The 115,343-nt window shown below is 40.5% G+C and carries 107 protein-coding genes (2 of these 107 running past the window's edge); 47 read left to right on the forward strand and 60 right to left on the reverse strand.

Annotated features, from left to right (window positions below):
• The 4 genes in view from B5Y40_RS14975 to B5Y40_RS14990 are tightly spaced (at most 53 nt apart) and all read right to left on the reverse strand, a layout consistent with a single transcriptional unit that may run on beyond the window.
• Positions 1-585, reverse strand: partial view of a class I SAM-dependent DNA methyltransferase gene (locus tag B5Y40_RS14975; RefSeq protein WP_079687604.1) — the 5' portion only. The gene continues 213 nt to the left of window position 1, outside the view; the window shows 585 of its 798 coding nt (coding positions 1-585); the start codon lies at positions 583-585; the stop codon falls past the left edge of the window.
• A 53-nt stretch (positions 586-638) separates the two neighbouring features.
• On the reverse strand, positions 639-2,114 hold the full coding sequence (locus tag B5Y40_RS14980; RefSeq protein ID WP_079687605.1) for a B12-binding domain-containing radical SAM protein: 1,476 nt from the start codon (positions 2,112-2,114) through the stop codon (positions 639-641).
• Positions 2,111-3,058 (reverse strand): hypothetical protein, encoded by a 948-nt coding sequence (locus B5Y40_RS14985; RefSeq protein ID WP_079687606.1) that lies wholly within the window; start codon positions 3,056-3,058, stop codon positions 2,111-2,113. Before B5Y40_RS14985 ends, B5Y40_RS14980 begins: the two co-directional genes overlap by 4 nt.
• Entirely contained in the window at positions 3,055-3,879 is an 825-nt protein-coding gene (locus B5Y40_RS14990) for a glycosyltransferase family 2 protein (RefSeq protein ID WP_079687607.1), read from the reverse strand. Before B5Y40_RS14990 ends, B5Y40_RS14985 begins: the two co-directional genes overlap by 4 nt.
• Positions 3,880-4,078: 199 nt before the next feature.
• Here B5Y40_RS14990 and acs point away from each other — a divergent pair, with 199 nt between their 5' ends.
• The gene (gene acs / locus B5Y40_RS14995; protein WP_079687608.1) at positions 4,079-5,971 is read left to right on the forward strand and encodes an acetate--CoA ligase; all 1,893 of its coding nucleotides are present in this window, start codon (positions 4,079-4,081) and stop codon (positions 5,969-5,971) included.
• 72 nt (positions 5,972-6,043) lie between these two features.
• Here the strand turns inward: acs and B5Y40_RS15000 are convergent, their stop codons facing one another.
• Entirely contained in the window at positions 6,044-6,547 is a 504-nt protein-coding gene (locus B5Y40_RS15000; protein ID WP_079687609.1) for a DUF1905 domain-containing protein, read from the reverse strand.
• Positions 6,548-6,808: 261 nt separating this feature from the next.
• On the opposite strand from B5Y40_RS15000, the gene B5Y40_RS15005 reads away from it, so the two are divergent.
• Together B5Y40_RS15005 and B5Y40_RS15010 are read left to right on the forward strand one after the other, a co-directional pair.
• Positions 6,809-7,384: a nitroreductase family protein gene (locus B5Y40_RS15005; RefSeq protein ID WP_159453708.1), complete on the forward strand. Its 576-nt coding sequence runs from the start codon at positions 6,809-6,811 to the stop codon at positions 7,382-7,384.
• Entirely contained in the window at positions 7,384-7,779 is a 396-nt protein-coding gene (locus tag B5Y40_RS15010; RefSeq protein ID WP_079687611.1) for an OsmC family protein, read from the forward strand. Before B5Y40_RS15005 ends, B5Y40_RS15010 begins: the two co-directional genes overlap by 1 nt.
• Positions 7,780-7,808: 29 nt before the next feature.
• On the opposite strand, the gene B5Y40_RS15015 is transcribed toward B5Y40_RS15010, so the two are convergent.
• From B5Y40_RS15015 to B5Y40_RS15035, 5 genes are all read right to left on the reverse strand, one after another.
• On the reverse strand, positions 7,809-8,720 hold the full coding sequence (locus B5Y40_RS15015; protein WP_079687612.1) for a TIGR01777 family oxidoreductase: 912 nt from the start codon (positions 8,718-8,720) through the stop codon (positions 7,809-7,811).
• 655 nt (positions 8,721-9,375) lie between these two features.
• Positions 9,376-10,512 (reverse strand): hypothetical protein, encoded by a 1,137-nt coding sequence (locus B5Y40_RS15020; RefSeq protein ID WP_079687613.1) that lies wholly within the window; start codon positions 10,510-10,512, stop codon positions 9,376-9,378.
• A gap of 276 nt (positions 10,513-10,788) precedes the next feature.
• Complete coding sequence (locus B5Y40_RS15025; RefSeq protein ID WP_079687614.1) at positions 10,789-11,991, reverse strand: hypothetical protein; 1,203 nt, start codon at positions 11,989-11,991, stop codon at positions 10,789-10,791.
• A 144-nt stretch (positions 11,992-12,135) separates the two neighbouring features.
• Positions 12,136-14,892 carry a TonB-dependent receptor gene (locus B5Y40_RS15030; protein WP_221408953.1) on the reverse strand — a complete coding sequence of 919 codons (2,757 nt, stop codon included), beginning with the start codon at positions 14,890-14,892 and terminating at the stop codon, positions 12,136-12,138.
• Positions 14,893-15,289: 397 nt separating this feature from the next.
• Positions 15,290-16,276, reverse strand: coding sequence for an AAA family ATPase (locus B5Y40_RS15035; RefSeq protein ID WP_079687616.1), 987 nt, complete (start codon positions 16,274-16,276; stop codon positions 15,290-15,292).
• A 96-nt stretch (positions 16,277-16,372) separates the two neighbouring features.
• On the opposite strand from B5Y40_RS15035, the gene B5Y40_RS15040 reads away from it, so the two are divergent.
• Positions 16,373-17,059, forward strand: coding sequence for a metallophosphoesterase (locus tag B5Y40_RS15040; protein ID WP_079687617.1), 687 nt, complete (start codon positions 16,373-16,375; stop codon positions 17,057-17,059).
• 11 nt (positions 17,060-17,070) lie between these two features.
• Here the strand turns inward: B5Y40_RS15040 and B5Y40_RS15045 are convergent, their stop codons facing one another.
• The 7 genes from B5Y40_RS15045 to B5Y40_RS15075 are packed head-to-tail and all read right to left on the reverse strand — an operon-like array spanning position 17,071 to position 21,886.
• Entirely contained in the window at positions 17,071-17,787 is a 717-nt protein-coding gene (locus B5Y40_RS15045) for a 3'-5' exonuclease (protein WP_079687618.1), read from the reverse strand.
• Positions 17,788-17,797: 10 nt separating this feature from the next.
• A complete protein-coding gene (locus B5Y40_RS15050) occupies positions 17,798-18,688 on the reverse strand; it encodes a DUF4349 domain-containing protein (RefSeq protein WP_079687619.1) in 891 nt (296 codons plus the stop codon).
• 24 nt (positions 18,689-18,712) lie between these two features.
• Positions 18,713-19,117, reverse strand: a complete 405-nt coding sequence (locus B5Y40_RS15055; RefSeq protein WP_079687620.1) for a hypothetical protein — start codon at positions 19,115-19,117, stop codon at positions 18,713-18,715.
• On the reverse strand, positions 19,114-19,830 hold the full coding sequence (gene lipB / locus B5Y40_RS15060) for a lipoyl(octanoyl) transferase LipB (protein ID WP_079687621.1): 717 nt from the start codon (positions 19,828-19,830) through the stop codon (positions 19,114-19,116). The genes B5Y40_RS15055 and lipB overlap by 4 nt, the downstream gene beginning before the upstream one ends.
• On the reverse strand, positions 19,811-20,608 hold the full coding sequence (locus B5Y40_RS15065; protein WP_079687622.1) for a hypothetical protein: 798 nt from the start codon (positions 20,606-20,608) through the stop codon (positions 19,811-19,813). Before B5Y40_RS15065 ends, lipB begins: the two co-directional genes overlap by 20 nt.
• A gap of 24 nt (positions 20,609-20,632) precedes the next feature.
• Entirely contained in the window at positions 20,633-20,824 is a 192-nt protein-coding gene (locus B5Y40_RS15070) for a hypothetical protein (protein WP_079687623.1), read from the reverse strand.
• A 54-nt stretch (positions 20,825-20,878) separates the two neighbouring features.
• Positions 20,879-21,886: a bifunctional phosphoglucose/phosphomannose isomerase gene (locus B5Y40_RS15075; protein ID WP_079687624.1), complete on the reverse strand. Its 1,008-nt coding sequence runs from the start codon at positions 21,884-21,886 to the stop codon at positions 20,879-20,881.
• 92 nt (positions 21,887-21,978) lie between these two features.
• Between B5Y40_RS15075 and B5Y40_RS15080 the strand changes: the two genes are divergently transcribed.
• Positions 21,979-22,350: a YraN family protein gene (locus tag B5Y40_RS15080; RefSeq protein ID WP_079688448.1), complete on the forward strand. Its 372-nt coding sequence runs from the start codon at positions 21,979-21,981 to the stop codon at positions 22,348-22,350.
• 171 nt (positions 22,351-22,521) lie between these two features.
• On the opposite strand, the gene B5Y40_RS15085 is transcribed toward B5Y40_RS15080, so the two are convergent.
• Positions 22,522-24,621, reverse strand: a complete 2,100-nt coding sequence (locus B5Y40_RS15085; RefSeq protein ID WP_079687625.1) for a protein-disulfide reductase DsbD family protein — start codon at positions 24,619-24,621, stop codon at positions 22,522-22,524.
• Between the two features lie 114 nt (positions 24,622-24,735).
• Positions 24,736-25,968: a diaminopimelate decarboxylase gene (gene lysA, locus B5Y40_RS15090; protein ID WP_079688449.1), complete on the reverse strand. Its 1,233-nt coding sequence runs from the start codon at positions 25,966-25,968 to the stop codon at positions 24,736-24,738.
• Between the two features lie 194 nt (positions 25,969-26,162).
• Here lysA and B5Y40_RS15095 point away from each other — a divergent pair, with 194 nt between their 5' ends.
• Complete coding sequence (locus tag B5Y40_RS15095; protein WP_079687626.1) at positions 26,163-26,942, forward strand: alpha/beta fold hydrolase; 780 nt, start codon at positions 26,163-26,165, stop codon at positions 26,940-26,942.
• A 39-nt stretch (positions 26,943-26,981) separates the two neighbouring features.
• A complete protein-coding gene (locus tag B5Y40_RS15100; RefSeq protein WP_079687627.1) occupies positions 26,982-27,905 on the forward strand; it encodes a heme-dependent oxidative N-demethylase subunit alpha family protein in 924 nt (307 codons plus the stop codon).
• An 82-nt stretch (positions 27,906-27,987) separates the two neighbouring features.
• On the opposite strand, the gene B5Y40_RS15105 is transcribed toward B5Y40_RS15100, so the two are convergent.
• From B5Y40_RS15105 to B5Y40_RS15115, 3 genes are all read right to left on the reverse strand, one after another.
• Positions 27,988-28,626: a CBS domain-containing protein gene (locus B5Y40_RS15105; RefSeq protein WP_079688450.1), complete on the reverse strand. Its 639-nt coding sequence runs from the start codon at positions 28,624-28,626 to the stop codon at positions 27,988-27,990.
• Between the two features lie 47 nt (positions 28,627-28,673).
• Entirely contained in the window at positions 28,674-29,426 is a 753-nt protein-coding gene (locus tag B5Y40_RS15110) for an alpha/beta fold hydrolase (protein WP_079687628.1), read from the reverse strand.
• 168 nt (positions 29,427-29,594) lie between these two features.
• Positions 29,595-30,047 carry a GatB/YqeY domain-containing protein gene (locus B5Y40_RS15115; RefSeq protein ID WP_079687629.1) on the reverse strand — a complete coding sequence of 151 codons (453 nt, stop codon included), beginning with the start codon at positions 30,045-30,047 and terminating at the stop codon, positions 29,595-29,597.
• 75 nt (positions 30,048-30,122) lie between these two features.
• Between B5Y40_RS15115 and B5Y40_RS15120 the strand changes: the two genes are divergently transcribed.
• Positions 30,123-30,836 carry a pyridoxine 5'-phosphate synthase gene (locus B5Y40_RS15120; protein WP_079687630.1) on the forward strand — a complete coding sequence of 238 codons (714 nt, stop codon included), beginning with the start codon at positions 30,123-30,125 and terminating at the stop codon, positions 30,834-30,836.
• Positions 30,837-30,864: 28 nt separating this feature from the next.
• On the opposite strand, the gene B5Y40_RS15125 is transcribed toward B5Y40_RS15120, so the two are convergent.
• Entirely contained in the window at positions 30,865-33,117 is a 2,253-nt protein-coding gene (locus tag B5Y40_RS15125) for a lamin tail domain-containing protein (RefSeq protein WP_159453709.1), read from the reverse strand.
• A 153-nt stretch (positions 33,118-33,270) separates the two neighbouring features.
• Between B5Y40_RS15125 and B5Y40_RS15130 the strand changes: the two genes are divergently transcribed.
• A complete protein-coding gene (locus B5Y40_RS15130) occupies positions 33,271-34,263 on the forward strand; it encodes an aspartate-semialdehyde dehydrogenase (RefSeq protein ID WP_079687632.1) in 993 nt (330 codons plus the stop codon).
• Between the two features lie 183 nt (positions 34,264-34,446).
• On the opposite strand, the gene B5Y40_RS15135 is transcribed toward B5Y40_RS15130, so the two are convergent.
• Positions 34,447-35,043, reverse strand: a complete 597-nt coding sequence (locus B5Y40_RS15135; protein WP_079687633.1) for a LemA family protein — start codon at positions 35,041-35,043, stop codon at positions 34,447-34,449.
• Positions 35,044-35,225: 182 nt separating this feature from the next.
• Positions 35,226-36,302 carry a peptide chain release factor 1 gene (prfA, locus tag B5Y40_RS15140; protein ID WP_079687634.1) on the reverse strand — a complete coding sequence of 359 codons (1,077 nt, stop codon included), beginning with the start codon at positions 36,300-36,302 and terminating at the stop codon, positions 35,226-35,228.
• A 122-nt stretch (positions 36,303-36,424) separates the two neighbouring features.
• Here prfA and B5Y40_RS15145 point away from each other — a divergent pair, with 122 nt between their 5' ends.
• Positions 36,425-36,925 (forward strand): hypothetical protein, encoded by a 501-nt coding sequence (locus B5Y40_RS15145; RefSeq protein ID WP_079687635.1) that lies wholly within the window; start codon positions 36,425-36,427, stop codon positions 36,923-36,925.
• Here B5Y40_RS15145 and B5Y40_RS15150 read toward each other — a convergent pair whose 3' ends face one another.
• Positions 36,926-37,147, reverse strand: coding sequence for a Kazal-type serine protease inhibitor family protein (locus B5Y40_RS15150; protein WP_079687636.1), 222 nt, complete (start codon positions 37,145-37,147; stop codon positions 36,926-36,928).
• 126 nt (positions 37,148-37,273) lie between these two features.
• Between B5Y40_RS15150 and B5Y40_RS15155 the strand changes: the two genes are divergently transcribed.
• On the forward strand, positions 37,274-38,866 hold the full coding sequence (locus B5Y40_RS15155) for a M20/M25/M40 family metallo-hydrolase (protein WP_079687637.1): 1,593 nt from the start codon (positions 37,274-37,276) through the stop codon (positions 38,864-38,866).
• A gap of 100 nt (positions 38,867-38,966) precedes the next feature.
• Positions 38,967-39,617 (forward strand): DedA family protein, encoded by a 651-nt coding sequence (locus B5Y40_RS15160; RefSeq protein ID WP_079688451.1) that lies wholly within the window; start codon positions 38,967-38,969, stop codon positions 39,615-39,617.
• Positions 39,618-39,661: 44 nt separating this feature from the next.
• On the opposite strand, the gene B5Y40_RS15165 is transcribed toward B5Y40_RS15160, so the two are convergent.
• On the reverse strand, positions 39,662-40,228 hold the full coding sequence (locus tag B5Y40_RS15165) for a DNA-3-methyladenine glycosylase I (protein ID WP_079687638.1): 567 nt from the start codon (positions 40,226-40,228) through the stop codon (positions 39,662-39,664).
• Between the two features lie 175 nt (positions 40,229-40,403).
• Here B5Y40_RS15165 and B5Y40_RS15170 point away from each other — a divergent pair, with 175 nt between their 5' ends.
• On the forward strand, positions 40,404-41,540 hold the full coding sequence (locus B5Y40_RS15170; RefSeq protein WP_079687639.1) for a hypothetical protein: 1,137 nt from the start codon (positions 40,404-40,406) through the stop codon (positions 41,538-41,540).
• Positions 41,541-41,570: 30 nt separating this feature from the next.
• On the opposite strand, the gene B5Y40_RS15175 is transcribed toward B5Y40_RS15170, so the two are convergent.
• Positions 41,571-42,020 carry a GNAT family N-acetyltransferase gene (locus B5Y40_RS15175; RefSeq protein WP_079687640.1) on the reverse strand — a complete coding sequence of 150 codons (450 nt, stop codon included), beginning with the start codon at positions 42,018-42,020 and terminating at the stop codon, positions 41,571-41,573.
• Between the two features lie 26 nt (positions 42,021-42,046).
• Positions 42,047-43,186, reverse strand: a complete 1,140-nt coding sequence (locus B5Y40_RS15180) for a trans-sulfuration enzyme family protein (protein ID WP_079687641.1) — start codon at positions 43,184-43,186, stop codon at positions 42,047-42,049.
• 160 nt (positions 43,187-43,346) lie between these two features.
• Between B5Y40_RS15180 and B5Y40_RS15185 the strand changes: the two genes are divergently transcribed.
• From B5Y40_RS15185 to B5Y40_RS15215, 6 genes are all read left to right on the forward strand, one after another.
• A complete protein-coding gene (locus B5Y40_RS15185) occupies positions 43,347-43,730 on the forward strand; it encodes a hypothetical protein (RefSeq protein ID WP_079687642.1) in 384 nt (127 codons plus the stop codon).
• A gap of 645 nt (positions 43,731-44,375) precedes the next feature.
• Positions 44,376-45,173 carry a sensor histidine kinase gene (locus tag B5Y40_RS15195; protein ID WP_079687644.1) on the forward strand — a complete coding sequence of 266 codons (798 nt, stop codon included), beginning with the start codon at positions 44,376-44,378 and terminating at the stop codon, positions 45,171-45,173.
• On the forward strand, positions 45,160-45,810 hold the full coding sequence (locus B5Y40_RS15200) for a response regulator transcription factor (protein ID WP_079687645.1): 651 nt from the start codon (positions 45,160-45,162) through the stop codon (positions 45,808-45,810). Before B5Y40_RS15195 ends, B5Y40_RS15200 begins: the two co-directional genes overlap by 14 nt.
• 227 nt (positions 45,811-46,037) lie before the next feature.
• Positions 46,038-46,451: a response regulator gene (locus tag B5Y40_RS15205; RefSeq protein ID WP_159453710.1), complete on the forward strand. Its 414-nt coding sequence runs from the start codon at positions 46,038-46,040 to the stop codon at positions 46,449-46,451.
• 351 nt (positions 46,452-46,802) lie between these two features.
• On the forward strand, positions 46,803-47,186 hold the full coding sequence (locus tag B5Y40_RS15210; protein ID WP_159453711.1) for a nuclear transport factor 2 family protein: 384 nt from the start codon (positions 46,803-46,805) through the stop codon (positions 47,184-47,186).
• A gap of 85 nt (positions 47,187-47,271) precedes the next feature.
• The gene (locus B5Y40_RS15215; RefSeq protein WP_079687648.1) at positions 47,272-48,498 is read left to right on the forward strand and encodes a BaiN/RdsA family NAD(P)/FAD-dependent oxidoreductase; all 1,227 of its coding nucleotides are present in this window, start codon (positions 47,272-47,274) and stop codon (positions 48,496-48,498) included.
• A 20-nt stretch (positions 48,499-48,518) separates the two neighbouring features.
• Here B5Y40_RS15215 and B5Y40_RS15220 read toward each other — a convergent pair whose 3' ends face one another.
• On the reverse strand, positions 48,519-49,130 hold the full coding sequence (locus tag B5Y40_RS15220) for a thioredoxin family protein (protein ID WP_079687649.1): 612 nt from the start codon (positions 49,128-49,130) through the stop codon (positions 48,519-48,521).
• A 38-nt stretch (positions 49,131-49,168) separates the two neighbouring features.
• Positions 49,169-49,639 carry a TlpA disulfide reductase family protein gene (locus tag B5Y40_RS15225; protein WP_079687650.1) on the reverse strand — a complete coding sequence of 157 codons (471 nt, stop codon included), beginning with the start codon at positions 49,637-49,639 and terminating at the stop codon, positions 49,169-49,171.
• A 356-nt stretch (positions 49,640-49,995) separates the two neighbouring features.
• Between B5Y40_RS15225 and B5Y40_RS15230 the strand changes: the two genes are divergently transcribed.
• Together B5Y40_RS15230 and B5Y40_RS15235 are read left to right on the forward strand one after the other, a co-directional pair.
• Positions 49,996-50,940: an NAD(P)H-dependent flavin oxidoreductase gene (locus tag B5Y40_RS15230; protein ID WP_079687651.1), complete on the forward strand. Its 945-nt coding sequence runs from the start codon at positions 49,996-49,998 to the stop codon at positions 50,938-50,940.
• Positions 50,937-51,329, forward strand: coding sequence for a VOC family protein (locus B5Y40_RS15235; protein ID WP_079687652.1), 393 nt, complete (start codon positions 50,937-50,939; stop codon positions 51,327-51,329). Before B5Y40_RS15230 ends, B5Y40_RS15235 begins: the two co-directional genes overlap by 4 nt.
• Positions 51,330-51,341: 12 nt before the next feature.
• Here B5Y40_RS15235 and B5Y40_RS15240 read toward each other — a convergent pair whose 3' ends face one another.
• Complete coding sequence (locus B5Y40_RS15240) at positions 51,342-51,605, reverse strand: hypothetical protein (RefSeq protein WP_079687653.1); 264 nt, start codon at positions 51,603-51,605, stop codon at positions 51,342-51,344.
• 141 nt (positions 51,606-51,746) lie between these two features.
• Between B5Y40_RS15240 and recG the strand changes: the two genes are divergently transcribed.
• The 9 genes from recG (at position 51,747) to B5Y40_RS15285 (ending at position 65,377) form a co-directional block, all read left to right on the forward strand.
• On the forward strand, positions 51,747-53,840 hold the full coding sequence (gene recG / locus B5Y40_RS15245; protein WP_079687654.1) for an ATP-dependent DNA helicase RecG: 2,094 nt from the start codon (positions 51,747-51,749) through the stop codon (positions 53,838-53,840).
• An 80-nt stretch (positions 53,841-53,920) separates the two neighbouring features.
• Positions 53,921-56,677 carry a triple tyrosine motif-containing protein gene (locus B5Y40_RS15250; protein WP_079687655.1) on the forward strand — a complete coding sequence of 919 codons (2,757 nt, stop codon included), beginning with the start codon at positions 53,921-53,923 and terminating at the stop codon, positions 56,675-56,677.
• Positions 56,678-56,811: 134 nt separating this feature from the next.
• On the forward strand, positions 56,812-59,478 hold the full coding sequence (locus B5Y40_RS15255) for a PAS domain S-box protein (protein ID WP_159453712.1): 2,667 nt from the start codon (positions 56,812-56,814) through the stop codon (positions 59,476-59,478).
• Between the two features lie 53 nt (positions 59,479-59,531).
• Positions 59,532-60,041, forward strand: a complete 510-nt coding sequence (locus tag B5Y40_RS15260) for a DinB family protein (protein WP_079687657.1) — start codon at positions 59,532-59,534, stop codon at positions 60,039-60,041.
• A gap of 14 nt (positions 60,042-60,055) precedes the next feature.
• On the forward strand, positions 60,056-61,387 hold the full coding sequence (locus tag B5Y40_RS15265; RefSeq protein WP_079687658.1) for a D-alanyl-D-alanine carboxypeptidase/D-alanyl-D-alanine-endopeptidase: 1,332 nt from the start codon (positions 60,056-60,058) through the stop codon (positions 61,385-61,387).
• A 15-nt stretch (positions 61,388-61,402) separates the two neighbouring features.
• Entirely contained in the window at positions 61,403-62,680 is a 1,278-nt protein-coding gene (locus tag B5Y40_RS15270) for a glycoside hydrolase family 3 protein (protein ID WP_079687659.1), read from the forward strand.
• 11 nt (positions 62,681-62,691) lie between these two features.
• Positions 62,692-63,501, forward strand: coding sequence for an N-formylglutamate amidohydrolase (locus B5Y40_RS15275; protein WP_079687660.1), 810 nt, complete (start codon positions 62,692-62,694; stop codon positions 63,499-63,501).
• A 1-nt stretch (position 63,502) separates the two neighbouring features.
• On the forward strand, positions 63,503-64,873 hold the full coding sequence (gene hutF, locus B5Y40_RS15280) for a formimidoylglutamate deiminase (protein WP_079687661.1): 1,371 nt from the start codon (positions 63,503-63,505) through the stop codon (positions 64,871-64,873).
• 12 nt (positions 64,874-64,885) lie between these two features.
• Positions 64,886-65,377, forward strand: coding sequence for a GNAT family N-acetyltransferase (locus B5Y40_RS15285; RefSeq protein WP_079687662.1), 492 nt, complete (start codon positions 64,886-64,888; stop codon positions 65,375-65,377).
• A gap of 4 nt (positions 65,378-65,381) precedes the next feature.
• Here B5Y40_RS15285 and B5Y40_RS15290 read toward each other — a convergent pair whose 3' ends face one another.
• The 3 genes from B5Y40_RS15290 to B5Y40_RS15300 form a co-directional block, all read right to left on the reverse strand.
• Complete coding sequence (locus B5Y40_RS15290) at positions 65,382-66,386, reverse strand: DUF3500 domain-containing protein (protein WP_079687663.1); 1,005 nt, start codon at positions 66,384-66,386, stop codon at positions 65,382-65,384.
• 81 nt (positions 66,387-66,467) lie between these two features.
• Positions 66,468-71,246, reverse strand: coding sequence for a hypothetical protein (locus B5Y40_RS15295; RefSeq protein ID WP_079687664.1), 4,779 nt, complete (start codon positions 71,244-71,246; stop codon positions 66,468-66,470).
• A 96-nt stretch (positions 71,247-71,342) separates the two neighbouring features.
• Positions 71,343-71,555, reverse strand: coding sequence for a DUF2905 domain-containing protein (locus tag B5Y40_RS15300; protein ID WP_079687665.1), 213 nt, complete (start codon positions 71,553-71,555; stop codon positions 71,343-71,345).
• A gap of 69 nt (positions 71,556-71,624) precedes the next feature.
• Between B5Y40_RS15300 and B5Y40_RS15305 the strand changes: the two genes are divergently transcribed.
• Positions 71,625-72,335 (forward strand): SAM-dependent methyltransferase, encoded by a 711-nt coding sequence (locus B5Y40_RS15305; RefSeq protein ID WP_079687666.1) that lies wholly within the window; start codon positions 71,625-71,627, stop codon positions 72,333-72,335.
• 86 nt (positions 72,336-72,421) lie between these two features.
• Positions 72,422-73,678: a methionine adenosyltransferase gene (gene metK / locus B5Y40_RS15310; RefSeq protein ID WP_079687667.1), complete on the forward strand. Its 1,257-nt coding sequence runs from the start codon at positions 72,422-72,424 to the stop codon at positions 73,676-73,678.
• A 55-nt stretch (positions 73,679-73,733) separates the two neighbouring features.
• On the opposite strand, the gene B5Y40_RS15315 is transcribed toward metK, so the two are convergent.
• Positions 73,734-74,588, reverse strand: coding sequence for a lysophospholipid acyltransferase family protein (locus tag B5Y40_RS15315; RefSeq protein ID WP_079687668.1), 855 nt, complete (start codon positions 74,586-74,588; stop codon positions 73,734-73,736).
• 114 nt (positions 74,589-74,702) lie between these two features.
• On the opposite strand from B5Y40_RS15315, the gene B5Y40_RS15320 reads away from it, so the two are divergent.
• Positions 74,703-75,512 (forward strand): SDR family oxidoreductase, encoded by an 810-nt coding sequence (locus tag B5Y40_RS15320; protein WP_079687669.1) that lies wholly within the window; start codon positions 74,703-74,705, stop codon positions 75,510-75,512.
• Between the two features lie 3 nt (positions 75,513-75,515).
• On the opposite strand, the gene B5Y40_RS15325 is transcribed toward B5Y40_RS15320, so the two are convergent.
• Both B5Y40_RS15325 and B5Y40_RS15330 read right to left on the reverse strand, forming a co-directional pair.
• Positions 75,516-77,420 (reverse strand): DUF3857 domain-containing transglutaminase family protein, encoded by a 1,905-nt coding sequence (locus B5Y40_RS15325; protein ID WP_079687670.1) that lies wholly within the window; start codon positions 77,418-77,420, stop codon positions 75,516-75,518.
• Between the two features lie 6 nt (positions 77,421-77,426).
• Positions 77,427-79,367, reverse strand: a complete 1,941-nt coding sequence (locus B5Y40_RS15330) for a DUF3857 domain-containing transglutaminase family protein (RefSeq protein ID WP_079687671.1) — start codon at positions 79,365-79,367, stop codon at positions 77,427-77,429.
• A 110-nt stretch (positions 79,368-79,477) separates the two neighbouring features.
• Between B5Y40_RS15330 and radA the strand changes: the two genes are divergently transcribed.
• Entirely contained in the window at positions 79,478-80,851 is a 1,374-nt protein-coding gene (gene radA, locus B5Y40_RS15335; protein WP_079687672.1) for a DNA repair protein RadA, read from the forward strand.
• Between the two features lie 49 nt (positions 80,852-80,900).
• Positions 80,901-81,791 carry a UbiA family prenyltransferase gene (locus B5Y40_RS15340; RefSeq protein WP_079687673.1) on the forward strand — a complete coding sequence of 297 codons (891 nt, stop codon included), beginning with the start codon at positions 80,901-80,903 and terminating at the stop codon, positions 81,789-81,791.
• A 15-nt stretch (positions 81,792-81,806) separates the two neighbouring features.
• Here B5Y40_RS15340 and B5Y40_RS15345 read toward each other — a convergent pair whose 3' ends face one another.
• Together B5Y40_RS15345 and B5Y40_RS15350 are read right to left on the reverse strand one after the other, a co-directional pair.
• A complete protein-coding gene (locus tag B5Y40_RS15345) occupies positions 81,807-82,829 on the reverse strand; it encodes a sugar phosphate isomerase/epimerase family protein (RefSeq protein WP_079687674.1) in 1,023 nt (340 codons plus the stop codon).
• Positions 82,830-82,922: 93 nt separating this feature from the next.
• The gene (locus B5Y40_RS15350; protein ID WP_079687675.1) at positions 82,923-84,035 is read right to left on the reverse strand and encodes an NAD(P)/FAD-dependent oxidoreductase; all 1,113 of its coding nucleotides are present in this window, start codon (positions 84,033-84,035) and stop codon (positions 82,923-82,925) included.
• A 133-nt stretch (positions 84,036-84,168) separates the two neighbouring features.
• On the opposite strand from B5Y40_RS15350, the gene B5Y40_RS15355 reads away from it, so the two are divergent.
• Positions 84,169-84,642, forward strand: a complete 474-nt coding sequence (locus B5Y40_RS15355) for a hypothetical protein (protein ID WP_079687676.1) — start codon at positions 84,169-84,171, stop codon at positions 84,640-84,642.
• Here the strand turns inward: B5Y40_RS15355 and B5Y40_RS15360 are convergent, their stop codons facing one another.
• Positions 84,643-85,875 carry an aspartyl protease family protein gene (locus B5Y40_RS15360; protein WP_079687677.1) on the reverse strand — a complete coding sequence of 411 codons (1,233 nt, stop codon included), beginning with the start codon at positions 85,873-85,875 and terminating at the stop codon, positions 84,643-84,645.
• Positions 85,876-85,932: 57 nt separating this feature from the next.
• Positions 85,933-86,475: an LOG family protein gene (locus tag B5Y40_RS15365; RefSeq protein ID WP_079687678.1), complete on the reverse strand. Its 543-nt coding sequence runs from the start codon at positions 86,473-86,475 to the stop codon at positions 85,933-85,935.
• Between the two features lie 259 nt (positions 86,476-86,734).
• Here B5Y40_RS15365 and B5Y40_RS15370 point away from each other — a divergent pair, with 259 nt between their 5' ends.
• Positions 86,735-87,289, forward strand: coding sequence for a DUF2911 domain-containing protein (locus B5Y40_RS15370; RefSeq protein WP_079687679.1), 555 nt, complete (start codon positions 86,735-86,737; stop codon positions 87,287-87,289).
• 83 nt (positions 87,290-87,372) lie between these two features.
• On the opposite strand, the gene B5Y40_RS15375 is transcribed toward B5Y40_RS15370, so the two are convergent.
• Positions 87,373-88,920, reverse strand: a complete 1,548-nt coding sequence (locus B5Y40_RS15375; protein ID WP_079687680.1) for a PD40 domain-containing protein — start codon at positions 88,918-88,920, stop codon at positions 87,373-87,375.
• A gap of 146 nt (positions 88,921-89,066) precedes the next feature.
• Between B5Y40_RS15375 and B5Y40_RS15380 the strand changes: the two genes are divergently transcribed.
• Positions 89,067-89,810, forward strand: coding sequence for a 1-(5-phosphoribosyl)-5-[(5-phosphoribosylamino)methylideneamino]imidazole-4-carboxamide isomerase (locus B5Y40_RS15380; protein WP_079687681.1), 744 nt, complete (start codon positions 89,067-89,069; stop codon positions 89,808-89,810).
• Between the two features lie 65 nt (positions 89,811-89,875).
• Positions 89,876-91,042 (forward strand): AIR synthase related protein, encoded by a 1,167-nt coding sequence (locus tag B5Y40_RS15385; RefSeq protein ID WP_079687682.1) that lies wholly within the window; start codon positions 89,876-89,878, stop codon positions 91,040-91,042.
• Between the two features lie 68 nt (positions 91,043-91,110).
• Here B5Y40_RS15385 and rpiB read toward each other — a convergent pair whose 3' ends face one another.
• The 7 genes from rpiB to B5Y40_RS15420 form a co-directional block, all read right to left on the reverse strand.
• A complete protein-coding gene (gene rpiB / locus B5Y40_RS15390; RefSeq protein ID WP_185145731.1) occupies positions 91,111-91,542 on the reverse strand; it encodes a ribose 5-phosphate isomerase B in 432 nt (143 codons plus the stop codon).
• Positions 91,539-92,417: a twin-arginine translocase subunit TatC gene (gene tatC / locus B5Y40_RS15395; RefSeq protein WP_079687684.1), complete on the reverse strand. Its 879-nt coding sequence runs from the start codon at positions 92,415-92,417 to the stop codon at positions 91,539-91,541. The genes rpiB and tatC overlap by 4 nt, the downstream gene beginning before the upstream one ends.
• 72 nt (positions 92,418-92,489) lie before the next feature.
• Positions 92,490-93,758, reverse strand: a complete 1,269-nt coding sequence (gene glyA, locus B5Y40_RS15400) for a serine hydroxymethyltransferase (protein WP_079687685.1) — start codon at positions 93,756-93,758, stop codon at positions 92,490-92,492.
• Between the two features lie 162 nt (positions 93,759-93,920).
• Positions 93,921-94,382, reverse strand: coding sequence for a DinB family protein (locus B5Y40_RS15405; protein WP_159453713.1), 462 nt, complete (start codon positions 94,380-94,382; stop codon positions 93,921-93,923).
• Positions 94,383-94,417: 35 nt separating this feature from the next.
• Positions 94,418-95,341, reverse strand: a complete 924-nt coding sequence (locus B5Y40_RS15410) for a TPM domain-containing protein (RefSeq protein WP_079687687.1) — start codon at positions 95,339-95,341, stop codon at positions 94,418-94,420.
• A 34-nt stretch (positions 95,342-95,375) separates the two neighbouring features.
• Complete coding sequence (locus tag B5Y40_RS15415; protein WP_159453714.1) at positions 95,376-96,113, reverse strand: TPM domain-containing protein; 738 nt, start codon at positions 96,111-96,113, stop codon at positions 95,376-95,378.
• Between the two features lie 42 nt (positions 96,114-96,155).
• Positions 96,156-96,821, reverse strand: a complete 666-nt coding sequence (locus tag B5Y40_RS15420; protein WP_079687689.1) for a TPM domain-containing protein — start codon at positions 96,819-96,821, stop codon at positions 96,156-96,158.
• Between the two features lie 263 nt (positions 96,822-97,084).
• Here B5Y40_RS15420 and B5Y40_RS15425 point away from each other — a divergent pair, with 263 nt between their 5' ends.
• Positions 97,085-97,693, forward strand: a complete 609-nt coding sequence (locus B5Y40_RS15425; RefSeq protein ID WP_079687690.1) for a DUF2179 domain-containing protein — start codon at positions 97,085-97,087, stop codon at positions 97,691-97,693.
• 43 nt (positions 97,694-97,736) lie between these two features.
• The gene (locus B5Y40_RS15430) at positions 97,737-98,660 is read left to right on the forward strand and encodes a DUF6263 family protein (RefSeq protein ID WP_079687691.1); all 924 of its coding nucleotides are present in this window, start codon (positions 97,737-97,739) and stop codon (positions 98,658-98,660) included.
• Between the two features lie 61 nt (positions 98,661-98,721).
• Here B5Y40_RS15430 and B5Y40_RS15435 read toward each other — a convergent pair whose 3' ends face one another.
• The 6 genes from B5Y40_RS15435 to fumC form a co-directional block, all read right to left on the reverse strand.
• Positions 98,722-100,245, reverse strand: a complete 1,524-nt coding sequence (locus B5Y40_RS15435; RefSeq protein ID WP_079687692.1) for a GH3 auxin-responsive promoter family protein — start codon at positions 100,243-100,245, stop codon at positions 98,722-98,724.
• 82 nt (positions 100,246-100,327) lie between these two features.
• Positions 100,328-101,107, reverse strand: coding sequence for an LPS export ABC transporter ATP-binding protein (gene lptB, locus B5Y40_RS15440; protein WP_079687693.1), 780 nt, complete (start codon positions 101,105-101,107; stop codon positions 100,328-100,330).
• A 3-nt stretch (positions 101,108-101,110) separates the two neighbouring features.
• Entirely contained in the window at positions 101,111-102,811 is a 1,701-nt protein-coding gene (recJ, locus tag B5Y40_RS15445; protein ID WP_079688452.1) for a single-stranded-DNA-specific exonuclease RecJ, read from the reverse strand.
• Between the two features lie 4 nt (positions 102,812-102,815).
• Entirely contained in the window at positions 102,816-103,601 is a 786-nt protein-coding gene (locus B5Y40_RS15450) for a hypothetical protein (protein ID WP_079687694.1), read from the reverse strand.
• Positions 103,602-103,725: 124 nt separating this feature from the next.
• Positions 103,726-104,364 carry a coiled-coil domain-containing protein gene (locus B5Y40_RS15455; RefSeq protein WP_079687695.1) on the reverse strand — a complete coding sequence of 213 codons (639 nt, stop codon included), beginning with the start codon at positions 104,362-104,364 and terminating at the stop codon, positions 103,726-103,728.
• Between the two features lie 69 nt (positions 104,365-104,433).
• Positions 104,434-105,828, reverse strand: coding sequence for a class II fumarate hydratase (gene fumC / locus B5Y40_RS15460; protein ID WP_079687696.1), 1,395 nt, complete (start codon positions 105,826-105,828; stop codon positions 104,434-104,436).
• Positions 105,829-105,964: 136 nt separating this feature from the next.
• On the opposite strand from fumC, the gene B5Y40_RS15465 reads away from it, so the two are divergent.
• Positions 105,965-106,741, forward strand: a complete 777-nt coding sequence (locus tag B5Y40_RS15465) for a DUF4382 domain-containing protein (protein WP_079687697.1) — start codon at positions 105,965-105,967, stop codon at positions 106,739-106,741.
• Positions 106,742-106,797: 56 nt separating this feature from the next.
• Here the strand turns inward: B5Y40_RS15465 and B5Y40_RS15470 are convergent, their stop codons facing one another.
• From B5Y40_RS15470 to B5Y40_RS15480, 3 genes are all read right to left on the reverse strand, one after another.
• Positions 106,798-107,631 carry a substrate-binding periplasmic protein gene (locus tag B5Y40_RS15470; protein ID WP_159453715.1) on the reverse strand — a complete coding sequence of 278 codons (834 nt, stop codon included), beginning with the start codon at positions 107,629-107,631 and terminating at the stop codon, positions 106,798-106,800.
• A 61-nt stretch (positions 107,632-107,692) separates the two neighbouring features.
• Complete coding sequence (locus tag B5Y40_RS15475; protein ID WP_143785785.1) at positions 107,693-108,091, reverse strand: hypothetical protein; 399 nt, start codon at positions 108,089-108,091, stop codon at positions 107,693-107,695.
• Positions 108,088-108,651: an RNA polymerase sigma factor gene (locus B5Y40_RS15480; protein WP_079687700.1), complete on the reverse strand. Its 564-nt coding sequence runs from the start codon at positions 108,649-108,651 to the stop codon at positions 108,088-108,090. Before B5Y40_RS15480 ends, B5Y40_RS15475 begins: the two co-directional genes overlap by 4 nt.
• Before the next feature lie 174 nt (positions 108,652-108,825).
• On the opposite strand from B5Y40_RS15480, the gene B5Y40_RS15485 reads away from it, so the two are divergent.
• Positions 108,826-109,164: a DUF6249 domain-containing protein gene (locus B5Y40_RS15485; RefSeq protein ID WP_079687701.1), complete on the forward strand. Its 339-nt coding sequence runs from the start codon at positions 108,826-108,828 to the stop codon at positions 109,162-109,164.
• A 53-nt stretch (positions 109,165-109,217) separates the two neighbouring features.
• The gene (locus B5Y40_RS15490) at positions 109,218-111,647 is read left to right on the forward strand and encodes an ABC transporter permease (RefSeq protein WP_079687702.1); all 2,430 of its coding nucleotides are present in this window, start codon (positions 109,218-109,220) and stop codon (positions 111,645-111,647) included.
• On the opposite strand, the gene B5Y40_RS15495 is transcribed toward B5Y40_RS15490, so the two are convergent.
• Positions 111,644-112,342 (reverse strand): ComF family protein, encoded by a 699-nt coding sequence (locus B5Y40_RS15495; protein WP_079687703.1) that lies wholly within the window; start codon positions 112,340-112,342, stop codon positions 111,644-111,646. The genes B5Y40_RS15490 and B5Y40_RS15495 overlap by 4 nt on opposite strands.
• A gap of 59 nt (positions 112,343-112,401) precedes the next feature.
• Between B5Y40_RS15495 and B5Y40_RS15500 the strand changes: the two genes are divergently transcribed.
• The 3 genes from B5Y40_RS15500 to B5Y40_RS15510 all read left to right on the forward strand — a co-directional run.
• Entirely contained in the window at positions 112,402-112,743 is a 342-nt protein-coding gene (locus B5Y40_RS15500; protein ID WP_079687704.1) for a carboxymuconolactone decarboxylase family protein, read from the forward strand.
• Positions 112,736-113,110, forward strand: a complete 375-nt coding sequence (locus tag B5Y40_RS15505; protein WP_079687705.1) for a hypothetical protein — start codon at positions 112,736-112,738, stop codon at positions 113,108-113,110. The genes B5Y40_RS15500 and B5Y40_RS15505 overlap by 8 nt, the downstream gene beginning before the upstream one ends.
• 111 nt (positions 113,111-113,221) lie before the next feature.
• Positions 113,222-115,343, forward strand: the 5' portion of a protein-coding gene (locus B5Y40_RS15510; protein ID WP_245840569.1) for a DUF4175 family protein. It continues 1,280 nt past the right edge of the window; only the first 2,122 of its 3,402 coding nucleotides appear in the window; it begins with the start codon at positions 113,222-113,224; the stop codon falls past the right edge of the window.

The raw sequence follows: 115,343 nt of genomic DNA on the forward strand, positions 1-115,343 counted from the left end.
TTTGAAATACCAGGTTTTAACAGCCGTACCATGAAGATCGGCAACTACTTCAGTGCTGGTCCACCTGCGGAAAATATTCTTAAACTGAAAGCGGGTGAGGAAGTATATAGATTCCCACAAACAAAATTTAGGCATGACCACCGCTATAAATCTTCCTTTCGGAGATAAGATAAGCGGTAATTTTTGAAGTAATTTTTTAAACGATTCAGGATTAATGCAATTCAATCCTCCGAAGTTTGAGAAGACGAGATCAAATTTTTTATCAAACAATGTTTCATCGAAACTATCAAGGTCAAGGTAATGGGAGCTTATTTTACTTTGCATCGAAAACTGATGAGCTTTCTGTTGCGTCACCTTCAACATCTCTTCTGATACATCAGTGGCCACTATATTAAAACCCTTTTCACTAAACAAAACAGCGTCCTCACCGGTGCCACAATTCAATTCCAGAATTTCAAGTCCACTTAACTGTGGTGTAATCTCTTCAAGGTAGCGCCATACTTGTTTACGCTGTAACTGTCCAATAGCGCTCTGTGTAAAAACAGAGTCGTAGGCAGAGGCGATGTGATCGAATGGAGCAGCCATGCGAGTATAGGTTATGAAGTAAGCATTACAAATCTGAACTGTATTCTCATGTGTCAATTTAAATCAGGTCGTGTAACTCCGAGTTCCTTTAGTTTCTGACGTTGCGCAAATGAAGTAGGAATATAATAAAAAGTTGCCAGCCCTGCTCGTAAATCCTTATAGTTTAGACGTAATGGATTGCGAAAGAGTTTCTTCAAACTTATATATCCTTTCCGTTTGCGATACATGCTGTGAACATAACGATGCAGCTCTCTATAGTATTCACTGGAAAAAGTGCTTTGGAACATCATCGCCAAGTCATTCGAATCGCTCCAGTTCTGTTTTTCGCGAAGCTGGGCTTTTACTTTATCGTAAAATTTCGTTCCCGGTAAAGGGTAGGAAACGGAGATACCAACTTCGTCTGGCATCAACTGTAATACCATTGCCAGTGTGGCGTCAATATCTTCTTGTGTTTCTCCGGTATACCCAAACTGTAAAAAGAAAGCTACTTTAATTCCCTTCTGCTTCATCAAGTGGGTAGCATCGCGAATCTGCTGAACGGTTGTGCCTTTATCCATGGCATCCAGAATTTTTTGTGAGCCTGATTCTGCGCCTACCCATATAGTTTCTGCGCCCGAACGTGCCAACGCCTCTACCGTATCTTCTTCCAGAAGTAAATCTGCCCGCGACTGAATCTTGTATTTAAACTGCAATTGCTTCGACAACACCAGGTCTCTGAATTGTTGCACCCAACCTGGTTTTAATCCGAATATATCATCGCACATCCAGAAGTGATCAGGTCTATAGTTTTGTAACAGGAATTCAATTTCATTGATCACATGCTTTGGACTGCGCGAATTATAGCGGTTGCCATAAATTGGCTTAGCACACCAGTTACATTTATAGGGGCAACCTCGGGTGGTTGCTATATTGAGTGAAAAATATCCATGATGCTTAAGCCAAATCCGTCTGTATGATTCTATATCGATAAGGTCCCAAGCGGGTAACGGCAAAGTATCCAACTCCCGAATTACAGGACGTGTAGCTGTAACAATTGCCTCGTTATTTTTTCGATACGCTATACCTGAAAGTTGCGTAACATTTTGTTTTGCATCGAGCGCTACCAATAGTTCACGTAGTGTTTCTTCTCCTTCGCCTCGAACTACGTAATCAACACCATGATCAAAATATTTATCATAGTGATCAGCAGCATCGGAGCTAGATACGATTACAGTACATCCGGATTCCTTTCCAAGTCGCGCCATCATAAAAGCCGCCTCGCGCATGTTGGTAAGACACATCTTTGTGAGGTAATTAAAACCATCATCATAGATCACGAGGTACTCGGGCTTGTGCAGCTCTATAGCAGAAATGATTTCTGAGGCTGAATCACGTAGCGCAGTATCAAAGAGTGCAACGGGAAAATTTGATTCCCGCATTACGGCTGCGGCTAATATAGTTGCCAACGGAGGATACGGCTGTTTAAATTGCCATTGCTTCCGGTCAAACTTATAAAAGTATGAATGTGTAAAAAGTATTTTTCCGTTCATGACTTCCACGCAATGTTAAACTTCTTACCAAACGAGTCAATTTTTTCCTGATAGAGCTCTATTACTTTTTTCTGAAAATGACGCGGATGATTTTTTGACGCATGCTTTTTACTCTTAAAAGCTACTTGGAAATCATCCTTTTCATAATGCTCCCTATATATATGCTCCCATCGTTTCAACGACAGTTTCATAAAATAATTTTCCCACCAGTTGCCTCCGGCTGTGTCAATTATACCTTCCAAAATTTTTTTTATAAATCCGTTGGAGGTGTGTTGTACTGTATCGACAGGGCGTTGTGTAAAGTTTGGGAAAAACTGCAGAAGCCACGCGTTATTCCGAAGTAATTTGATATACAGATCTGGGCTGCACAAAGGAATAACGGTAGCGAGCTCTGTTGCCGTAAATAAATTTTTCTCTTCGATCTCCAGGTGATCTGTATCTACAAAATAGTTAACACAAAAATATTTGTGTGAGTTAAAAAGGAAAACTCTTTTATATAGTACCAATATCATGCGCGCAATCCATAATCTTCCAGGCTTGGTGATGATAAAGAAATCAAGATCAGAATTCTCGTCCATATAGCCTTTCGATAACGAACCCGATGCGAGCACTCCACGCACAAACGGAAAAGATGAAATGAATTTACCTTTTCGTTTAGCAACTTCAAGAAGCTTCATTGCTTCTTCATTCCCTGCAATTCTACGTTGGGCTAATTCATTTTTATTTTGAACAGAGAATAAGTCGCCAAATTGAAAAATATAGCCTTTAGCAGAAAGCTCTTTCAATTCAATCTCGATTGTACTTTTGGGGAGATGTTTCGTGGGAAGGAATCTATACACCTCATCAGCCTTTAATGGATAATTGAAAATATCATAATACAGTATAGTACGAAGGATGCTTTCAGCTACAGGTGCCAAAATAATATTTTCAATTTCGCTGATCATGAGATGTCTTTTAATTGAAGAAGTGTTCTCTCATTAAATAATTTTCTCTCGTTATCTTTTGTCCATCCCCACTTATTAAAATATCTAATCGCACTTTGGATATTACAAAAAAGCAATTTAGCATCTTTATAAGAGCCCCTGGCATGATGATGATAAATCGCGGTGTCGGGGAAATACAAGGTTTGATAATGTTTATGTATCCGCCTTGTCAAATCTGTGTCTTCAGTGTAAAGAAAGAAGCGTTCATCAAATAGGCCTACTTTCCTCAAGGCTTCAGTTCTAAGAAACATAAAGCAGCCAGAAAGAAAAGGGACATTCATAATCTTATCGTAGCCGGAAAGATGTAGCTCATATTGGAGATTCTCTTTCTCAAGTTGACTTTTAAAAAAACCTAAAAATCTGCGCATAATTAAAACCTTAGGGCTCGGTAATAATTTGCATAACGGTTGAAGCTTTCCATCCGGATAAAGCACCTTCGGCATTACTTGTCCTGCTTCATGATGTTGCTCCATGAACTTGTAAAGTGTGGGTATCACACTTTGATCAAAATAAACATCAGGGTTGAGTATTACATGATATTTCGACTCATTCAGAATCTTATTAAGTATAATATTATGTCCGGCTCCAAAGCCAACGTTTCTATTATTAAATATATAATGAATGCGGCTGTTGTACGCTAGATATTTTAGATCATCCGTTGGAGAGTTATCCAGGATGAACAATTTAGAATGTACAGTGCTTTTTAAAAAACTATGAATAGTCTGCGTAAGCATACTTGCTGAATTCTTATATGCAACTATGGAAGCACTTAAATCCCGCATAAACTTTAAAATAAAAAAACCGCAAAATTTTTACAGGTGTGTCCCAACACACCACAAACAAAATTTGAATTTCCGGAAAAAGGATAGAATTTTATCACACTTGTTTATTTCCTGACTCAGGACGCTACTTTGTGAATTTAGGTTGCCCAGAAATTTATAACAGTAAAACTTTAAACCCAAAAACCTTTCAACTACAACCATGAACGTGATTAGAACTTTTGAAGACTACCACAAACAATATAAAAAAAGTGTAGAGCATCCGGAAAACTTCTGGAGCGAAATAGCCAGCAGCTTTTATTGGAGAAAAAAATGGGATAAGGTTCTTGAGTGGGACTTCCATAAACCGGAGGTAAAATGGTTTATAGGTGGCAAGCTTAACATTACTGAAAACTGTCTCGACAGACATTTAATAAAACGTGCTAATCAAACGGCTATCATCTGGGAACCCAACAATCCGAATGATGATGCTAAACATATAACCTATCAACAGCTGTACGATGAAGTTTGCAAAACAGCAAACATGCTGAAGGCAAATGGTGTAAAGAAAGGTGATCGAGTATGTATTTATCTTCCCATGATACCAGAGCTGGCTTATGCCATACTGGCCTGTGCACGCATCGGTGCTGTACACTCTGTAGTGTTTGCAGGTTTCTCTGCCAAGTCAATGACAGACCGCATTACTGATGCAGGATGCAAAATTGTTATAACATCCGATGGTGCATACCGCGGTGATAAAACTATAAATCTTAAAGGTATTGTTGATCAGGCGTTGGAACATTGCCCGGATGTAACCCGGGTTATTGTGAAAGAACATGTTCATACAAGTGCGCCTATGAAAGCAGAACGCGATGTATGGTGGCATGATGAAATCAAGAAAGTAGATTCAAATTGTGTAGCCGAAGAAATGGACTCTGAAGATATGCTCTTCATACTCTATACTTCAGGCTCTACCGGAAAGCCCAAGGGTATGGTTCACACCTGTGGCGGTTACATGGTAAATATCAACTATACTTTCCAAACAGCTTTTCAATATCATGATGGCCAGATATATTGGTGTACAGCAGATATAGGCTGGGTTACAGGTCACTCCTATATTCTTTATGGACCATTATCTGCCGGGGCTACTACGGTAATGTTCGAAGGTGTACCATCCTGGCCGGATTGGGGAAGGTTCTGGCAGGCAATAGAACGTCATAAGGTAAATATATTTTATACTGCACCAACCGCTATACGTTCGCTTCAACAAGCACCAATCAGCTTCGTAGAAAAATATGACCTGTCATCTTTAAAAGTTTTAGGAAGTGTTGGCGAGCCTATCAATGAAGAGGCATGGCATTGGTATAATAAAAATATCGGTAAGGGTAAATGTCCGATCGTTGATACCTGGTGGCAGACTGAAACCGGTGGTTTTATGATCTCTCCTATAGCACATGTAACGCCTCTTAAGCCTGCTCATGCAACCTTACCGCTACCAGGTGTACAACCTGCCGTAATGAATGAAAGCGGACTTGAAATAGAGGGGAATAATATTGAAGGAAGATTGACGATCAAATATCCATGGCCTTCTATGGCACGAACGATTTATGGTGATCATCAACGATTTAAAGAGACTTACTTCTCCAGCTTTCCCGGAAAATATTTCACGGGAGATGGATGCAAGCGCGATGAGGACGGATACTATCGTATAACAGGAAGGGTAGACGATATCATTATTGTATCGGGCCACAATCTTGGAACTGCTGAGATAGAAAGTGCTATCGATGAGCACTCGTCCGTATGCGAAACCGCAGTGGTAGGGTTCCCGCACGATATAAAGGGTCAAGGTATATATGCTTTTGTGATCTGTTATGAGAAACCCGCTGAAGAAGAAAAGCTTCGCGCTGAAATAAAGGAAACTGTCTCAAAGATCATCGGCCCTATTGCCAAACCCGATAAAATTCAGTTTGTAAGTGGTCTTCCCAAGACACGATCGGGTAAAATCATGCGCAGAATTTTAAGAAAGGTAGCGGAGGGTGACACAAACAATTTAGGTGATGTCACTACATTACTCGATCCAGGGGTTGTAGAAGAAATTAAAGCGGGCGCGCTATAAGAATACTTTTAAGGAGTTCACGTGAAGATATATATTCATTCTTCACGTGAATTCTCTTTCTTTATATAGTTATCACAAATTCTTATTCTCACGAATCATCTCAGAGAACCCTTGTTTTTTGCTAAAGGCGGTTAATGCCATCACAATTCGTTTTGATTTAGTAGCAGTCGTCTTTGCACTGTCAATCCACTTGCTATAGTAATTCTGATGCGACATAGGCAACGACTTAAAGTATGCCAATGAATCCGGCTCTTCCTTTAAACATTTCATCAAGTCTGCCGATAGCGCAAGCTTTCGCTCGTCTATCTCCATTACTACTTTTATTTTATCGCCTTCTTTCTTGCCAAGAGATTTACGCATAGCGGCATTCACCGGCATTATAAACGTGCCATCACCCATCGGCAAAAGTGCAACCTTCTCAAAAACAAATTGGTCGAGTGTCCCCTTCACCCGGAAAGATATTTTTGTATTAGGTTTGAGTTTTTGTGCCTGGCTCTCGCTTATCTCAATATAGGTCCAGCCCGATTTTTCGCCTTTCTTATTAAACTTTAATATAGTGGTGGTATAGCGGATCATGGTGCCGTTTGCTTTAACGAGTTTACAAATATTTTATAAATGACGGAATGTTTGTATCAACAATAATTGTTGTAAATCTGGCTTTGTCGAGTGTAATAATTGCTAGAAGTTTTATGACAGCGGATAGGAATCTTGAATGAATCTGTAGTTTATTATGTCCCCTTTTGTATGAATACACCAGCATGAACCTAACGCATCTCCGCCCCATTGTTTCTTGTAATCAAGAATGCGTACTTTGAAAAAATAATATCAATGTTGACGATGGAAAAATCATCCAGTATCGAACATCCGATTTTAGATTTGATTAAAAACAGAAGAAGTGTAAGAGCGTTCTCAAGCGAACCTATAACAGCGGACAAAATAAATTCGTTGTTCGAAGCCACACGCTGGGCACCATCAAGCAGCAACGAGCAGCCTTGGGTATATCTATATGCTACGCACGATCAAGAGCTCTGGCATAAAATGTTTGAGTGTCTTAATGAAAGTAACAGGATCTGGGTAAAGGATGCACCGCTTCTTATTTTAAGTCTGGCGCGAAAGACATTTACACACTATGGCAGCGCGAACGCACATGCCATGTACGACTTAGGAGGAGCAAACTCATTCCTGTCACTGCAGGCCGTTGAGATGGGTTTACAAGTACGACAGATGGCCGGCTTCAGTCACATAAAAGCAATTGAAAATCTCAAGATCCCGGATATATATGAGATCGGTGTATTTATAGGGGTTGGATATCCGGGAGACCCTACAAATCTTCCGGAAAAATTAAAACAGAGAGAGCTTGCTCCACGCGAGCGGTTCTTACAGCAGGAGTTTGTTATGAATAAAACATTTTGATGGTTCCGGAAAAGACAGTAGTAGCTACGATCGGCAGGGATGCGTATGCTACCAGGCTTGAGACACCTTCGCATATAGTGATGGCGGATGAGCCTGTGAAAGATGGAGGTAAAGATATAGGCCCTCAGCCTTTTGATTTTCTCAGGATGTCGCTCGCATCATGCACAGCTATAACATTGCGTATGTATGCTGACCGAAAGGGGTGGGGTGTCGAGCAAATACAGGTTACGATATCAACCGAACAGGTCGGAGGAAAAACAATATTTCATCGTGTCTTAGAAATATCAGGGAGTATAGATGAACATCAGCGCAAACGCCTACTACAAATTGCCAATGCATGCCCTATACATAAAGTATTGACGAACCCGATCGAAGTACAAACCCTGATCACATGAAGTATATATGTATAATTAAGTATATATAATTACTTTTTGAGTAAATCTGCGAGTGCACTCTCCAGTTTTTCATATTGAAATTTGAATCCTGCATCTTCAATTTTCTGTGACGAAACGTTACTACCTTTCAATACAAGGTCAGCCATTTCACCCAATAATGTTTTCAAAACAAAGCTCGGAACTGCCGGCAAGACTACGGGTCTATTGATTTGCTTGGCTATAGCTTTTGTCAGGTCACGGTTTGTGACAGCGTATGGTCCTGTGCCGTTGTAAGCACCTTGCATCTTTTCATCCTCCACAGCTTTTAGAAACATTGCAGCAAGATCGTCAAGGTGAATCCAGCTTATATACTGATCTCCCGTACCCAGTGGTGCACCAACCCAAAACTTGATCGGCTTAACCATCTCTTTTAAAGCTCCTCCCTTCTCACTCAATACTATACCTATCCTGATCTTCACGACACGAATTCCAAGCTCACTGATCCGATCAACCTCTGCTTCCCATTGACGCACTACATTCGCCAGGAAATCTGTTCCCGGCTCATCGTTCTCCTTAAATTTCTTTTCGTTATCATCAAAGCCATAGTATCCAATCGCAGAAGCGGATATAAAACTTGTTACGGTATGTTTTCTCTTTCTCAATTCTTCATATAGCAATTGTGTGGATTGTGTACGACTCTTCAGGATCTCCCACTTACGCTCTTCGGTCCACGGCTTGTCAGCTATACCAGCACCTGCCAAATGCACGATGGTGTTTGTGCCTTCGAAAGCATGTGGGTCAATTTGCTTTTTATTTATATCCCACAAAAAAGTCTTCGCTTTACCCTGCCGGTGATTACGACTCAGGTGAGCAACATGATTGCCCTGTTGGTATAGCAACTCTGTAAGTCGGGTTCCGATCAAACCGGAAGCACCTGTGATCAATATATTTTTCGAACTCAATTTTATTTAGTTTTGATGCCCTATATTAAACCAGTAACATGCATTTTATAAAAAAGTTTACATGGATAGTACTGTTCACTTCGAGTGTGCTAACAATGTCAGCGCAAACTGTAAAAGTAAAAAAAGAAAATACGCGAATTACAGGCGACAGTGCAGAAGGATATGAGGTTGAGCTTGAAGGAACGGTGAACGAAGTACACAGTGCCTTCACCAAATTTCTAAAACTTTATGGAAAAGTAAAACAAAGTGAAGGTATTCTAACAATTAACGAACTCGCTATCAATGGCAGTACGTATACTTTCAGTATATACGCAACTGTAAAAGAGACTGGCAAAAATGCCACGGCGTGGATTGGATCGAAGTCCTCCGGCCAAGGGACGACAGATGCCAGCAATGTACATGCAGCCTTAGAGAAGTTGATAGCTGATTTTGGCATAAAGTACTATCGTGATAAAATTCAAGTTCAGATCGATGAAACCAATCGCGCCTACCAGGCGGTGGAGAAACAAAAGCAGCGACTAGCGAATGAAAACAAAACGTTGCTCACCAAGGTAGAAGATAATAAGCGGGAGAAAATTCAACTTGAAAAAGCACTCGAGAATAACAAACTCGAAAACGAGACGCTTCTCAAGCGAATAGAAAAAAACAAACTCGATCAGGACTCTGTCGCACTGGCCGGTGAACAATCCTTATATAGAAATTCAATTTGTTTCTTATTTGAAGGAATAGCTTCATCTGATGACTTAATCTCAATTTTATCCAGCCTACGCTTAACGGCCTTTACATTAGTTGCAGATGTGTAAAAGGATACAGTAAGTTCTGATGTCTTTATCTTACTCAGAAAAATAGATTCTGCATATAGGTCCGCATAAACAGCTTGGTAAGATCGTTCCTCCTCACCGCAATTAGAAATAATCTGATAGTACTCATTCTTAGAATTACGGATTGACTTATTTCCTTTGTAAGTTAAATCATACTCAAACTCTATTCTATTCTTCCCATCAGCAGAGATTATTTTTGTCAAGTACCAAGCTGTATTAATCAGGGCAGAGTTTCCTCCACGACATCTCCATGTGTTACCACCATAAACACTTGATGATTTTTCCGGTTGTTCGAAAAGATATATTGTTCCATCTTTTCCTATAGCTTCCCAACTTGTAATATCAGTATAAACACTTTCCTCAGTTCTTCTAGTCTCAGTATATTTGATCTTAAACTTATCGGATACAGGAAATCCATCTTTGTTTATAAAGAAATAACCCTGATAACCACTGAAATTAAATATAAACTTGTCCGGGCTAGTGTCTGTTCCACAGGCCCAGTTTTTCTCATCTTCATCATACACCGCTTTATCAAGTCGAAAAGTATTGGTTACATTGCTCCATGTAGAAGGGTTAAAATCAAACTTAGGAAAGGATTTAGATTTAATATTTCCATAGATATACCTCTCATCTTCAGTTCCTCTGGTTTCACGGATAATCACACCTCCCGCGTTCAAAAACCAAGATGATCCTACCCAAGAAGGCGCGTCTTCAACTTTTATCCCATTCTGATTATACATAAGGCTAACGGTATGCTTGAGAGGCCCCTCACTTAAAGATAGTAATTCGATTTTTTGCTGAACTATACCCCGAGAGTAATCGACTGTTGTATTTCCATATCGCGGAAAATTCGCTGCGTTCGCCGAAGGCTTGATAATGTCCTGAAAAGCAAAACCGGTTGTAGGTTGTGCATCAACACTATAGGAAACAACTATGATAACTAAAAAGATACTTACAACCTTCTTTATCATAACAGGTGGGTAGTTTAAGGTAATTGAACAACAAAGTTATGTAATTAGAAGAAGTATTCTACTCTACATCTGGTATTTTATGAATCAATCATTTGAATAATAAATATTCCCTGACCTAGATCTATAACTAGTATATATATAGTCTATTTTCAATAAATTATATACCTAAATATACATTACCCTTTAAATCAAATAAACATCAGAGCATTTATTGATAACAAAAAAGCCACTTCCTATAGTGTAGGAAGTGGCTTGCTCTGAGAGCTTAAGGGTTTATTAAAACGCTGTATATCCAGTCCAAGAGAATAAAGTACCTGGATTAGCTACACCTGTATTTGCATTTGCAGGAATCGTAATTGTTCCATTGTTAGCACCTGGTTTATTATCGCCTGTATTAAGGTTAGCACCTGTACCAGAAATGTTAACTGAAGTTGTACCAGCTGCATCGCCAGCAGAATCTGTAAGGTCTACGAAATCGCCAGGAGCAGGAGTGTTAGCAGAGAATATTATATTAGCATTTGTAACAGTCGCTGAACTTCCTCTTCTGATTTTAACAACATCAACCATACCATCAGCAGCTGTAGAGTTATTTACAATTGTAAGGTTAGTTATAGTCGGATTTGACTGTGGAGTCAATGAAGGAGTCAATCCATCAAGGTTACCGTCACCTTCAAGACCGCGTGGATCCGCTGTTACTGCATCAAAACCAAGTTCACGTTTTCCATAAAGGTTAGTAGCAGTACCTTTCCAGCCTTGCGTCCAATCAAACATATCGTCCTTTGCATTAATAGCAAGCGCGTTGGATATGTTTACAGTTCCACCAAACCATTCGAAGGCATCATCATCACCATAGAATACAGCAACGTTGCTGATTGAAGTTCCTGAGCCTACTCCGTAAAGAGTAAGACCATTAAATTCTTTTTCACCATTGATACGCGCACCGGTGTATTCCAAAATCAGGTAATCTATATTTCCAGAATCATCTGCATCATCACTACCACCATAAATAAAGTCAACAACTTCTGTTACTGCAGATTGACCGCCAGTGATTGTCGCATTACCCATTAATAGCAAACCACCCCAGTCTCCAGCTTCAGGAGAAGAAGCACTTGACGTAATTTTTATCGGAGCTGATGCTGTACCTACAGCCTGAATTTCTGCATCCTTTTCAACGGCAATATAAACGTTTGTTCCACCTGCAGTAGCTTTGATAGTTGTTCCTGCTTCAATGGTTAATTTACCTCCGGCACTTACTACAAGCGGACCTGTTAAGATCCAGCTTTTGCTCGCGGCAAGAGTGATATCACCTGTGATTTCGCCTTGGAGTTTATCAACTACTAAATCTACATCATCTTGACTTGCAATTATACCATCAGCGGTTTGTGTCGTGTCATCATCGTCATCATCAGAGCAGCTAGAGAAAGCTAAAACTGCTGAGATCATCAAGAGGTAGCTCAGAAAATTCTTAAGCATTTTCATTTTTAAAAGAGTTTAGTTTAAAGTTTTTTATAGTACTAATGTTCACTTGAAATTGGCCTCAAAGATCAGACTCAGATATTAACTATGCCGTAAAGCATTGTTATCAAATTATTAAGAGAGCGATCTCTGCTAGAATAGCTATCTTTAAAACTTATAAGTAAAACCGAGAGAGGTTGTTATTCCCTTTCTATAATCACTGATTATTTCATTAGCGCCTGAATCAATTTTCTTTGTCAGACGATAATTCGGGTTCAGTATATTTCGAACATTCAAGCTCAAGGAAAGTTTCTCACTCAGTCCTAGTTTTGATATAAAATCTAGTCTTGGTATACCGTTTTCATAGATGTGTTGATTGCCAACAGGTGCTCCTATAGAGTATATTCTGTCACTGAAAAAATTAAATACAAGAGCCGTTGTCAAACTTCTACCTTTTTGGCCTTGAGTATTGAATGTAACATCAGAGTTTACGAGCCATGGGCTAGCCCCTTCTAATGCAGATGTTTTATTTGTAGGCTGGAATGCTAAATCATCTGTAGACACATCCTTTAAATCTTGTTTAGAGTAGAGATACGAAACATTTAGTCCCACATCTAAAGAAGTATTCTTATCGTTTTTATTAATAGTACTATACAGTCCTTTTCTAACTTCTAGCTCAACCCCCGCAGCATCTGCGTTCCCTGTATTAACATAAGATAATTCGTTTGCCGCAGAAGCAACTTGAACTCTATTGATTGCATTTTCAATTTTCTTATAGAAGACTGTAACAGCGATCAACTCTTTGTTTGCAAAGTAGTGCTCATAGCGCAAGTCCACATTAAAATTCTCTGCTGGCAACAATTTTGGATTACCGAAACTTGAGACGTTAACATCTTCATAATAGAATGGAGCCACCTCTTTAAATTGAGGCATCGTGTAGCTTTTGCTTGAGGCCAGCCTAACAATGTTATCATCAGATATACTATACTTTATATTTAAGCTGGGGAGAAAATAAGATGGCTCTCTGACTTCCGTATTATCATTACGGATATTCGGATTTCTTTCATCGAGATTAGTATCCCAACCTACTTCTTGACGAATTTTTTCATACCGAGCACCAACATTTACAGTTAATCGCGAAGTAACATCAAACACAACATTCGCTATCGCTGCGTGAATCGTTCTGTCACCTGTATATGTAAAGGGGTTAAGTGCTTTTGAGCCAGTGCCACGTCCTGTTTCCATTTCAAAAGTCCCATTATCAATTGACTGTTGATTAAATAAAGCATCTGGATCATTTACAGATACTGATACCGCTGTCGGGAAATCAAAGTTAAATTGAGTTGCTTCAAAATCGCGGCTAGTATTGCGGAGGTTATAACCGATGGTAATTTTGTTATTAGATTCCTCATCAAATTTATAGGTAAGGCTTGCATTGGCAGCTATATCATTTTCCTTCAATGAAGAATAAAATCTGTGATTAAATGCCGGAGAGTTCGTGTTGACGCGATATCCATCACCATCGAATACATAAAAACTTGATCTTCTATCGGGTTCATCGCCATGAGCAACATTAAATGAGCCACCTACATCCAGCTTGAGATTTTGAGATAAATTGATTGCAGAGATAAGCTGATTCACCAGCAAGCTGTTATTATTCTGCTGTTGTCTTCTTACAAAACTCTTATAGGCGTTCGGATCAGTTATGTCATCATTACCATTAACAGTGAAACCTTCATAATTACCCACAGACTGCTTGTTATCGTGTATATATATAGCGTTATAGTAGATGCTGTTTCCCTCACCGAATTCATACGCCACACTTGCAAGTGCAATCTGTGATGCATTATAGTCCGACTTGCTATAATTAAAATCCTGACGTATACCTCCTGTTGGCGATACCTGACGAACCTGTCCTTTTTTAAAGAGGTAGTCGTTACCCATTGCCGCCACCAAAAATGTTCTTATAGTGTTTTGCCCAACAGAGAAAGTTTTACCTCCTGATAAAGATAGATTCAAATTAGTCAACGGACCTGATACTTTACTCGGCTGAAAAGAGTGATCAAATGAATAGTCTCTGAGGTTGGAGATTGGCACATTCCGATTGGTTGTACCCAAAAAGTTAGTTCCATCAGCTCTATAAAAATCTTGTGAAACGGTTTGTGAGTTTACCCCAAGAGAAGCACTAACTTTAAACTCTTTATCCTCAAATAGCTTTTTGGAAATGATGTTGACGTTGGCTCCAGTTACGTCACCAAAAATATTAGCACCAAATGTCTTATTAACATCGATGCTATTGATAATGTCAGACGAAAAGAAATCCAGCGTTATGTTTTTATACTCAGGATCTTCTGAAGGTAATGGAAGGTTATTTAACGACGTAGAGTTATACCGATCACCCAAACCACGAACAAATACGTTCTTCACGCCTTCCTGCTTACTTACTCCTGTTACTTGCGTAACCGCAGCTTCTGCGTTTGAAACACCTTTCCTTGAGAGCTCAATTGCACCTATATTTTGAATAAACTCAACTGCATTTTTTCTCTCTACTAATAAAAAGGATTCTGATGTTTTGTCTGCCGTTCCTGTAATTACTACCTCCTGAAGTTGTTTATCTTCAGAATCAAGTTGCAATTCAATTTTAACTTCTTCACCGGCTTTTACAATCAAACTGTCTACAGTTAATTTCTGAAAGCCTATGTAGGTTGTGGTCAATCGATACGTACCGGCATCAACGGTGAAAGAAAAGTTACCACTAATATCTGTAGTTGAACCGATAGATGTTCCATCAATCACAACATTAGCACCGATTGCATCTTCACCAGAAAGCTTTTCTTTAACATGACCAGAAATAATACCTTTCTGACCAAAAGAGAAATAAGCCATCGAAGCAAATAATACTGTCAAGATAAATTTAGAATGCATGAGTAAATTATTTGCTACAAAGGTCATTCTCTAATATTACCTCACTCGCACGTCTGTGTTACGAAATTGTTAAGTAGATCATGGAAAGCTAACGGCTGTTTAAATAATACTGCAACAGCAATAGCTATATACTATGACTATCAACGCTTTCGATTATTCTGACTTAACAATTATTACAAGATTTTTTAAAGCAGATAACGCGGGGGTAATAAAAGATTATTAAAGTTTATTCGAAGTAAACAAAATAATATAGGCTAAAGCTTAAGACCGAAGAGTTGGAAGCAGAATGCCAGAGTGAAAATGCGTGCCCGGCTTAAAAATGAAAACGGTACAAGAAAGATCTTGTACCGTTTTAAGAATTTGTGGGATAGCTCACTACAGAAGAGCTACATCTATATTATTTATTGATTGGCACTTTGTTGAGAATTACCTTAATGATGTCGGAAGGTTTAACATTGTCTGCTTCGGCTTCATAGTTTAATAGTATACGGTGACTCATTACATCCAACGCTACTTCTTTTATATCTTCTGGTAATACATAGTCGCGGCCTTCCAGATACGCTACAGCTTTAGCAGCCAGGTTCAGATTTATACTGGCACGTGGCGATGCACCAAACTGTATATATTGAGCTTGTTCGTTTAATTTATAGTCTAGTGGCTTGCGTGTAGCATATACCAGTTCTATAATATAGCGCTCAAGCGACTCAGAAATCTTAACACGGTTTACCTGATCACGAATGGAGAATATCTCTTCCTTCGTAAGCATAGTCGTTACTTTATAGTTGAATTGCATGTTTGAAATCCTCCGCATGATCTCTATCTCCTGATCTTTGGTTGGATAATCAACATATACCTTCATCATAAAACGATCGACCTGCGCTTCCGGTAGTGGATAAGTACCTTCCTGGTCAACGGGGTTTTGAGTAGCCAATACCAGAAAAGGTCTGTCAAGCTTGAAGGTTGTTTCGCCGATCGTTACTTGCTTCTCTTGCATCGCTTCCAATAAAGCCGATTGAACTTTAGCTGGAGAACGGTTGATCTCGTCAGCAAGGATTATGTTCGCGAAGATAGGACCTTGCTTTACTTCAAACTTTCCTTCCTTCTGATTATAGATCATTGTACCGACAAGATCTGCAGGAAGAAGATCGGGAGTAAACTGAATACGTTGGAAGTCGAGATGGAGAACCTGGGCGAGCGTACTTACGGTTAATGTTTTGGCAAGACCGGGTACACCCTCCAACAATATATGTCCATTGGTGAAGAGACCAATCATCAATCGGTTCACCATATATTGTTGACCAACGACTACCTTGCCTACTTCGGCATAGACTTCTTTAATTTTTTCCTTGTGTTCTTCGTGCTTTTCAACGGCTACGGATTCCATACACAGTATTTAATTTTAAACCTGTCAAAAATAGCGTAATTATTGAAAAAGTAAGGCCGAAAACTTGATGGATTACTTAATTAAGATTTAAAGGGAATGTCAAGAACTTTTGTCATTGGAGACATTCATGGAGCGTACCGCGCGTTACGTCAGTGTTTGGATAGAGCCAACTTCGATTTTGAGAGCGATCATCTCATCAGTCTGGGAGACGTGTGTGATGGCTGGCCGGAAACCAAATCTTGTATTGACGAGCTACTGCGGATTAAAAACCTGACCTACATTTTCGGTAATCATGACTACTGGACTCAGCAATGGATGGAGACGGGTTATGTTGAGAAAGTGTGGTTCAGGCAGGGAGGAGAAGCTACTATACAATCCTATCAGGATAAAATACCTGCAGCTCATTTACAGTTTCTAAACCGGGCGCTACCTTATTTTTTATCTGACAATAAATTATTCGTGCATGCGGGCATTGATATACAACGACCTCTTGAGCAGCAAGGTCCTGATATTTTTCTATGGGACAGAACCCTTGCACGCACGGCCATGGAGATATACCTGAAAGAAATGGATGGAAAGCTCACGACCTTTGATGAAATCTATATAGGTCATACACCGATTCCGTTTTCAAAGCCTATTCATTCGTGCGAGGTGTGGATGATGGATACTGGTGCGGGTTGGTCTGGTGTATTATCGATGATGAATATAGAAACGAAAGAAGTATTCACCAGCGATCCGGTACTATCCTTATATCCGGGAGTACAAGGCAGAAGTAAAAGTTAATTGTGTTACGTTCAAGAAGATTGTATAATGAGCGCTTCTTCCAATGAAATGCCACGAAGCTTCAAAAATAGTTGGGCAAGCACTTCCACATCACGAAGACAGTAGTCTTTGATTTTAGCAAGATCCTTCTCTACATAGTATACATGGTTGACTTTACTTCCATCAATTCCATTTTTACTGGAAGGGATATCGAAGATCGCTGCTAACAAATCCAGTGAAGTGAAGTGTTTATAGTCACCAAACTTCCATAGCTCCATAGTATCATAGTGCTGAACTTCCCAAGGTTTCCTTCCAGAGATGTTTAGTATAGCGGGCAACTGAATTCCATTCACCAGCATTCTGCGGCACAAGTATGGAAAGTCGAATTCCTTTCCATTGTGAGCGCAAAGTTTTTCTGTAGATGCATTTAGTTTCTCAAGCATGCACTTGAATTCTGTCAGCAACGCTTTTTCATCGTCACCATAGTATGCCTTTGTGCGGAGTGTAAGCGCTCCGTTTTCTCCTTCATAGAACTTACCGACACAGATGCATATAATCTTACCGAACTCAGCAAATATAGCAGCGCGATCATGGTATATCTGTTCGTCTGTCTGCGTTGTGTCTCTTCTCAGATGACTCGCCTTACGTGCCCATAACGATTTCAGTCGTTCATCCAGAGAATTAAAATCATCCGTATGTGAAACGGTTTCAATGTCCAAAAATAAAATGTCGCGCAACTCTGAATTCATACAACGGGTATTACTGATTGATCTTGGTTATTATTCCCGGGATCAGCTTATCGATAATCAACAGGAAAAAGAAAGCAAATATACTTGCTGTAGCAGCAATCGCCACAAACAAAAGATAGTATTGTACACTCCACTCAAAGGCTACCTTTATCCGATGTAGTGTACTTACTTTTATATCCCTTCCTTCGTGCAACGAAAACCGGATCGTACAGAATTCATTCTCTGCATCGAAGTCTCCAAGCAAAACTCCCAGGCCTTGAAGCTCTTGTTCAATTTCAAGAATACGATTCTGAAGATTAATATACTCTTCAATCCTTCCGCTTTGTTTCTTTATCTCTAACAATGATTGACGCGTAATCTCAAGCGAAGCTTTCTTCGCATTCAGATTTTTGAATTCATTTGTCTTATCGATTTTTGTAATCTCCTTGGAGCGTATAGTGCCAATCTTTAAAAGATCTGCATACGATGAATCAAACTTTGCAGGAGGTATACCAATCAACAAATGAAGCGATCTGCTGCCGCGTTGGCCGGAGTTCTCTTCATATTGAATTATACCATTTTCGCTTTTTATATGATCGCGCAATTTTTTCTCGTCATCATCAAACTTTGACGACTTCGATTTTATAGTCGCAGTCTTCTCGTATTTCTGGTTAACATCAAATTCCTGTGCCTGGCCCTGATTGGACTGTCCACTTGATTCAACCTTAAATCTGTATTTATCGCTGGCGTAGTTTCGCTTTACCTCCTCCAGACTCGAGAAAAAATCGGAAAAATTTTCCTCTCGTACTTCCGACAGGCCCGTGGAATATCCATATATAAAACGAAACAGGAATAGTACTACGAAGCCGATCAGTAAAACTGAAATTGTACGAAGCACGCGCTTCTTGAAAATGATTTTCATGTATAGAGATGTTGATACTTCAGCTTAAGAATGCAATACGCCCTCCATCTCCAGTTCCTTTATAAACGTTATGTTCTCTTCACGGATCGTGTCGGGTACAAATACAAAACGCTTATCAAAAATCTGCCTGCCTATATAGTAGCTCACCCAGTACTCGTTGTTGAGATGAAAAACAGACGGGTCGATCGGTTCAATTAATACTGCACTGTTCTCGGCAATCGTATCGAGGTAATGGCGAAGAATAGATGTACGTTGTTGCTCTCCGTCTTTCTCGCCATATCCTTTACTTGCTACCAATGTATTCTCGATCGGAAAATCATTATTGTTGATGAGATATACTTTCCATTCATCCTGTAGCCCTATATCTCTCTTACGTGCAACCGCAAGGGTCACATTCTTTACTTCTGGTTTTTCAATGTCCTTCATCATAGCCACTCCATATCAAACTGTTCGCGAAACTTTTCCTTCAGGATTTCCTCTGCTTCACGGATATCGACTTTTCTACCAAGCTCCTTTTCCAGCGAAGTCACCGCTTTATCCTGAATACCACACGGTACGATGTAAGCGAAATATCGTAAGTCTGGATTAATGTTAAAAGCAAAACCGTGCATCGTTACCCAGCGACTGGTTTTCACACCAAGCGCGCAGATTTTGCGTGCCTTCTTTTCATTTTCAAAATCGATCCATACACCGGTAAGTCCTGAAATTCTTCCGGCTTCTATTTTATATTCCTTCAGCGTTTGAATAACAGATTCCTCCATCAAGCGCATGTACTTATGAATGTCTGTGAAGAAATTTTCAAGATCGAGTATAGGATATCCAACAATTTGTCCCGGCCCGTGATACGTTATATCGCCTCCACGATTTATATGATGATACGTGGCATGCACGGCATTCAATTCTTCTTTCGAGATGATGAGATTTTTTTCATCTCCACTTTTCCCCAACGTAAACACGTGAGGATGCTCACAGAAGAGTAGATAATTGTCGGTGATTTTTTGCTGATCTGCCGGGAGGTTTCTGTTTCCGGTTTTTATGGCAATGGTCTTTTCGAACAATGAAACCTGGTAGTCCCATGCTTCCTGATAATCCTTTAGATCAAGATCTATAAACTTTACTTTTCTATTCGGCAGACTGTTCATTCGTGTTCACTTCATCTTCAAGTATATTCGACCATACGTGATAGGTAATATTCAGATTCAGAATCTCGCTATACATAATCACAAACAGATCGCCCGGCATGGAATAATAACGTTCGTCCATGTAACGCTCAAGGTAGCCTACGTTTCTTTCGTTTCGTGTAAGGTCATCCTGCATTTTTCTTCGGTACACTTGCGACAGATATATTCTGTCAAGGCCGTTGTCTTTTGAAAGAAAATAATCTTCAAGTGTTCCGCTATATACCAACGGGCCTTCGCCTGTTTGCATTAAAACATCTACTTGAATAAGATCAATATTTTTGGATTCGCCCGGTTTTTCCAAATCCAATATCTCGCCACTGAATAAATAGTACCATTCATTGTTGAGTCGGAGAAAGGGATACTTCAAATCGAATCTGAACAGACGTACTATATATCGCGTCAACAATCCTAACGCGACCGATGTGGCGATCATGCTGATCAGATATAGCAAGAAAGAAAAAATGCTTTTACGAATAATCTCGAAGTCGATAGCACCACTAGACTCTGTGATGATCTGATAGATCAATTCTAACTTGATCTGATAAGCCGTAAGGTGTTCGATGATGACAATGCCAGCGAGCTGAAAGAAAAGTGCCGGAAGAATGGCCCAGAAAATTTCATCGACAGCGGAGATCTTAAAAGACTGTTTGCTATAGGTTCCGTGTAAATACGAGTATCGGAAAGCAAGGCCTGGAATGATGAGGATAAAAAGAAAAATTGAACCAAGAATCAGATTCATGCATAATCCTCCGAAAGAGTTTTCCTATTTTTTATCAAACGCTTTAAGCCTGACGAGTTTTAATTCTTCCCCGTCAACTTTAATAGTGGGCCGTTCATCTTCTGAAATCATGGAACGCTCCACGAGACGATCCGCAATGATGGCTAACATAAGCTGTTTTGCTAACTGCGGATTATCGAGGATCTTCCGTGTTCGCTTACTGATTGGTGCTTTCATAGCGTTACCATATTGGTTTGTTAAAGTTACAACGAAACAACCTGAAAACAAGTTCTACTTTTGTTTATCTAATTCAGTACGAAGGTATAGTATAGAATCATTTGCTTCTGGTTCCACACCGTTCTCCTTCGCCAGGTAATAGGAGATCCAGTCGGTAAGGTGTATAAGATAATAGTATTGCTCCAGGAGTGATGCGCCTTCGCCTATAATGTCAATCACAGGTTTCGAGTTCTTCTCAAACAGATCGCGGCTGATTTCCATCCGCTTTTCTACACGTTCATGATCATGGTCGGAATATAGGTATACCGCCTGCAACATTGGCATCAGCGCCTCAGGGTAGCACCACCCTGCAATTTCGTTATGGTTTATTTCAGGAAAGGTATTGGTGTGTGCCAGTTGCTTGGCGTTTTCGTTCAGCTGTTGCTGAAATCTCAGTGCCATGGCGTAAAGCCGGTTATCGCAATAGATGACAGGAAGTTTTCCCTTCAGCTTTTTAGCGATCAGCTCAGCCTCGGATTGAATTCCTTTTTCCCCGCGATCCAAAAACTCAATGGCATTTTCTGTTTCTTTTATGAAAGCCGCACCAATCAGATTGGTATGATATAGCACATATAGCAGTGCGATCATGGTATAGGAAAGCATCGCTCGTGGACTTTCGGAACCAGAAGGAAGCTGTATATATTGAAGATTGTATTCACGACAGATATCCAGCAACTTGCCGCCTGACGCAATGGCTATAACCTGTGCACGCTTCAGCAGAGCTTTATGCAGGGCTGAAACAGTTTCTTCTGCGTTGCCGCTATAGGAGCAGGCTATAAATAATGTATGCGGACTAACAAACTGTGGAATGTTATAGGTTTTGCAAACTGTGATCGGAATAGGGATGCGGCCGAAAGTAAGCGACTCTACGAGGTTTGCTCCTATACCGGATGAACCCATACCTGCAATAACGACATTGCGTATATCACTGCCGGGGCGATCGAGGTCAAGGGACTGGCCGATCTTCAAAGCATCTGACAACTGGCGGGTGAAGCCATCAATGTATTTTTTTGTAGTAGACATAGTTCGTAATTTCGTTTTCAAAGATACGATATATCTAAAGTTACTGCGATAGGGGCTTCATAAAAAGTGCTTCGCTGATAATGGGCGAAAGGATGTTAACGAAATACGATCACGTTGTGGACAAAATTACTATTGGGAAAAAAGGTGAGCAGCTCGCGGCCAATTTTCTAATGAAGAAGGGTTTTGAAATTGTTATGCGCAATTACCGGTTCAAGCATGCTGAGATCGATTTGATTATCCGGCGTGATGATTGGTTAATCTTCGTTGAAGTGAAGGCCAGAAGCTCTACAGATTTTGGCGAGCCCGAAGAATTTGTTGATGCCCGGAAAGTAAACAAGATGTATGAGGCTGCCGAAGAGTATATCTACGCCACAGACTGGCAAGGGCATATTCGGTTTGATATAGTGTCTGTGAAGCTGGGGGGAGAACCTGTTATCGAAATTTTTGAGGATGCTATTAATTGACTATATTCTTAAGGGCTCATCGGCAGCACCAAATGCTTACTTGAATGAATTTTTATCCCGCAGAACTGCACAGATTAACGCAGATAATAAATGCATTTAAATCTGCGCCTATCTGTGAGAATCTGCGGGAGTAAAATTTAAGATTAATGAAATCTGCGGGAGCATTGGACTTTAATAAAGCTCTTTAAATTTCTTTTTGCCCTCATCCAAAAATTTGAGGAAGCCTTCTACACTTTTGTCGTAACCATAAGGAGAAACAAGTACGCGCTCATCTTTTCCAACCAATACATAGAATGGTTGCGCATTATTGTTGAGGTTGGCGATTTGAAGATCTGCATTTTGTTTACCGATCGTTTTCTTCACCTTACTATCGTACTTGGAAGTATACCATTCTGATTCGGGTAGCTCTGTTTTATCATCTACATATAGGGCTACCACTATAAATTCGTTTTTCAGTTTATCGAGCACTTGCGGATCAGACCATACCACGGCTTCCATCTCACGACAGTTTGTACAGCCATGGCCGGTGAAGTCGATGAACACAGGCTTGTTCTGCTGACGTGCGCAAAGCAATGCTTGTTCATAATCAAAGTATCCGTTTATACCATGTGGTAAATGCAGGAAGTCTCCATACTTCGGTTCGTCACAAATTTGATTAGGCTTCGCGTTGCGCGTTGCTGCTATCAAATCAAAATCATGTGTAGACATGGGCGGCAGATAGCCGGCAAGTGCTTTTAATGGTGCACCCCACATACCTGGCGTGATATATACCACAAACGTAAATGCGATGACAGCAAACGTCAATCGAATAATGCTTACGCGTTTATCTTCTGCATCCTTACCGGTATCGCCTGGCAAACGGAATCCCTTCATCAGATATACTCCAATGAGCAATACTATCACAATCCAAATGGCAATGTTAATCTCACGATCCAGAATTCCCCAATGAAACGCCTGATCAGCGATACTCAGGAATTTGAATGCCAGTGCGATCTCTATAAATCCAAGCACTACTTTCACAGCATTCAGCCATCCACCCGATTTCGGCATAGAGCTCAACCATCCCGGAAAAAAAGCGAACAACGTAAAGGGTATAGCAAATGCTAAGGAGAAGGCAAACATCCCAACAATCGGTTTTAAAAATTCGCCACCGGCAGAGGAAACAAGAATGCTCCCCACCAATGGGCCAGTGCATGAAAATGAAACGAGCACCAATGTAAAGGCCATGAAGAACACACCTATCAATCCACCTTTCTCTGATTGTTGATCCACTTTATTAATGAATGTTCCCGGCAGTGTAATTTCAAACAAGCCAAGGAAGGAAAGTCCGAAGACTATAAATACAATAAAGAAGATCAGGTTTGGAAGCCATTCCGTTGAAAGATGGTTTGCTGTTTCCGGGCCCATGAGCGGAGCTATAGCAGCACCGATCAATGTATAGATGATGATAATTGAAAGTCCGTAGATCAACGCCAGGAATTTTGAGCGCCCCTGCGTAAAGAAACTGACGGTCATCGGTATCATTGGGAAAACACAAGGCGTTAACAACGCGGCAAGGCCGGCAACAAATGCTAACAGAAAAAATCCGAGGAAAGAATTTTTGGCGGGATCTTCCTTCACCAACGTGGTGTCTAGTGTAGGGCCTTTCGTGGCTCCGTATACTTTATCCTCTGTTTTTATAGTCGCTATTTCCTTCGTTGTATCAACAGCAGATATAGCTGGAGTTACTGTTTCATCTTTCTGTTTTTCGATTTCAACATCTGGTTTTGCATCTTCCGTTTTCTTTGCAACGATCGCTTTACCTTCAACTTTTATAGTACCAAACAGAAGATCGCCATCGAACAATACACATTTACCTTCTACTTCCGAGCAAACTTGTCCCTCATAGGTTCCTTTTATTACTAATGTGGGTGATAGTATTTTTATCTTCTGTCTGAATTCACCACTTCCTTCAAATATCCTTACGTCACAGTCAAATATTTTATCATGTTTCGTTTTATCTTGAATCGCTACCAGTGGACCAACCAATTCAAAGCTTGGATCTTTTTCGAGTGTAACAGACATAGGGACTGGGCCACAATCCGGATCAAAGTCAACCGAATAGATATACCAGTTTTTATTAATAGACGCGTTAAAGATCAGCTCGACAACATCGCCTACATTATAAGTCTTGGTAGGAGTCTCTGCGGTAAGTTTTGCAGGTTGAAGAACTTGAGCGTAACCAGCAACCGTTGTTACCAGGAGGAGACTGAAAAGGATTCGTTTTAGCATGTATCAAAAATTCAAGCGCTAAAATAACGAACTCCCTTTCAAAAAAGTTGACGCATCACATGAAAGGTATTACAAGCGACAAAAATCGACAGGCTTTAACATAAATTAACAGATTCAGAAATCAACTTCTACCTGGCCCTTCAGCAGGTCTTCGAATGTTTCACGCTCACGAATCAATTTTGCTTCGCCATTTATAATCAGCACTTCTGCAGGTTTGGGGCGCGAGTTATAGTTTGAGGCCATAGAAAATCCATAGGCACCTGCGTTTTTGAATGCCAGGATGTCGCCTTCGCGGACTTCATTCAATTCACGATCACTTCCAAATGTATCGGTCTCACAGATATACCCTACCACAGTATATTTATCCACTGGCGCAGTAGAGTTTGATATATTTACTATATGATGATAAGCATCGTACATCATCGGGCGAATCAAATGATTCAAACCGGAGTTTACGCTTACAAAAGTTACAGTAGGAGTAGGCTTTACAACGGTTGACTGCACAAGCAATGTACCGGATTCACTCACCAGAAACTTTCCGGGTTCAAGCCAAAGTTCAAGTTGGCGACCATAGCTCTCGCAGAACTCGTTGAACGCTTTTGTAAGTTTATCACCAAGCTCCTGAATATCCGTTTCGATATCGCCTTCTTTATACGCTACTTTAAAGCCGCTGCCAAAATCTAAAAACTTCAAGTCCGGAAAACTCTTTGCAGTTTTAAATAGAACTTCCGCTGTCTTCAAAAAGGCTTCTGTCTCTTTTATATCCGAACCGGTATGAATATGTAGTCCGCTAATTCTGACATTGAATTTCTTAATCAGATCAAGAATCTCTGACAACTGTAAAACCGAAATTCCAAATTTTGAATTACTATGGCCTGTCGATATTTTAATATTTCCACCGGCCATAATATTTGGATTCAACCGAAGGCCACAAGGGTAAGTGTCTTTGAATTTTGCCCCAAACTTTTGCAAGGTTGACAGGTTATCAAGGTTGATAGCGATTCCTATTTTCACAGCTTCTTCTATCTCATTGAAATCAACACCACTAGGAGTAAAGGTGATCTCCGCAGGAAGGTATCCGGCACGCAACGCAAGTTGAACTTCACCCAGCGACACTGCCTCCATGCCTACACCGTTCTTTCGCATTAGTTTTAGAATGGAAATATTCGTGAGTGCTTTGGCCGCGTATTTTATTTTTACATCGGATGCTGCATACGCAGATTTCAGTTTTGAAACTTGTGATGCGATCTTTGCACCGTCATATACATATAACGGTGTACCAAACTGGCTTGCAAGTTTAAGAACATCAATACCTTGAATCGTGTACATTCCCTGTGTAGACTCCATGTTAAATTTTAAAGGCCTCAAATATATATCAGGATTCATTGTATTTCCGGATAAACCGGATCGATTTGCAGGATTTTTACGTTGCTCTTTATACATTGAAAAAAAATCCATTGCCTGATTCGATTTTAACCTTGAAACGATAAGCTTTTCATTTTTACTTACTTTATTTAATCCCATACTAACGTCTACTTCAGATGAAATTATTTTTCAGAGAGTACCTTCCTTCAGATGTCGCGAACGCAAAACAGACCATTGTTATTCTTCACGGACTTTTCGGTTCATCCGACAACTGGCTTACACAGGCACGACTTCTATCGAACAATAACTATAAGATTTATACTGTAGACCTCGCCAATCACGGACAATCATATCACAACAATACCTTTGATTATCCAACCATGGTGAGTGATCTGAAAGAATTACTGGATGAGTTAAAACTTCAGGAGCCTGTTATTCTCGGACATTCCATGGGCGGTAAAACGGCTATGAATTTTGCGCTGGCACATCCCGATGCATTATCGAAATTAATTGTAGTAGACATCGCTCCCCGGTATTACGATCTGGAACATTATACGATCGTAAAAGGATTGAATGCTATACCTGTGGATACCATTACATCGCGCAATGAAGCAGATGCCGTTTTAGCAGAGTTTGTTCCCGAAGTAGATGTGCGCCAATTCCTGTTGAAAAATCTACAACGCAAAACAGAAGGTGGTTTTTCGTGGAAGATCAATCTGCCATTGATAACACAACAGCTTGGCAACATCGGTGTTGATCTTCAGTTCAATGGAAAATTTGATAAGCCAACATTATTCATTCGCGGAAGACGATCGAAGTATATATTGGATAGCGATCTCAACAGAATTAAAGAAGTGTTTCCACAGGCCACACTGGAAACTATGGAAACCGGTCATTGGGTGCAAGCCGAAAACCCTCAGGAATTCGTTGACCTTGTTATGAAGTGGGTTCAATAACGATGGTATAATCTTCTGTATAACAATGCGGATCTGGTTATGAAATATTTACCTTTCCTTTCCGGTATATATTCTACTGCTCCCGGTCTTGCCTCCACAACAAAGGCAACGGGTAGAGATGCGCTGATTTTTCAGATTGATGAATCGTACAAGCAATATCTGAATAATAAGAAAGATTGTCGTAACGAAAACATCTCTAAATATTATTGTGAGGAGAGATTAAACCCTGAAACGATCCAGTGTGTTAATCAATATTTGATCAATCAATTTATAAAAGAATATCCTGATCAATTCGAAGTTAACAATTATGACCTTTCATTCCTGAACAAACTTACGGGTGAACGATTCACGTGGAATAAAGATTGGCAGACCGTAAACACCAATCGCTATCAGTCGTTGTACGATGCACTTTGTTGCCAGGTACAGGAAGATATAGCAGTCTTCCAACTAAGCAACGAAGAAGATTGGCTGGCTGCAATTCATTTGTGTTCCCCCAATCACTGGGCTCCTGAAGAAAAGATTGGAAAGCCATTTCAGGCTATACATGCACCGGTTCCCGGCATGGAGAAAACATTACTGCACTATCGCAAAATGTTGGAGTCTATAGTCCATGCAAGTTCTCCATTTACGCGCTTTGCCTGGGGAGTGGCTACCGATACGAGATTGAATCATCACCCTATACCTCCACCGGCTATAGATGCGAAAGAATGGAAGGGAAGAGAACACGATAGCACCAGCACTTGGTATATACGAACCGAGCGACAGAATCTTATCGGACTCGGTAGCGCCAACACATTCCTTTTTACTATTCGCACTTATTTTTATAGTATGAATGAGCTGACCGCCGATGAAAAGAAAATGTTATTGATTGCTTTACGAAGCATGTCTGCGGAAGCACTTCAATACAAAGGGCTTTCAGAATCCATTAAATTGCTGGAAGAATTTTTAGCGAAGCAAGCATAGTGGTTTTGAAAGCTTACGATTAAAGAACAGTAGCCTGACCGTTGCTTTCGTTTAAAGAATTTACAGGAGAGATTATTGTATTCTATATATCCAGGTAGCGCAGCAACATATCGATGCGGTCCTTCTCACCCACTACTGGTTTAGTTTCCTGGTAACGTCCTATGACTTTGTAACCAAAGCGTTCCAGTGTGGCAACAACCCTTGAAAGATCTTGTTGATTTATTTTTAGCGTCAGGCGAATCTTACCGGGATCGAGTGGATCTTCTTTTAAAATACTGCTTAATATCTTCGCGTGGTTCTCCTCAATCAAGCGGCTGATCTCTGCAAGCGAGTAATCAATATGATTCATGGACAACACCAGAACGCTGCCTGGCATTTGTACCGCTGCTGTCTGTGCAAAAGATGTTAGCGTATCCTGAACTGTAATCACACCGTGATACGTCATGTCAGCATTTAACACAGATACCATTTGCAATTTATATTCAGCGGCCACCTTCAGGATGTCGTAGAAGTGAGTATCCAGATGAACAAAACATTGTTGCCCTATGAGATTAAAATCACGAACGTTACGATCAATGTCGTTTGTTTCGAGAATGATCTCTTCAGAAATAAAGCCCAGCAGCTTGCTGTCTTCTACCACAGGCATATAGTTGCAGCGGAATTCTTCCATCCACACGATCGCCTTGTGTGCATCATCCGATCCTTTAAGGGGCGGAATCATGTGGTTTATAAGATCTTCTGCAATCACGCTGTTTAATTTAGTTAACTCTATTGAAGTAGAAATTCCTCAACCAGTTCATTGAATTTTTCCGGATGCTCCATCATGGGAGCATGACAGCATTGGTCAATAAACTTTAATGTAGAGTTGGGTATAAGTTTATTAAATTCATAGGCCACCATCGGTGGTGTTATCGTATCATTCAAACCCCATACCAATAAAGTTGGTGTCTTTATGTTCGGAATCTCTTCGGCCATGTTGTGCCGTTGTGCCGATTTTGCAATGGCCACAATACGCATACACTTGGGAATACTCTTCGTTATATCAAACACTTCGTCTACCAATTCTTTAGAAGCAACTTCCGGATTATAAAAGGTATAGGAAACGCGTTCTTTAATATACTCATAATTTCCACGTTTGGGATAGGAACCTCCCATGGAATCTTCAAATAAACCAGAACTACCGGTGAGGATAAGCTTTTTAACTTTCTCGCCATTCTTTAAAGTATAGATCAAAGCGATATGCCCTCCGAGACTATTACCCATGATGATCATATCCTTCAGGCCTTTAAATGCCACAAAGTCTTCCAGAAATTTACGTAAACCTTCAAGTCCGGCTTCTTTTATAGGCATTTCATAAATCGGAAGCATCGGAATTATAACGCGAAAGTTTTTCGAGAACCGAGCGACTACGCCTTCCCAATTGCTAAGTGCGCCAAACAGGCCATGGAGTAATAATAATGTATCTCCTTGTCCTTCGTCTACAAACTTAAACCCGTTCTCTTCTTTAACCAATATGGCCATGTCGAATGAATTAATGTCGATAAGTAAGGAAAAAAAACTATCAGTATGAAAAATTTATTTTCAATGCAGTTTTAAAACACATTCAGGGGCTACTAACGAAAATTAGTTAATCTTATATATGATCAATATACCTATACCTGGTGATGGGTGTAAATTGATTTTGGGGAATCAGCCTGCCAATATTTTTTTTACCAATTCAGAAATAACTTTTCCATCGGCCTGGCCAGCAAGTTTCTTGGTAGCGATACCCATTACCTTGCCCATATCCTGTGGACCTTTGGCGCCTACTTCTTCCTTGATTTTTATAAGCTCGGCTTCCACTTCTTCTGTCGATAATTGTTTCGGCAGATAGCGGCTTATTATTTCAAGTTGAAACACTTCCTTATCTGCCAGATCTTTACGGCCTTGCTGTGAAAATATATCAGCAGATTCTTTGCGTTGTTTGGCAGCCTTCATCAACAATTTATTCTCTGTATCCGCAGAGATATCGCCACTTCCACCTTTTTCAGTTTCTGCCAACAGGATCAACGACTTAACACTCCGCAGTGCCTCTAACTCTTCTTTGTTTTTGGCAAGCATTGCTTTTTTTATGTCGCTATCTATTTGTTGCTTAAGGCTCATATTTTTGTCTTTAATATTATTTTGCGAAATCAAATTAGCTGATCGTTCGTTTTTTTACTTGAAGCATTATATACCATGACCAAACTAAGCGTCAATATTAACAAAATTGCTACACTCCGAAATGCCAGAGGAGGAAATAATCCTGATGTGATCAAAACAACAATTGATTGTGAGCGATTTGGAGCACAAGGTATAACAGTTCACCCTCGTCCCGATGAACGACACATTCGGTATAGCGATGTTGTGCAGCTAAAAGGTGTAGTAACGACTGAGTTCAACATTGAGGGATATCCCGATCAACGCTATCTTAAAATTATAGCAGAGGCCAAACCTGATCAGGCAACGCTGGTGCCAGACGCCCCGGATGCTATTACATCAAACGCAGGATGGGATACTATAAAAAATGCTTCGCTACTACGTGATCTTTGCCAGGAAATTAAATCGCACGGTGCACGTGTTTCTATTTTTGTTGATCCATCGCCCCGTATGGTAGAAGGTGCTATAGCCATTGGTGCTGATCGTATCGAACTATATACGGAGCCGTATGCAAGTGAATTTCTGGTGAGTAAAGAAGTTGCTGTCAAGCCTTATATAGAAAGTGCAAGGATTGCGAAAGAAGGTGGGATTGGTATAAATGCTGGCCACGATCTTGACTTGCACAATCTTAAATTCCTCAAGCAAAACATTCCATATCTTGACGAAGTATCCATTGGACATGCACTGATATGTGATGCGCTTTATTTCGGATTGGAGAATACAATTCAACTATACCTGAAGCAGTTGAAGTGAGCTTGTTTAAGTATATGCTATACTTACGCTAGAACTTTGCCGCTACTGCGAGCTTCTTTGTAAAAGTTTTAACGGATCCGGTAGCATCGAATACCTGGAACCAAACCATATAGTATCCAACGCGTGCCTTCGAGCCATCGTCACGATCACCATCCCAACGCAGGAATCCTTCTGTGCCTAACAGCTCATTGTTGGCGAGTTGTTTTGTGAGACGTCCATTCGCATCAAATACTTTTACGTTGGCCACGTAGCCACCCTGATCAAATTTATACTGTATCTCGGTAAAATCCGGCTGACCAATAATCGGTGTAAAGATCTCTGGAGATATAGTTATATTCTCAGCTATAGCAGTTTCATTTCGCGCGTTGGAATTTATAAATCCTGGTGTCGCATAGCCACTTTGTGTGCTGGCCGACTTCCAGTTATCGGGATCATTCGTTGTTTCTTCAAAGGAAATTCGTTCCAACGAAACACCCTCTTCATCTTTAATGAAAACAGAATGATAGTCTTTAGTGTACGCAAAATGATCGATCACCACTCCTTGTTCTGATACAACTGCGATAGAACCTGTGTCGTCATTCAATGAGGGAAGTGCTTTTACTTCAAGAACATTTTCAGTTTTTGTTTGAGGATATTCTCCCGCCAAAACATCTGTATTTTCTGTAAGCACAAGATATGCTCCGGGTCGAAGCAGGAAATCTTCATTTGTAACTGTATATAATTTCCCAAGAGAGTCATTTTCGAAGGTGGCAAGCGACCAACCTTTTAGATTTAAATATTTATTTGAAGTATTAACAACTTCCAAAAAATCGACACCGGTTGGTCGGGGATTAAATAATACCTCATTGACTTTAACATCAAGATCGTTTGCTTGCTCAGGCAATGCAAATTCCAATGTAGAAAAGGATGCTTGTATTTCATTTCCACTGCAATCAAACACCTGCTGTACATCTATAGTATAAAGTATATTTCTTTGAAGTGGATTGCTGAAGGATACCGTTAGCACACGCAAGGATTGATCTTCAAAATCTATATGATCAATATCAACGGCAGGCTGAAAATTAAAATGTTCAGCGATTGGAATCTCATTCAGTAACTTTTCATCAAATACCAGGCGAAGTTGGTTATCCCCTATAGGAATTGCTGCCATGAGTTTGGGTGCAGTGAGATCCGGCTTATTAGCGAAGACTGAGTTTTGTTCTCCAGGCGTTCCTCCATTTTCAGCTTCAGAGGCGGTCCAGTTATTTTCTTCTCCGCAAGGGTTATTCGGATCAATCAGCTCCAACGACCATCCGCCTTGTTTCTTTTCATCGTCTCTATACCAATCATCACTATACTTTACTGAGTCTATTGTTATACCATTCGTGTGTTTCAGTACAATTATATCTCCGGTATTATTCAAAGAAGGAAAAGAGCTGAGCCCGACTACATTTTCAAATGTAATATAGGATGCCACTGAAGACGATGCCACCAAAAGAACATACTCGCCAGGATTTAATTTATATGAGGGTAACGTTGCCGTTGAAGAACCATCCGACAATTTCCATCCTGATAAATTATAAGCATTGTTGCTGCGGTTAAAAAGTTCGAGGTATTCAGTTTCGGGTAATTCAACGCGCGGAGAGGGATCTGCAAAAATTTCAGTGAACACTATATCCTTGAATGAGGGCGGCACTGGTGGAACATATGGATTGCCCGTGACAACAAAATCATCAAAGTAAAATTTATCAGAACGTGTCGCAGTATAACTACAATACACTCCAAAGTAGCTTGAGGAAAAATGCTCGGCATCAGTTACACTCCCCTCAGATATATAGTTTCCTGTAGTACCGACATCAGAATATAACTGCCAGTTTCCGGAGGCATCACGAGTTACTCTCACTTTCACTTCAGCGGTAGCGAGATTTAGTTTACCATCAACACCATCAATAATTTTTGATTTCGAGGAGCCGGTTTGTTTATACAAACTGATTTCATCTGCAGTATTGCCAACCATTACAAAATACCCGTTCAATGTGTCAGCGAGATTTTGTTGACTGGACACCAGGTAAACGCGAGCGTAGTTTGTGCTGGAGGAGTTAAAGCCGAGGCGTATATAAAATTCCCAACTCGCATCATTAATCGATTTGCTTGGCGTAGAAAGATACGCGTCATCCGAAACGGCCGGAGCCTGCAATTTTAGTTGATTTGCTAAAACAGTAAATTTTGTGTTCTGTCCAGACCAGCTTGGGTCGTTTAAAAAATCGCTATCCTGAAAGCTATCAGTGAGTTGAGCGAACATTTGTTGGGAAAAGAACAAGAAGGAAAACGTTATGAAACTCTTTTTCGTAAACGTTTTCAGAATAGAAAATGTGAATATTTGTAGCATGTTTCTAATAGGCACAACGGAATACATTACTTTTGCTAACCTTAAAATTTAAAAGTACAAAATAAAATGAAAATCGCAGTTGTAGGCGCCACTGGTTTAGTGGGCGCGGAGATCCTCAAAGTATTAGAGGAAAGAGATTTTAGATTTGATGAATTGTATTTAGTGGCTTCCGCGAAATCGGTTGGCCAGATCATAAAGTTTAAGGGTAAGGAATATACTATAAAGAGTATGGAGGAAGCTATCAAGCTTGCTCCGGACGTTGCTATATTCTCTGCTGGTGGCGGAACTTCACTGGAGTGGGCTCCAAAGTTTGCTGAAGTAGGTACGATCGTGATCGACAATTCTTCTGCATGGAGAATGGATCCTACTAAAAAACTTATCGTTCCGGAAATCAACGGTCATGTCATTACAATTGACGATCGCATTATCGCAAATCCAAATTGCTCTACCATACAAATGGTAATGGCGTTGGCTCCGCTGCATGCGAAATATAAAATCAAGAGAATCGTAGTAGCAACTTATCAGTCGGTTACCGGTACTGGTAAAGATGCTGTTCTTCAAATGATGAATGAGCGTAAAGGCATTGATGGCCCGAAAGTATATCCACATCCGATCGACATGAACGCGCTGCCTCATATCGATTCATTCCTTGACAATGGTTATACCAAAGAGGAAATGAAGATGGTGAATGAAACACGCAAGATTCTTAACGACAATACGATTGGCGTTACTTCAACGACCGTACGAATTCCATCTGTAGGTGGTCACTCTGAAGCGGTGAATGTTGAGTTTCATGAAGACTTCAAGTTAAGTGAAGTGCGCTCTATATTAGCAGATACTCCCGGTGTAATCGTTCAGGATGATCCAAAGAATAACATTTACCCGATGCCGATCAACTCGCATGGTCGTGATGAAGTATTTGTAGGTCGCTTGCGCAGAGATGAATCACAGCCTAACACATTAAACATGTGGATCGTTGCTGACAATCTTCGTAAAGGTGCTGCAACCAATGCTGTTCAGATCGCTGAGTTCATGACAGAGAAAAGCCTGGTAGAATAGTTCTATACTATATCATATAAATTAAAGAAGGTCATCCAAAAGATGACCTTCTTTGTTTTTGTTTATTAACGACAGACGTAAATTATAATCGTATAGGTGTATATACTATACATCCATAAAAAATAAAGCCTGGCCACCATGGCCAGGCTTCTCTCTATTTGCAAGCAGAGAGTTTAGAAGATCTTATTTTCCAAAATCAACAGTGGGAGCATTTTCAGAGCCTGCTGCTGCTTCGAAATATCCTTTGGATGTAAATCCATACATGCCTGCAAGCATGTTATTCGGAAAACGCTTTATATATACGTTATACGGTTGTACAACTTCATTGAAACGATTTCTTGCTACAGCAATTCTATTTTCTGTTCCTTCAAGCTGTGCCTGAAGATCCAGGAAATTCTGATTTGCTTTCAGCTCCGGATAATTTTCCGCCACTACGAGCAAGCGGCTCAAGGCAGAGCCTACACCATTCTGGGCCTGTTGAAATTTTTGAAGTTGTTCTGGTGTAATGTTACTCGGATCAACTTTAACCTGTGTTGCACTTGCACGTGCTTCAATTACTTTGGTTAATGTCTCCTGTTCAAAGTTTGCATAACCCTTCACTGTATTTACCAGGTTAGGGATCAGGTCTGCTCTGCGTTGATATTGACTTTCAACCTGAGCCCATTCTTTCGGAATGTTTTCTTGTAGCTCAACCATTGTATTATAACGACCTGCGAAAAAACCGTACAGAATCAGTACCGCAAGAATAATGACTCCAATAATAATTAGTCCTTTTTTCATATTGTTGATTAACTCAATTTAAAATTAGTAAAAAAACTGCGTTGAACGCTATATAACAGTCACCGTTTCCTTATTACGAGAAGACGCACTACTATACATTTTATTTTAAGTCTCAGCTACGCGAGAAAGAAAACGCAATCACCGATTTTTAGTTTGCCTATTATCGCGATTTATATTTTGGTTTAGTTAGAAGAACCCTCAGTCATCTTTTCCGCACTGTCTGCTATGCGAAGTTGCTCAATGAAATCATCGAGATCACCATTCATAACGGAAGGTAAATTATAAACCGTATAGCCTATACGATGATCCGTCACGCGACTCTGAGGGTAATTATAGGTCCTGATTTTCTCTGAACGATCTCCGCTTCTTACCAACGACCTTCGCGCAGTACCAAGTTCACTTTGCTGCTTCTCGACTTCTATTTCGTATAGCTTTGTTTTCAACATCTGCAACGCACGTTCGCGGTTACCGTGTTGTGAGCGCTCTACCTGGCAGGTAATAACAATCCCGGAAGGTTTATGCGTCAATTGTACTTTCGTTTCAACCTTGTTTACGTTCTGTCCACCGGCACCACTTGAACGTGCCGTCTGAACTTCTATATCGGCAGGGTTGATCACAACCTCCTCCACATCTTCAACTTCAGGAAGTGCCACCACAGATGCTGCAGACGTATGAACGCGGCCTTGTTGCTCTGTAGCCGGAACACGCTGTACGCGATGCACACCGGATTCAAACTTGAACAATCCATACGCACCTTCACCGCTTACACTGCTGATCACTTCTTTATAGCCACCGGCTGTACCTTCCGTTACATCCAGCACAGACATTTTCAATCCGCGTTTGTCGCAGAAGCGTTGGTACATTCTCCAAAGGTCTCCGGCAAAAATTGCAGCTTCATCTCCTCCCGTACCTGCGCGGATCTCTAACAACACATTCTTGTCGTCATTCGGATCTTTCGGAATCAGGAGTTCTTTCAGCTGTCCATCCAAAACTTCAATCTTTGGAGTAAGCTCATCGATTTCCATTTTCGCGAGTTCACGTAACTCCGGATCTTTTTCTTTTTCCAGTACTTCTTTGGCTTGCTGCAGATGTCCTCTGGCGTCCATGTACTGATTATACTTCACTACAATTTTTTCAAGATCTCTGTATTCTTTGCTGAGCTGCGAGAATTTTTTCATATCGCTAACGGTATCCGGCTGTGCCAGCAGCTGGCCTACTTCTTCGAATCGCAGCTTAATTTCTTCCAGTTTTTCAATCATACGCTAAAATCAGTCGGCAAAGGTAGCTAATAGATACGATACATCAGATGGAGAAAACAAAGACAATAAGGCTCTTATAGCAGGATTTGGAATTTGATGTTTGTCGCCTGAAATTTACCCGCATGAACAGAATTATAGTTTTTGGATTCCTGGTGTTAACGGCTTGTGGTGGCAAACTATCGGACGAGCAGCGGAAAAGATTACGCGAAGGAATGGATGATCAGAAGATTGTAAAACTGAGTGACTCTGATATTGTAAACGCGGCTCTTGAACAAGGACAATCTGTATTCGCAGCATTGGAGAAAGTAAAATTCGATGCAACTAAAGTTGATTCCATCTCCGAAAAGTATTCTGTTAAAATACATTGGACTGTGCCAGGCAAAGGCAATGCCGACCTGATCGAACAACAACTCATCGAGGCCTATATAACCGGAATGGTTACGGGCTCCTTACAAGATAACATCCAGAAACTATATACTGACGAAAAGCAATCTGATTACGAAACGCTGCTATATTCCAAACCTATAGTAAGCCCGATGGCTGACGGCGTTGAGAAGCTGGACGGTGTATGGCACATCTATATCCCGAAAAAGCAAGCGGTTCTTTCTGCCTCGAAAAAATAATCAAGGGCACGCGCCTGTAGTCCATGTAGTAACTCCGGAACCTTTCGCTACACATTCGTTTTCGTACGTTTTGTTATCGCACCCGCATACCTGATCAACAACATCCGGGCATACCAACACATCCTCAATTTTAGAAGGATCTATACAGGTTTGCTTATTGTCATCATCGTCTTCGCATGCCAGTAATACTGCCAGCGCAAGAAAGATACATATCCGTTTCATGTCTTTAGCTCCTCCTCTTCCTAAAGCAAAAAGACCGTGCCTGATTCTATAAATTAAATAAGCGGTAACTCGTTCTTATGCGCTGTTCTTTATTTTTGAACAGAATCATTAACCGAAAACCGCACTATGATAAAAAGATTTTTACACCCTTTTACCGTTCTGCTGGCACTGCTCTTCCCGGGTATAGTGTTCGCACAGCAAACAGAAAAAATTGACACGGCCATCGTATCAAAAATAAAAGATGAGGGAATGAACCGTTCGAAGGTAATGGACATTCTGAGTATGCTTACAGATATACATGGTCCTCGTCTTACAAATTCACCCGGATACAAGAAGGCTGCAGACTATGCAAAGTCTTCGCTAGAATCGTGGGGTGTGCAAAATGTACACTTTGATACATGGGAAGAAGATTTCGGTCGTGGATGGCAGTTGAAGAAATTCAGCCTGCAAAATCTTGGTCCGGTATATTTCCCGGTGATTGCATATCCGAAGGCATGGACACCCGGTGTGAAGGGAGCTGTTGCAGCTGAAGCGGTATATCTTGATATCAAAAAAGAAGAAGACCTCAACCAATATAAAGGAAAGCTAAAGGGCAAGATTGTCCTGTTCAGTTTACCAACACCGGTGAAGCCCGGCTTTAAACCTGATGCTACACGTTTGAATGATTCCACGTTGCTGCAAATGTCTAATGCCGACATCAGTGAGTCATTTGGCGGCAGAAGATTTCAGGCACCTACAGAACCACAACGGTTGGCCTACCTGAAATGGGATCTTTGTCAGAAGGAAGGCGCGATCGCTGTGTTGGAAGCAAGTCCTTCAGCACGTCTGGAAGATGGTACAGTAACCGTATCGGCTGCTACAGTTCCATATCCAGCTGAAACACCTTTCAGTAAACGCGTGTCGTCCTATAAAGCGAATGCTCCTAAAATTTTACCTCAGGTAGTTGTTGCTGCCGAGCACTACAACCGGATGGTACGTCAGATTCAAAAAGGTCAGACTGTAAAACTTGAGCTTACGCTTGAAACAGAATTCACACCTTCCGCACCAGGCTATAATGTGATCGGCGAAATTCAAGGAACAGATTTGAAAGACGAAGTAGTAATGATTGGTGCTCACCTTGACTCGTGGCATAGTGGTACGGGTACTACCGATAACGCTGCCGGCTCTGCAGTAATGATGGAGGCTATGCGTATTTTGAAATCACTGGGTGTAACACCGAAGAGAACAATTCGTATAGGTCTGTGGGGTGGTGAAGAACAAGGGCTGCTTGGATCGAAGTCGTATGTTAAGCGAACGTATGGCGAACGTCTTGATAAAGCATTCCCATACGATTCTATACAATTGAAACCCGGTGCTGAAAAATTCTCGGTATACCTGAACATGGATAACGGCACAGGAAAATTCCGCGGAGTATATCTTCAGGGAAATGACAAAGTGCGTCCTATCTTCCGCAACTGGATGAAGCCTTTTAACAAAATGGGTGCCTCCACGTTAACGCTTCAAAACACAGGTGGTACCGATCACCTTTCATTTGATGCTATCGGATTACCGGGCTTTCAATTTATACAAGACCCAATTGAATACAGCACGCGCACGCATCACACCAGTATGGATTTATACGATAAAGCTGTTGAGCCTGACTTAAAGCACAATGCTACCATGATTGCAGTATTTGCCTGGATGGCTGCTAATCGCGATGAGTTAATACCAAGGAAATAAATTTCACACGATTATAAAACAAAGCCTTCTGTGATACACGGAAGGCTTTGTTATTTTTGCGGAACTATAGTTGAAATTAATCATCGTTAAAAAAGACCCTATGGAATTCATTAAATCCCTCATTGATTTTATTCTTCACATCGATCATCACTTGGTTGAAATTGTTCGTGATTATAGAACGTGGACGTACTTGATTCTCTTCATCATTATTTTTGCTGAAACTGGTTTAGTGGTAACTCCATTTCTTCCAGGCGATTCTTTGCTGTTCGCTGCAGGCGCCATTATCGCCAAACCTGATACAGGCCTCAATATATTCTTCATGTTTTTACTGCTGATTATTGCAGCTATACTTGGCGACCTGGTGAACTATCATGTAGGTAAATACATTGGTCCGAAAGCCTTTAGTGGTAAGTATAGATTTTTAAAGATTGAATACCTTAATAAAACGCAGGCGTTCTACAACAAGCATGGCGGCAAAACGATTATCTATGCGCGTTTCATTCCGATCATTCGCACCTTTGCTCCATTCGTGGCTGGCATAGGAACAATGAGCTATCGCAAGTTTGCAAGCTTCAATGTAATTGGAGGCATTACATGGGTAGGAAGCTTTCTTTTCCTGGGTTATTTTTTTGGTGGAATTCCGGTTATTAAAAACAATTTCACGTACGTGATTCTGGGAATTATTTTCGTTTCCATTCTTCCTCCAATTATTGAAGTAGTTAAAAGCAGAACAAAATCGCAGCAGGTTTAGAGGCTTACGCTGACGAACGAAGTATAGCTGCTATATAATAGTGACTATACTTTTTTATACTTCCAACAATCTACGAGGTGATCGTTTACGAGGCCGCACGCTTGCATGTGTGCATAGATAACGGTACTGCCAACAAATTTAAATCCGCGCTTGATCAGATCTTTACTCAGGGCATCAGACTCTTTTGTAGTGGCTGGTACTTCTCCGAGTGATTTCCATTTGTTCACAATAGGCTTCCCGCCAACAAAACCCCAGATATAGTCATTAAAGGTTCCGAATTCCTTTTGCACTTCTAAAAAGCGCTTTGCATTATTAACTGCGGCATATACCTTAAGTTTATTACGGATGATGCCAGGATCAAGAAGAATTTTTTCCATTCGCGCCTCCGTAAATTTTGAAACCTTTACAGGATCGAAGTCAGCAAACGACTTTCGGTAGCCTTCTCTCTTTTTCAGAATAGTAGACCAGCTCAAGCCAGCCTGTGCTCCTTCAAGGATCAGGAACTCGAAATGAATCCGATCGTCATGAACCGGAACGCCCCACTCTTCATCGTGATACCGTATATACTGATCAAACTTAAGGCACCAGGGGCAACGAACTTTCTCTTTCATGTTTATTTATTTATCGATCGTACAAATATGCAGGATGGTGTGTCAACAGTATGTCAACAGGTTATTCGAATTTCCTAAAAGTATATTTTTTTCCTCAAACCGGTACCTGAAAATAATTCGAATCATGTGATGAAGTTTTCCTAATTTGTAAAGTGACTCCTGAAAAGTTATGCGGATGAGAAAAAAAAGAAAGAGCTTAATACGACACATTGCGCTGTTATTGTTTGCTATTGCTACTCTTGTGGCGTGTGAAAAAGATGATCAGCAACAAAGCCGTAATTTCCATATGGGATTCACTCCATTTCCATACGAGTCGTCTGTGGATGCGGCCAATTTTACGTATGCGCGATTGAGCGAAGATGCAGACATTATCAATCATCATTTTGATAACGGTGTGCCTTGGACAGAAGCTTTTTCAGGAGATGATTTTACTGAATCAATTATGGGAGATTGGAATTTTCGAAAGAGCCAGACAAAAGCATCACACAAAATTTACCTTTCTGTTACTCCTATAAATTTCACAAGAACAGGTTTGGCTTCATATCGCGGTGAACAAGATAACATGACCTTGCCTTCGCCTTGGGATACCTATAGCTTTAACAGTATAGAAGTAAAGACGGCATATCTCAATTATTGCAAACGCATTATTGATTTCTTCAATCCCGATTATTTCAACATGGCTATAGAAGCAAATTTACTCTATGTCAATAATCCTGCACGATGGAGCGAATACATGGAACTACATCAATATATCTATAGCGCGCTTAAAGCGAGCTATCCATCACTACCAATTTTCTGTTCTGTTTCAGGCGCATATCTGTTGGAAGGTTTCATTAACAACAACGATCATGTGCAGCAGCGACTTGCTGTATTGCAACTGCTGGAATATTCTGATCTATATAGTCTTTCATTTTATTCCTACTTAACAACCTATCTCGGCAATCCGTATCCTGCCAATACATTTGATGCTCTCTTTAATCTCAGTGATAAACCATTGGCGATCGCAGAGACAGGCTATGCTGCGCAAACTTTTTCAATAGATATAGGATCAGGATTGATAAAGATTGAATCGGATCAGGATAAACAGGAGAAGTACATTCGTGATTTACTCACAGCCTGTATGAAGCGGGAAACAAAGTTCGTTATCAATTTTGTTGTACGTGACTACGATCAACTCTGGGCTCAGATCGGCTCACCAAATGATATATCAATTGCCTGGCGAGATACCGGATTGATAGATGAGAATGGTGAGCCGCGAAAAGCCTATAGTACGTGGAAGGAATTCAAATCCAGAAAATTTATACTTAACTAATCCCATTACTTCGGTGAGTATAGCATACACCTATTTCATCCATTCATATACCGTATAGTGATCTCCATTCATACCGAGAGCCTGATATACCTTCATGGCGCGTTCATTTGTCTTATCAACATATAGTCTGAGTCCAATAAGAGAGTCATCTTCACTTATTATCCGGAGAATGTTATCGTACATCATCTTGAAGATTCCTTTTTTACGATAGGCTTCCATTACGTAAACTGACTGCAGCCACAACACCATTCCATTCCTCCAGTCGCTCCATTCATACGTAACCATGTGGCAGCCTATAATAATGCCGCTTTCTTCAACCACATTATAAAAACCTTTTGATGGGTCATCAAATAATGCTTGCAGGCCTTTCTTTAGTATTTGTGGGTCTAAGGAAACATGCTCTGTTTCAAGTGCAAGCTTTTGTTGAAAATCAATCAGTATAGGTATATCTGAAGCAATGGATTTTCTAATGGTGATCATATATATAGTAGATGATAATATAGCGATTATGATAATGCCTGGTTGATATCTTCCAGTAAGTCTTCTGCACCCTCGATGCCAACAGAGAAACGCAACAGCTTATCGGTTACACCAATGGCGGCACGGTCGGCCGCGCTGATTTTTGCATGTGAAGTTTCTGCCGGACTTGTAATGGTTGACTCTATACCACCCAAACTTACTGCGCGTTGTATGAGTTTAAGCTTTCTCATAAATTGAGAGGCATCTGTCTTTACTTCAAAGGACAACATACCACCAAAACCTCCCGGCATTTGCGCCTTTGCTATAGCATGCCCGGGATGATCGGGAAGACCTGGATAATATACTTTCCCTATACGCGAGTCTGCTTGGAGATACTGTGCAATAGTCAATGCATTTTGATTTTGCTGCCGAACACGAAGCACGATCGTCTTCAAACTTCTTTCTACAAGCCAGCATGTATGCGCATCAAGCGAACCTCCGGTATTGATAGCCTTCTGCAGAATTTTTTCAACGAAAGCTTTTGATGCAACGGCTGCACCACAGCAAATGTCGCTATGCCCACCTATATACTTGGTTCCGCTGTGGGTCACAATGTCTATACCAAGATCAATAGGATTCTGATTTACGGGAGATGCAAACGTATTGTCGATGATGGTCACAATGTTGTGACGTTCTGCAATTGACGCAACGGACCGGATATCCGTAATTTTAAGCGTTGGGTTGGAGGGCGTCTCTATAAAAATCAATCGCGTTTCCGGACGGATAGCTTTTTCAAAATTCGAGGGATCACTTGCATCCACGAACGTGTAATGTATTCCGAAGCGCGGTAATTCCGTGACAATAGCATGTTGCGTGCCTCCATATAGGTCGCTTTGAAAAATTACATGATCGTCTTTTTTTACGATAGCCAACAAGGAGGTCATGATCGCTGCCATTCCCGAACTAAAGATGACACCATCTTCAGCATTTTCCAGGGCTGCTATTTTTTCAGCTACTGCTTTTTGATTGGGTGTATTAAAATAGCGAGGATATGGAAAGGATGGAACACCTTCATAGTCATAGGCGGAAGAAGGATAAATTGGAGTGACCATTCCTTTGTGTACCGGGTCTCCGGGGGAGCCGGCATGTACACTTTGGGTAAGCTTTGAATGACTGGCTTTTTTCATGATCTCTAGTTAAGTTCGTTTCGTGAGATTACAAGTTCTGATTTGAAAAACATTTCTGCAATCACAGTTAATTGGAATCACCCGGAAATAGGTACGTCCAAAAAATTGTAATTTTTTTTTCAATACTTTTCGGAAATGTTTAACCAAAACCTTTATACCTATGGCAAATTTTAAACCCAATGCTGGAAAAAAATCATCTAAAAAAACGGTGGATGAGGGAATCAAAAAATTTGACGAGAAATTCCGTAAAGACAAAAATGTCGATACAAAGTCTATTTTCTTTGGTCGTGATGCACTGTTAAAAATGCTTAGTGAAGATGGTAGCTCAGGCATCACAATCTTTCTGACGTATCAGCCAAACCCGGACGCTGATAACAAAGACACAATTCAGTTAGCTTTAGTGCCAACAAAAGAAGATGGCACGTTAATATGGGAAGATGAATCCAAGGCTTCTGCTGCCACCACTGCGCTTTCTACGGCTGCTCCCTCTACCTCTGTCTCATACGTGGGAGGTGTTACCTGCCCTCCTTATTGTCCAAAATAACATCAAGACATAATATACTATATAGATGACCCTTGAGTCATATATTTTGTTTTCTAAAATTCAGTCAGTCCTATCGGCATTGAATGTCGTCTTGGCTTTTATTTATTTTAATAAAAGACAGGTAGAGGTAAAGTTGATAGGGCTGACCTGCCTTTTAAATCTACTTGGCGATTTTGCCTGGTACTTTTTTCCACTAAAAGGAAAAGATGTAAATCTCCCTGGCCACATAGCAAGCATCTTAATATTTATTATTCTCTGTGTGCTTTTTAACTTCGTTCTCAAAGGAAAACACAAAACTATTATCCTCTGGGTATGCTTTATCTTTTGTTGCTTCGCTATAGCGAATCTTCTTTTCGGCCAGAAGAAAGATATCAACTCTTATAATCAGATCGCAAGTGCTATAATCTTCATCTTCTTTAGTATATTTTATTTTTATCGCCTGCTTATAGATTTACCCGCATTGCAGCTACATCGCTTACCCATGTTCTGGTTTTGTACTTCAATTCTAATTTTTAATGCCGGAACACTTTTTCTTTCTGTATTTACTGCCTATTTAGTTGAAGTTTTGCATAATGATTTCTTGTTTTACGGTACTTTTCTGATTATTATGTATATCATCCAGCATTTAGTTGTGATGATTGGATTATGGCAGGACCTTCGGAATATCAAATCGCCCTCCTCATTACCCTCGGCACAGTAGGCATGCTCCTATTGGCCATTGCTATAGTACTATTTATGGTGTTCTATCAAAAGAAGATGATTCAGGAAGAACTGAAGCGTCAGCAACTTGAATTGATCTACCAACAAAAAATGATGGAGTCTGCTCTTGAATCTCAAGAACAAGAACGAAGAAGGCTTGCCGGTGAACTTCACGATAGTATAGGAGCAATGCTATCAACAATCCGTGTCGGTATAATTACGATAGCCCGCCAGTTGCCTGATCCTGAAAGCCTGAATCAATCGAAAAAAATGCTGGACGATACGATTTCGTCTGTTCGTGCTATCAGTCGTGAGTTGATGCCTTCTACATTGGAAAAATTTGGTTTCACTCATGCTGTAAAAGAAGTGTGCGAACGGTTTCAGGAAACATCTCTGTTGCCTATACATTGCATTGAAGTGGGAGAAGTTCGTAGCTTCGAAAAAAGTCGCGAACTCATGTTGTTTCGTATTGTACAAGAACTTCTTAACAACGCGATGAAACACGCGAAGGCCTCCATTATACAGGTAACACTTACAGGAAGTGATTCACTTTCAGTATGTGTAGAAGATGATGGTGTAGGGTATGATCCGGATGTTATTAAAGGATCTGTTCAAAACGGAAAAGGACTTGGTCTTTTTAATATTGAAAACCGTGCCCGTGTTTTGGGCGCGACTGTAATTTTTGATAAAGAGCGCGTGATCGGAAGTAAAATTACTCTTGTGGTCCCTTATGAGAAAGTTTAAAGTATATATAGCAGACGACCACACGCTTTTTCGCAAAGCCATGGTAAACTTATTACGTTCCTTCGATCGCGTGGAGGAAGTAAAGGATGCTGAAAATGGAAAAGATCTTTTGGCGCTTATAAAATACGATGTTCCGGATGTTGCCATCGTTGATCTTCAGATGCCGGTAATGGACGGAGCTGAAACATGTGAGCAGATCATCAAGAAGCATCCTGAGGTTAAGATCATCATTCTTACCATGCATGATAGCCACAAGTATATTTTACACATGATGGAAATGGGTGTACATGCCTTCCTCCTCAAAAACACCGAGCCGACCGAACTAGAGAAAGCAATTTATTCTGTTGCCGAAAAAGATTTCTATCACAACGACCTTGTTGCCTCTGTACTTAGAAAAAATATAACAGAACGAAAGACGGGGCAACGCCCACATTTCAAACACGCCGAAATCACCGACCGCGAAAAGGAGATCCTTATCCTGATTTGCAGAGAGCTTACCATCCGTGAAATCGGACACAAGCTGTCGTTAAGTGAAAATACGGTTCGTAATCACAGAGTGAACATCATGGAGAAAATCGGGGTGAACAACACCGTAGGCTTGGTAAAGTACGCCTATGACGCAGGCATTGTAAGCTAAATTGTAAAAACCGGGCATAGTATAATTGTACTATTTTTATAGTAGTTTTTTACCCCCAGCGCAGTTGTTATCATCCATTATAGCCTTCACTTTCAGGGTTTTCAGTCCGTTTTGTTTAAACACATAAAAACGCACTCATCCGTTCCTTCAAATTGAAGTGCGCCTAAATGCCGAACTTTCTCGAAAGGTTCAAGAAATTAATGTTTAACACGGCGATATTTCAAGTAATGAAGATACTTGTGGTTCACAGGCAGAAAGACACCGTTGTACAAATTAAGTCAGTGCTCAGCGGGTGTAATCCCGTTGTGCTTCACACCGAATCTGGTTTGGATGGGCTCCTAACCTCGCGAATCGAACATTTCGATCTGATAATCTGCGGCACTGACCTGCCTGTGGTCACAGGCTTCGAACTTGTACGCTCTATACGTACACATTCTGTAAACCGCCACACGCCCGTTATTTTTTTAGCTGATGAAGTGGATGAAAAAACACTCCATCTAGGAAACGCTCTTGGTGTTGCCGCTATGCTGGTATCGAAAGACGTTGACAATCGGTTAGCTGAGATTGTACAAGAAAATGTGAAGCCAGAAGCCGACAAAGATTGGGACGACCTTCTTTCAAACACACGATTCAATAATTAAATGCGACTTGTCGTATTAATTATCTACCCACGATTTATAGCGTGCTTACGATAAAGACCCCCTCTGTTTAACATTCAAAAAATTCCCCCGCACGCGGAATAGTTGTCACTTTAATCTGCGAATGTTTTTATCTCTCTCGCACCGGGCTTTGGCGCCCGGAGTGAGAGAAGAGGGCATTACGCTTCATCTGTAGTTACCAGTCGTTTATATACTCTTCGTATATCCTTCATGTGAAGAAGACAACCACATTTACCCTCTTACTGTTTAATGAAAGGTAAACCCCTAATTATTTAAATTATGATGATGCGTAATTTTCTCTCTTGTATTCTAATACTTTTTCAATTCTCCGTGATGGCACAAACTTCAGATGAAGGTTTCATCAAACAGGTTGTCACATCAGCCTATATAGATGGACTTCAAAATGGTGGAAGTACAGAAGCTATACGAAAAGGATTTCATCCAACATTTACAATGCTGCGTTTTGTTGATAATGATGTGAAGCCTTATCCCATAGAAGAATGGATTGCTGCGATTGAAAAAAGAAAAAGTGAAAACGCGGCACCGGCACCAAAGGCTGAAGGAAAATTCATTACGGTTGATATTACCGGTACTGCTGCCACTGTTAAACTTGATCTATATAGGGAAGGTAAGAAGACCTTTACGGATTACCTGGTGCTTTATAAATTTACCGAAGGCTGGCGCATTGTGAGCAAAACATATTATCGGCATCCATAGTCTAACGAGTTGATTCTATATTCTGCATCCAAAGGATAGACAATTAAACTTTGGATGTAGTATATACGATGCTGTAGATTTGAGGATGAATGATTTTGACCTGATCGTAATCGGAGGAGGGGCTGCAGGATTTTACGGGGCAATCCAATCGGCTGAACTAAAACCCGGCCTGAAAGTCCTTATCCTAGAAAAATCAAACAAGCTTCTCTCCAAAGTCAGAGTATCCGGTGGCGGCAGGTGTAACGTAACACAACATTGCTTTGATGCTATTCCGCTTTCGCGCCACTATCCCCGCGGAGAAAAATCATTGAAAGCCTTATTTAAAAATTACCAGGCTAAAGATGTTGTTGACTGGTTCGAGTCAAAACACGTTTCACTTAAAGCTGAAGAAGACGGAAGGATGTTTCCGATAACCGATAGCTCACAAACTATAATCGATTGTTTTTTGAACGAGGCCCTACGTCATAAAATAAAGATCGAGCTTGAGTCAGGCGTATCAGGCATCCGACAAAACGGTGATTGGTTAGAAGTATACTGTCAGGACGACAAAGTATATAAAAGCAAAAAAGTATTAGTAGCCACCGGTGGAAACCCTAATCCACAATTTTATCAATGGCTAAAAGATCTTGGACATAATATTGTTCCTCCTATACCTTCTCTGTTTACTTTTAATGACTCCCAAAAGCATTTTAAAGAATTGATGGGTATAGCTGTACCGAATGCAGAAGTACGAATCGCTACTACTAAGTTTTCACAAACCGGGCCCGTGTTAATAACGCATTGGGGATTAAGCGGGCCTGCTGTTATAAAGTTATCGGCATGGGCGGCAGAGTATCTTCATCAAATCAATTATCAATTTACTGCACTCGTCAGTTGGGTTGGTCCTGTAAAGGAAGACGACCTGCGCGGAACGTTGAGAGACTATAAAGCGGAGCACGGCAAACAAAAAGTATATACCAATTCGCTATTCGATTTACCTCAACGCCTTTGGCAATTGCTCTGCACGCTGGCAGAAATTGAGGAGCAAAAAATATGGGCAGAGCTTCCTCAAAAAAATATTAACAAACTCCTGGAGGGACTGATAAGGTCTCCGTTTCAAATAAAAGGAAAAACAACTTTTAAGGAAGAGTTCGTTACTTGTGGTGGAGTTGATCTCGCAGAAATTGACTTACAAACTATGGAGAGTAAAAAAATAAAAAACCTCTTCTTTGCAGGAGAGGTTTTAAATATAGATGGTGAGACCGGTGGCTATAATTTTCAGGCAGCTTGGACAACATCTTATACCGCCGCAAAAAAAATATCAGATCGCTAGTCTCTCCATTATACAAAGCATTATACATTTTTCCATTTGATACCGCATCCAATTGCTTTTGTCTTGGTAGTTGGCACAGGCTTACCCGCCAGCAATGCATCAACAGCTTGTTCTACATATTTCTTATCCGCTGATGCTTCATCGCGTGTGTTATTATCGATAGCACCTATATATGCTACTTTAAAATCTTTTCCATCACGTTGCAAAACAAAAACATGTGGCGTGTTGGATGCACCAAAAGCTTTCGCCACCTGCTGCGTTTCATCTACCAGGTAAGGGAAGTCATAATTTTTTCTTTTCGCTACAGCCACCATCTCTTCAAAAGAATCGCCAGGTGAAATCTCCGGGCTGTTTGCATTGATTGCTATCAACGGAAAACCTTTGGGACCATAACTTTTACTCAACGCTTGAATTCGGTCGTTGTAAGCTTTTGAATACGGGCATGTGTTGCAATCGAATATAACGATCACCCCTTTCGACGATGTATAGTCTGATAGGGCAACTTGCTTTCCGTCTACATTTTTCAATTTAAATTCAGCAACCGTATCTCCTACTTCGTATTTAGGAGTTCGACCAGCGAACAATAACACCAGCGACAACGCTAGTAGCACAGTTAATTTTGTTTGTTTCATAAGTCAGTTCAGAGTTAATCGTTTTAAGATAAAAGTATTTATTCAACTTCTGCCAGAAACTTTTGAAGTTCTCCTTCTTGCAATTCGCGCTCAATAAATTTTCGCTTGCCATTTTTTGGATTGATCACCAGCGTTGCCGGAATTGCTCCACCCCAGCTTTCGTCTACTTTATCAATCCACGCATTGTAATCTATTTCGTCCAGCAATAAAACTTTGCTTTCTATATTCTTCTTTGCCAGGAATGCATCTACCTTTTTAACCTTATCGGCAAAATCAAGGTTGACCAACGTCACTTGTATATTCGATTTTTTCTCAGCGTTTAATTTTTCAAAAAGAGGAAGCTCCTTCACACACGGTGCACACCACGTTGCCCAAAAGTTGATCACTTGAATTTTATCAGACTTTGAATTCATTAACTCCTCAAGCCGATCAAATTTGACAACCGCAGTTTGGGCTGCTACATGTTGAAAAGAAAAAAATATAAAAATTATTGCTCCCGTTTTTTTCATATTTATAGATAACGTCTCCTCTATTTATGTGTTCTGTTTTTACTTATGAATTGTGAATAAACTCGGCAAGTGGAAGGAAAAAACTGACGAAGAAAACCTTAAAATTCAGGTAGTTAGATTATGTAAGATAATTGCTCAAAAGTAATCCACAAAACAAAGTACTTATCCACATTAACTAATTATTATCGCTTAAGTTACATTCAGTCAATTTGTTACAGTGAATTTTTTAAATCAATTCTTTGTGGACAACTTATATGCCCTTCTGCAATCAGAAGATTCGGAGCATTTGAAGGTAATGTTTTAAATAATAAATGGTATAGGGAAAGTGAACCGAAATAATTTATTTTTCTACCGCTATGATCAAGTATAAACGCATTCAAAAACTTTTCAATATCGAAATTCCAATAGTACAGGCGGGCATGGTTTGGTGCAGCGGATGGCGCCTGGCTTCTGCTGTTAGTAATGCAGGCGGATTAGGTTTAATTGGTGCAGGATCGATGTACCCGGAAGTTTTACGTGAGCATATTTCAAAATGTAAAGCTGCCACCGATAAACCCTTCGGTGTGAACATTCCACTGCTCTATCCAGAGATTGATTTGTTGATGAAAATTATTCTTGAAGAAAATGTAAAAATAGTTTTTACCTCCGCGGGTAATCCTGCTACATGGACTGGCTTTTTAAAAGATAAAGGTGTGACCGTTGTTCATGTAGTGTCGAGTGTGAAGTTTGCACGAAAGGCCGAACAAGCGGGTGCAGATGCTATTGTTGCAGAAGGCTTTGAAGCGGGTGGTCACAATGGACGCGAAGAAACTACTACCCTTGTTCTTATTCCTATAGTTCGTGATGCTATATCTCTCCCTTTACTAGCCGCAGGTGGTATAGCAAGCGGACGAGCAATGGTAGCATGTGAAGCCTTGGGTGCCGATGGTGCACAGGTAGGGAGTCGCTTTGCTGCAAGTATAGAATCTTCCGCGCATGAAAATTTTAAAAACAAAATAGCAAATACAGGTGAAGGAGAAACAGCACTCACGTTGAAACAGCTCACGCCTGTGCGCTTATTGAAAAATAAATTTTATCAACAAGTGCAGGAAGCAGAGTTGCGTGGTGCCAGTAAAGATGAACTTGAAAATCTATTGGGTACACGAAGAGCGAAACGAGGTATGTTTGAAGGCAATCTGGAAGAGGGTGAACTTGAAATTGGACAAGTGGCGGCTGGTATAAAAAAAATTCAGCCAGCGGAAGAAATCCTGAATGAAATGTGGAAAGAGTATAAAGTTGTTAAACAGTCGCTTTGTATATGAAGGTTAGTAACATCAAAGAAACTTGCCTTTATTTTCATGACCTGGAGGAGGCCAAAAAATTTTATGGTGAAATCCTGGAGCTTCCTGTTATAAGTTATGTCGCAGGCAAACACATTTTTTTCAGAGCGGGTAGCTCCGTTTTGCTTTGCTTCAATCCTGAAGACTCTAAAAATAAAACGAGTCCACCAGCACATTATGGAAACGGAAAACTTCATTTCGCTTTCGAAGTTCCAGATGAAGAGTATATATCTACCAAAGAAGAAATTAAAGCAAAAGGTATATCGATCACCGCCGAGGTAATCTGGAAAAGTGGAAAGGAATCCTTTTATTTTGAAGATCCACAGGGCAATGTTTTAGAAGTTGTCCCTGATAAAGGAATTTGGGATTAATCTCGGGAAAGATCAACCATCTACAAGAGCAGAAGTATCTTTTTCTGTTTCAAGAACTCTTGTCTGCAGGGGTTTGTCTCCCTGGCGGTATACATTCTCATACCAAAAGTCATAATCCTTATATTGTAGGCAATTGCCAACAATCTTTCCATCAATAAGAATCTTTATATAAAGTCTCTTACTTATGGTTTGTGAAATAATGGTCTGCTGTTCAGCAGGCAACTGGCTCACCAACACATATTCAATTCCCTTGTAGATTTTAATCTCCGCCTTCATACGTTATACAACTTTACTTTATGGTACCGCAATTTGTTTAGTAACCGCTTTTTTTGACACTTCTCTTCAACACATGAAATAAATTTCACTTATCTGCAATACGTTCTTATTTTGAAACTTTGTTATGAAATTAATTGACGGATGGCTGCATTTTTTGATACCCCAGTAGAATTTTTGAAAGGCGTTGGGCCACAGCGTTCGTCATTGTTAAATAAAGAGTTGAACATCTTCACCTTCGGTGATTTAATCCAACACTTCCCTTTCCGATACGAAGACCGCACAAAATTTTATAGTATAAAAGAACTATCCGATGATTTACCATTTGTGCAGGTAAAAGGTATTCTGAAAAAGAAGGAATTAATTGGAGCTGGTTTTAAAAAACGTTTAACGGTACAACTCACAGATGAAACAGGCGAACTAGAGTTAGTATGGTTTCAAGGAATCAATTGGATAAATGAAAAATTAAAAGTTGGTGTCCAATATGTTGTCTTTGGAAAACCCTCTCGCTACGGAAGTAAATTCAATATTGCACATCCGGAAATAGAAGTTCTAACGGGAAAAAATGAGCAAGGTGGATTTCTGCAACCGGTATATCCGCTTTCAGAAAAATTGCGAACGAGACACCTTGATAGTAAAGCTATAGCGAAGTTAATGCAAGAGCTTCTATTGCAATCGGGCGATAAAATTCGTGAGACACTTCCAAAAAATCTTTTGGACAGCTATAAACTTATACCGAAAAAAGATGCTTTGCTTAATATACACTTTCCACAAAGTATCGATTTACTCTCGCGATCACAGCAGCGCTTAAAATTCGAAGAGCTGTTCTATATTCAATTGCGCTTGCTGAAAATGAAACTTGTTCGCCAGGACAAATTCAAAGGGCAGGTTTTTCAGGATGCATCATTGCTTACTAAATTCTACAATGAGCATTTGCCTTTTGCTCTCACGGATGCGCAGAAAAAAGTAATCAAGGAAATTTATGGAGATCTGAAATCAGGCAAGCAAATGAACCGTCTGTTGCAAGGAGATGTAGGGAGTGGTAAAACAATTGTAGGCTTTATCTGCACACTTGTAATCGTGAGTAGCGGAGCGCAAGCAGCCTTGATGGCTCCTACGGAAATTCTCGCGCAACAACATTATAATGGATTGAAACGGTATGCAGATAAAATGCAATTACCCATTGCTTTACTCACCGGATCCACAAAAAAATCTGCGAGAAAAGAAATTCATGAAGCATTACGATCCGGAGAATTAAAAATACTTATCGGTACACACGCATTGCTGGAAGAAGAAGTACAATTCAAAAATCTTGGTTTAGCCATCGTAGATGAGCAACATCGTTTCGGTGTAGCGCAACGCTCGAAGCTCTGGCAAAAAAATGTAAGCCTATATCCACATGTATTGGTTATGACGGCAACGCCTATACCACGAACATTGGCGATGACTTTATATGGTGATCTGGATGTATCGGTTATTGATCAGTTGCCAGCCGGAAGAAAACCTATAAAAACAATTCACAGATTTGATGCTCACCGTCTGCAGGTGAATCAATTTCTGCGTGATCAAATTGAAGCCGGCCGACAAGTATATATGGTATACCCGTTGATTGAAGAGTCTGAAAAACTTGACTTAAAACATTTAATGGACGGATACGAAAGTGTTTGCCGTGCTTTTCCAGATATAGCCGTAAGCATTGTTCACGGCAGAATGAAACCTGAGGCGAAGGATTTTGAAATGACTCGCTTCATTAAAGCTGAAACTAAAATTATGGTGGCAACCACGGTTATAGAAGTTGGTGTAGATGTACCTAACGCATCGGTAATGGTTATTGAAAATGCTGAACGTTTTGGATTGTCGCAGCTTCATCAGCTTCGCGGGAGAGTGGGGCGTGGCGCAGAGCAGTCGTATTGTATTTTAATGACTGACTATAAATTAGGTGCCGATTCAAAAACGCGCATCGAAACCATGGTAAAAACAAACAATGGATTCGAGATCTCAGAAACGGATCTTAAACTTCGTGGCCCCGGGGATATTATGGGCACACAGCAAAGTGGTGCATTGGATTTGTTGATTGCCGATCTCGCAAAGGACGGCCCTATCTTACAACTCGCACGCGAAGTTGCTATAGACGTATTAAAGAAAGACCCGGAGCTGGAGAAACCTGAAAATAAAGTGATCAAAACACAAATTGAATCCATCCGAAAGACGGTTGTAAACTGGAGCCGGATAAGCTAACACCTTAATTTCTTAAATGCCAATCGTTCAGTTGGTTAACCTTCGGGCATTTTTTATCTTTACCCTCAAGCTCTTCCTGCATGCGCCATATTTTTCTCCTTGCTTCACTGCTTGTTTTTTTTCAGACATATAGTCAAACCGGCAATTATTTTCTTTCTCATTATTCTCCTGGTAAAGAAGAGCGATCTAGTAATGTTTGCTTTGATATGGTTCAGGACGATCGTGGGGTAATGTACTTTGCCACACGTAGTGGTGTGCTTGAATTTGACGGTCGTAACTGGGATCTTATTTCTGGTAACGGTGCGGTATATTCGCTGCAACTCAATAAGCAAAAAGAAATATACTGGAGCGGTACTGGCGGCTATGGAAAAATAGACACGAATGTACCCGGAGATCACAAACTGAAAACACTTTCAGCGGCTGGCGTGGGAGATGTGTTTCAAAATCTGTTTAGCAACGACAAGCTATACTTTGTTTCAGAACAAGCTATATATATAGAACATAAAAGCCAGCCAGCTGTAATCATCAAATCTTCAAATCTTACAGGAACCTTTCGAAATGTATTTGAACTGTTTGGCTCGGTATATATAAATACGCAGCGTGGGGGGATATTTAAAATCAGTGATGACAAACTTCTCAGTGCTACACTGGGACTCCCCAAGGATGCTGAAGTAACGTTCAGCAGCGGCTTGAATAACTTTTATGTTCTTGGTCTTTCCAACAATAAAATTTTTATCACAGGCGAAGATCTTCGCATGAAGGAAATTAAACTTCAGGATCAGGCGTATGCCGATGCAAGTGTAGTTGTTAATGGAAGTTGGGTGAACAGAGATTTGTTTGTGCTTGGAACATTGCGTGGAGGAATGATCTTCGTACAATCCGGATCTGGAAACACACAAGAAATCGTTAACTATAACACTGGTCTTCCTGACAATGAAGTATATGATTTGATGCTTGACAAAAGTTTATGCATCTGGTCTGCCCATGAATACGGATTCACCCGCGTTGCTCCTTATTTACCCTTTCGTTCTTTTAGCCATTATAATGGATTAGCAGGTAATTTACTTTGTGCATTATCCTTTGAGGGAAGGGAATATGTAGGGACATCACTTGGTTTATTCAAACTTGAAAAAGAAGAAGTATACGAGGAAATCACATACTATATAGATGTAGAGGTAAAGGAGAAAGTACCACAACAAGCAAACAATGCAAAGGCATCGGCCAGCGATTCAAAGCAAACAATAGAACCAACACCTCGACAGCAAGAATCCAAGAAGAGAGGATTTTTGCAATTCTTCAGAAGAGGTCGCGAGAACTCAAAAAATTCAGCAGCTGAAAAGAAAGAAGACATTGCCTCCACAAAAGACAACACCTCAAAGTCACTTCAGAAGACCAGTCGTTCGGTAAAAAAAGTTGAGCGAGTTTTAAGGTCATCGCAATATGTATATAAAAAGATTCAGGGTGTTGATGCAAAAGTAACGCAGCTTTTCGAATACAATGGAAAGTTAATTGCTGCAGGACTAGCCGGTGCTTTTGAAATCAATGGATTGGTAGCGCGCCCTATAGTAGAGGAGCCTGTACTAACGGGATATGCTTCATCAAATCTGAATGTGCTTTTGTTTTCTACCTACGCAAGTGAAGTACGCGCATTTCAATTAACTGCAGATGACAAATGGCAACCACTGAATTTTCTTGAGAATGTAGATGATCACATCGATGCAATTGTAGATGGCGTTGGTCAGGAGCTCTGGTTGTGTGCACTTGATAAAGCATATCGACTAGATATAGCGGATGGCCAGGTTAAAAATATTCAAACGATAGTCATTGATAATCCTGCGTTCAATACCATAAGCTGTATTCGTCTTAACAATGAAGTTATACTGGCGAGTGGCCAGGGGTTTCAGCGGTTCGATCGTAAGAAAAATTCATTCGAACGGATCGATTCCTTGACAAAGCCTATCCATTATTTTTCCGATGGACAAAATATACTATATAATGATAAGCACACGTGGAACTTGTTGGGTAAGGCGCATGGTCAAAGTAATCTCCAACTGTTAAACTTATTTCAGAATCTTCGCTTTGTATCCATCGACCATGAAGCAGAAAATCTTTGGCTGATCACCGAGACCAATGAGCTATATAAATTCTTCGGAGAAAAATTTACTCCATATGAAGCTGGCAATGAGCCCTTGCTCAGAACGGTTCGCAATAACGATGCAAAAGTAGATTTGTTGAATTTTGAAGTAGAAGAAAACAAAAGTGCATTAACCTTCGAAGTTGTTCAACCTGATTATCTCGCACCACAAGCTATAGAATATCGCTATCGTCTTAAAGGTCTTGATAAAGACTGGTCTGATTGGGCCACCAGCAACAGCATTGTGAACTATCCATATTTACCTTCCGATGACTATACATTGATGGTACAATCACGCGATATATTTGGCAAAGTTCATGCGTTGCCAGACGTTGTGTTCGAAGTGCTCCCCCCATACTGGCAGCGGCCGTGGTTCTATGCGCTCGAGTTCCTGGTATTTTCAGGGTTAGTGCTTTTATCTTTCCGTCTTAGCAATCGCTATCGGATCATCAGCAGATTGCTCTCGTTGTTAACTATTATTATGTTGATTCAATTTATTCAAACTGTTGCAAGTTCAGCTTTTGAAACAAAGGAAAGTCCGGTTACTGATTTCTTTATGCAAGTAGTGGTTGCTTTCCTTATACTTCCTGTTGAAGGATACTTACGTAATCTGATGTTGCGATCTATAGATACCTCAAGTCGGTTTTACCGCTTTCTTGAACCTAAACCCGGCAATGCTTCACGCGGAAAAGAAGAGCAGTAAACATCACATTCTTTACCGTTTAGTAACAAACTTTAATTACCTTTTGTCGGGCACATGAATTTACCTACTCAATGCATGCATTCATGTGATAGGAGTATCTACTTCTGTAAAGTTGCACTTAATTGAAAAGGAATGTGAAATCCGCCAAAGCAAGTAAACATACACCCACGATAACAGAGAGCGGCTTCAGAGCTCTCATTGAGCACGCGCATGAAGGTATTGTTGTGTATGATTCTTCAGGCTATATAAAATTCGCCAGCAAGTCAGTAAAAAAAGTCTGTGGCTATTCTGAAAAAGAAGTACTTAGAAACAGCGGGACGTTTTTTGTTCATCCGCATGATGTAGCAGAAGCGCGTAAAGCTTTTCTAAAACTTCTTCATACACCTGGAAAAAGTGTTAAACTTTTTCAAAGAATAAAACATAAGAAAGGACATTTCATTTGGGCCGAATCAATCTTAACAAATTTTACTCATATACCGGGTGTCGAAGGGATAGTCTCAAACTTTCGTGATATCACAGAACAGAAAGTTATAGCAGAGGAAGCATTCAGAAGTCAGGAGCTGCTCGAGACTATCAACCGTAATCTTTCGGAAGGAATTTACATGGGAATTATAAAAGAAAAATTCCTTCATGTTAACCAGGCATTTTTAAAAATGTTCGGCTATAGGAGTCTTCAAGAGGTTCAAAAAATAAAGCCTTCCGAAATATATGAGCGTCCAAAGGATACGGAAAAAATTTTGCGTGTGCTTCGAAAGAATCATTTTTTAAAAGGAGTTGAAACCTCTTTTAAAAGAAAGAACGGAAAAGTGTTTTGGGGAATACTCAATGTGAGTTTACTGAAACATGAAGGAAAGGAAAATTATTTTGTAGGAACGATTCGTGATATCACCGCTGAAAAAGAAGCTGCCGCTGCATTAGAGGAGTCGCGTAATTTCCTTACGAATATAATTAATACTGTAGTCGCTCCGATTTTTGTAAAAGACGAGAAGCATCGATGGTTGATGTTCAACAAAAAATTTGCTGATCTTATTGGCCGATCGCAACGTGAGCTACAGGGCAAAACAGATCGTGACTTCCTTCCTAAAAAAGAAGCTGACGCTTTCTGGAGAGTTGATAATGAAGTACTATCAACCGGCAAGACTATAAGCGTTCTTGAAAAAATCACGTCACGCAAGGGAGGCGTTCATGATCTTCTTACTATAAAGTCTGCTTTTACGAACGACAAAAAGGAAAAATTTCTTATTGGATTCATTACCGACATTACACAACTCAAGAATGCGGAGGAAAGAATCAACCAGTTGAATGCGAATCTCCGCGGTGTGCTTGAGAGTACCAAAGAGTCTATATATGCCGTAGATTCAGATTTCAACTATATCACGTTTAACCACAATCATAAACGCATCATGAAATTACTTTATGATGCAGATATAGAAGTGGGTAAAAATAAACTGAATTATCTCAAGGGTTCTGTTGACTATGCGTGGGTAAAAACAGAAATACAGAAAGCGCTGGAAGGTCGTCATTTTGTATCAGAGCATCATCTTCAATACCCGGGATTTACTGGCTATATCAGAACTACGTTTAACCCTATACGCAATAGCCGTAACGAAATCATGGGTGCCGCTGTTTTTGTTAACAATGTAACCGAGCGTAAACAATTTGAAGAGATCATTAAATCGATCAATGCTAATCTCCGCGGTGTACTGGAAAGTACAAACGATCAGGTCTTTGCTGTGAACCGGGATATAAAGTATATAACTTTCAACAGGGCGCATGCCGTTATATTTAAAAAGTTATTCAATACAGATATAGCTTTTGGAGAATCATTCCTGAAAGCGCTACCTCCTGCATTAAAGAAAACAGCACGATTCCAAATCCAGCGCGCGCTTGGTGGTGAGCAATTTATCATTGAAGAGCAACTGGTAAAAGATATAGTCTTTGAAGTCTCCTTAAATCCTATTCGAAATGAAGCCGGTATAGTTACCGGTGTTGCAATTTTTTCGCGCGATGTCAGTTTGCGAAAAACAATTGAAGAGCGCTTACGACAATTAAATGAAGAGCTTCTTCAACAGAACGCTCAACTTGCTGCACAAGAGCAAGAGCTCAAAACAACACTCGAAGAATTATCAGAACGAAATTTTGAGCTTGATCAACTCATGTATAAAACTTCACATGACCTGCGATCACCTTTGAGTTCTATTATGGGTTTAGTAAACCTGGCGAATCTTGATAATGATACTTCCAATCACCATCAATACCTCACCAAAATTGAAGGTCGCATAAAAAAGCTGGACGAGTTCATCAGTTCAATGTTGAACTATGCACGTGTAAACAGGACTGAAATGACACCGGAGGTTATTGATCCCAAAGAGATTGCTATAGTGTGCATTCGCGAATTGGAGTACCTCGAAAACTTTAAATCGGTACAAATTCAACTTACAGAATCTGACAATGATGTTCCCTTTATCAGCGATAGACTTCGGGTTCAGATAATTTTTAGCAATATTATTTCCAACGCCTATAAATACTATAACCCGGAAGCTATAAGCTACCTGAAAATAAATATCACGGTGACTTCCCACTATGCAACGCTGGAATTCATCGACAACGGTATCGGTATAAAGAAAGAATATCTTAGCAAGATCTTTAATATGTTTTACCGCGCCACTGATCGCTCTCAGGGTTCAGGCCTTGGTATGTACATCGTGAAACAAGCCGTAGAAAAATTAAGGGGACAAATCCAGATTGCAAGTGAGCACGGCAAAGGAACCAACATCAAAATAACCTTGCCTAACGGTTAAGCCGTTAATGGAAAGTGGGTTGTCTTGGATTAACTTTTAAGTATTTTTGAAAGATGACAAGACCAGATCTACAATCCGTTGCTCCTTTTTATAAAGGCTATGTTGAACATGTGAAAGAGCTCGACCTGATAGAGGCGTTGATTCAATCGAACAAGCTTACTCTGGAACTTGTGAGGTCTATACCAGAAGAGAAAGGAGGCTTTCGTTACCAAACCGGAAAGTGGAGCGTCAAGGAATTACTTTGTCATCTGCTGGACGTTGAACGCATCTTCGCGTATCGTACACTGCGTTTTGCTCGTAACGATAAAACGGCTTTGCATGGTTTCGAAGAAAATGATTATGCTCCTGAAGCGAATGCAGATGCTCGCACCATTCAAGAACTGGCAAATGAAATAGAGCGTCTTCGTGCTACTACAATCGATCTGTTCCGAAGTTTCACACCAGCCATGCTGCAACGGACCGGTACTGCCAACAAAGCAGAGCTCTCTGTTCTTAACCTCGGCTATATTATCGCGGGACATGAGTCGCATCACCGGAAAATTCTGAAGGAACGCTATTTGTAAAAGCTTCTGCAAGCATGACTAATTATAGCGACCATCCATTTTTTTCAAAGTCATTTCAGTGGCTGTTCTTATCTATAGCACTTTCATCTTCAGTATTCTATAGCTGCTCTCCGATTTCCAATCGGGCACTATCGAAGACGTTTCACGCTACGGAAGAAAAGTTTAAAGATCATGTGGGGTTCGTTCTCTATGATCCTGCTAAAAAGAAAACATTGTTCGACTATCAGGGCGCACAATATTTTACGCCTGCCTCTAACACCAAGATCTTTACATTTTTTACAAGTCTTAAAATTCTGGGCGACTCTATTCCGGGCTTACGATATATAGTACATGGTGACTCGCTGATATTCTGGGGAACCGGTGATCCTGGTCTGCTATACAAGAATGTATATACCAACGGACGCGTTTACAATTTTCTAAAAGCTTCGCCCTATAAATTATTCTTTTCTGTTTCGAATTTTGATACAGAGCATTTTGGTCCGGGATGGGCGTGGGATGATTACAGCTCTTACTATTCAGCGGAACGATCTCCTTTGCCAATCTACGGAAACATTGCCGCTATACAAGCCATCGGCAACAAACCGGAAATACAACCTCCATTCTTTAAAAAGGAATTACGCATCGGAATTCCACAGTCCAGTGCAGATGCAAACCGGGAATCTGATAAAAATGTTTTTACATATATACCCGGCACCAAAGTATCATCTAAAGTAATTGATGTTCCACTGAAAATTTCTCCTTTCTTAACAGCAACGCTGTTGAGTGACACACTCAACAAAAGCGTTACGCTTTTAAACAAGCCATTCGATTCCACTGCATTAACGATTTTCAATATACCTTCTGATAGTCTGTATCGCATCATGATGCAGGAGAGTGATAATTTTATTGCAGAACAATTGTTGTTACTCTGTGCCGGTACACTAAGCGACACTTTGAAAACTGAAATAGCGATTGAATATTCAAAGAAGAACTTTTTGAATGATTTATCAGACGATCCTATATGGAAGGATGGTTCCGGGTTATCTCGTTTTAATTTATTCACGCCACGTTCCATTGTTCAGCTTTGGGAGAAGATATATACCCTGGTGCCACAGGAAAGACTTTTTACGTTGCTGGCTATAGGCGGTAAAAAGGGAACGATCCGAAATTACTACAAAGAGACGCAGCCCTATATATTTGGAAAAACAGGATCGCTCAGCAACAATCACGCGCTCAGTGGATATCTGCTTACAAAGCGTGGCAAGGTGCTAATCTTTTCTTTTATGAATACTCACTTTGCTAAATCTACGAGTGAGGTGCGCAATAACATGCAGGAAATCTTGCACAAAATCTATGAAGCTTACTAAACGAATTTTTTTATAATGATGAAGTATTTCTATTCGCTGTTTTTTTTGGCGGTCGCGCTAACAGAAAGTACATCTGCGCAGACTATAGATAGTCTTGATATAAAGATCGGCCAAATGATCCTGATTGGTTTCCCCAAAGGTGATGTTGATGCAGAAGTGTTACGGGAAGTAAAACAAGGTAAAGTTGGATCGATCATCATTTTTGAGAAAAATATTCCTGCTAAAAATTCTTTCGTTGCACTAAAAAAAATTACGTGGACCTATCAGCAAGCTGCTCCTATACCGCTCTTTATATGTATAGATCAGGAAGGAGGCAGAGTAAATCGTCTTAAAGATAAATATGGATTTCCTCGCTCCATCACAGCGGCTGCTATGGCAAAAGCTTCTACGCTTGATTCGGTTCGCTTCTACAGTGAGGCAACGGCATCGACACTGGCCGGATTAGGTATAAATGTAAACTTTGCTCCTGTCGTGGACCTTGCATCCAATCCGGATAACCCAATCATAGCAAAATTTGGTCGCGCATTTTCTGCCAATGAAGATTCTGTGGCGCTGATGGCGAAAGAAGTTATCAAGCAACATCGTAAGTATGGAGTGATTACATCGCTGAAGCATTTTCCCGGACACGGCAGTTCGAAAGCTGATACGCATCTTGGTATAGCGGATGTTACCAACACGTGGGAAGAGCGCGAGTTGAAACCTTATCAGTTGCTCATAGACTCCGGATATGCTGATGCTATTATGACCTCGCACATTGTTAATAAGAAACTTGATAAAAATGGAAATCCCGGAACGCTGTCTGTGGATATACTAACTGGTATACTTCGTAAGCGTTTACATTTTAGTGGAGTAGTGTTTACGGATGATATGCAAATGCAAGCGATCACCAAGCATTATGGCTTCGAACAAGCTATAAAACTCGCTATTCAAGGTGGAGTTGATATCATGACGTTCTCCAATAATATTTCTGGCAGTGACGAACGTACCGTTAACAAAGTACACAGCATCATTCGCTCATTGGTAGAGAAAGGAGATATATCGCAAGCAAGAATCAATGAAAGCTTCAAAAGAATTATGCTTCTGAAAAAACGACTGGGCGAAAACTCTGTAGAGGCAAATGATAAACAGACTGTCGAAAAATTACAGATCGCTTTAAATAAAACTGAAGCCGACCTTGCTACAGCGAAAGAAGAATTGAAAAGTAAATCGGACGAGCTAGCGAAAGTGCAGGAATCATTAGCGCAAACAGAGCCTAAGAAAAAGAAGAAGAAAAAGAAAAGAAGTGAAGATTAAGTATAGGACGAATGTTGCACGAGGAACCTTTCAAAATATATAGGCCGACTGTTCCGGCAGTACCGATCCTTGTCAGTGTTCCGCATTGTGGAGTGGCATTTCCCCGTGATATACGCAGCCAGTACAAAACTTCACTGATCGAAGCACCTGACGATACCGATTGGTTTGTGGATCGCCTGTATGATTTTGCGCCTTCTATGGGCATGACCATGATCACTGCGATTTATAGTCGTTGGGTGATCGATTTAAATCGTGATCCGGACAGTAAGCCGCTATATTCCGATGGACGAATCATTACTGCGCTTTGCCCATCGACAACATTTTTAGGCGAACCTCTATATATAGACAACCGGAAAGAAGTAGCAGAGGCTGAAGTCGCCAGGCGGCATACATTATACTATCAACCTTATCATGACAAGATTCAGCAATTATTGGATGAAATGAGGGCTGCATTCGGTACGGTGTTGTTATGGGATTGCCATTCGATCCGCCAGGTTGTTACTACCATTCAGAAAGAAAAATTTCCGGATTTAATCCTTGGAGACGCTGATGGAAAATCTGCCGCCCCGAATCTGATTCAAACAACACTGGATATACTCTCTTCAGATTCCTTCTCCGTAAGTCATAATCATCCTTTCAAAGGCGGCACCATCACACGCACATTCGGTAAGCCGGCCGAGAATCAACACGCACTTCAACTTGAAATGCCCAAGGTACACTATATGGATGATACAGAAATATATTATCACGAAGGGCGGGCGAAACACATGCAGCAGTTATTAAAGAGAAATTTTCAGCACTTGATTTCACAATTACGCTAGCATGATCCAGCCTTTAAAATATTTTCAGCTTAAAGCATTATTGCAAGCAGATGGCTGGTTATCGCCAGCATATATAGGTGTAGATAATGAAGGTATAATTCAATTTCTATCTGACACGAAGCCGGAACATCCTGTTGCTATAGAAATGGTGGATGGCTTTGCATTACCGGGTTTCCAAAACGCACACTCCCATGCATTTCAATATGCAATGGCTGGTATGGCCGAGAAACATCCAGCAGGTTCAACAGATGATTTCTGGAGCTGGCGCGAAGCAATGTATCGTTGCGCACTAAGTCTTGACCCTGACCAGGTGGAAGCGGTTGCAACCATGCTTTATGCAGAGATGTTACGGAAGGGCTATACACACGTAGCCGAATTCCATTACCTGCATCACGATAAAGATGGCAAGCCTTATACTCACCTGGCAGAAATGGGTGAGCGTCTTGTATCTGCAGCTAAAACTGCCGGAATAAAGATCACACTCATTCCGGTATTTTATCAAAAAGGGGGATTCGGAAAAGATCCACAACCACGTCAACGAAGGTTTATTTCGAATACAACCGAAACATACTTTCATTTGCTGGAGGATTCCGCTGCGGTTGTGTCCAATCATTCGCATGCTAAACTTGGTTTCAGCGTCCATTCTTTACGAGCTGTTGATCCTATAGATATAGTATCCACTTTTCAGGAGGGACCCAAGGATATACCTTTTCATCTCCATGCTGCTGAGCAACTCAAAGAAGTTGAGGATTGTGTTGCCTACTTAAAGCAAAGACCTGTTGAATGGCTTCTGAATAATCTTCCGCTAAATGACCGGTTTCACCTGGTTCATTGTACACACTTAAATGATGACGAAGTGAAACGTCTTGCGCAGAGCGGTGCACATGCAGTTTTATGTCCCGGTACAGAAGGTAATCTTGGAGATGGAATTTTCAGGCTTACAGAGTTTGCTGCTTACAATGGTTCATGGTCTATAGGTACGGATAGTCATATCAGTTTAAATCCGCTGGAAGATCTTCGCTGGTTAGATTATGCACAACGCTTCACCACGCATAAGCGGAATACATTTGATGACGGTGCCGGTATCTTAACTCAAAAGACAATTCATGCAGGAAGAAAAGCAATGGGTTTTTCACCGAACGAATACTTTGGTATTGGTGAATCATTCGATGCTATCGTATTCAATGCAAAGTCACCATTGCTTGCACTAGCTAATGCCGACACTTTGCTTTCAGCGATTCTATATACTTCAGATTCCAGCGATATTCTCGGCACGCTTATAAATGGAAAATGGATCGTAAAGAATCAAGTTCATATACTATCAGAAAAAATTGACGCGAACTTCATTGCTGCAATTAAAAAACTGAGTTAAAAAGTCCATAAGATGAATTTCGGAATTCGACAAATCACATCTTCTGATAACGAAGCGGTGGCGAATATTATAAGAACTGTTATGCCGGAATTCGGTGCGGGTGGTGCAGGTTTTGCCATTCACGATCGTGAGGTTGACGATATGCATCGCGCGTACTCAACTCCATACAGCGCATACTATGTATGTGAAGTGAATGGAAAAATAGTTGGAGGCGGTGGCATTGGGCCGTTGCAAGGTGGCCCAGAGGATTATTGTGAGTTGAAGAAAATGTATTTCTTACCTGAGGCACGCGGACTAGGTTTAGGAAGAAGAGTATTAGAGGCATGCATTCAAGCCGCGCAAGAAAAAAGATATAGCTTTTGCTACCTGGAAACTTTTAACACCATGGGCAAGGCGATGAATTTATATGATAAAGCTGGCTTCAAAAAAATTCCCGGACCGTTAGGAAGCACTGGTCATTTTGCTTGTGATCGATTCTATTTACTTGATCTTAAATCGATATAAAGCATCAGTTGTGTTCTTTCATATAGTGCTCTCGCAGTATATCTGCAGCAAAATCATTGGTAAGATCACGAACAACGGTATGTATATGGTTGCTGTTATTCTGTGTGTTATCGTATTCAATTAGCAACATCGGACCTTGTATACGATAGTAGTGGCCAACTCCCGGCTTTAAACTTCCGGCCCAGGCAAAACTTAAATGATCTATACCGGCCTTCTTTATTTTTGCCATTAGCTTTTCAGAGAAACCGAACTCGTAATTTTTAATATAGGCATCGAGTAGCCGAAGAAATGTTTTCTTTTGATCAGAGTTAAGGTCAGTATATATAATGCCGGTAGGATTAATGAGCTCTGCTTTTTGTTTATTATATGATACAATTTCAGGAAGTGCTATATCTGCGAAGCGAGCCTTCGCGAGTTGCTGATCATTCATCGAGTTGATCAATTCGAAGCCAAGATCGATCTCCTCTTTTAATGTCTTCTTTCCTCGGTCATTACCGGAAGGAACTATAGCAGGATTACTTCCCCAGAAAGAAGGTGTAGAGGACTCCATTACACCATTCGCTGATGAAAAATTAAGTGAGAGATGATGACCTTCCAAACGCCATCCCCACAATGTTTTTTCCTCGGGGTTGCCAAATATAGTAAAGTAGTAATTCAGCGGATCGCGATACGTATCATCTTCCTTCCGCCCTTCCACTTGCTGCAGAATTTTTTCAAGTGAAAGAATTCCGGTTGCTTTCTGATATCCCTGGATACTAAGGGATGACTTTAACAACGCAAAGGCTACTGCGCGTTGTTTTGCATCTAACGCATGAAGCGATATACCATTCCTGTCTTTGGGAACAAAGTGCCAGTTCAATCGCTCATCACTCTTCCATTCGTATAAAGCTTTATTTTTCTGGGCAGGCGATAATGAAGAAAGAAAATCATCTGCACGCTGCACTACTTCGGTAGATTGCGCGTGCAGCGTAACGCTACAAAACAGAAACGCATACAATAACTTTATCATGACGGAAGTTATTGAATATTCAGATAAAAACGATCCTGTTGTGTTCAGCTTCTAGAAGGAGCAATACGATATCTGGAAGGATCAGAATCCATCGTCTTCTTTTTTCTTCTCCTCTTCTTTTACTTCTTTCTTCTTTGCTGCAGAAGAACCTTCGCTCAGACTATACGGAATATCAATGCCGTAATATTGCTGACGGAAACGATTAATGAATGTGAGCGTCTCATCGTCACTTCCGGGGATGAAAGCTACTTCTCCCACTTTAGCTTTTCCTGCATTACTTTTTTTGGCAATGATTGTGTTGAAATCACTATTGGATGAATGAACCATTAAGCGATTATCTTCAAAGCCGAAGTAGTACCATGCTTCAGGAGAAGCTTTTATAAATACGTTGAATACAGGAGCACCGTCCTCTGTTTTCTTCACTTCCATGAAACCTTCAAACGCTCCATTAATATCCTGGCGCCCTATATTAGACATACCAAGAGTGCCTTCGCTATAGAATGCCTTTTGCTTTTGAGACCACTTCAAATTTACATTTGAGAAAACAAGAGGCTTGGCAAGAGGCGTTAGCGTTCCTAATGAAACATAACCTTGCAAGCTTTTCTGCTCATAATCTTTTGCCGCACGTTCACCAACAAGATCTGCGATCTTATAAAGAAGCTCTGTCTGATCACCGAGACCTTCATCCGCTCCTTCATTTTTGATTACGTCCTGAATTTGGCGCGCCATCAAATCAAATGCTGTAACCGGTACATTCGAATCTACCATGATGAAAGAATTCATCTTGATCTCATTATTCGTCATGTTACCCTGTCCTATAGCAGTCGATGTAACATTAAAATCTTTCGTACCGCTGAATAATTTCACTGGACCTTCGAAACGAACCTGGAGCGTTTCGTCATTATAGGCAAACACTTTTCCGGAGAGCGAGTTTCCTGCAGCTTTTTCAAGACTCTCAATTTTGAATTCCTGTGATGCTGTATCATAGTGGAGTGAACCACTTGGCTCGAAGAAGTTCTCATCCTCCTCCATCTTTTTATCATTCACAAACGTAATGTATAGCTCGTTATCGCTGGAGAAATGTAAACCCGCATTCACACGACCTCCACCTTCAGTCACGGCATTATCAAAATCAATGCGAACATCAGTCTCATCACCAGTCTGAGTATACTGAATCCAGGTGTTGTAGTTCTTAATTTTTCGGATGTCAAGTTTTACAAAGCCTGTAAGCTGTAATGCAGGGCGTGTTGCGTACATCGTCATGTCGCCTTTATAGTACATACCTGCTCCCAACACCAGTTTCTCTTTATCAAGAACGGAACCGGTAGCAACGGTTTGTTGAGTCGCTACTGTCTTTCTTTTCTTGCGCGACACCTCCTCCAATGCTATATCTTCCAAATGGAAGTCTGTCATTTTGATGGCAAATGTATCTTGAAGGAAGTTTACATATTGATAGGTGGCATACCCTGTAAATTGTTTTCGGGATACTATATCTACCACACCTTCGGTAAGTCTGTGATAAGCATTTAAAGTATCCAGAATGATCGTTGTATTTTTCAGGGTTCCGATCTTCGCATTTTCTAAAATCAACACTTCGTTGTTCTCAGGAGTAATCTTCGCATCCGCGACTATGATATAGGGAATACCGCTTACTTTTAATTCCTGTGTTTTCAAGTTATACTCTGCTTTGTCTGCCAGGAAGTTAAGAGAGTCGAGTTCCTTTCGTGTAGTATAGAAATATGATTCCTCCAGCGGTACGTCCGGATTTCTTTTCATGGTAATCTTTTCAGCCTTCAGATCCCATCGCATTTCGGGTATAGATGTTTTAAACTGTGCGAATGGAAATTCAATCGCAGCCATACCTGCTACTTCCGGATTTATATCTGCATAGTTTTCTTTCAGGTTGAATTTCATACGCACATCTACACCATATAATAAAGGCTTGTTGGGATCTTCTGATTTTACTTTGAAGCGAGCATGTCGTGCACTGAAATCATTTGCCGTAAAGTTCATACTACGCGAGATCAGTTCACTTCCCCGTGTCTCAAGTTTTCCTGCTCCGGCAACGCCTTCTTTCGAAACGGTAAGTGTACCCTGCATCTGAGCAGTTGAATCATAGAAGTTGAAAGGAGCTTTCTGATTCTTTAATCGCATCTTGTCTTGCTTCGGATACCACTTCATCTCAAAATCAGGCAATGATGCTTGAGGAAACATTACCGAACCAAATTGCTTTTCTGCTATCGTAGCACGATTTCCTTTCGTAATAACAGAGTCAGGGTAAAAAATAAAATCGTATGACCGAACCGTTGCTGCCAGATAATCGATCTGTCCCGTTCCACGAAGACCGTGATTATCCATATTCAACGCACCCTTCATTTTGGCATCGCCATTGTAAAGCTGGTAGCCCGCCCGTGGTATAATATGTTCAAAACCAAGAGACTTGTCCGGTTTGGAATGAAGTTTCTCCTTGAAATTCGGAAACATACCACTTGACACAAACGTACCATCGAAGTTAATGGAGGCCGGATCGGCATCATTCAAACTATCAAGTTTAAATGGTGGCACCACAAAAAACATTGATTGATCATAAACGCCCCCGAGTACTTCGGGCCTGTTGAAGTATATAACACCACCTCCACTGGCATCCAGTCTCGGGAAATTTGGAATTTTTTTCTTTCCGGATTTATTACCGGCCTTACTAATAAAGAGTGTTCCTGATTTCTGACTTGTACTTGCCAAACCACCTACGGCTGCCGCGGCAGAGTCAGCACCCACCATGTTGTTGTTGAGCTTTCTGCGAACGTTCTGCCCTCTTGCATTTTTTTCCGTCACATAAAAATTAATCGAGTCGATACGCGTCAGGTTAATATAGAAGCTATCGTATTTCAGCGTAAAACCTTTTCCGCTGATCTCAAAGTTTCCGGCATTGATCGTTCCATCAAACTTTATGTCTCTGTCTTTTAAAAGTGTAATAACGTTGCTATCCGGTTTGATGCGAACGTTAAGAGAATCACTCACTTTAAATTCATCTACACCTCGAACCGTCATATACCCTTTCTCAAAATTGACGGTAGCATTCGCAGTGCTGTCAATCACTGAATGTATCTTGAGGTTATCGTAATCCATTTCACCAAGACTAGCTTTATAGATTACAATGGCTTTCTCTTTTACGTGTACTATATCTGTTTTTGGATTATATACTACTAATCCTTTTTCATTTAGAAATTCTATCGCTGCCTTAATGTCTCGGACCTCTTTGCCGGAAGATTGTACAAGATCTCCTGAATAGAAATCCCGTGTTTTATTCTTCATGCAATATCTGGCAACTAAAGCCAATGGATGGAAAGAAAAACCTTCGCCTTTTAACAAGCGGAAATCTTCAGGATCATAATAGTCCACGGACTCTATTATCAACGGTATCGTATTTCTTCCTCCATCTGTTCGCATGTCCAAACTGTCAGAGAATAAATCCCAGCGGATGATATCAGTCGAGAAATCTACATTAAAGAAAGTTGAAGAATACGGAGTGTGCATGAGCGCACCTCTTTCCTTCTGTACGTAAAGTTTTTGAAGACTATCCTTTCCATAGGTATATTTCATGCGCACCGCAGGATGCGAGATAGAATCATTTTTATGGATAAGATTGATACGTGTTTTCTTTGAGAATATAGTCGAATCGGTGAATTCAAAATCAGGAGACAATGCTTTAATCTTTTTTTCACCGTTATGGAACACTTCTATTGTTGACGGATTTCCTCCAACGGAGGCTCCGGAAATTTTTCGTCCTGTCAAGGAAAACCCTCCGGTATATTTCACATTCTCATCTCCTATACCTTGAATGGCCAACGTACTTTGAAAAGATTTAAACCGAGGATACGTTGACGCAACCGAATCTTTACGCTGTTGTGATTTAAATTCAAATGTACCGGGAATCAGGCCCGGTGTTTTACCTGTATAGTTAAACTTTACGAGGTCGGCTTTCAGTTCCGGCTTGGTAACTTTGAAATTATAGTCAGTAAGATTACAGTATACACTATCCGGGCTCAGCAATGCAGATGACCAATCGAATGAGCCATCTTTACCAACAAAAGTATTATCACGAAGAGAGAGAGAGCCTTTTGTGTTCTTTAGAAAAACTGAATCGTATTTTGTTACAAAGTTTAGCGTAACGCGATTAAAGCGAATCACTGGTCCTTCAACAATAGGCTGAGGAGGAGGATTCATCCATAGTGGCGTTTCGGTAAAAATGGAATCTACGGGTTGATCATTATAATCGTTTGATGGAGGCGGCTCCGAATAACTTTGATTATCGACAGCAGGAGCAGAAGTTGTATCATTCATATCGAATGAAGCTACCGGAGCTATGTAGTCAAAGGTATAGTCATCATCCTTTGCATATAGTCGAAAGGATTTTTCGTGATGGAGCGAGTGATGTTCAAAGAATGTACGACTTCCCTGGAAAAAATTCTGAATGCGTGGTGGCGTTTCTTTCTCTATTACCTGGTTCGTTACATTTAGAAAACCAGTGATCTTAGAAGGATCAGCATGTTCAACACTTACGGCATTGGCAATTGCTCCGAAATAATTGATCAGTGTTGGCTTCAGCGGAAGTTTTTTTTGTTTCATCTTCCGCACTTGTTGTTGAATGGTCAACTGTTGGTCAGCACCAAGGCTTGACCATGCGGATGCAAAACTGCCACCCACAACGGACGCATCTACATTCCGGGTATTTTCCAAAACAATTCTGACACTGTCGGGAAAATTAAGCGGTATGGATGAAGTCTGAGTTTTCTTTTGTGCCGACACCAATAGAGCCGGGAAAAAAGAAAGAAGGAAAAAATATGTTCTAACCTGCTTCACAGAAACTAAACCCTGAAATTCGTAAATATTGATTAAATAAACTAAAGGCCGACAGGAGCTAAACGTTTAACGACATCTTACTCGTACGAAAGCTGCTTAATTTTTCCACCGATTAATAAAATAGAGTATCAACGAGATTAAAATACTAAGGATGATGCTAGTCATCATCGGAAAATAAAACCTGAAGTTCTCGCGTTCAACCCGGATATCACCCGGCAATTTCCCGAGATACGGAATCTTGTCACTATACATAACAATTATTCCTGCAACAATGAATACTATACCGATTATGATAAGCAGTTTGCCCATACGTTATTTCATGCTGAAATTTAGCACGAATTAAAGAAGCTTGCGCTTTAGCTTTATACGAATCATTACATGGAGAAGGGAAAACTTTATCTTATACCCAATGTCATTGCCGAGGAAACTCAACAGGCTGTTATCCCTCCTCACATACGGGAGGCACTTCCCTCCATTCAATACTTTCTGGCAGAAGATATACGAACAGCAAGGCGATATCTAAGTAGTCTGAAAATTTACGAATCGATTGAAGCCTTAGCCTTTGAAGTTTTGAATAAAAATACAAAGGTCGAAGCCATCAAAGTTATGTTTAAACCTGTCTTTGAAGGAAAAGATATTGGTGTCATTTCAGAGTCTGGTTGTCCGGGTGTAGCCGATCCAGGAGCATTGGCTGTTAAATATGCCCATGAGAATGATATACAGGTTGTGCCTTTAGTAGGACCTTCTTCCTTGTTACTCGCACTAATGGCTTCAGGATTAAACGGGCAGCGATTTACCTTTCATGGATATCTGCCTTTCGATGGAAAAGATGCTTCCACTATCGTGAAGGCACTCGAAAAAGAATCTCATACCAAAAATCAAACACAGATTTTTATTGAGACTCCGTATCGAAACAACGCCATCATGTCGGTACTTCTTAAAAATCTAAAAGACGATACGCTGCTTTGCGTTGCTATAGATGTTACTGGCAAAGATGAGTACATCAAAACTTTTACAGTTAAAAAATGGAAGACTGTTAAATCGCAGTTTCCTAAAACTCCGGCTGTGTTTTTGTTTTTATCTCCTTAAACACTATTAGATTTATAGAGTTTTGGTTTTACACTTTAAAACCTAAATTTGACGCCGCAAAAACTAATAATAAACAATTAATTTATATGCCTTATCTATTCACCTCAGAGTCGGTTTCCGAAGGTCATCCCGACAAAGTTGCCGATCAGATCTCGGATGCTCTTATCGATTATTTTTTAGCCTACGATCCCGCCTCTAAAGTTGCCTGTGAAACACTTGTTACTACCGGACAGGTAGTATTAGCTGGTGAGGTGAAATCAGAAGCATACCTTGATGTACAAGATATAGCTCGCGAAGTAATCCGTAAGATCGGTTACACTAAGAGCGAATATATGTTCGAGGCGAATTCATGTGGTATCCTGTCAGCCATTCATGAGCAATCACCTGATATCAACCAGGGTGTTGTGCGTAGAAAGAAAGAAGATCAAGGAGCTGGCGATCAAGGGATGATGTTTGGTTATGCCACGAACGAAACGGATAATTATATGCCGCTTCCGCTTGAACTCGCTCACTTATTATTAAGAGAGCTTTCAACAATTCGAAAAGAAGGTAAAGTAATGACATACTTACGCCCTGATGCAAAATCTCAGGTAACGATCGAATATAGTGATGATAATAAGCCTCAGCGTATAGATACGATCGTTGTATCGACTCAGCATGATGACTTCGACAAGGATGCGAAGATGTTGAAGAAGATTGAAGATGATATCATCAACATTGTAGTACCACGCATTACGAAGAAACTTCCTAAACGTGTTCAAAAGCTTTTTGGAAACGATATTAAATATCACATTAATCCAACGGGTAAGTTTGTTATCGGTGGCCCACACGGTGATACAGGATTAACAGGTCGTAAGATCATCGTTGATACGTATGGTGGAAAAGGTGCTCACGGTGGCGGTGCTTTCTCTGGCAAAGATCCTTCTAAAGTTGACCGTTCTGCTGCTTATGCTACACGTCACATTGCAAAAAACCTGGTAGCTGCAGGTGTTTGTGACGAAGTGTTGGTACAAGTTGCCTATGCAATTGGCGTAGCTCAACCGGTAGGTCTGTATGTTAATACATACGGCACTTCTAAAGTGAAGGAAAATGATGGCGAGATCGCAAAGCGCGTTGCCAAGATTTTTGATATGCGTCCTTATTTTATTGAACAACGTTTCAGCCTGCGTACTCCTATATATGCAGAAACTGCTGCTTATGGACACATGGGACGCGAATCCAAAGTGGTTGAGAAAATTTTCAACAAGGGCAAGGCTTCTGAGAAGAAAGTAAAAGTTGAATTATTCCCATGGGAAAAACTTGATCACGTTGATCAGGTTAAAAAAGCTTTTAAACTGAGCTAACCCTATAGCACAACAAAAAAGAAGGGGCGATGAGTGATCATCGCCCTTTTCATTTCTAATCTTTTTTCAAATGCCTTGTCTTCCAGCGATTATGAGACCATAGCCATCCCGCAGGATTCTCATGGATTACGCTCTCCACTGACTTTATATAGTTCTCGATCAATGTAAAGTCTTCCCTGGTATATGGTGGCTCCGCTATCGGAACGAATGATGCTTCATAATAGCCTCGCCTTATTTTTTTTACCTGCGCATATACCACCGGGTATTGTGTTAAAATGGCAATCTGGTGCGCACCAAGGAAGAAAACGGTATCCTGATTTAAAAATCGGGTCTGATATTTCTTATCCTTCTTTAAACCCGGGTATTGATCACTGACAATAGCTATACCTCGAAGTATATTCTTACGCCTGATAAGCTCACGTGCTACATCATGTCGACCGATGGCGTGAGCACCAAACCGCGTGCGACACATCAACGAAAATCTATTAAAGAATTCACTGCTCTGGTGTTGATAAACAAAATCTACCGGCACGGGTAAATTGAAATTGCCGGACGAAAGCAGCCATTCCCAATTAAACTGATGAGATGCGAGAATCACCACAGATTGATTTTGTGCTTTATACTTCTCAATGATGCTTATGTCTTTGAATAGCATTCGCTTTGCGAGTTCTGCTTTCGGAATGGAAAAGAGCTTTAATGTTTCAACTCCATAATCGCAAAGGTTGATATAAAACTGCTTTTCAATTTTACGAATCTCCTTTTCAGATTTCTCAGGAAAGGAGTTCCTGAGATTCTTCTGAACCATTTTTCTACGATAGCCTACTATATAATAGGTGATGAAAAACAGAAAATCAGAAATGATGTAAAGTATCCAAAAAGGTAATCGTGATAATAACCTGACTAAAAGCATTGAAACAAAATTCTTTGAGGGCTCAAGTTAAGAATTAGACGTGAGTATTGAGATAGGACAGAACGAAGGATACATTCTGGTGATTACATATCTAACTAATTTATATTTTGCATCATGAAAAATAAGGTGGTGATCATCACAGGAGGTTCTTCCGGTATTGGAAAAGCATTGGCTCAGAAATTCGGTAGCGAAGGTTCTCGAATTTTAATAACGGGCCGAAACAAGGAAGAACTTGCAAAGACCGTTGACGAATTAAAGAGCAAAGGAATTACGATTCACGGTCTTCAGTCAGATGTTAGTGTTGAAGACGACAATCGTAAAATGGCAGAAGAAGCCATAAAAGTTTATGGAACTATAGATATACTGATTAATAACGCTGGTATTTCCATGCGAGCGCTTTTTTCAGAACTTGATCTTGATGTTGTGAAAAAAGTGATGGATATAAATTTCTATGGCGTGTTGTATGCCACGAAATATTGCCTTCCCGAGATCACAAAGAACAAAGGTTCCGTTATCGGTATATCTTCTATTGCTGGTTTTCGTGGGCTTCCCGGTCGCACAGGATACTCTGCCTCGAAGTTTGCACTAAACGGATTTCTGGAAGTATTGCGTACCGAGCTATTAAAGACAGGAGTCCATGTATTAACTGCATGTCCTGGTTTTACATCTTCCAATATTCGAAAGCGCTCTCTTACCAAAGATGGAAGTCAGCAAGGAGAATCACCTCGTCAGGAAGAAAAAATGATGAGCGCAGAAGAATGTGCACACCATATTTACCAGGCTACCATTAAACGCAAGCGAACCCTGGTGTTAACTACCCAAGGTAAGCTCGCTGTGTTTTTAAATAAATGGTTGCCTTCTATTGCAGATACGTTGGTTTACAACGTAATGGCTAAGGAATCAAACGCACCGATCACAAAATAATCGCTACGTTTTACTCATGAAAACCATTTTCATGTTATCAGCCTTGTTGATGTTCTTGTAAAAATCCGTAAGCTCTTTATAAGACTCCGCAGGATATTCGCCTTTGTTCATTCGGATTTTTCGAATGTACAGAAGGCTTCCTGCATCCACAGTGAATGTCGTTTCATACTCACCAAAGCGTGATTTGATCTTTGCTGGCTCTGGCAAAAATTCGGGATATATACCTTCCGGGAGATGATAGCGGATGGTATCGAAGTCCGTATAAGGCGTTCTTAACACTATATTGGTCTTTCTTGATTCCAATTTCTCCGGTATATAGGTTGAACGGTTCATGAGGTTTGGCGTCAGAAAAATTCGCTTGCCACTTACGGTTGCAAAACGTCTTAAAGAGAGATCTGCACTAACGACAGCTGATGGTATAATATTCTTCTTATTCACCATGCTAAAACTTGCAAGATCGAAAGCGGGTATATTTGTGTTCTCTTGAATCCATTTTTTCTGATCGTCATACTGTTGATTCAGAACAAAGTTTAAATCGTCATCTTCATATTTTAAGCCGCGATAAGTAGTTGTAACCTTTGCTTTCGCATCGCCTGTTAATTCTACAAAGACATCCGCTGTGCGCGATTGAATGTTTTGATCCGCTGTATAGGTTGGTGTTTTTACAAGTTTACCTCCACCCTCTGTAATCATAAGAGCATAGCGATCTCCCGTAAAATTTCCCATATAACCAAATGGGGCTGTCTGGCTTGTACATTCTAACCAAAGTGTATCCTTCGCATTCGGTACTGCAACAATAGCATGGTTAAACTGTGAACTTGGAAAAGTTATATCCATCGTAGGGGCATTTTCTCCTGCACGAATGAGAATATAGTTTGCTTTTACGCCCACCTCGTTCAGCATCGATACCATGTAATTAGAAAGAGCTTTACAATCACCATAGCCAGTTTTATCCACAACAGCGGCTTCAAAAGGCTGGAATCCTCCTATACCTAATTGAATCCCTACATAACGTGTTTTGCTTTGAAGGTATTCATAAAGTATACGAACCTTCTCTTGTTCGCTCTTTGCATTCTTTGTTAGTTCATGAATCTGTTTTTTTGTGGGCTCCGGCAAAACATTTCTGTCTTTATTAAGGAGCGTTATCCACTTTCCAAAATTTTCCCATGAATCCATGTTTCCGGCATACTTATCAAATTCAAAAGCATAAGGTGCTGCCATTATATTTGGAATCACTCTATCCGGACTTAACTTCTCAAATTTTTGAGGCTTGATGTTCTCAAAACTCCATTCAAGCACTTCTTTACTCTCGATGGTTGCCTTCTTTGGCTCAGGAATTTTAAACAGTTTATACCGCGGCTTTAATGCAGCGGGATATATCAATATATACTTCGAATTTTGAATCGTGATTTCATCATCCTGATATAGCTCAAAATCCGGAACGGAGAAAAGCGTCTTCTGTTCAATTTCATATTCAAATTCAACAGTATAGGGATATGTTCCTTGCGATAAGTCTGCCCGCTTTAATCGATTGTCACTATATAATGAGGATCCGTCAAAAGCGCTTTGATCGTATATTTCATTTTGCTTTAGTTTTTTTATCACACTCCCAGAAGCGTCATACACTGTTCCTCTGAATGCTTTTACAATATTGAATTTATCATACCCCACAACTTCCTTTGCATACTGTTTGGCATTTGAGTTCAGTATAGTCATTACAATCCGATAATGCATGACTGCATTACTTACTGAATTGATTTCAAATTTCAATTCGCGTTCACGTATTACAGCATACATTCCGGTCTTCATATCCTCCGGTATAGCACTTACCGGATATTTCGGATCTTCTTTCGCCAGTACGCTGGTATATATCAGCGTGCATAACAACAACCATGACATTTTTTTCATCTCAACTTATTTTCGCTTTAACACAATCTGCTCAGCTTGCTTGGCAACCACCTGGTTATAAAATTCGCGTAAGTGCGGATATTCATCCTGCAGGAAAAGACTTTTGTTGATCTGCAGCATGCTGATCACGTTTAACACATTGCCGGTTTGCGTAACATTGTAAGTATACTTGGCAGCATTACCTGGAAGAGCCATCGCCTTTGGCTTTGGAAGTTCATCTATAGTATATCCGTCCGGTATTACAATTTTAGACATATAGGTTTGATCTTTCGGGCTACCAAAGTCTACCGGGTATTCGCGCTTTTCGTGTTTGAATATATTCTCTTTCATCTGTGATGTTACAAATGGGTTCAGGTAAATCACGTTGCCTGTAACTATGCAATGTTCACTGATTACTAATTCGTGAAGTTGCTTGGCATTCTGTTCGATCTCTTTCAAATTCTGAAATTCGCTTTTCTGGATTTCCCATGTTTTATCAGCCAAAAAGCTTTTCAAATAATCCTGCTCGCCATTTGCGAAGTAATCTTTCCGCACGCGATGCGCATCGTACCCATCATAACTATAATTTACTTTGCCAGAAAGTTCTCCAGTTTCTTTCAATGCGAGATCTGTGCTTACGATAGTCTTCGATTTCATCTTTGAATCAAGATTCATCCATCCATGATTTACTTTTGAAATGATAAGCCCTTGTCCATTCAGGCATCGCTCTGGCAAAACACCCATCGGCAGATATTTATCGGTAGCATCCAACAAGATTTTTTTATCGCCAATCTTTACTGCGCAGATCACATAATTAAATTGCTCTTCCATCGGATAAGTTGGTCTTACAAATCCATGATCGCGTGTACTCAACATGATCATTTCAATGGGCAGGTCGGCCTTCTCCAACATAGCAGCCAAGAGTATATTAATGTCAGCAGCTGTTCCTTTCTTGTCTTCAAATATCTTCTTGAGGTTATCTGCATACCGGTCTTTCACACCATTCCATTCTACATTCTGACGAACATACGTAAATATAGCAGCCGCTTTTTGCTGTGGATCCGTGAGACCTGCTGTCAACTCCTCTACCTTTTTCTTCAGAAAGTTCGATCCTGTAATAGCCTTTCCGAAATTCTCAGCTTCCAATAGCGTTGTATTCAATTTTGCCCACGTACCCATAATTTCTTGTACAGGTCGACCCGGAAAATTTATATAGGACAATGCGAGATTGATCTTGGAGACATAGTCATCTTCACATGTCATGAAAGGTTCTTCTTTGAAAGCCGGAACATCTTTTGATATCCAATGATGTGCCTGAACCTGGAAATCTGCATTCGCTTTGTTCTTTACTTCATAAGAAGTTAGCGTTACATATCCCTGCATATATTTCTCGAAAATGAAAAAATCAGGAAACAGAGCCCAGTACTCACTGGCACGAACCGGTATATCATATTGAAATTGCCAATCAGGAAAATTAGCAAGGAACTCAGATGAAACCGTGTAAGAGTATTCGATCACGGAACCTTCTTTCACATTGGGCAATGTAAATTTCTGGAGGTTAATATTGCGATTGTATTTCTCTTTAAAGATTCCGTCTTTAGACATGTCGGTTTCAACAACTTTACCATTCTCAAGATTATAGGTTGTTGCCTTCAATTTCGTAACACGCTCTTCGTTCGATCCTGAATGGTACAACTGAATCGCGGCAGTCGCCCAATCCAATCCTTCTTTTGTAAGAATCTTGATGCGAACATGTCTTTCAAAAACTAGTGATGCATTTACGGCAGTTACCGTAACGTAAGCTTCCCCATAATCGGAAAGAATAACTGCGGAAGCCGATGAATCTTTGTCATAGATTTTCATCTTCAAGTCTTCCATCGGAATGTCACCAAATTTAACAGGAGATTTCTGCGCATATATAGTTTGCACAGAAAGGGAGACGATTAGTCCCAGGATTAATGCCCTCATACAACAGGTTAGGTTAAGGTTTTAGATTAGTTCTGTAAGTATAAAAAATTCATGCAACTTTATCATTTCTTTTTGCAGCTTGTACTCTCTTTACATTAAATATTGATCAATTGGCTAAACCAAAAACAGTTTATTTCTGTCAGAGTTGTGGGTATGAATCAGCGAAGTGGCTGGGGAAGTGTCCATCGTGCAATAGCTGGAATACTTTTGCAGAAGAAATAGTAACCAAAGAAGAAAGCAATAAGAATGAGTGGCGACAAGAGTCACCGCGTTCGAAAGTTGTTAAAGCGAAAGCACTAAATGAGATAGACGCTTTGCCGGAAGTGCGCACGCATGCCGGAGACGATGAATTGAATCGCGTTTTAGGGGGTGGGATTGTACCCGGATCATTAGTCTTGATTGGAGGAGAACCAGGTATAGGTAAATCAACACTCATGCTGCAAGTGGGATTGCAACTCAAATTATTACGGGTGCTATATGTATCGGGCGAAGAGAGTGAGCAGCAAATCAAAATGCGTGCTGACAGGCTCGGTAATTCTTCAAAGGGATTTTTCATCCTTACTGAAACCAATACTAAGAATATATTTTTGGCCATTGAGTCGCTTCAGCCGCAAATTGTAATTATAGATTCTATTCAAACGCTTTACTCTCCGTTAATGGATTCTGCTGCCGGAAGTATAGGGCAGGTGCGCCAATGCGCAGGCGAGTTGATGAAGTTTGCCAAGGAAACCGATACTCCGGTATTTCTGATTGGACATATCACTAAAGACGGGATGTTGGCTGGGCCGAAAGTACTGGAGCACATGGTTGATACGGTTCTTCAATTCGAAGGAGATCGTCATTTAGCGTATCGCATTTTGCGCACCACGAAAAACCGTTTCGGGTCAACATCTGAAATTGGTATCTATGAAATGTTAGGCACCGGGTTGCGTGAAGTATCCAATCCATCCGAGATATTAATTTCACAAAAAGATGGACAGCTCAGCGGAGTTACTATAGGAGCAACGATTGAAGGAAATCGTCCTCTGCTGATTGAAATTCAATCTTTGGTGAGCCCGGCATCGTACGGCACACCTCAACGGACGCCTACCGGTTTTGATCAGAAGCGATTGAACATGCTACTTGCTGTGTTGGAAAAACGCTGTGGTTTCAGAATGGGTACGCAGGATGTTTTTTTAAATATGGCGGGAGGAATTAAAGTAGAAGACCCGGCCATAGATCTCGCTATTTGTATTTCAATAATATCATCGATGGAGGAAATTCCAGTATCGGATAAATTCTGTTTTGCAGCAGAGATCGGATTGGGAGGAGAGCTTCGTGCTGTGAACCGAATTGAGCAGCGTATTTCAGAATCAGAAAAGCTTGGCTTCGAGGAAATATATATTTCCAAGTTCAATCAGAAATCTATTGATATGAAGAAGACCAACATTAAAGTAAAAGCTTTTGGAAAATTAACAGAGGTGTTTCAGGATTTATTCGGTTAGTCAGAATCGGAGAGAAAGTATAAATACATTCAAACGTTAAAATAAGACTATGTTTTCGCGCTCTTCGTGGCTTCATTTGAGAATACCGTTTTCTTACTACTTGATGCCGGTTTTCTTTTTTAGCCTTGCAATCTCTCCTAATCTAAGTGCGCAGCCGCTGTTGTGGACATTCATCGTTGTACATCTCTTCCTATACCCTGCCAGCAATGGCTATAACAGTTATTTCGACAAGGATGAAAAAAGTATAGGAGGCCTGAAGAATCCTCCGAAAGTAAAAAAAGATCTATACTATCTTTCCTTGCTCTTTGATGCAGTTGCAATTGTTCTTGCACTGATCAAGATCTCTCTTGTTTTTGCGATAATGATTTTTATTTACGGGCTCATTTCGAAAGCCTATAGCCATCCTGCTATACGGCTTAAAAAATATCCTATTGCCGGTTGGCTGATCGTGAGCCTGTTCCAGGGACTATTTGCATTCGTAATGTGCTACATTGGTATTAATCGTTTTCCATTGGAAAATGCCCTGAGGGCTTCGGTCATAATCCCTGGATTATTAAGCAGTGCGCTGTTAATGGGCACTTATCCTATGACACAGGTATACCAACACGACGAAGATTCAATTCGTGGAGATAAAACTTTTAGTTTGATGCTTGGCGTTCGCGGAACATTTTTATTTGTAGGCGCACTGTTTTCAATTGTATCGATCGGATATATACTTTATTTCAACGCGTTCTTTATAAATAATTATGCGTGGGTGTTTCTGGGAGCGATGTTCCCCGTGATTGTATTTTTCCTATATTGGTTTTTAAGAGTGATTCAGAATGAATCGAAAGCAGATCATAAACATACCATGTGGCTGAATTTTATTTCAGCCACATGTTTAAATATATTCTTCATCTACTTGTTGTTGGACTCAACACAGCTTTGGCAGATGTTTTGAGTATATATATAGTTGTTAGACGGTAGCCCCGGCTTTTTCAAGGAGGGCTTTGGTTGCACGAATACCTTCTTCCTCGCCCAAGGTTTGTCCTTCATACTCTATTCCTATGTACCCGCTATATCCCGCAGCCTTTACGATCGAGAGCATTTTTGAATAATCGGTTTCAACACAATTTCCTTGCGCATCAAACTCGTGTGTTTTGGCACTTACGCCTTTCGCATACGCCATTAACTCTTGTGTTCCTTTATAGCGATCGTATTCTTCAAGGCATTTTGTTTTCTCCCATGCCTCCGGTGTATTTGCTTCTGGTTTTGTGCGGTTAACACAGAAGTTACCAAAGTCTGGTAAGGTACCACAGTTGTCCATTTGCGTGGCCGCTATAACTCCACTCAACCACTGGCCATCGGAAGAGTAACCGCCATGGTTTTCAACAATAACATTTATACCGGTATTTTTTGCAAACTCGGAAAGCTTACGCAGTCCTTCTGTGGCAGCCTTGGCTACATCTTCTCTTTTACCTTCGCCTGCGGCATTCACACGTATAGAATGACAGCCCAAAAATTTCGCGGCTTCTACCCATTTGTAATGATTTTCAACAGCCTGTAAGCGCTTCTTTGCATCGGCATCTCCCAGTTCACCTTCGCCATCACACATAATCAACACGCTCGTTACACCGAGATCGTCACAACGCTTTTTAAGACCGGTAAGGTAAGCCTGATCTTTCGCTTTGTCTTTGAAAAACTGGTTTACATATTCAACAGCCGAAATACCAAAGTCATTCTTTGCTTTCGCAGGAAAATCAAGGTTCGTTAGTTTTCCTTCAAAAAGAGATTTGTGAAGCGACCACTCCGCCAGAGAGATCTTGAAAAATAAATCTTTGGGTTGCTCAACAGTTGCTGTTGTGTCTGTTGCTGCTTGCTGATTTTCACCGGAAGGCTTACTTCCACATGCTGACAAGAATGAAGCTCCTGCGGTTGCGCCAACGGTAATTAGTCCAAGTGAGCGAAGAAATGATCTGCGATTGGTTTCATGGTTCATGGTTGTAGGATGGTTGATGATGAATGGAAGTTAAAGAATTGATCTCGAAAAATTATCTGAACATCAATCAACGGTAAATATGCTTTGTGAAAGTCAAAACACTTCGCCATGTGTGTTGCGCATTATGATTCTGGCAACAGGTTTTACATTGATCGCTAAATTTATAGCAACGTTAGAGGCCCATTCATTGCCAAACAATTTCTGAATTTGCCTACCTGCCCAAATTCTGCCAGCAAAATTTTTTCTCCATTGATATATATAGTTTTTCTCAAGTTGCTCTCTTGAAAAACTTTCCTCCTCACAATACCGGATTACAAGTTCACTCAGAATTTTGGACGCGTGAATTGCCATTGCCATGCCGTTGCCACACAACGGAGTAATCATTCCTGCGGCATCGCCAGCCATCAGGATGTGATTGTCTACGAGTGATTTTGTTTCGAAGGAGATCTCGTTAATGACCTCTGGTTTTTCAAAAAGAAAATCAGCATTCTTAAAAACAGATTCCAGCAACGGGTTTTTGAAGAGCACTGCTTCCTCCATTTCACGAATGTTTTTATACTTCTTCACATTATCGCGATGTGTGAGATAACAGAGGTTTGTTTTGCCTTCTTCTATATTACTCATTCCACAATAGCCACCGGGAAAATTATGAAGAGCAATAAGGTCGTGTGGATGATCTGTTTTGAGATGATACTTTATACCTACATACGGAGAACGCTTCTGTATAAAAGACCTGTTGAGATGAACATCCATCTTCGATCTCTTTCCGAAAGCACCAATCACGATGTCAGCATATACTTCCGACCGTGATGTAGCAATGGCGAATTTATTATCCTGGAAAGAAACATTTTCTACGTCTGTATTTAGCCAGAATTCAGCTCCTGCTTCCTGAGCCTTGCTGTAAAGGAAGTTATCTAATATATAGCGACTGATTCCAAAACCGCCAAGATCAAGCGGCAGGATCTCATTTTTACCACTGATGGCAGAGAGTTGAAGCCTGTTAATTTGAGAAGGAGAAAATTCTTCCGGAAGAAGCTTAAGTGATTTTAAAAAGGGAATCGTTTCATTTGAAATATACTCTCCGCACACCCGATGAAATGGATATACTTTTCGCTCCACAACCAGCACCTCAATACCTTTGCGCGCTAAAATTATAGCCGAAATTAAACCGGCAAGTCCTCCACCTACGATTAAAATTTTTTTCAATTCTTGTCTAAAGTTTCCTTATTTGAGAATTCTTGGTGAAAAATAGTGGTCTGTAGTCAAAAAATTGCAACGGGCCCAATCTTGTTAAGTAACCTTTTACGTTTATATACTGTTACATAACCCAGTTGGCAATATGAAAACAATTATCAAAGATTCATCATCATCGGAGCCCATGCATATACTGCTTGTCGGCAATAATCCTATTGAATTGAGTTCGGTGCTGAAAAATCTGCAGGCGGTACAAGGCTTTAAAATTGTTACCGAGATAGCATTTGACTTAAAGAGCACAGTGGAAAGGCTTATTCGCTTTAATCCTAATTTCGCCATCATCGATGATAACCTGGGCAAAACAGAATTAAGGGAGACTATCCAAACGCTTTCGAGTAACAAGAAGACGAAAGATATTCCTATCATGGTCTTAAAGAACTCCAACTATAAAGAGGCGTTTGGCGGCAGCAATGTTTTGGACTATTTACTGAAACAAAATCTTTCGCCCGAAGCCATATATAATACCCTGAAGAATTCGCTTCGCTTTCGCAGAACGCAACTCTATCTATACCAAGTGTATCAAAAAAGAAAAGAGTTCTTGCTTAAGCTTTCGCATTAATCAAATCTGATCTTCGAGTGCAAATTCTTTTCGCATCCGCTGACCTTTTCTTTCTATCTCAAGGCGGATTTTCTTCTTTGGCTTGCTGTTAAAAAATCCATTGAGGTGGTTCAGGTTAAGCACTTGTGTGGTGATTCCGTTAATACTCGTAATGATATCGCCTGCTTGTATACCCGCTTTGTCTGCCACAGATTGTTTACGTACTTCCGTTACTTCAAACACATTTAGTTGTGAGCCCTTTGCTTTCACAATCAAACCACTCAAATTATAGTGAAATCCTTTTTTAAAGGAGGCGTTCTTCTTGATATAAATTTCTTCCTGGGGAAAATTAAAAATAACGGTAAAGCGGCTCATGATTTCCCCTCCGACAGCGCCATTACGAAAAACATTTCCGATTTTTATACTATCAGAATAACTATTGGGATCCGGAAAATTAGCGATCGCGTTATTTAATTTATAGGTTCCGAAATCTATAGACTTGATCCGTCCTACCTTACCAACAATCTCTCCGCCAAGTCCTCGGCCGATCACGCTGCTAACTACATGTTCCGGTACTATGATCCGCTGGTCTGTTGCCGGGTCGAGCATCAAACCGTGACTGGCTCCTGAGTCCATCAGTAATTTGGCGTTCATCGTTGTGCCATCCTGAAAAGATATAGGCGAAATAATATAGGGCTTTGTGTCTTCGATTTTCATGGGAAGCGTCTGGAATTTTCTTGGCTTCCTGAATTTATCTGGAGTGGTAAATGTGAGGAGTTTCTTTTCGTAGTCGATCTGAATAATGAAGCGACTGAACAATTCGTATCCTAATATACCATGCACATCCGTGCCGAGGTAGTTTCTAAGCTCCAGGTAATCTTCATCCAATACGAGCATCGCATGACCACGTCCCTGAATACCGGGCAGATCCAACGTTACATTGTTGGTAACATATGCGTCTACTAATTTTTCTCCGCCAGGGCCTGATATAGTATACTTGCGTGAGTACTGAAGATTGAGAATATCTGTAAATGTTTTTTGAGTAAGTATAGCCGTGCGTACACCGGTATCAAGGATAAATTTTAGCGGAAGGGAGTTGTTCAACACCACGGGAATAACAACGAGATTATTATAAATCTCTATAGGCATCTGTACTTTCTTCTGACCAGGAGGAAGAGAAAATCCTAATGTCTGAGCCGAAAGACTTTTAACACAAACAAGGGTAAAGAGCAAAGCCTGAATTATACGCACCATACAAACGTGTGAACCGTTATAGGTTATACGTCAAGATAAGTCAATTTGTGCGAATGTTTAGAGATTTTCTGTCTGGAGAGACGACAGAAGTTTTTCACTGGAATTTTCGATCAATAAAAAATCAAGGTTGGATGCGCGAAGGAATCCCGCGTCAACCATCTTCTGCATTTGATCCAGCAGAGCATTGAAGAATTCAGCAATGTTAAGTAAACCAACGGGTTGGCTAATGATCCCAAGCTGCTTCCATGTAAGTATCTCAGCAAGCTCGTCGAGTGTACCCCAACCACCGGGTAACGCTATAAATGCATCCGACAGGTCGGCCATTCTTTTTTTGCGTTCGTGCATGGAGTTAACAACTTCGAGGCGAGAAAGTCCGCGGTGACCAACTTCACGTTGTAACAGGAAATCAGGAATGACTCCTATAACTTCTCCTCCGTTTTTCATAATAGCATCTGCTATGACGCCCATAAGGCCAACGTTGCCTCCGCCATACACGAGTGTATGACCTTGTGAAGCCATTAACTCGCCCAATTCTTTTGCAGCAGTTTCATAGACCGAATTATGGCCTAATGAAGAGCCGCAGAAAACACAGATGTTCATGAATTACTTAGAAGCGAAATGACTTCTTAGAATTTGTTGTCATGCTTGTTCTTGCTCACCATCTTATTGGGGAAGATCCAAGGTGAAACGATCGCTAAAATAAATAATGCGATTACTACGAAAAAAGGCCACCATGATGCTACGTCCATAACTTATTATTTTTAGGCCCGTAAAAATAGGTTCTCTATTAGTATTTTGTATCAGAAGATTGAAAAATTGTTTTGAATAACGATCTTGGAGCCGAGGCCATTTATTGATTATGAAGAAATTTTTGATTTTTACCGGTATAGCGATTGTCGTGTTAATCCTGCTGGGCCGGGTAACAATGTACTATATGAAAAAACAAACCAAATCTTTCAGTCCGGAAGAAGAGGTTGTTTTTAACGATGGAGACCTTACGGTGAAGGTTTTTTACAATCGACCGTCTAAAAAGAACCGTGAAATTTTTGGCAAACTTGTGCCGTACGGAGTGGTGTGGCGTACCGGAGCCAACGAGGCGACAACTTTTGAAACCACGGGCGACCTTCAGTTTGAAGGGAAGACATTGAAAAAGGGTAAGTACTCTTTGTGGACGATTCCAGGAGCAGAAACCTGGACTATCATTTTCAATTCGGAATTTGGTCAGTGGGGTGTTAGTTCCGGTGGTGATGCAAACAGAGATCCTTCCCGCGATGTTGTAAAACTTGATGTGCATGCCGTGCAGCAGGAAAGACAATTCGAGCAATTCACAATTGCTTTTGAAAAAGTAGGAGAAGATGCTGAGATGGTTCTTATCTGGGATAAAACACTCGTTGCTGTTCCGTTTTCATATTAACGAAATAGAGAATTCATTTATAGAAAAAGAGGTAAGCGTAATGCTTACCTCTTTTCATTTATAGTCTGGGTATACAATTGTCGTTATCGGGCAACTGCTTTAACAATCAGTTTCCTGTTTTCAGGAGATGTCGCCGGTATAGCATTGCCAAAGTATTTAAGATTTTTAGGATCCGAACCTTGAGCTATCAGGAAATCGATCACGGCCTGAGCTTGTAACAGTGTACGATCATTGTGATATGTTCTTCTTACTAATACTGTATCAACATTATCAAGTCTGGTATGGATTGAATCTACCGTTAATTCAGTAAGGTCTGCCGATGATCTTATAGTATCCTCCGTATAACCATTCAGTAAGACCTGAATTTCAAATTTCAACGATGGATTAGCTTTTGCTATACGCGACAAACGCTTCAATTCATCATCAGACGATGCATCAAGCACAGCAGAATTAGGCTTGAAAGATACATTCAATTGTATTTCATCGCCTGCCTGAAGCTGCTTCAAAGTAATGTTTACTTTCTCCTTTTGCGGAATTTTATCGGACGTCAAGTCAAATGATCTTGTAAAGAAAGATACATTACTTTGTTCCGGATCAACTGACATTGCATAACGTGTTCCTTCTAACAGAAAAATAGAATACGCTCCATTCGCAGAAGGTCGCCCGCTGTATGCACGCTTGTTGGTAGCAAGATCTGTGATCGAAATATAGGCGGGTATAGCAGCCCCAGTGTTATCCGTAATTTTACCTTCCACAATCATCAAGCCGCGTGGCTTTATTTCAGCAGGAATTAAAAACTCGGTGATCTCTGAATTTTTTCTGGCGCCTGGCGATTCTTTTAGCAAGTATCTTCCTAACGCGGCTACACTAACGTACTGATCATCTTTTTCTGTGTTTACAAAATCAAGCGCTATAGGGCTTGTCCAGCTCCCTCCTTTAAATTTACTCATATAGAGATCCATGCCGCCTTTATTTGGAGCAAGTTTATCAGAGGAAAAAATCAGCGTTTCGCCATCAGCCATAATACGTGGTGTCTGCGAGTTTCCTGCATTGATCGCAGCTGGTAACTCTACAGGCTCCTCCCATTGACCGTTCGATTTCTTTTTTGCAGAGAAGATCTTGCAACCACTCGCTTTGCTTTGATCCATTTTATCGCAGCGCATAAAATATATTGTATTACCATCACCCGTAAATGAAGGCGAGCCATCATTGGTTTTGGAATTGATCGGGAGCATTAAATTCTCAGGCTGACTCCAGGTGCTTCCTGTAAGTTCTGAGGAGAATATATCATAGCCACCAATCACCGGAGACTTTGCGCACGTGAAGTATAATTTTTTTCCATCGGCACTCAGAGCATATCCTTTAAAAAAATTTAACCGCGTGTTCAAGTGTTTCGGAAGGTCTGCAGGTTCTTTCCAATCTGATTCGCGTGAAGTATATAAAATATTAAGCGCGCCATCCTGACCATTGTTTGCAACAAACAACAGTGCATTTCCATCGAGGCTGATGTAGGGAGCGGAGACATCCAGCGAAGGGTGATTTATAATACTGGGCAACCTCCGAACTTTCGCCTGGCTCAAAACATTAGATGCAATACTTACCAATAACAACAGCACAGCTATTTTTCTCATAAAGATTTTTAAGTGATTGATAAAATTAGCGAAATCTATGGTGGCAGAAAGCAAATTCGTTGCCGTGAATAATTTTCAGTTTTTCAGCTACCACAAGGGTTTTTCAGCTTTGCATCGTAACTTGGCTGCTCAGAAAATTCAGTATAATGATCCAGGTAATCCCATCTATTGCCATTCGGAAAGGAAAGGTCGTGAAGATGCGCAAAGGCGATCCGACCAGTGAGAAGGCCTATAATGAAAATCCTCTTGACCTGGCCAAGCGCTTCGAGGATCATGGCATTGAAGTAGTACATCTTGTTGATTTGGATGGTGCAGAAAAAGGAGCACCTGTTAACTGGGCTGTGCTGGAAACGATCTCTGGCTATACAGATTTGAAAATAGATTTTACCGGAGGGATTTCGACCGATGGTGATATTAGCAAGGCGTATGAATTCGGAGCTGACTATATCACAGCTGCGAGTATCGCTGTTACCAACCCGGAGCTGTTTGCTTCGTGGATTATATCCTACGGTCGTGAGAAAATAACGCTGGGTGCAGATGTTGTTGATCGTACTACAAAAGAACTTTTGTTCAGAGGATGGCAACGCAAAACACAAACTAAACTATTCGAACAACTGGAATACTTTTATTCACGTGGATTGAAGTACGTGAAGTCTACCGATGTTTCGCGTGATGGTGTTCTTGAGGGGCCAGCCTTCGATTATTACGAAGAGATCATCAAAACCTTTCCGGAAATATGTGTACTGGCCAGTGGCGGTGTTCGCGGTGTGGACGACATCAAACGTCTTAATGATATGGGCGTGTTTGCTGTAATCTTCGGAAAAGCATATTACGAAGGTATCCTTAACCTCAAAGACCTTGAACAGTTTCTGGTTAAGAAAGAATCTTAATTACTTTATTATAGTATCCTGATTATTTACGGAAGAAATCTTTCTTTCACTTTACAGATATATACTTGAGCTCCGATCGTTATAACCAACGTGGCGTTTCCGCCTCCAAAGAAGATGTTCACCAGGCCATCAGCAAACTGGATAAAGGTCTTTTTCCAAAAGCATTCTGCAAGATCGTTCCGGACTATTTAGGTCTTGACGAAAATTTTTGCACGGTGATGCATGCTGACGGAGCAGGAACAAAATCATCACTGGCTTATATATACTGGAAAGAAACCGGAGACTTGTCGGTTTGGAAAGGTATAGCGCAGGATGCTATCATCATGAATATTGATGACTTGCTTTGTGTGGGAGCGACTGAAAATATACTTCTTTCCTCCACTATCGGTCGTAATAAAAATCTTATACCGGGAGAAGTTATAGCAGCTATAATCAATGGCACAGAAGAGGTGTTGGAGATGCTGCGCAAGCACGGATTAAACATCATTAGTACTGGGGGTGAGACTGCAGATCTTGGTGATCTTGTAAAAACCATTGTTGTTGATAGCACAGTTGTATCGCGGTTAAGAAGAAAAGACGTGATCGACAACAGCCGGATCAAAGCCGGAAATGTTATCGTTGGATTAGCCTCTTATGGACAAACCTCTTACGAAGATTCTTATAACGGAGGTATGGGGAGTAATGGATTAACATCTGCGCGTCATGATGTTTTCCATAAAGACTATGCTATAAAATATCCGGAGTCTTTTGATGGAAGTATCTCTGCTGACCTGGTATACTCGGGAAGTTATAAAGTAACGGATAAAGTTGAAGGTTCTCCGCTCGATGCCGGCAAGCTTGTACTTTCCGCTACCCGCACGTATGCTCCGGTTATTATTGAAGTTTTGAAAAATCTTCGATCACAAGTTCACGGCATGGTGCATTGCAGTGGTGGTGCTCAAACAAAAGTGCTTCACTTTGTAGATGACGTTCATATTGTAAAAAATAATATGTTCGATATACCTCCGCTGTTTAAGCTTATTCAGGAGCAAAGTAAAACAGATTGGAAAGAGATGTATAAAGTTTTCAATATGGGCCATCGTATGGAGCTATATCTTGACGAGAAGTATGCTCAGGATGTCATTTCAATCGCCCAAAGTTTTAACATGGAAGCACAGATCATCGGTTATGTAGAGAAATCTGATTCCAAAAAAGTAACAATCAAAAGTAAAGTAGGAGAGTTCAGCTATTAAAAGAAATGCCCGGTATATATACCCGGGCATTTTTATATTCATTATATACACGCCTCTGCGGGTATAATTTAGCAGCTTATTTTCCCAACGCGGTTCGCGTGTCTTCCCCCTTCAAATTTTTCAGTAAGAAAACGGTTCACAATTTTCTCGGCGTCATCCAGAGAAATGAAGCGTGCCGGAATACAAACTATATTAGCATCATTGTGTTGGCGTGAGAGGCTAGCAAGTTCTTCCGTCCAACAGATCGCAGCGCGAATGCCTTGATGTTTATTCGCGGTAATAGCCACTCCGTTGGCACTGCCACAAACCAATATACCCTGATCAAATTCTTTACTCTCTACGCCATTGGCAACCGGATGAGCAAAGTCTGGATAATCCGCGGAGGCGGTGCTATAGGTTCCAAAATCTTTATACGTATAGCCATTCGCTTCTAACCATTTGCGAAGAGCTTCCTTGTATTCAAATCCAGCGTGGTCGCTGCCGATCGCTATTTTTTTCATGACGGAGATGGTGTTGATTGTTGTTCGCGTAAGCGTTCTTCCGCTTCTTCTTTCAATTTTTGTTTCTCTACTCTGGCCGATATTATAATACTGATTTCAAAAAGCAGATACAATGGAATCGAGATCAGCGTTTGGCTGAGCGGATCCGGAGGAGTGATGATAGCCGCTATAACAAGAATAATTACGACTGAATGTTTTCTGTATTTTCTCAAAAAAGCGGGCGTAACCAATCCTATTTTAGAAAGGAAGTATATAACTACGGGTAATTGAAATAATAATCCGCTACCAAACACGAGTGTTACCACGGTAGAAACATACGATGTGATATCGAACTCATTTCGGATCATGTCACTGATCTGGTAGTTTACCATGACGTATACCATGAGCGGAGCGATGACATAGTATCCGAATAAAATTCCTGAGAGGAATAGGAGAGAAACAGAAGCCACAACGCCTGTTGAGTTTTTACGCTCATTTACTTTAAGACCTGGCTTTATAAATCTCCACAGCTCCCAAACAACATAGGGAAATGCGAATACGAGTCCAATTATAAAAGCAGCTACGATTGTAATGGTAAACTGCCCTGTCATAAAACGACTTTGCAATTCGAGCTGGATGTCTTCGATACATAAATCCTGTGAGCTGAACGCCTGACCGAGCTTACAGAACATTCTCCAAGTCCAGAAATTTGATTTCGCTGGTGCCAGAATTACATTGGTGAAAATCCACTTTACTTGTACAAAAGCGAAGATTGTGAATATAACAATAGCAGCCAGAGAACGAATAACATGCCACCGGAGCTCCTCGAGGTGATCGAGAAATGACATTTCCTTTTCTCCACTTTCTTCTTCAATCGGATCCTGATCTAATGGCATGGTTATATAAAAATTATAAAAGACCTTCTTAATTTTTAATCAACTAAGAAGGTCCGCTGGATATTTTTCAAATTAATAAAGTGGAAACTTTTCCATCAAGCGGTTTACTTTCTTCTTCACCGCCTTCAGTTGTTTTGTGTTATCAACATTCTGTAGTGCTTCATCGATCAGTTCAACAACTTTCACTACGTCTTTTTCTTTCAAGCCGCGCGTTGTGATTGCTGGTGTTCCTACACGCATACCCGATGTTACCATAGGTGATTGCGTATCGAATGGAACCATGTTTTTATTAATCGTTATATCAGCTTGAATCAAGGATTCCTCAGCTTGCTTACCGGTTAATTTTTTCGAACGAAGGTCGATTAGCATCAAGTGATTGTCTGTACCTCCGGATATAATTTTATAGCCACGGTCAAGAAATGCCTGTGCCATTGCTTTTGCATTCTTGGCAACCTGTACGATATACTCCATGTATTCATCGGACAATGCTTCCTGAAAAGCAATTGCTTTTGCAGCGATCACGTGCTCCAATGGTCCACCTTGCGTTCCCGGAAATACACCTGAATCCAGTATAGACGACATTTTTCTAAGTTCACCCTTCGGGGTTTTCAGTCCGAAAGGATTATCAAAGTTTTTACCAACAAGGATAAGTCCTCCGCGTGGACCGCGAAGTGTTTTATGTGTAGTGGTCGTTACAATGTGGCAATGCTCCATTGGATCTGTTAGCAATCCACGCGCGATCAGACCAGCAGGATGCGAAATGTCGGCAAGCAAAAGTGCACCAACGCTATCTGCTGCTTCACGAAGTTTTTTATAATCCCAGTCACGGCTATACGCAGATGCACCACAGATAATCATCTTTGGTTTTTCACGCTTCGCTGTTTCAATTACTTTATCGAAATCAATAACGCCAGTAGCTTCTTCAACACCATAAAATGTTGGCTGATACAATTTACCAGAGAAGTTTACAGGAGAACCATGGGTAAGGTGACCACCATGTGATAAATCAAAACCTAGAATTTTGTCGCCAGGTTTTAAGCAGGCCAGCATAACTGCTGCGTTTGCCTGTGCTCCGGAGTGAGGCTGAACGTTTGCCCATTCCGCTCCAAATAATGCCTTTGCACGATCAATTGCTAATTGCTCGATCTCATCCACTACCTCGCATCCACCATAATAGCGTTTTCCGGGAAGACCCTCCGCATATTTATTCGTCAACACGGTGCCCATCGCCTTCATCACTTGTTGAGAAGTGAAGTTTTCAGAGGCAATTAATTCAATACCATGTTGCTGGCGTTGTTTTTCCTTTTCAATGAGGTCGAAAATAACTTTATCTCTTTTCATCAGGTAAGTAGTTTGTTTCTTATGGATCAGATATAGTCTGCAGGTATATTACATTAAGCGGATACCTTGTATGGGTTCATTGTGAACGGGTTTAAAAGAAGGCCCAAAAATAGGATTAGGATACCGGCTATTGAAATGATTGTCAGTATTTTTTACGAACGATTAAAAATGAATGATGTCGGTATCAGGAGGAGGAAATCCAAGTAATCTTCCCATGATCAGAATCTGACCTTTATGATGAAATTCATGTGTAAGGACGTGCGTGAAAATTTCTAAGGGAGATCGTGTTATTTCCCGGGGAGGAGTTCCGGCTCTTCCTGAAACATCCGCTGACGAACCATTCTTAAAATTCTCCAGAAATTCTTCTACAAGTACATCTACATCCTGATAAAGGCGTTGCAGCGTATGAAGATTGGAAACGTCATTGATCGGGATATAGGCCAGATTTTTTTTCAACGCAAAGTTGCCAAGCCAGAAAGTATACACATGCGCAATGTGCACCAACAGATCAGATATACTTTTCGAATTAAAAGTATCGACCTTAAAAAATAATTTTTCTCCAACGTGATGATAGTAATCCATAGCAACGGCACGTGAAGCACGAACGAGCTGATATTGTTTCACGGCATATTCCATAACTCACATTAGCCTAAAATATCTTACCAGGAACCACTGCTTCCTCCTCCGCCAAAACTTCCGCCACCTCCGGAAAATCCTCCACTGCTGCGGCCGCTGCTACCCGATCCCCATCCTGAAGCTGAAGACCAGCCACTTCCGCCAGAGCGGTTAGTATTATTCATTTTTGTCGCCATCCGTTTTCCCCATTCAGTTTTGCTCATCAGTATTTTAACAATCGGAAATCCGATAGCATATATACCTAGCACCACTATGCCACCAGTCACACCAAAAACTACCATGGGAAACACAGCGTAAAACGGAATTAAAAATGCATACAGAAACCAACCCATGCAGCCTTGTACAAAAAGACCAAGTGCTGTGAATATACCAAGTATACCAAAAATGAACGCGCCAATAAGCAAACGCTCCTTCCAATTCATTTCTACTTGTAAAGTGTCTTCTTCGGAAGCATTGTCAACGGCTGAATATTCATTTTTAATGGCAGTTACAATTGCTTGTACACCGCTTGTTACACCGCTGTCATATTGGTGATCTCGAAACCGGGGAGCAATTTCATTTCGAATAATGCGACTTGTAACGGCATCCGTCAAAACACCTTCCAAGCCATAACCAACTTCAATCCGCATTTTTCTATCGTCAACAGCAATAAGCAGCAACACACCATTGTCGTTATTCTTTGAACCAAGCTTCCATACATCGTGGGCTACACGCAGAGAATATTCTTCCAGCACATCGCCATTGAGCGATGGTATAATGAGAACAGCAATCTGATTCGTGGTTGAATCTTCGTGAGCCTGAAGCATCACTTCCAGGTTGTCTACTGTAGTTTGCGAAAGTATATGCGCTTCATCATGCACGCGATGACCCCACAACTCAGGAACGGCGCGCTGTGCAAACGCGGTAAGGTTAGTAAGTATGCAAAAGATCAGTATTAACTTTTTCATCTTTACCTATATTTCGCAGCTATATATCTTGTCGCTACCAGGAATCGCTGGATCCTCCTCCGCCAAAACCGCCACCGCCACCGAAATCAGAACCGGAGCCCCATGAACCGGAGCTCGATCCAAAACCACCTCCGCCAATCGGACCAATCCATCCACCACGGGATGACCATCCGCCACCACCGCCACCACCGCGTCTTTTGGCCGCTAAAATTATAATTACGAGTATCACCAGTAATGTAAATAGCGGAGAACTTTTGCGTTTTCTTTTTTGAGTAGTAGGAGGTGCATCATTTACATACTCTCCTTTTATGGACTGAATGATGGCCATCACGCCAGCCTTTACGCCTCCATCAAAATCTCCTTGTCTAAAATGCGGAGCAATCTCATTTCGGTTGATACGACTTGAAAGTGCGTCCGTTAATACGCCTTCCAATCCGTAGCCAGTCTCGATGCGGACAAGCTTATCGTTAATGGAGATTAACAGGAGCACACCATTGTCTCTATCTTTTTGACCAAGCTTCCATTTTTCTGCAACACGAAGTGAATAGTCTTCAAATGCATCGCCATCCAATGATGGTATAATTAGTACTGCAATCTGGTTCGATGTTGAATCGCGTTCTGCTTTAAGAATCTTTTCGAGCTCAGATTTTGTCGCTTCAGATAATACGTTGGCTTCATCGTGTACCCATTTACCTCCATGTTCGGGAACAGTTCTTTGAGCGAAAGACAGAAGAGGTATAAATATAAGGCAGAGAAAAATTCTAAATGTCATGAGTGAAAGCGGGTGGTTAGGCATGGAGATATACATTTCAGATCAGCGGTCGAAGCGAAGTTCATCTCCCAGTTCATTCGTATCATCTTCTGTTTTATAAAAACCTTTCTCCAATAAAATCTCACCACAACGTTTGATAGAAATTTCAAGACCCTCCACGAGTTTGCCTGCACGTATATGTGTTATCAATTCCGAAACAATTTTATCCCACTGCTTTTGGTCTACGACTTTGCTGATCCCTTTATCAGCCATAACAATTACTTCGTGCTCAAAGAATGAAATAAAGATCATGATGCCCGTGCGGTGTTTGGTGTTGAAAACTTCTTCCTGCAAAAAAGCATTTTCGGCACGCTGGCGTGTAGAGTAATCGAGATGATGCTGGCTTACCAGCATTTTCTTTAATGGATCTATAAAATTTGGAAGTACTGCACCGACAACACCTCCAAGAATTACTATTATAAAAATAAAAACGGGATCGTAGTAAAGTGTATTCTCCGCGTCTGTAATTACATAGCGATCGAATATAATCATGAAAATAAATACGAGTGATGCACCTATTAAACTGCCGCGATAATTACCTTCCGAATAGTGGCCACTGCGTTCAACAATCACAGGTACAATTTCACCAGAGATTTTGTCTTCCGCATTTTTCACGGCTTCCTGTATACGTTTCAGGTCGCTATCTGAAAATTTGTGTTTGAGATTCATAATTCTTTGTTCGTTGAACTTTGGGTAAAGCAATCTGCTTTAATCACAGATTCTTTTATTTCCGTTGGCGTTTAAAAATGTTTTTGCAACACTAAAGGAGTTGGATTATGCTGGAATAAAGTTACTTACTCGCGTTGTCATAAAAAAACATGATCAAACACAAACAAATTAAAAAACCAATTTATAGCTTTCCGTCCGAAGCAGATTAACAGGTATCTTCATAAAGCTTTAGTCGGGAATGTTAATTTAATATTTCAAAAATTATGGAAGAATTCTTTACCGGCACATTGGGCGCTACAGAAAATGTTTTCAGTTTCCTGATTCTTCCGTTGCTGATTTTTTTCGCGCGCATTACGGATGTATCCATCAATACCATCCGTATCATTTATGTTTTAGGAGGCAGAAAAACAACGGCCACTATACTCGGATTTTTCGAATCGTTTGTGTGGCTGATGGCCATTCGCCAGATTTTCGAACATCTGGATAACTGGATTTGTTATGTTGCTTATCCCGCAGGTTTTGCCATGGGTATTTTTGTAGGCATGATCATAGAGGAGCGCATCGCGTACGGAAAAGTAATTGTGCGGATCATTACACGAAAAGAGGTTTATCACCTGCTTGCTTTTTTAACATCACAGCAATTCAGATATACTCATGTGGATGCTGAAGGTCCGGACGGACATGAGAATCTTGTGTTTACAGTTTTGGAAAGAGAACATTTGGAAGACTTGTTATTAAAACTGAAAGAAATTTTACCAAGTGCTTTTTATACAGTTGAACGAGTTAATCGTGCCGCAGAAAGTGGAACGATTGTTCAGGAGTCAACGCGATGGAGTATAGGCTCGTGGTTAAAAAGTATAAAGAGAGATTAGCGATTTTAAATTTTATTTTCCGTATTACATATTAAACAACTCTATGAAAGCATTACGTTTTGTGGTTTTATTTTTTGTAGTCTGCGCCTTTACAAATCCAGCGAAGCTAGTCAAACTTGAATATATCTTTAAAGTAGGAGACGTGCATGAGTGGGTCCAGGTTTCGAAACAAACGATCACTCAAGATATACCTGGTGCCGGAGAAATGACAATCAAAGTTGCTATAGATGGTGGTATGCAGTTGAAGGTTGTTGAACTTACTGGCAAAGGAGCGAAAGTGCAGACTACATATTCGAAAATTAAAATGATCATGAATATGCCTCCGCCTATGGGTGATGTTACCATGGACAGCGAAGGAGCAGATGATAATATGCAGAACAAAATGATGAAGAGTATGACTCAGAAACCTTTCTTCATCTATATGAATAAAGAAGGCATTATTGAAAAAGTTGAAGGCACCGAGAATTTATACTCTGGCATTTCCGAACTTGGTTTAGAAGCTGCTGCCGCTGCACAGGCAAAGCAATCGCTTCAACAAGCGATGAGTGAGCAATCGATCAAGGCAAGTATTGAGATGTCGCTGATGCAGTACTCTCCAGCAAAAGTGAAAACTGGTGACACCTGGAAAAACACTGTAAGCACGGCATTAAATTTTCCAATGCAAATTAACAACACATGGACCTTTGAAAAACTGGAAGGCACTGTTGCTTCTATCACCAGTGATGGTACCGTTGTAACTACAGATAAGGAAAAGACAACAACCATCAACGGAATGCAAGCGAAGGTTGATTTGAACGGCCGACAAATGACAAAAGGTACCGTGGATATAAAAAGTGGATGGCCTATAAAAATGGAAGTGATCTCAGAGATTAAAGGCAAGATGACTTTATTAGCCGGAGGTATGCTTCCTCAGGATACCGATGTACCCATGGAGATTCTAAGTGAGAGTACATTTACAATCAAGTAAAAAACAAAAAGGATGGAGCACTTAACTCCATCCTTTTTTATGATATAGTTCAAAAAGCTTTTTATACCTCCGCCATCATTCTTAAAATATCTTCTATATACTCGCGTGAGTTAGAAAGACGTGGTACTTTATTTTGTCCGCCAAGTTTACCACGACTTCTCATCCAATTATAAAAGGTTCCCTCCTCAACGCTGTGCACAACAGGTTCAATAAGCGCAAGGTTATGCGCACGTTTAGCATCGTAGTCGGAATTAATCTCACGAAGTGTCTTATCAAGGAGTCTCGTGAATTCTTCCATGCTCGATGGCTTTACTTTAAATTCTACAAGCCATTCATGCCCGCCTTTTTTTCCATGCGCCAGATATATAGGCCCAGCTGTAAAATTCTCGATGATCGCTCCCGTCAGGTCACACGCTCTGGATATAGCAGTCTCGGCATTTTCAACAATAAGCTCTTCACCAAAAGCATTGATGTAATGCTTGGTGCGTCCTGAAATTTTTATGCGATAAGGAGCAAGCGAAGTAAATTTGATTGTATCGCCAATGTTATAGCGCCATAAACCTGCATTGGTAGAAATGACCATTGCATAGTTCGTGTTGAGTTCTACTTCGCTTAAAGGAACAGCGCGTGGATCTTCTTTTTCCAGTTCTGCTATAGGAACGAATTCGTAGAAAACACCATAATCGAGCATGAGTAATAGCTCTTCCGAATCACGCTGATCTTGTATACCGAAGAAGCCTTCGCTTGCATTATATATTTCCCAATAACGCATTTTATCCGATGGAATAAGCGCTTTAAAAAGCGCACGATACGGTGCGAAAGAAACGGCTCCGTGAAAAAAAGCTTCCAGGTTCGGCCAAACCTCAAGTATATTATTCTTTCCTTCTAGCTCAACAACCTTTTGAATCAAGAGAATTGTCCACGTGGGTACGCCTGCTATATTCGTAACATTATCACGCGCGGTCTCGCGCGCCATCTTTTCAATCTTCTCTTCCCAATTTCCCATCAACGCGGTTTCGAGACTTGGCGTCCGGATGAATTGCGCCCACTGCGGAAGGTTTTGCATAATGACAGCAGAAACATCTCCATAGTACGAACTCGCGCTCGGGTCAAAATCATTGATCTGATGACTTCCTCCAACAGCAAGGCCCTTACCATCAAATAAAGTTGTATCCGGATAATTGTTGACGTAGAGTGAGATCAGGTCCTTGCCACCTTTGAAGTGACAATCTTCCAAGGCTTCTTGTGATACCGGTATAAATTTACTGCGTGCATTTGTAGTGCCCGATGATTTTGAAAACCATTTTATTTCCGTTGGCCATAAAATGTTTTGTTCACCGCGCATGAGGCGCTCTATCGAAGGGAAAAGTTTTTCGTAAGTATGTATAGGTACACGACTGCGAAATTGATCGTATGTTTGAATGCTGCTGAAATCATACTGTATACCAAACTCTGTTGTACGAGCAGTCTGTATTAATTTCTTGAAAATCTCATCCTGTACCTCATGCGGATATTTCATGAAGAGCTCCATTTGATGGATGCGCTTCTTCATTACCCATGTCAATATAGAATTGATTAGTCCCATTGCAGTTTACAGCAAAATCAAAAATAAGAAAACTTGCCGATTGAATGGTGGCTTAAAAAGTATCAGCGGAATTAAAAAGTAATTATAATCCCTCAGATGGATCACTCCATTGCTCTTCTTTCGGAAGGGTGAGTTTTGACCTTTTCAATTCAAAGTTCTGACCAAGATAAACTTTCCGTACTTGTGGATCGCTCGCTAGTTCATGTGCTGTTCCTGATTTGAAAAGTTTTCCGTCTACCATCAAGTAAGCGCGATCGGTTATAGATAATGTTTCATCAACATTATGATCTGTAATAAGAATACCGATGTTTTTGTTTTTCAGTTTTGCTACAATGGTCTGGATTTCTTCAACAGCGATTGGATCTACACCGGCAAAGGGTTCATCCAGTAATACAAACTTCGGATCAACGGCCAGGGCACGCGCAATTTCTGTTCTTCTACGCTCTCCTCCGGAAAGAGACATGCCGTAGTTCTTGCGCACTTTATGAAGACTGAATTCTTCTATCAATTCATCAACTTTCTCTTTACGTTGCTGACTTGTAAAATCACGCATTTCCAGAACGGACATGATGTTTTCTTCAACTGTGAGTTTTCTGAAAACAGAAGCTTCCTGCGCTAAATATCCCAGTCCGATACGGGCACGCTGATACATCGGCAATGGTGTTATCTCACGATCATCAAGAAAAATCTTTCCTTCATTCGGTTTGATGAGCCCAACAATCATATAGAACGAAGTTGTTTTACCGGCACCGTTAGGTCCCAATAGCCCTACGATTTCACCTTGAGCCACTTGTACAGACACATCATTCACAACGGTCCGCGTTTTATACTTCTTTATTAAATGTTCGGCACGCAATATCATGGTCTAATGAAATTTAATGTCTTTGATTCTTAATTGAATAGAGGTTGTTCCGTTGAAAGTATTCTCTTCTACTGTAAATGCCATTTTAAAAACATCACGTTTCGAAAGTCTGTCGTAATGTTCAATCAGGTCGAATCCTACTGCCTGAAAAACACAATCACTTCCTTCTTGTCCGGCCAGGAAACGCACATGTTTATCTTTAAAGCTAGACAAGGAATTGAAAACATATATATTGTTCGCCTGAAAAACAGGGCGTTGACTTTCGGGACCAAAAGGAGCCATTTGCTTCAACACATTTAAAAACTTTTGCGAGATCATATTGAAATCAAGGGGCATGTCAATTTCAATAACCGGAGTCAGCATGTCCTCCGTTATTGTTGACGATACTACTTCTTCAAATCTGCGTTGAAATAATTCAAGGTTCTGAATGTCGAGTGTTAGGCCTGCGGCATATTTATGACCACCAAATTTTTCCAACAGATCGCTGCATTCAAGTATAGCATTGTAAAGGTCAAAGCCATTTACGCTTCTTGCCGAGCCCGTAATTTTGTTATTTGATTCTGTCAGTATCACAGTTGGTCTATAATATTTCTCTACACACCGTGCAGCAACTATGCCAATTACTCCCTTGTGCCAGGTGTTCTTAAAAAGAACTGTTGATTTTGCTGAACGCAGTGTTGCATCATTCTCAATCATCGCGATTGCTTCTTCAGTTATATCAGAATCAAACTGCTTACGAAGGTCGTTCTTGATATTTACTTTACCAGCAAGGTCGTTCGCTTCTTCTTCTGTTTTTGCTATCAGCAGATCTACCGCGGCACGAGCATGTGCTACGCGACCCGCAGCATTAATGCGTGGACCAAGCGTAAAAACAATACCGGAAACATCAAGATCATTTTTTATAGCAGCAATTTCCTTTAGTGCCTTTAATCCTGGAGAAGGGTCTTCATTCAATTTTTTTAATCCGAAATGCGCAAGCGTTCTGTTTTCACCATTGATCGGTACTATATCTGATGCAATGCTTACAGCAACAAGGTCGAGGTATGGCGCAAGTTCCTGTTCATCGCGGTAGCGTTTTGCATAAGCCTGAATTAGTTTGAAGCCAATACCACAACCACTAAGTTCTTTGTACGGATAATTACAGTCGTTTTGCTTTGGATCCAGTACTGCTATAGCGTTTGGTATATTATTGTCGGGCAAGTGGTGATCGCAGACTATAAAATCGATGCCTTTATTGTTAGCGACATCGATCAGTTCTGATGATTTGATTCCACAATCCAAGGATATAATTAAAGTATATCCATTTTGTTCAGCCCATTCAACTCCTGCCAACGATACCCCATAACCCTCCGCGTAGCGGTCGGGGATATATACTTCACACTTTCCATAAAAATTATGAATGTAACTATATACCAATGAAACGGCTGTTGTTCCATCAACATCATAGTCGCCATAGATGAGAATCTTCTCGCCTGAATCAATTGCCTTCTTCATGCGATCCATGGCTTTATCCATGTCCTTCATCAGAAATGGATCATGAAGATGATCGAGCGAAGGGCGAAAAAATTTCTTAGCATTTTCAAAATCAGTTATTCCTCGCTGAATAAGAATAGATGCTAAACTGTGATTTATGTTAATTGCCTGAGAAAGCTTTTCTATTTCCTCTTGTGAGGGTATCTCTTTTTGAATCCATCTTCTATACATCTGCTTAGTTTGATTCGAAATTGATATTGCCTTGAACACCACCAATGCCACTGGCACTATCTGTTCCCGGCAAACCGTCCTTTCCATTTTTTCGTGATGGGCCTAAACCGGCTGGTCCATGATATCCGCCTCTTCCTGCGGAGCCTGCTACACCGCCGTAAATTTTAACAACAATTTGTTTTCCTATCAATTCTTTAATCCTTGGATTCTTTGCATTGTCCAACGTCAACGTTCCACCATTTGCACCGTTTCCGCCTTGGCCGGCATTTCCTCCATTGGCGCCATCGCCACCGGCACAATGAACAGTGCCGGTGCTTCCTCCTCCGCCATTTCCTCCATCACCACCTTTACCTCCATTTCCTCCACTTAAATCTATAACCAGATTTCCATTCATGGTTATTCTCTCAAGGTACAGAAAAAGGTTGATGCCCGCTGTCCCATCGAGACCCCTTCCTCCGTTTCTTCCTGGCAAACCAGGGCTACAAGGAATTGTAGGACTCACACCATTTCTTCCGTTTCTTCCAGGTTTCCCATCTATACCTCTTCCATCAATAATGCAATGATTACCGAAGATCGCCCATTTAACGCGCACGAAGTTTTCGCGCTTCAATTTGTTAAGCACTAATCGTGATGAGTCCATCATGATTAATGTATCAGCAACCAGGATATCCGATTGACCCAAATCGAATACTTCATTCTTTTTGATAACAAGCTTACCAACACGAATCTGAGCCAGCACTGTAACGGGCAAAAGTGTTACTAAAATCAAGAGGTATTGTAAACGAGTCATTCTACAAAAATAAAGCAGGGGTGATCTTTTGAAAATTATTCGATGCTGTAAATAGATAGACTTGTAATAAACAAAAAAAGCAGTGTTTTACCACTGCTTTTTATATCTAAACAGATTTGATTTTTTACTTTGAACTTTCTGCTGGCTTTTCGTTTACTACGCCTTCCAGAACGTCTTTTATTTCGACACGCTGACCATCCTTGTAGGGAACAATCCAGGCATCTTTCACTCCCATCTCGCGCATATATTTTTTGAATGTGTCGGCTTCCCAATAATCACGGAAAATTCCGATTGTTACTTTTTGAGGCTCGCCTTCCTTTACTTCACCACCGAAGTTCGGGTTGTTGTCAAAATATTTTGCAAGGTCCTTATTTTTGAAAGCACCGATCTGCACTTTGAAAACTACGCCTTTCGAAAAATCCATAGGATTAATCACTGGCGCTTCTTTGAGTTGGGAGAGTTCGGCTTTTGCTGCTGTAAGTTGTCCTCGGCTTTGTGTGAGTTCATCTTCCAGTTGAACAATCTTAGCATCTTTATCACTGATCTGGCTTTGCATCTGCGTAACCTTTTGATTCAGGGAAGACACCTGGGATTCCGCAGCCTGTTTCTCTTCTGTCATTTGTTTCAGGCTCTCGGGACTTTTAGAAAATTCTTTGGCTTTTTTCTTCCACTCCTTCTTTTCTTGTTTAGAGAGCTGTGCAAAAACTAGTGAAGATGAAAAAATGAAAGCCAGACAAAAAAATAAAGTAAGTCTACATTTCATGGCTTGTTTGTTTAAAACTCATTAAAAGTACAAATAATTTTTTTATGTTTTGAAGGAAGCCTCTATTTCTCAAAGACTTCCAACCATGTTTTCGGGTCTTACCCATTGGTCGAACTGCTCGGATGTAAGCAAGCCGAGTTCAACAGCAGCTTCGCGAAGCGTCTTGTTTTCCTTGTGTGCTTTCTTTGCAATCTTCGCTGCGTTCTCATAACCAATGTGCGTATTCAAGGCCGTAACTAACATCAATGAATTTTCAAGATGCTGTTTTATTACCGGCTCATTCGGTTCTATACCTTCTGCACATTTATCATTGAATGATACGCAAGCATCTCCGATCAGGCGAGCAGATTGAAGGACGTTTGCTGCAATCACAGGCTTAAACACATTCAATTCAAAATGACCGGTGGAGCCACCTATAGAAACTGCCACATCGTTTCCGATTACTTGTGCGCATACCATCGTTAAAGCTTCGGGTTGCGTTGGATTCACTTTGCCTGGCATAATAGAAGAACCTGGCTCGTTATCCGGAATAACAATTTCGCCAATGCCACAGCGAGGGCCGGAACTCAGCATTCTGATATCATTCGCTATTTTCATTAAAGAAACAGCAGAGCGTTTCAATGCGCCTGATAATTCTACCATCGCATCGTGTGCTGCCAGTGCTTCGAATTTATTGGGTGCCGTTACGAAAGGAAGGCTTGTTAACTCTGCGATTTTTTTCGCAACAAGTACATCATATCCCTTTGGTGTGTTAAGTCCTGTACCAACTGCTGTTCCGCCAAGTGCTAATTCACGAACAACCTCGAGTGCATTTTTTACTGCACGCATGCTGTTGTCAATTTGTTGAACGTATCCTGAAAATTCCTGACCTAATGTTAGTGGTGTAGCATCCATAAAATGTGTGCGACCAGTCTTCACTATATTTTTATAGGCTTCTGATTTTTTTGCAAGTGTATCGCGAAGCTTCTTCATCCCTGGTAGGGTAATATCAACTACTTGTTTATAAGCAGCGATGTGCATGGCTGTCGGAAATGTGTCATTCGATGATTGAGATTTATTCACATCATCATTAGGATGAAGCACTTTTTTGTCGTCTGTTAATTTACCGCCTTGCATAACGTGGGCACGATACGCGATAACTTCATTTACGTTCATGTTACTTTGCGTGCCTGATCCAGTTTGCCAGATCACCAATGGAAATTCACTATCCAGCTTTCCCGTAAGGATTTCATCACAAACTTTTGCAATCAGATCTTTCTTATCAGCTGCTAAAACGCCCAATTCATGATTGGCTATAGCGGCAGCTTTTTTAAGATAAGCAAAAGCATAAATGATTTCCTTTGGCATACTGGCTTCCGGACCGATCTTAAAGTTGTTGCGGGAACGTTCCGTTTGGGCTCCCCAGTATTTATCAGCGGGAACCTGAACTTCACCCATAGTGTCTTTTTCAATGCGATAGCTCATAGCAGAATTTTTATTTGAGTCGCAAAAATATAGGAAGCTGTCACAAAAGCGAAACTATTGGCTGTTGATCAGGATTCGTTGCGCGGAAGGTGTTGCTTTTACTCACCTTTATGTATTATCAAACAATGAAATATTTATGATACTGAAAACGGTAAAACTCTTTCTGATTGGCCTTACAACGGTTTTTTTGGTGAGTTGTGACTCTGATGAAAAAACTGCAAAGGTTCAAATCAGTTTAACGGATGCTCCTGGCGATTATCAGGAGGTAAACGTTGACATTCAAGGAGTGGAAGTTCATGTTGGTGAAGACGAAAATTCTGGCTGGAAATCTCTGGCTGTTGATAAAGGGGTATATAATCTTCTTGAACTGACAAACGGACTCGATACCTTATTGGGAGAGATTGAAATACCTGCTGGTAAAATTTCTCAAGTACGATTAATACTCGGTGATGAAAACACTATTAAAGTAAATGGTGAAGTTTTTGACTTGGGCACTCCAAGCGCACAACAGTCCGGTTTAAAATTACAAGTACATCAAACTTTGGCAGAAGGAATAACCTATAAAATTCTTTTGGACTTTGATGTTGCGCGTTCCATTGTAACAACAGGAAATGGAAGCTATAAATTGAAACCTGTTATCCGCACTATTACTGAAGCGCAAGACGGAGCGATCAAAGGAATTGTGGTTCCTGCCGAATCTACTCCGGCCATTTATGCGATCAGCGGAATTGATACGGTGGGTACAACTTATACTGATGCTTCAGGAAATTTCTTGATAAGAGGTTTACCAACCGGTTCGTACGTTGTTTCGTTTGAACCAAACGTAAAATATCTTTCAACACAAAAAGAAGGTGTACAAGTGTCTGTTGGGAGCGTTACAGATCTAGGTACAGTTACACTAGGCCTTGATTAGAACCAGGTATATATCTGTATTAAAAGAGGCTCGCCATTGTGACAAGCCTCTTTTTTTTATCGTACCAGGTTTAGAAAAGTAGAACCCAAATTGTCAGCAATAATTTTTTTATAGCGGACACTTTTACGGTAATCAGTTGTCAGAAACTCATTCCATACCTGATCCCAATCTGTCTGCTTAGCCATAATAAACCCAAGCTCTTCAGCACTTCCGAGATCTACATCGTGCCTTTTTACAGGAAGTTTTTTACGGACCACACCAACATACTCGGTGAAATCCAGAATGGAAAATACCTTGGTGTTGGAAGAAAGATTTTTAATGACGCTTTCGCTTGATGGAGCGTATACTACATTTAGCTGTGGATAATATTGTTTCTTGATTTTATCGATATACTTCACATGTGTGCTTCCGGTAATTACTTGGGCCGTAAAACCTTGAAAGGTTTTTGGAAGATCTTCTAATTTGGTTAATGCTGGCGTCTTTTGATTGGTGAGCAACACCAACTGCGTTGTCATAAAAGGAGGACTGAACTTCATAATTTTTTTCCGCTCATCCGTGATGCTGGTGTTGGTTACTCCGAGAATGTTTGGCGTTGATTGCGAGACTTTAAGGAAGGTCGAGAAATCATGTTCTTCACCTGCATAGTTAATGGTGAGGTTTGCTCCGTGTTTTGCCTTTATGTATTCGGCAAAATCAGAGAGTATATCTACGCAAACACCCTTCATCTTACCGTTCACATTTTGAATAAGACCTGCTTGATCATAGTATACAATCGTTAGCATTCCTGATCCTTTCGATTTTACTTTCGACCAACTGTCTCCGGTATATTTTTGAGCTATAGAAGATATACTGAACACAAAGCTCAGCAACACTAAACTAAAATACTTCATAAGGGGTGATATAGGATACATTATCTATCGCTAAGATAAGGGAAATGCCAACACACCAAAATTATATAGCATTTTGTTTCGAACGGATAAACCGTTTATCGATCCATTGTAATATCAGAATGAAGGCGATGCCAAACAGAGCGACTCCTTTGTAGCGAGATATACCTTCAAGAAATCCTGCCTGAAGTTTAAATTCCGTCATTGAAATAGATACGATCAAAGTAACGATGAGTAAAAAGATTCCGGCACACATCCAGAAATATTCGCGCTTTGCCGATTGAGCTTGTTGTTGCTTAATTTTACCGATTACCTTGGCAGCAAAGGAAGCTGGCAAAACAAAATCAGGCTCCTTTTCAAGTACGCTGAAAATTCGCCGGTAAATTTTTTCATCAGCGTCATTGCCTGTAACAGGCAATCCAGCTTCAATTTTTTCCTGTATAGTTTTATCTGCTTCACTCATAACCATTCTTCTTTAACACTATATTTCTTTACTTTCTCTTTTAAGAGTGTTCGTGCTCTGAAAATATAATTTTTTACTGTGCCCCCTGGCATATTGGTAACTGCTCCGATCTCGTCATACGTCATTCCTTCCTGATGATAAAGTATCAAAACTGTTTTATAGTTCACAGGAAGTTCATCCACCAATTTTAATACAAAAACGTCCAAATCTTTTTCTTCCATTAATGATTCAGGACTTTCTTCATTCACAAAATACGCAGAGAAACTTTCCTCTTCGGGTATTTCACTGAACGGTATTTTATTCTTTCGCATGTGGTTGATCGCATGGCGATACGCAATGGTTGCGATCCACGTGGAAAGTTTAGATTGAAAATTAAACTCTCCAAGCTTTTCATATACTTTCAAGAATACATCCTGACAAAGTTCTTCACGCTCTTCGTCATTTTTCACTAGCCTGCTAATCATATGCGCAACAAGCCTTTCATGCTGTCGTATCAACTGCGTGAAGGCTTGCATATCTCCTCGTATAATTCTAGAGATTAGCGTCCGGTCGTCTATCATTGGGTTGTTAGACAGGTGTAGATTAAAAGATGTTGCAGGAAAATAGTAAAATGTTTTAGAGTCAAAATATCAAAACCTTAGTATTCCGAAAGTTTTAAAATTCCTGCAACATCTTGTCCTGGACCTGTGTCTTACGCCATAAAACAATTCGAAAACTTTAACACATACAATATTATGGAACACGTACTCATGCCCATCGCAATTTTTGGAAGCTTCGGAACAACCCTGTATTTCTTCACGAAAGTGCTTACAGACTATATTCTTAAAAAGAAGATGATTGATAAAGGTTTTGTGAACGAAGAGAGCCAATCTATTTTTAAAGATTATAGCGCAGAGAATAAGTATTCATCTTTGAAGTGGGGGTTGATCGCTTTCTTCTCCGGCATCTCATTAATCCTTATGGATTACCTGGATGTTCGTCCTGACTCAACGCTTCCATACGGAATTTTTGCAGTTGCTTTATCCCTTGGATTTCTAATCTATTACTTCCTGGTAAAGAAATTTACCAAGTAATCGCGAAGTATATCTTCTCTTTTCAAAGACTTTCTCATTTTCATTTCATTTTTATGATCAGGAATTATATCCAGGTTGCTCTGCGCAGCTTGCGCAGGCATAAATTTTTTTCATTCATTAATATTTTTGGTCTCGCGATCAGTATGTCTGTTTGCCTTGGCATTATGATGTTGGTCGCAGATCAAATGATGGCCGATCGCTATAATACAAAACGTGATCGGATATATCGCGTGGTTACTCGTTACCTTAATGCAGACGGATCTACATCCGGCAATGATTACGCTACATCGCCACAACCTATAGCTCAATCTCTTTTAGATGATTATACCGGAGTTTCGAAAGCTGTTCGTATTCGCAGAAAGTTTGGAAACAATTGGATGGAGTTAGACCCGGGGCGAGATGTAAACATTCCATTGTCAGGATTTTTTGTGGATGCTGATGCATTGGATGTTTTTGAATATGAGCTGGAGCATGGAGATCCCAAAACAGCTCTAAGAGATCCATACTCTGTTGTTCTTACAAAGAAAGCTGCCAGAAAATTATTCAAGGTTAGCAATCCTGTAGGGGAAGTAATCAAGGTAGGAAAGCTCGGTGAGTATAAAGTCACAGGTATCATAAAAGAGTCCAATCACAAATCACATATTGTCTTCGAAGGATTAGCGTCCTATTCCACTATTAAAAGTTTAGAGGCCGACAGTACTTTTGAAAGCAGTGATTCAGGGTGGGATAATTTTACGTCCGGATGGGTTTATCTTTTATTGGAGGAAGGACATTCTCCTCAAGAAATTGAAAGCCATTTGAACGATATCGTTAAAAAACGAGAAGCAAAAAATGGTGACAAAAAAAGTGAACGTACAACGAAGTATTATCTTCAGAATATTTCCAGCATAACACCAGGAGCGTTCATTAATAATCCCATTGGTCCATTTATGCCAATGATCTTTGTTTACTTTTTCGGTGGACTTGCGCTCATCATTATGATAACGTCTTGTTTTAACTATACCAATCTTTCAATCGCTCGTGCATTAACGCGCGCGAAAGAAATTGGTGTGAGAAAAGTGAACGGTGCACATCGCTATCAAATATTTGTACAATTTATTTCTGAAGCAGTTGTTATAGCACTCTTCGCGTTGGGGTTAGCTCTCTTATTTTTACAAGTTGTAAAACCGTTCATGCTAAACCTTCGCTTCGCCCAAGCATTGAAATGGGATCTCGAAGAAAATGTTTATGTATATATAGTCTTCTTGTTGTTCAGCATTTGCATCGGATTGTTTGCAGGTTTTTTTCCCGCTGTAATACTTTCAAAATTTCAACCGGCAAAAGTGTTGAAGAATATAGGAGGGATGAAGCTGCTCTCAAAAATGGGCTTGCGTAAATCTTTGCTTGTCGTGCAGTTTAGCCTTTCATTAATTTTCATAATCTCTGTTCTTATACTGTACAACCAACTTCAACTTTTTGTACGGGCCGATCATGGTTTCGATATGGCAAACAAGATCAGCATTCAGCTAAACAACACATCTTATACAACACTGAAAGCGCAACTTGCTACCTATAGCAATATCGAAAATATATCTGCAGCATCGCATATACCTGCAACCGGCATTACATATGGCGATGATTTCAAAAAGGGAACAAGCGATAAAGATGTTGTGATGGTAGACTACTTCAGCGTAGATGAGCAATACTTAGACAATATGAATATAGCATTGTTGGCAGGTACGAATTTTGATCCACAGGCCGTTGAAAAAAATAAGCGCTCCGTTATTCTTAATGAAGAGGCTGTAAAGAGTTTTCATCTTAACTCGCCGCACGATGCCATCGGAGAATTTATCTATTTGAATTCGGACTCCTCAAAATTTGAGATCATTGGTGTTGTAAAAAATTACAATCACCAGATGATGGTGAGCAAAGTTCAAGCGATGGCGTTACGCTATAATCCTGATGAATTTTATACACTGCAGGTAAAGTATACGGGAAGTCATGAAGATGCAGTGAAGAACATTGAATCTGCCTGGGCAAAAATCAATCCGTCTCTTAAAATTGACTATAAGAATTTCGATGAAGAGATCCGCTCGTTTTACAAAACTATATTCAGCGACTTTGTGAACATCATTGGTGTGATCGCTTTTATGGCTATCGTTATTTCATGTCTTGGTTTGTTAGGGATGGCTACGTATGCGACAGAAACAAGACTAAAAGAAATTTCAATTCGTAAAGTTTTAGGATCAAGCGATGGTGCACTAGTGCTGCTACTTTCCAAAGGTTTCGCTTCATTACTTGCTATAGCAATTGTTCTTGCTGTGCCGGCTGCATGGTTCATCAATAATTTATGGTTACAGCTAATAGCCTATAGGACCGAGTTAAGCATTGGCGTGATTGGAACAAGTGTATTAATTCTGATTTTGCTGGGAGGCATTACGATCGGATCGCAAACTATTCGAGCAGCATTCGCCAATCCTGTTGATAACTTAAAAAACGATTAGGCTTCAGCAATACATACTATACTAATTTCTGCGCAGCCATTTTGTTTAAGCACATGAGCGCATGCTTCAATAGTGGCTCCTGTTGTTATTACGTCATCCACCAGAAGGATCCTTTTACCTCTTACCGTAAGAGGATCTTTCACGTGGAAAACTTCACTTACATTTTGCCAGCGATTGAGTTTTGATTTCTTCGTTTGCGTTTCAGTTTTAATTTTCCTGGAAAGGATTCCATCCGAAAAAGGCACGCTAAGCTTTTGAGATAAGCCTTCTGCAAACTTTGCACTCTGATTATAACCACGCTTTCTCTTTCGCGAAGCATGAAGCGGAACAGGAATTATCAGATCAGACTTTTCCATTTCCGAATCCTGAATTCTTTGTCCTAACACTTTGCCCAGCATAATACCCACCTCTGGTCTGTTTTTATATTTCAACGCATGAAGCAAATGTTGAACACGACTGCTTTTGGCAAACTTAAAAAGAGCCACGGCATGTGTTAATTCAAATCGATTCGATAGTCTTACCTGAAGTGAGTTTTGGATTTCCTTGTGGTGATTGGTTTGAGGCATTTCCAATATACAACGCGTGCAAACCAAGTCTTCACCTTTTGCCAATGAATCAGAACACGCAACACAACAATTTGGAAAGAATAGAGAAACGAAATCCGAGAATAATTCGGTGATCAAAGAATTAGCCATTTTAGAAATATATTTGCCTGCAACTGTGTTTCTTAAAAATAATAAATCAAAAATAAATTATGGGACTCGTTCAGGACTTTAATACATATCGTAGTAAAATGAATGACAAGATCATGGACTCTGATAGCCTGATCATTAAACGAATATTCAACTTAGATACAAATGCTTATGCGGAAGGGCATCTTGATGTAAAATCAAAAGAGCTCATCGGGTTAACTTGTTCACTCGTTCTTCGCTGCGATGATTGCGTTCGTTATCATTTGGGTAAATGTAAAGAGGTTGGATTTTCTACTGAAGAAGTTCACGAGGCGATGGGAGTTGCAACACTTGTTGGCGGTACAATAGTAATTCCACACTTGCGCAGAGCGTTTGAATATTGGGAGGAACTTCAAAATGTTTAAAAGAGATTTAGACTTAGAACGTACTTGGGCAGCATTACTTTCTGGCATTGAAAGCATGCTCGGAAAAAGACCGAAAGATTTAAATGCTGTTCTTTTTTTGATTGGTGTGCAGGAGCTTGGAAGAGGCAAAAAAGTTTTCAGCAAGGAAGAGAAGCAAGACTTAATGCACATTGGTATTTGCAAAGTGTTGAGTTATTCCGGCTACTATATTTTAGAAGGTTTAGATAAAGAGGGCTGGCCGCATTGGAAACTAATAAAAAAGCTGCCACACTTTGATTTGCTGGAACAAGAGAAACTTCTAAAAATGCATGTGATTGAATACTTCGAAAAAGAGTTTGACTGGTTAAAGCCGGAGCACATTCAATAGCCATTGTTCGGTTTATACTATCGCTTTGCTTTGAAGATTACGAGCGGCTATCTTAGAAGCTTCTCAACTTTAAATCAGGTTGTTGCGTTTTGATAATAAACGGATAAATATATGGGAGCGGGTGTAGAGCAGATTCATGAAAAGATAAAAGCTTTCAGGAGAAAGTACTATCTCAACATTTTTATAAGAGGCGCAATTTTGTCTCTTTCAATTCTCACATCGTATTTTCTTATAGCCACATTGATTGAATATAATCTGTGGTTAAGTCCCTGGGCCAGGTTCCTGATTTTCTTTACCTTTTTTGCTGTCGCTATATTTTGTACGTACAGATTTTTAAAAGAACCACTGAGTTGGTGGATCGTGAAACGTGGGCTGGACGAAGAGCAGAGTGCTAAAATTATCGGAACGCATTTGCCTTCAGTAAATGACCGCCTTCTTAACCTGATCCAACTTCAATCTGCTAAAAGTGACTCTGCTTTAATCTACGCCAGCATCGAACAGAAATCACAGGATTTCGCTCCTATACAATTCGATACATTTATTGATATCAGGGAGAATAAAAAGTACCTGACATACTTGGTGCTCCCTTTTGTTGCAATTTTTGCCATCATCATTTTCAACAGCAGTATTCTTACACTTAGCACGCAACGCATTGTAAATTTTACACAGCAGTATTCTCCTCAGGCTCCATTTAAATTTCTTGTTTCCGAAAAATCATTGACTGCATTTTACAATGAAGATTTACCTGTTACTCTCACTTTAGATGGCCAAGCTATACCGGAAGACGCTTACATCATATCCGGTAATCAGAGAATAAAACTTGATCATAAAGGCAATGGCGAATTCGTATATACATTTGAGAATGTTCAAGCTGAATTTGACTTTCAAATAGAAGCAGCTGGTTTTTTCTCAGAAGTGTTCCACGTTTCACTTATTAATAGACCTGAACTAACACAGTTTAACGTTGAGTTAGAATATCCGCGTTATCTGCAGCGTCAACCCGAGAAAATTATCAATTCTGGTAACTTGGAAATTCCTGAAGGAACAAAGGTTCACTGGAATCTTTCAACAGTAAATGCAGAAAAGGCGTCCATATTATTCCTATCAGATAATATCTCGAACGCATTTCAATCACCTGATAACCAATCATTTAACTTCCAAAAAGAATTCCGCAATCCGGATCAGTATGAAATTCTTCTGGAGAATGACAAGAGTAAAAACAGAGAGAAAATCTCATATCGTGTTGATGTTGTGAAAGATCAATATCCACAAATTTCAGTCAACAATTTTAAAGACTCAATTTTATATCAACGTGTCGTTTTAGGAGGATCTCTCGCAGATGACTATGGTATTACCCAATTGGCTCTTCATTTCAGAATAAGGAATGAGAACCAAAAAGAGATATTATCAAGGTCAATTAATATTCCGATCTCTAAGGGCCAAAACCAACAGAGCTTCTTTTATAATTGGTCTGTCGATTCTTTGAAACTTAATCCCGGAGAGCAATTAGAATACTATTTGCAAGTTTGGGATAACGATGGTGTTAATGGACGGAAATCGACAAAGACTGGTTATTATACATTCTTACTTCCTTCCAAAGACAATCTGGTCACTGAAATCAATAATTCACAGAGCCAGACTGAGCAAAAAATCAATCAGAGTGAAACTAAAGCGAATAAGCTTCAAGACCAGATTGAGCAAGCTCATCAAAAGCTAAAAGGCAAACAAAATCTTGACTGGCAAGATAAAAAGATGCTGGATGATATCATTCAGCAAAAACAAAGCCTTGATCAGATGCTTGAGCAAATGAAAGAGGAAAATAAAATGCTTGAACAGAAGAAAGAAGCCTTCACGAAGCAAGACGAACGGATTCGCGAGAAAGCAGAGCAAATTCAGAAGCTTATGAATGAACTGCTTGACGAAGAAACCAAAAAGCTATTTGAAGAGCTTCAAAAGCTCTTAAAGGAAAATGCAGATGTTTCTAAGCTTCAAAAAGTACTCGATAAGCTTAACCAAAACACAAACAACTTAGAAAAGGAGCTTGAGCGCACACTGGAGCTTTTCAAACAACTCCAATACGATTATAAGCTTGATCAAACAATTGAAGATTTAAAGAAGCAGGTCAAAGACCAAAAATCATTGCTTGAAAAAACTGAATCTCTTGAAAAAGACAAATCAGGAAAAGATCAAAAGGGAGAAAACAATAAGGATCAGCAAAAGAATGAAGGCGGTA

The sequence above is a fragment of the Ohtaekwangia koreensis genome (genome assembly GCF_900167975.1).
GTDB lineage: Bacteria > Bacteroidota > Bacteroidia > Cytophagales > Cyclobacteriaceae > Ohtaekwangia > Ohtaekwangia koreensis.

Coding starts and splice junctions, on each gene's coding strand:
- B5Y40_RS14980 (WP_079687605.1), bottom strand. CDS start 2,114: ATGAACGGAAAAATACTTTTTACACATTCATACTTTTATAAGTTTGAC.
- B5Y40_RS14985 (WP_079687606.1), bottom strand. CDS start 3,058: ATGATCAGCGAAATTGAAAATATTATTTTGGCACCTGTAGCTGAAAGC.
- B5Y40_RS14990 (WP_079687607.1), bottom strand. CDS start 3,879: ATGCGGGATTTAAGTGCTTCCATAGTTGCATATAAGAATTCAGCAAGT.
- acs (WP_079687608.1), top strand. CDS start 4,079: ATGAACGTGATTAGAACTTTTGAAGACTACCACAAACAATATAAAAAA.
- B5Y40_RS15000 (WP_079687609.1), bottom strand. CDS start 6,547: ATGATCCGCTATACCACCACTATATTAAAGTTTAATAAGAAAGGCGAA.
- B5Y40_RS15005 (WP_159453708.1), top strand. CDS start 6,809: ATGGAAAAATCATCCAGTATCGAACATCCGATTTTAGATTTGATTAAA.
- B5Y40_RS15010 (WP_079687611.1), top strand. CDS start 7,384: ATGGTTCCGGAAAAGACAGTAGTAGCTACGATCGGCAGGGATGCGTAT.
- B5Y40_RS15020 (WP_079687613.1), bottom strand. CDS start 10,512: ATGATAAAGAAGGTTGTAAGTATCTTTTTAGTTATCATAGTTGTTTCC.
- B5Y40_RS15025 (WP_079687614.1), bottom strand. CDS start 11,991: ATGAAAATGCTTAAGAATTTTCTGAGCTACCTCTTGATGATCTCAGCA.
- B5Y40_RS15030 (WP_221408953.1), bottom strand. CDS start 14,892: ATGCATTCTAAATTTATCTTGACAGTATTATTTGCTTCGATGGCTTAT.
- B5Y40_RS15035 (WP_079687616.1), bottom strand. CDS start 16,276: ATGGAATCCGTAGCCGTTGAAAAGCACGAAGAACACAAGGAAAAAATT.
- B5Y40_RS15040 (WP_079687617.1), top strand. CDS start 16,373: ATGTCAAGAACTTTTGTCATTGGAGACATTCATGGAGCGTACCGCGCG.
- B5Y40_RS15045 (WP_079687618.1), bottom strand. CDS start 17,787: ATGAATTCAGAGTTGCGCGACATTTTATTTTTGGACATTGAAACCGTT.
- B5Y40_RS15050 (WP_079687619.1), bottom strand. CDS start 18,688: ATGAAAATCATTTTCAAGAAGCGCGTGCTTCGTACAATTTCAGTTTTA.
- B5Y40_RS15055 (WP_079687620.1), bottom strand. CDS start 19,117: ATGATGAAGGACATTGAAAAACCAGAAGTAAAGAATGTGACCCTTGCG.
- lipB (WP_079687621.1), bottom strand. CDS start 19,830: ATGAACAGTCTGCCGAATAGAAAAGTAAAGTTTATAGATCTTGATCTA.
- B5Y40_RS15065 (WP_079687622.1), bottom strand. CDS start 20,608: ATGAATCTGATTCTTGGTTCAATTTTTCTTTTTATCCTCATCATTCCA.
- B5Y40_RS15070 (WP_079687623.1), bottom strand. CDS start 20,824: ATGAAAGCACCAATCAGTAAGCGAACACGGAAGATCCTCGATAATCCG.
- B5Y40_RS15075 (WP_079687624.1), bottom strand. CDS start 21,886: ATGTCTACTACAAAAAAATACATTGATGGCTTCACCCGCCAGTTGTCA.
- B5Y40_RS15080 (WP_079688448.1), top strand. CDS start 21,979: ATGTTAACGAAATACGATCACGTTGTGGACAAAATTACTATTGGGAAA.
- B5Y40_RS15085 (WP_079687625.1), bottom strand. CDS start 24,621: ATGCTAAAACGAATCCTTTTCAGTCTCCTCCTGGTAACAACGGTTGCT.
- lysA (WP_079688449.1), bottom strand. CDS start 25,968: ATGGAGTCTACACAGGGAATGTACACGATTCAAGGTATTGATGTTCTT.
- B5Y40_RS15095 (WP_079687626.1), top strand. CDS start 26,163: ATGAAATTATTTTTCAGAGAGTACCTTCCTTCAGATGTCGCGAACGCA.
- B5Y40_RS15100 (WP_079687627.1), top strand. CDS start 26,982: ATGAAATATTTACCTTTCCTTTCCGGTATATATTCTACTGCTCCCGGT.
- B5Y40_RS15105 (WP_079688450.1), bottom strand. CDS start 28,626: ATGATTCCGCCCCTTAAAGGATCGGATGATGCACACAAGGCGATCGTG.
- B5Y40_RS15110 (WP_079687628.1), bottom strand. CDS start 29,426: ATGGCCATATTGGTTAAAGAAGAGAACGGGTTTAAGTTTGTAGACGAA.
- B5Y40_RS15115 (WP_079687629.1), bottom strand. CDS start 30,047: ATGAGCCTTAAGCAACAAATAGATAGCGACATAAAAAAAGCAATGCTT.
- B5Y40_RS15120 (WP_079687630.1), top strand. CDS start 30,123: ATGACCAAACTAAGCGTCAATATTAACAAAATTGCTACACTCCGAAAT.
- B5Y40_RS15125 (WP_159453709.1), bottom strand. CDS start 33,117: ATGTTCGCTCAACTCACTGATAGCTTTCAGGATAGCGATTTTTTAAAC.
- B5Y40_RS15130 (WP_079687632.1), top strand. CDS start 33,271: ATGAAAATCGCAGTTGTAGGCGCCACTGGTTTAGTGGGCGCGGAGATC.
- B5Y40_RS15135 (WP_079687633.1), bottom strand. CDS start 35,043: ATGAAAAAAGGACTAATTATTATTGGAGTCATTATTCTTGCGGTACTG.
- prfA (WP_079687634.1), bottom strand. CDS start 36,302: ATGATTGAAAAACTGGAAGAAATTAAGCTGCGATTCGAAGAAGTAGGC.
- B5Y40_RS15145 (WP_079687635.1), top strand. CDS start 36,425: ATGAACAGAATTATAGTTTTTGGATTCCTGGTGTTAACGGCTTGTGGT.
- B5Y40_RS15150 (WP_079687636.1), bottom strand. CDS start 37,147: ATGAAACGGATATGTATCTTTCTTGCGCTGGCAGTATTACTGGCATGC.
- B5Y40_RS15155 (WP_079687637.1), top strand. CDS start 37,274: ATGATAAAAAGATTTTTACACCCTTTTACCGTTCTGCTGGCACTGCTC.
- B5Y40_RS15160 (WP_079688451.1), top strand. CDS start 38,967: ATGGAATTCATTAAATCCCTCATTGATTTTATTCTTCACATCGATCAT.
- B5Y40_RS15165 (WP_079687638.1), bottom strand. CDS start 40,228: ATGAAAGAGAAAGTTCGTTGCCCCTGGTGCCTTAAGTTTGATCAGTAT.
- B5Y40_RS15170 (WP_079687639.1), top strand. CDS start 40,404: ATGAGAAAAAAAAGAAAGAGCTTAATACGACACATTGCGCTGTTATTG.
- B5Y40_RS15175 (WP_079687640.1), bottom strand. CDS start 42,020: ATGATCACCATTAGAAAATCCATTGCTTCAGATATACCTATACTGATT.
- B5Y40_RS15180 (WP_079687641.1), bottom strand. CDS start 43,186: ATGAAAAAAGCCAGTCATTCAAAGCTTACCCAAAGTGTACATGCCGGC.
- B5Y40_RS15185 (WP_079687642.1), top strand. CDS start 43,347: ATGGCAAATTTTAAACCCAATGCTGGAAAAAAATCATCTAAAAAAACG.
- B5Y40_RS15195 (WP_079687644.1), top strand. CDS start 44,376: ATGGCAGGACCTTCGGAATATCAAATCGCCCTCCTCATTACCCTCGGC.
- B5Y40_RS15200 (WP_079687645.1), top strand. CDS start 45,160: ATGAGAAAGTTTAAAGTATATATAGCAGACGACCACACGCTTTTTCGC.
- B5Y40_RS15205 (WP_159453710.1), top strand. CDS start 46,038: ATGAAGATACTTGTGGTTCACAGGCAGAAAGACACCGTTGTACAAATT.
- B5Y40_RS15210 (WP_159453711.1), top strand. CDS start 46,803: ATGGCACAAACTTCAGATGAAGGTTTCATCAAACAGGTTGTCACATCA.
- B5Y40_RS15215 (WP_079687648.1), top strand. CDS start 47,272: ATGAATGATTTTGACCTGATCGTAATCGGAGGAGGGGCTGCAGGATTT.
- B5Y40_RS15220 (WP_079687649.1), bottom strand. CDS start 49,130: ATGAAACAAACAAAATTAACTGTGCTACTAGCGTTGTCGCTGGTGTTA.
- B5Y40_RS15225 (WP_079687650.1), bottom strand. CDS start 49,639: ATGAAAAAAACGGGAGCAATAATTTTTATATTTTTTTCTTTTCAACAT.
- B5Y40_RS15230 (WP_079687651.1), top strand. CDS start 49,996: ATGATCAAGTATAAACGCATTCAAAAACTTTTCAATATCGAAATTCCA.
- B5Y40_RS15235 (WP_079687652.1), top strand. CDS start 50,937: ATGAAGGTTAGTAACATCAAAGAAACTTGCCTTTATTTTCATGACCTG.
- B5Y40_RS15240 (WP_079687653.1), bottom strand. CDS start 51,605: ATGAAGGCGGAGATTAAAATCTACAAGGGAATTGAATATGTGTTGGTG.
- recG (WP_079687654.1), top strand. CDS start 51,747: ATGGCTGCATTTTTTGATACCCCAGTAGAATTTTTGAAAGGCGTTGGG.
- B5Y40_RS15250 (WP_079687655.1), top strand. CDS start 53,921: ATGCGCCATATTTTTCTCCTTGCTTCACTGCTTGTTTTTTTTCAGACA.
- B5Y40_RS15260 (WP_079687657.1), top strand. CDS start 59,532: ATGACAAGACCAGATCTACAATCCGTTGCTCCTTTTTATAAAGGCTAT.
- B5Y40_RS15265 (WP_079687658.1), top strand. CDS start 60,056: ATGACTAATTATAGCGACCATCCATTTTTTTCAAAGTCATTTCAGTGG.
- B5Y40_RS15270 (WP_079687659.1), top strand. CDS start 61,403: ATGATGAAGTATTTCTATTCGCTGTTTTTTTTGGCGGTCGCGCTAACA.
- B5Y40_RS15275 (WP_079687660.1), top strand. CDS start 62,692: ATGTTGCACGAGGAACCTTTCAAAATATATAGGCCGACTGTTCCGGCA.
- hutF (WP_079687661.1), top strand. CDS start 63,503: ATGATCCAGCCTTTAAAATATTTTCAGCTTAAAGCATTATTGCAAGCA.
- B5Y40_RS15285 (WP_079687662.1), top strand. CDS start 64,886: ATGAATTTCGGAATTCGACAAATCACATCTTCTGATAACGAAGCGGTG.
- B5Y40_RS15290 (WP_079687663.1), bottom strand. CDS start 66,386: ATGATAAAGTTATTGTATGCGTTTCTGTTTTGTAGCGTTACGCTGCAC.
- B5Y40_RS15300 (WP_079687665.1), bottom strand. CDS start 71,555: ATGGGCAAACTGCTTATCATAATCGGTATAGTATTCATTGTTGCAGGA.
- B5Y40_RS15305 (WP_079687666.1), top strand. CDS start 71,625: ATGGAGAAGGGAAAACTTTATCTTATACCCAATGTCATTGCCGAGGAA.
- metK (WP_079687667.1), top strand. CDS start 72,422: ATGCCTTATCTATTCACCTCAGAGTCGGTTTCCGAAGGTCATCCCGAC.
- B5Y40_RS15315 (WP_079687668.1), bottom strand. CDS start 74,588: ATGCTTTTAGTCAGGTTATTATCACGATTACCTTTTTGGATACTTTAC.
- B5Y40_RS15320 (WP_079687669.1), top strand. CDS start 74,703: ATGAAAAATAAGGTGGTGATCATCACAGGAGGTTCTTCCGGTATTGGA.
- B5Y40_RS15325 (WP_079687670.1), bottom strand. CDS start 77,420: ATGAAAAAAATGTCATGGTTGTTGTTATGCACGCTGATATATACCAGC.
- B5Y40_RS15330 (WP_079687671.1), bottom strand. CDS start 79,367: ATGAGGGCATTAATCCTGGGACTAATCGTCTCCCTTTCTGTGCAAACT.
- B5Y40_RS15340 (WP_079687673.1), top strand. CDS start 80,901: ATGTTTTCGCGCTCTTCGTGGCTTCATTTGAGAATACCGTTTTCTTAC.
- B5Y40_RS15345 (WP_079687674.1), bottom strand. CDS start 82,829: ATGAACCATGAAACCAATCGCAGATCATTTCTTCGCTCACTTGGACTA.
- B5Y40_RS15355 (WP_079687676.1), top strand. CDS start 84,169: ATGAAAACAATTATCAAAGATTCATCATCATCGGAGCCCATGCATATA.
- B5Y40_RS15360 (WP_079687677.1), bottom strand. CDS start 85,875: ATGGTGCGTATAATTCAGGCTTTGCTCTTTACCCTTGTTTGTGTTAAA.
- B5Y40_RS15365 (WP_079687678.1), bottom strand. CDS start 86,475: ATGAACATCTGTGTTTTCTGCGGCTCTTCATTAGGCCATAATTCGGTC.
- B5Y40_RS15370 (WP_079687679.1), top strand. CDS start 86,735: ATGAAGAAATTTTTGATTTTTACCGGTATAGCGATTGTCGTGTTAATC.
- B5Y40_RS15375 (WP_079687680.1), bottom strand. CDS start 88,920: ATGAGAAAAATAGCTGTGCTGTTGTTATTGGTAAGTATTGCATCTAAT.
- B5Y40_RS15380 (WP_079687681.1), top strand. CDS start 89,067: ATGATCCAGGTAATCCCATCTATTGCCATTCGGAAAGGAAAGGTCGTG.
- rpiB (WP_185145731.1), bottom strand. CDS start 91,542: ATGAAAAAAATAGCGATCGGCAGCGACCACGCTGGATTTGAATACAAG.
- tatC (WP_079687684.1), bottom strand. CDS start 92,417: ATGCCATTAGATCAGGATCCGATTGAAGAAGAAAGTGGAGAAAAGGAA.
- glyA (WP_079687685.1), bottom strand. CDS start 93,758: ATGAAAAGAGATAAAGTTATTTTCGACCTCATTGAAAAGGAAAAACAA.
- B5Y40_RS15410 (WP_079687687.1), bottom strand. CDS start 95,341: ATGAAAAAGTTAATACTGATCTTTTGCATACTTACTAACCTTACCGCG.
- B5Y40_RS15415 (WP_159453714.1), bottom strand. CDS start 96,113: ATGACATTTAGAATTTTTCTCTGCCTTATATTTATACCTCTTCTGTCT.
- B5Y40_RS15420 (WP_079687689.1), bottom strand. CDS start 96,821: ATGAATCTCAAACACAAATTTTCAGATAGCGACCTGAAACGTATACAG.
- B5Y40_RS15425 (WP_079687690.1), top strand. CDS start 97,085: ATGGAAGAATTCTTTACCGGCACATTGGGCGCTACAGAAAATGTTTTC.
- B5Y40_RS15430 (WP_079687691.1), top strand. CDS start 97,737: ATGAAAGCATTACGTTTTGTGGTTTTATTTTTTGTAGTCTGCGCCTTT.
- B5Y40_RS15435 (WP_079687692.1), bottom strand. CDS start 100,245: ATGGGACTAATCAATTCTATATTGACATGGGTAATGAAGAAGCGCATC.
- lptB (WP_079687693.1), bottom strand. CDS start 101,107: ATGATATTGCGTGCCGAACATTTAATAAAGAAGTATAAAACGCGGACC.
- recJ (WP_079688452.1), bottom strand. CDS start 102,811: ATGTATAGAAGATGGATTCAAAAAGAGATACCCTCACAAGAGGAAATA.
- B5Y40_RS15450 (WP_079687694.1), bottom strand. CDS start 103,601: ATGACTCGTTTACAATACCTCTTGATTTTAGTAACACTTTTGCCCGTT.
- B5Y40_RS15455 (WP_079687695.1), bottom strand. CDS start 104,364: ATGAAATGTAGACTTACTTTATTTTTTTGTCTGGCTTTCATTTTTTCA.
- fumC (WP_079687696.1), bottom strand. CDS start 105,828: ATGAGCTATCGCATTGAAAAAGACACTATGGGTGAAGTTCAGGTTCCC.
- B5Y40_RS15465 (WP_079687697.1), top strand. CDS start 105,965: ATGATACTGAAAACGGTAAAACTCTTTCTGATTGGCCTTACAACGGTT.
- B5Y40_RS15470 (WP_159453715.1), bottom strand. CDS start 107,631: ATGAAGTATTTTAGTTTAGTGTTGCTGAGCTTTGTGTTCAGTATATCT.
- B5Y40_RS15475 (WP_143785785.1), bottom strand. CDS start 108,091: ATGAGTGAAGCAGATAAAACTATACAGGAAAAAATTGAAGCTGGATTG.
- B5Y40_RS15480 (WP_079687700.1), bottom strand. CDS start 108,651: ATGATAGACGACCGGACGCTAATCTCTAGAATTATACGAGGAGATATG.
- B5Y40_RS15485 (WP_079687701.1), top strand. CDS start 108,826: ATGGAACACGTACTCATGCCCATCGCAATTTTTGGAAGCTTCGGAACA.
- B5Y40_RS15490 (WP_079687702.1), top strand. CDS start 109,218: ATGATCAGGAATTATATCCAGGTTGCTCTGCGCAGCTTGCGCAGGCAT.
- B5Y40_RS15495 (WP_079687703.1), bottom strand. CDS start 112,342: ATGGCTAATTCTTTGATCACCGAATTATTCTCGGATTTCGTTTCTCTA.
- B5Y40_RS15500 (WP_079687704.1), top strand. CDS start 112,402: ATGGGACTCGTTCAGGACTTTAATACATATCGTAGTAAAATGAATGAC.
- B5Y40_RS15505 (WP_079687705.1), top strand. CDS start 112,736: ATGTTTAAAAGAGATTTAGACTTAGAACGTACTTGGGCAGCATTACTT.